The 113569-nt window shown below is 66.0% G+C and carries 102 protein-coding genes and 1 pseudogene (1 of these 103 running past the window's edge); 58 read left to right on the top strand and 45 right to left on the bottom strand.

From position 1 onward, the window contains the following. Positions 1 to 72 precede the first annotated feature (72 nt). Positions 73 to 1155, top strand: coding sequence for a serine hydrolase (locus tag VGN66_RS18510; protein WP_327520241.1), 1083 nt, complete (start codon positions 73 to 75; stop codon positions 1153 to 1155). Between the two features lie 4 nt (positions 1156 to 1159). Here VGN66_RS18510 and VGN66_RS18505 read toward each other — a convergent pair whose 3' ends face one another. From VGN66_RS18505 to VGN66_RS18490, 4 genes are all read right to left on the bottom strand, one after another. Next, positions 1160 to 2182, bottom strand: coding sequence for a sensor histidine kinase (locus VGN66_RS18505; RefSeq protein ID WP_327520240.1), 1023 nt, complete (start codon positions 2180 to 2182; stop codon positions 1160 to 1162). Between the two features lie 128 nt (positions 2183 to 2310). After that, complete coding sequence (locus VGN66_RS18500) at positions 2311 to 3120, bottom strand: hydrolase 1, exosortase A system-associated (RefSeq protein WP_327520239.1); 810 nt, start codon at positions 3118 to 3120, stop codon at positions 2311 to 2313. Then, entirely contained in the window at positions 3108 to 3764 is a 657-nt protein-coding gene (locus VGN66_RS18495; RefSeq protein ID WP_327520238.1) for a hypothetical protein, read from the bottom strand. Before VGN66_RS18495 ends, VGN66_RS18500 begins: the two co-directional genes overlap by 13 nt. A 41-nt stretch (positions 3765 to 3805) precedes the next feature. Further along, positions 3806 to 4078 carry an acyl carrier protein gene (locus VGN66_RS18490; RefSeq protein WP_327520237.1) on the bottom strand — a complete coding sequence of 91 codons (273 nt, stop codon included), beginning with the start codon at positions 4076 to 4078 and terminating at the stop codon, positions 3806 to 3808. 109 nt (positions 4079 to 4187) lie between these two features. On the opposite strand from VGN66_RS18490, the gene VGN66_RS18485 reads away from it, so the two are divergent. The 12 genes from VGN66_RS18485 to VGN66_RS18430 all read left to right on the top strand — a co-directional run bounded on the left by VGN66_RS18485 (position 4188) and on the right by VGN66_RS18430 (position 19742). Further along, positions 4188 to 5699, top strand: coding sequence for an AMP-binding protein (locus VGN66_RS18485; protein WP_327520236.1), 1512 nt, complete (start codon positions 4188 to 4190; stop codon positions 5697 to 5699). Further along, positions 5696 to 6898, top strand: a complete 1203-nt coding sequence (locus VGN66_RS18480; protein ID WP_327520235.1) for a pyridoxal-dependent decarboxylase, exosortase A system-associated — start codon at positions 5696 to 5698, stop codon at positions 6896 to 6898. The genes VGN66_RS18485 and VGN66_RS18480 overlap by 4 nt, the downstream gene beginning before the upstream one ends. Positions 6899 to 7079: 181 nt before the next feature. Then, complete coding sequence (locus VGN66_RS18475; RefSeq protein WP_327520305.1) at positions 7080 to 7724, top strand: XrtA/PEP-CTERM system exopolysaccharide export protein; 645 nt, start codon at positions 7080 to 7082, stop codon at positions 7722 to 7724. Positions 7725 to 7742: 18 nt separating this feature from the next. Further along, positions 7743 to 9266: an XrtA system polysaccharide chain length determinant gene (locus tag VGN66_RS18470; protein ID WP_327520234.1), complete on the top strand. Its 1524-nt coding sequence runs from the start codon at positions 7743 to 7745 to the stop codon at positions 9264 to 9266. 10 nt (positions 9267 to 9276) lie between these two features. Continuing rightward, on the top strand, positions 9277 to 10296 hold the full coding sequence (locus tag VGN66_RS18465) for an AAA family ATPase (protein ID WP_327520233.1): 1020 nt from the start codon (positions 9277 to 9279) through the stop codon (positions 10294 to 10296). Continuing rightward, on the top strand, positions 10293 to 11888 hold the full coding sequence (locus tag VGN66_RS18460) for a hypothetical protein (protein WP_327520232.1): 1596 nt from the start codon (positions 10293 to 10295) through the stop codon (positions 11886 to 11888). The genes VGN66_RS18465 and VGN66_RS18460 overlap by 4 nt, the downstream gene beginning before the upstream one ends. A 25-nt stretch (positions 11889 to 11913) precedes the next feature. After that, positions 11914 to 13020, top strand: a complete 1107-nt coding sequence (locus VGN66_RS18455; RefSeq protein WP_327520231.1) for an AAA family ATPase — start codon at positions 11914 to 11916, stop codon at positions 13018 to 13020. A 2-nt stretch (positions 13021 to 13022) separates the two neighbouring features. After that, on the top strand, positions 13023 to 13892 hold the full coding sequence (locus tag VGN66_RS18450; protein ID WP_327520230.1) for an XrtA system polysaccharide deacetylase: 870 nt from the start codon (positions 13023 to 13025) through the stop codon (positions 13890 to 13892). Beyond that, positions 13889 to 14962: a FemAB family XrtA/PEP-CTERM system-associated protein gene (locus VGN66_RS18445; RefSeq protein WP_327520229.1), complete on the top strand. Its 1074-nt coding sequence runs from the start codon at positions 13889 to 13891 to the stop codon at positions 14960 to 14962. The genes VGN66_RS18450 and VGN66_RS18445 overlap by 4 nt, the downstream gene beginning before the upstream one ends. Further along, on the top strand, positions 14962 to 16185 hold the full coding sequence (locus tag VGN66_RS18440; RefSeq protein WP_327520228.1) for a TIGR03087 family PEP-CTERM/XrtA system glycosyltransferase: 1224 nt from the start codon (positions 14962 to 14964) through the stop codon (positions 16183 to 16185). Before VGN66_RS18445 ends, VGN66_RS18440 begins: the two co-directional genes overlap by 1 nt. Continuing rightward, positions 16182 to 17720, top strand: a complete 1539-nt coding sequence (gene xrtA / locus VGN66_RS18435; RefSeq protein ID WP_327520227.1) for an exosortase A — start codon at positions 16182 to 16184, stop codon at positions 17718 to 17720. Before VGN66_RS18440 ends, xrtA begins: the two co-directional genes overlap by 4 nt. A 132-nt stretch (positions 17721 to 17852) precedes the next feature. Beyond that, positions 17853 to 19742 carry an XrtA/PEP-CTERM system amidotransferase gene (locus VGN66_RS18430; RefSeq protein WP_327520226.1) on the top strand — a complete coding sequence of 630 codons (1890 nt, stop codon included), beginning with the start codon at positions 17853 to 17855 and terminating at the stop codon, positions 19740 to 19742. 93 nt (positions 19743 to 19835) lie between these two features. Here VGN66_RS18430 and VGN66_RS18425 read toward each other — a convergent pair whose 3' ends face one another. Further along, positions 19836 to 20276 carry an MAPEG family protein gene (locus tag VGN66_RS18425; protein ID WP_327520225.1) on the bottom strand — a complete coding sequence of 147 codons (441 nt, stop codon included), beginning with the start codon at positions 20274 to 20276 and terminating at the stop codon, positions 19836 to 19838. A gap of 89 nt (positions 20277 to 20365) precedes the next feature. Continuing rightward, positions 20366 to 21358 carry an alpha/beta hydrolase gene (locus VGN66_RS18420; protein WP_327520224.1) on the bottom strand — a complete coding sequence of 331 codons (993 nt, stop codon included), beginning with the start codon at positions 21356 to 21358 and terminating at the stop codon, positions 20366 to 20368. A 120-nt stretch (positions 21359 to 21478) separates the two neighbouring features. On the opposite strand from VGN66_RS18420, the gene VGN66_RS18415 reads away from it, so the two are divergent. The 11 genes from VGN66_RS18415 (at position 21479) to VGN66_RS18365 (ending at position 35394) form a co-directional block, all read left to right on the top strand. Beyond that, positions 21479 to 22684, top strand: coding sequence for a saccharopine dehydrogenase family protein (locus VGN66_RS18415; RefSeq protein WP_327520223.1), 1206 nt, complete (start codon positions 21479 to 21481; stop codon positions 22682 to 22684). A gap of 194 nt (positions 22685 to 22878) precedes the next feature. Further along, the gene (locus VGN66_RS18410; protein WP_327520304.1) at positions 22879 to 24048 is read left to right on the top strand and encodes a carboxynorspermidine decarboxylase; all 1170 of its coding nucleotides are present in this window, start codon (positions 22879 to 22881) and stop codon (positions 24046 to 24048) included. 71 nt (positions 24049 to 24119) lie between these two features. After that, positions 24120 to 25988: an ABC-F family ATP-binding cassette domain-containing protein gene (locus tag VGN66_RS18405; RefSeq protein ID WP_327520222.1), complete on the top strand. Its 1869-nt coding sequence runs from the start codon at positions 24120 to 24122 to the stop codon at positions 25986 to 25988. Continuing rightward, positions 25985 to 26887: a histone deacetylase gene (locus VGN66_RS18400; protein ID WP_327520221.1), complete on the top strand. Its 903-nt coding sequence runs from the start codon at positions 25985 to 25987 to the stop codon at positions 26885 to 26887. The genes VGN66_RS18405 and VGN66_RS18400 overlap by 4 nt, the downstream gene beginning before the upstream one ends. A gap of 91 nt (positions 26888 to 26978) precedes the next feature. Then, on the top strand, positions 26979 to 28856 hold the full coding sequence (locus VGN66_RS18395; RefSeq protein ID WP_327520220.1) for a 2-oxoacid:acceptor oxidoreductase subunit alpha: 1878 nt from the start codon (positions 26979 to 26981) through the stop codon (positions 28854 to 28856). Continuing rightward, complete coding sequence (locus VGN66_RS18390; RefSeq protein WP_327520219.1) at positions 28853 to 29383, top strand: hypothetical protein; 531 nt, start codon at positions 28853 to 28855, stop codon at positions 29381 to 29383. The genes VGN66_RS18395 and VGN66_RS18390 overlap by 4 nt, the downstream gene beginning before the upstream one ends. Positions 29384 to 29393: 10 nt before the next feature. Beyond that, positions 29394 to 30419, top strand: coding sequence for a 2-oxoacid:ferredoxin oxidoreductase subunit beta (locus tag VGN66_RS18385; protein ID WP_327520218.1), 1026 nt, complete (start codon positions 29394 to 29396; stop codon positions 30417 to 30419). A gap of 12 nt (positions 30420 to 30431) precedes the next feature. After that, positions 30432 to 31397: a metal-dependent hydrolase gene (locus VGN66_RS18380; protein ID WP_327520217.1), complete on the top strand. Its 966-nt coding sequence runs from the start codon at positions 30432 to 30434 to the stop codon at positions 31395 to 31397. Continuing rightward, a complete protein-coding gene (locus VGN66_RS18375; protein ID WP_327520216.1) occupies positions 31394 to 32761 on the top strand; it encodes a deoxyribodipyrimidine photo-lyase in 1368 nt (455 codons plus the stop codon). Before VGN66_RS18380 ends, VGN66_RS18375 begins: the two co-directional genes overlap by 4 nt. Before the next feature lie 267 nt (positions 32762 to 33028). Beyond that, positions 33029 to 34213, top strand: a complete 1185-nt coding sequence (locus VGN66_RS18370) for a cyclopropane-fatty-acyl-phospholipid synthase family protein (RefSeq protein WP_327520303.1) — start codon at positions 33029 to 33031, stop codon at positions 34211 to 34213. 11 nt (positions 34214 to 34224) lie between these two features. Next, on the top strand, positions 34225 to 35394 hold the full coding sequence (locus tag VGN66_RS18365) for a serine hydrolase domain-containing protein (protein WP_327520215.1): 1170 nt from the start codon (positions 34225 to 34227) through the stop codon (positions 35392 to 35394). A gap of 109 nt (positions 35395 to 35503) precedes the next feature. Here the strand turns inward: VGN66_RS18365 and VGN66_RS18360 are convergent, their stop codons facing one another. After that, on the bottom strand, positions 35504 to 37801 hold the full coding sequence (locus tag VGN66_RS18360) for a hypothetical protein (protein WP_327520214.1): 2298 nt from the start codon (positions 37799 to 37801) through the stop codon (positions 35504 to 35506). A gap of 81 nt (positions 37802 to 37882) precedes the next feature. Here VGN66_RS18360 and VGN66_RS18355 point away from each other — a divergent pair, with 81 nt between their 5' ends. After that, the gene (locus VGN66_RS18355; RefSeq protein WP_224920791.1) at positions 37883 to 38176 is read left to right on the top strand and encodes an Hpt domain-containing protein; all 294 of its coding nucleotides are present in this window, start codon (positions 37883 to 37885) and stop codon (positions 38174 to 38176) included. A 55-nt stretch (positions 38177 to 38231) separates the two neighbouring features. Here the strand turns inward: VGN66_RS18355 and VGN66_RS18350 are convergent, their stop codons facing one another. Next, positions 38232 to 38636: a DUF1801 domain-containing protein gene (locus VGN66_RS18350; protein ID WP_327520213.1), complete on the bottom strand. Its 405-nt coding sequence runs from the start codon at positions 38634 to 38636 to the stop codon at positions 38232 to 38234. A gap of 116 nt (positions 38637 to 38752) precedes the next feature. Here VGN66_RS18350 and VGN66_RS18345 point away from each other — a divergent pair, with 116 nt between their 5' ends. Further along, positions 38753 to 40006, top strand: coding sequence for a dipeptidase (locus VGN66_RS18345; RefSeq protein WP_327520212.1), 1254 nt, complete (start codon positions 38753 to 38755; stop codon positions 40004 to 40006). A 141-nt stretch (positions 40007 to 40147) separates the two neighbouring features. On the opposite strand, the gene VGN66_RS18340 is transcribed toward VGN66_RS18345, so the two are convergent. Together VGN66_RS18340 and VGN66_RS18335 are read right to left on the bottom strand one after the other, a co-directional pair. Further along, positions 40148 to 40372 carry a hypothetical protein gene (locus tag VGN66_RS18340; RefSeq protein ID WP_327520211.1) on the bottom strand — a complete coding sequence of 75 codons (225 nt, stop codon included), beginning with the start codon at positions 40370 to 40372 and terminating at the stop codon, positions 40148 to 40150. 142 nt (positions 40373 to 40514) lie between these two features. Beyond that, positions 40515 to 41885, bottom strand: coding sequence for a M28 family peptidase (locus VGN66_RS18335; RefSeq protein WP_327520210.1), 1371 nt, complete (start codon positions 41883 to 41885; stop codon positions 40515 to 40517). Between the two features lie 101 nt (positions 41886 to 41986). Here VGN66_RS18335 and VGN66_RS18330 point away from each other — a divergent pair, with 101 nt between their 5' ends. From VGN66_RS18330 to VGN66_RS18320, 3 genes are all read left to right on the top strand, one after another. After that, complete coding sequence (locus tag VGN66_RS18330; protein ID WP_327520209.1) at positions 41987 to 42445, top strand: hypothetical protein; 459 nt, start codon at positions 41987 to 41989, stop codon at positions 42443 to 42445. Positions 42446 to 42520: 75 nt separating this feature from the next. Beyond that, a complete protein-coding gene (gene ettA, locus VGN66_RS18325; RefSeq protein WP_327520208.1) occupies positions 42521 to 44200 on the top strand; it encodes an energy-dependent translational throttle protein EttA in 1680 nt (559 codons plus the stop codon). Between the two features lie 44 nt (positions 44201 to 44244). Continuing rightward, positions 44245 to 45231: a phytanoyl-CoA dioxygenase family protein gene (locus tag VGN66_RS18320; RefSeq protein ID WP_327520207.1), complete on the top strand. Its 987-nt coding sequence runs from the start codon at positions 44245 to 44247 to the stop codon at positions 45229 to 45231. 6 nt (positions 45232 to 45237) lie between these two features. Here the strand turns inward: VGN66_RS18320 and VGN66_RS18315 are convergent, their stop codons facing one another. The 11 genes from VGN66_RS18315 to VGN66_RS18265 all read right to left on the bottom strand — a co-directional run bounded on the left by VGN66_RS18315 (position 45238) and on the right by VGN66_RS18265 (position 53951). Next, a complete protein-coding gene (locus tag VGN66_RS18315; protein ID WP_327520206.1) occupies positions 45238 to 45804 on the bottom strand; it encodes a Uma2 family endonuclease in 567 nt (188 codons plus the stop codon). 30 nt (positions 45805 to 45834) lie between these two features. After that, complete coding sequence (nadA, locus tag VGN66_RS18310; RefSeq protein WP_327520205.1) at positions 45835 to 46833, bottom strand: quinolinate synthase NadA; 999 nt, start codon at positions 46831 to 46833, stop codon at positions 45835 to 45837. A gap of 49 nt (positions 46834 to 46882) precedes the next feature. Next, complete coding sequence (locus tag VGN66_RS18305; RefSeq protein WP_327520204.1) at positions 46883 to 47659, bottom strand: hypothetical protein; 777 nt, start codon at positions 47657 to 47659, stop codon at positions 46883 to 46885. Positions 47660 to 47722: 63 nt separating this feature from the next. Beyond that, a complete protein-coding gene (locus VGN66_RS18300; protein WP_327520203.1) occupies positions 47723 to 48463 on the bottom strand; it encodes a DUF4230 domain-containing protein in 741 nt (246 codons plus the stop codon). Beyond that, on the bottom strand, positions 48445 to 49302 hold the full coding sequence (locus tag VGN66_RS18295) for an MBL fold metallo-hydrolase (protein ID WP_327520202.1): 858 nt from the start codon (positions 49300 to 49302) through the stop codon (positions 48445 to 48447). The genes VGN66_RS18300 and VGN66_RS18295 overlap by 19 nt, the downstream gene beginning before the upstream one ends. A 164-nt stretch (positions 49303 to 49466) precedes the next feature. Continuing rightward, a complete protein-coding gene (locus VGN66_RS18290; RefSeq protein ID WP_327520201.1) occupies positions 49467 to 51059 on the bottom strand; it encodes a M56 family metallopeptidase in 1593 nt (530 codons plus the stop codon). Then, complete coding sequence (locus tag VGN66_RS18285; RefSeq protein ID WP_327520200.1) at positions 51056 to 51424, bottom strand: BlaI/MecI/CopY family transcriptional regulator; 369 nt, start codon at positions 51422 to 51424, stop codon at positions 51056 to 51058. The genes VGN66_RS18290 and VGN66_RS18285 overlap by 4 nt, the downstream gene beginning before the upstream one ends. Before the next feature lie 279 nt (positions 51425 to 51703). Then, a complete protein-coding gene (locus tag VGN66_RS18280; protein ID WP_327520199.1) occupies positions 51704 to 53008 on the bottom strand; it encodes a glycosyltransferase in 1305 nt (434 codons plus the stop codon). A gap of 42 nt (positions 53009 to 53050) precedes the next feature. Then, on the bottom strand, positions 53051 to 53380 hold the full coding sequence (gene grxD / locus VGN66_RS18275; protein WP_327520198.1) for a Grx4 family monothiol glutaredoxin: 330 nt from the start codon (positions 53378 to 53380) through the stop codon (positions 53051 to 53053). Between the two features lie 2 nt (positions 53381 to 53382). Beyond that, positions 53383 to 53625: a BolA/IbaG family iron-sulfur metabolism protein gene (locus VGN66_RS18270; RefSeq protein ID WP_224920808.1), complete on the bottom strand. Its 243-nt coding sequence runs from the start codon at positions 53623 to 53625 to the stop codon at positions 53383 to 53385. A 2-nt stretch (positions 53626 to 53627) separates the two neighbouring features. Beyond that, on the bottom strand, positions 53628 to 53951 hold the full coding sequence (locus tag VGN66_RS18265) for a DUF1476 domain-containing protein (RefSeq protein ID WP_224920809.1): 324 nt from the start codon (positions 53949 to 53951) through the stop codon (positions 53628 to 53630). 140 nt (positions 53952 to 54091) lie between these two features. On the opposite strand from VGN66_RS18265, the gene nadC reads away from it, so the two are divergent. Continuing rightward, on the top strand, positions 54092 to 54937 hold the full coding sequence (gene nadC / locus VGN66_RS18260) for a carboxylating nicotinate-nucleotide diphosphorylase (protein WP_327520197.1): 846 nt from the start codon (positions 54092 to 54094) through the stop codon (positions 54935 to 54937). 36 nt (positions 54938 to 54973) lie between these two features. Then, positions 54974 to 55420 (top strand): hypothetical protein, encoded by a 447-nt coding sequence (locus VGN66_RS18255; protein WP_327520196.1) that lies wholly within the window; start codon positions 54974 to 54976, stop codon positions 55418 to 55420. 5 nt (positions 55421 to 55425) lie between these two features. Here VGN66_RS18255 and VGN66_RS18250 read toward each other — a convergent pair whose 3' ends face one another. The 6 genes from VGN66_RS18250 to miaA form a co-directional block, all read right to left on the bottom strand. Continuing rightward, a complete protein-coding gene (locus tag VGN66_RS18250; protein ID WP_327520195.1) occupies positions 55426 to 55821 on the bottom strand; it encodes a DUF4112 domain-containing protein in 396 nt (131 codons plus the stop codon). Between the two features lie 31 nt (positions 55822 to 55852). Beyond that, a complete protein-coding gene (locus VGN66_RS18245) occupies positions 55853 to 57310 on the bottom strand; it encodes an ABC transporter substrate-binding protein (protein ID WP_327520194.1) in 1458 nt (485 codons plus the stop codon). A gap of 53 nt (positions 57311 to 57363) precedes the next feature. Then, complete coding sequence (gene ilvC, locus VGN66_RS18240) at positions 57364 to 58383, bottom strand: ketol-acid reductoisomerase (RefSeq protein WP_224920814.1); 1020 nt, start codon at positions 58381 to 58383, stop codon at positions 57364 to 57366. Positions 58384 to 58491: 108 nt separating this feature from the next. Further along, positions 58492 to 59007, bottom strand: a complete 516-nt coding sequence (gene ilvN / locus VGN66_RS18235) for an acetolactate synthase small subunit (RefSeq protein ID WP_327520193.1) — start codon at positions 59005 to 59007, stop codon at positions 58492 to 58494. A gap of 4 nt (positions 59008 to 59011) precedes the next feature. After that, the gene (locus VGN66_RS18230) at positions 59012 to 60772 is read right to left on the bottom strand and encodes an acetolactate synthase 3 large subunit (RefSeq protein WP_327520192.1); all 1761 of its coding nucleotides are present in this window, start codon (positions 60770 to 60772) and stop codon (positions 59012 to 59014) included. A gap of 85 nt (positions 60773 to 60857) precedes the next feature. Next, positions 60858 to 61787: a tRNA (adenosine(37)-N6)-dimethylallyltransferase MiaA gene (miaA, locus tag VGN66_RS18225; protein ID WP_327520191.1), complete on the bottom strand. Its 930-nt coding sequence runs from the start codon at positions 61785 to 61787 to the stop codon at positions 60858 to 60860. Between miaA and serB the strand changes: the two genes are divergently transcribed. After that, complete coding sequence (serB, locus tag VGN66_RS18220; RefSeq protein ID WP_327520302.1) at positions 61780 to 62658, top strand: phosphoserine phosphatase SerB; 879 nt, start codon at positions 61780 to 61782, stop codon at positions 62656 to 62658. The two genes, miaA and serB, sit on opposite strands and share 8 nt — an antisense overlap. Before the next feature lie 152 nt (positions 62659 to 62810). On the opposite strand, the gene VGN66_RS18215 is transcribed toward serB, so the two are convergent. Then, entirely contained in the window at positions 62811 to 63791 is a 981-nt protein-coding gene (locus VGN66_RS18215) for an SPOR domain-containing protein (protein WP_327520190.1), read from the bottom strand. 186 nt (positions 63792 to 63977) lie between these two features. On the opposite strand from VGN66_RS18215, the gene VGN66_RS18210 reads away from it, so the two are divergent. The 3 genes from VGN66_RS18210 to VGN66_RS18200 are packed head-to-tail and all read left to right on the top strand — an operon-like array spanning position 63978 to position 66575. Beyond that, positions 63978 to 64700: a ParA family protein gene (locus VGN66_RS18210; protein ID WP_327520301.1), complete on the top strand. Its 723-nt coding sequence runs from the start codon at positions 63978 to 63980 to the stop codon at positions 64698 to 64700. Continuing rightward, positions 64700 to 65233, top strand: coding sequence for a hypothetical protein (locus tag VGN66_RS18205; RefSeq protein WP_327520189.1), 534 nt, complete (start codon positions 64700 to 64702; stop codon positions 65231 to 65233). The genes VGN66_RS18210 and VGN66_RS18205 overlap by 1 nt, the downstream gene beginning before the upstream one ends. A 19-nt stretch (positions 65234 to 65252) precedes the next feature. Next, entirely contained in the window at positions 65253 to 66575 is a 1323-nt protein-coding gene (locus VGN66_RS18200; RefSeq protein ID WP_327520188.1) for an SPOR domain-containing protein, read from the top strand. A gap of 54 nt (positions 66576 to 66629) precedes the next feature. On the opposite strand, the gene VGN66_RS18195 is transcribed toward VGN66_RS18200, so the two are convergent. Genes VGN66_RS18195 through VGN66_RS18180 form a run of 4 tightly spaced genes read right to left on the bottom strand, consistent with a single transcriptional unit; the run spans position 66630 to position 70442 of the window. Then, the gene (locus tag VGN66_RS18195) at positions 66630 to 67838 is read right to left on the bottom strand and encodes a dihydroorotase (RefSeq protein WP_327520187.1); all 1209 of its coding nucleotides are present in this window, start codon (positions 67836 to 67838) and stop codon (positions 66630 to 66632) included. Next, a complete protein-coding gene (locus tag VGN66_RS18190) occupies positions 67835 to 68827 on the bottom strand; it encodes an aspartate carbamoyltransferase catalytic subunit (RefSeq protein ID WP_294017897.1) in 993 nt (330 codons plus the stop codon). The genes VGN66_RS18195 and VGN66_RS18190 overlap by 4 nt, the downstream gene beginning before the upstream one ends. Positions 68828 to 68862: 35 nt before the next feature. Next, entirely contained in the window at positions 68863 to 69324 is a 462-nt protein-coding gene (gene ruvX, locus VGN66_RS18185; protein WP_327520186.1) for a Holliday junction resolvase RuvX, read from the bottom strand. Then, the gene (locus VGN66_RS18180; RefSeq protein WP_327520185.1) at positions 69321 to 70442 is read right to left on the bottom strand and encodes a DUF3089 domain-containing protein; all 1122 of its coding nucleotides are present in this window, start codon (positions 70440 to 70442) and stop codon (positions 69321 to 69323) included. Before VGN66_RS18180 ends, ruvX begins: the two co-directional genes overlap by 4 nt. A 110-nt stretch (positions 70443 to 70552) precedes the next feature. Between VGN66_RS18180 and VGN66_RS18175 the strand changes: the two genes are divergently transcribed. From VGN66_RS18175 to VGN66_RS18145, 7 genes are all read left to right on the top strand, one after another. After that, entirely contained in the window at positions 70553 to 72262 is a 1710-nt protein-coding gene (locus tag VGN66_RS18175; protein WP_327520184.1) for a DUF4153 domain-containing protein, read from the top strand. A 42-nt stretch (positions 72263 to 72304) separates the two neighbouring features. After that, the gene (gene gatC / locus VGN66_RS18170) at positions 72305 to 72592 is read left to right on the top strand and encodes an Asp-tRNA(Asn)/Glu-tRNA(Gln) amidotransferase subunit GatC (protein WP_066660166.1); all 288 of its coding nucleotides are present in this window, start codon (positions 72305 to 72307) and stop codon (positions 72590 to 72592) included. Continuing rightward, positions 72592 to 74076 (top strand): Asp-tRNA(Asn)/Glu-tRNA(Gln) amidotransferase subunit GatA, encoded by a 1485-nt coding sequence (gene gatA / locus VGN66_RS18165; RefSeq protein ID WP_327520183.1) that lies wholly within the window; start codon positions 72592 to 72594, stop codon positions 74074 to 74076. Before gatC ends, gatA begins: the two co-directional genes overlap by 1 nt. Positions 74077 to 74227: 151 nt before the next feature. Continuing rightward, positions 74228 to 75685, top strand: coding sequence for an Asp-tRNA(Asn)/Glu-tRNA(Gln) amidotransferase subunit GatB (gatB, locus tag VGN66_RS18160; RefSeq protein WP_327520182.1), 1458 nt, complete (start codon positions 74228 to 74230; stop codon positions 75683 to 75685). Between the two features lie 163 nt (positions 75686 to 75848). Continuing rightward, positions 75849 to 76607, top strand: a complete 759-nt coding sequence (locus VGN66_RS18155) for a hypothetical protein (protein WP_327520181.1) — start codon at positions 75849 to 75851, stop codon at positions 76605 to 76607. Between the two features lie 29 nt (positions 76608 to 76636). Beyond that, the gene (locus VGN66_RS18150; protein WP_327520180.1) at positions 76637 to 77803 is read left to right on the top strand and encodes a M48 family metallopeptidase; all 1167 of its coding nucleotides are present in this window, start codon (positions 76637 to 76639) and stop codon (positions 77801 to 77803) included. Beyond that, the gene (locus VGN66_RS18145; RefSeq protein ID WP_327520179.1) at positions 77800 to 78396 is read left to right on the top strand and encodes a hypothetical protein; all 597 of its coding nucleotides are present in this window, start codon (positions 77800 to 77802) and stop codon (positions 78394 to 78396) included. The genes VGN66_RS18150 and VGN66_RS18145 overlap by 4 nt, the downstream gene beginning before the upstream one ends. A gap of 8 nt (positions 78397 to 78404) precedes the next feature. On the opposite strand, the gene VGN66_RS18140 is transcribed toward VGN66_RS18145, so the two are convergent. From VGN66_RS18140 to VGN66_RS18130, 3 genes are all read right to left on the bottom strand, one after another. Continuing rightward, positions 78405 to 78590, bottom strand: a complete 186-nt coding sequence (locus VGN66_RS18140; RefSeq protein ID WP_327520178.1) for a hypothetical protein — start codon at positions 78588 to 78590, stop codon at positions 78405 to 78407. 182 nt (positions 78591 to 78772) lie between these two features. Next, positions 78773 to 79648, bottom strand: a complete 876-nt coding sequence (locus tag VGN66_RS18135) for a JmjC domain-containing protein (RefSeq protein WP_327520177.1) — start codon at positions 79646 to 79648, stop codon at positions 78773 to 78775. Next, on the bottom strand, positions 79645 to 80574 hold the full coding sequence (locus VGN66_RS18130) for a LysR family transcriptional regulator (protein ID WP_327520176.1): 930 nt from the start codon (positions 80572 to 80574) through the stop codon (positions 79645 to 79647). Before VGN66_RS18130 ends, VGN66_RS18135 begins: the two co-directional genes overlap by 4 nt. Positions 80575 to 81077: 503 nt before the next feature. Between VGN66_RS18130 and VGN66_RS18125 the strand changes: the two genes are divergently transcribed. Genes VGN66_RS18125 through VGN66_RS18110 form a run of 4 tightly spaced genes read left to right on the top strand, consistent with a single transcriptional unit; the run spans position 81078 to position 85056 of the window. After that, a complete protein-coding gene (locus tag VGN66_RS18125) occupies positions 81078 to 82001 on the top strand; it encodes a hypothetical protein (protein ID WP_327520175.1) in 924 nt (307 codons plus the stop codon). Next, positions 81998 to 82900, top strand: coding sequence for a sulfotransferase domain-containing protein (locus VGN66_RS18120; RefSeq protein WP_327520174.1), 903 nt, complete (start codon positions 81998 to 82000; stop codon positions 82898 to 82900). Before VGN66_RS18125 ends, VGN66_RS18120 begins: the two co-directional genes overlap by 4 nt. Further along, the gene (locus tag VGN66_RS18115; RefSeq protein WP_327520173.1) at positions 82897 to 83160 is read left to right on the top strand and encodes a PqqD family protein; all 264 of its coding nucleotides are present in this window, start codon (positions 82897 to 82899) and stop codon (positions 83158 to 83160) included. Before VGN66_RS18120 ends, VGN66_RS18115 begins: the two co-directional genes overlap by 4 nt. Before the next feature lie 45 nt (positions 83161 to 83205). Beyond that, complete coding sequence (locus tag VGN66_RS18110; protein ID WP_327520172.1) at positions 83206 to 85056, top strand: asparagine synthase-related protein; 1851 nt, start codon at positions 83206 to 83208, stop codon at positions 85054 to 85056. A gap of 142 nt (positions 85057 to 85198) precedes the next feature. On the opposite strand, the gene crtI is transcribed toward VGN66_RS18110, so the two are convergent. The 4 genes from crtI to VGN66_RS18090 form a co-directional block, all read right to left on the bottom strand. Further along, positions 85199 to 86818: a phytoene desaturase family protein gene (crtI, locus tag VGN66_RS18105; protein ID WP_327520171.1), complete on the bottom strand. Its 1620-nt coding sequence runs from the start codon at positions 86816 to 86818 to the stop codon at positions 85199 to 85201. Between the two features lie 17 nt (positions 86819 to 86835). Next, positions 86836 to 87735: a beta-carotene 15,15'-dioxygenase, Brp/Blh family gene (locus VGN66_RS18100; RefSeq protein ID WP_327520170.1), complete on the bottom strand. Its 900-nt coding sequence runs from the start codon at positions 87733 to 87735 to the stop codon at positions 86836 to 86838. 28 nt (positions 87736 to 87763) lie between these two features. Then, positions 87764 to 88537, bottom strand: coding sequence for a bacteriorhodopsin-like (locus VGN66_RS18095; RefSeq protein WP_327520169.1), 774 nt, complete (start codon positions 88535 to 88537; stop codon positions 87764 to 87766). A gap of 252 nt (positions 88538 to 88789) precedes the next feature. Further along, positions 88790 to 89413, bottom strand: coding sequence for a LuxR C-terminal-related transcriptional regulator (locus VGN66_RS18090; RefSeq protein ID WP_327520168.1), 624 nt, complete (start codon positions 89411 to 89413; stop codon positions 88790 to 88792). A gap of 232 nt (positions 89414 to 89645) precedes the next feature. Between VGN66_RS18090 and VGN66_RS18085 the strand changes: the two are divergent. Together VGN66_RS18085 and VGN66_RS18080 are read left to right on the top strand one after the other, a co-directional pair. After that, positions 89646 to 90707: pseudogene (locus VGN66_RS18085) on the top strand (aldehyde dehydrogenase family protein); the annotation flags it as partial. Next, positions 90658 to 91392 carry an alpha/beta hydrolase gene (locus VGN66_RS18080; protein ID WP_327520167.1) on the top strand — a complete coding sequence of 245 codons (735 nt, stop codon included), beginning with the start codon at positions 90658 to 90660 and terminating at the stop codon, positions 91390 to 91392. The pseudogene VGN66_RS18085 and the gene VGN66_RS18080, both read left to right, overlap by 50 nt. Before the next feature lie 82 nt (positions 91393 to 91474). On the opposite strand, the gene VGN66_RS18075 is transcribed toward VGN66_RS18080, so the two are convergent. Beyond that, a complete protein-coding gene (locus tag VGN66_RS18075; RefSeq protein ID WP_327520166.1) occupies positions 91475 to 93391 on the bottom strand; it encodes a TonB-dependent receptor domain-containing protein in 1917 nt (638 codons plus the stop codon). Then, complete coding sequence (locus VGN66_RS18070) at positions 93388 to 95475, bottom strand: TonB-dependent siderophore receptor (RefSeq protein ID WP_327520165.1); 2088 nt, start codon at positions 95473 to 95475, stop codon at positions 93388 to 93390. The genes VGN66_RS18075 and VGN66_RS18070 overlap by 4 nt, the downstream gene beginning before the upstream one ends. Positions 95476 to 95578: 103 nt before the next feature. On the opposite strand from VGN66_RS18070, the gene VGN66_RS18065 reads away from it, so the two are divergent. The 6 genes from VGN66_RS18065 (at position 95579) to phoA (ending at position 105130) form a co-directional block, all read left to right on the top strand. Next, on the top strand, positions 95579 to 96346 hold the full coding sequence (locus VGN66_RS18065) for an ABC transporter ATP-binding protein (protein ID WP_327520164.1): 768 nt from the start codon (positions 95579 to 95581) through the stop codon (positions 96344 to 96346). After that, on the top strand, positions 96343 to 97779 hold the full coding sequence (locus tag VGN66_RS18060) for a DUF3526 domain-containing protein (protein WP_327520163.1): 1437 nt from the start codon (positions 96343 to 96345) through the stop codon (positions 97777 to 97779). The genes VGN66_RS18065 and VGN66_RS18060 overlap by 4 nt, the downstream gene beginning before the upstream one ends. Beyond that, a complete protein-coding gene (locus VGN66_RS18055; RefSeq protein WP_327520162.1) occupies positions 97779 to 99044 on the top strand; it encodes a DUF3526 domain-containing protein in 1266 nt (421 codons plus the stop codon). The genes VGN66_RS18060 and VGN66_RS18055 overlap by 1 nt, the downstream gene beginning before the upstream one ends. 745 nt (positions 99045 to 99789) lie before the next feature. Continuing rightward, positions 99790 to 102537 carry a TonB-dependent receptor gene (locus tag VGN66_RS18050; RefSeq protein ID WP_327520161.1) on the top strand — a complete coding sequence of 916 codons (2748 nt, stop codon included), beginning with the start codon at positions 99790 to 99792 and terminating at the stop codon, positions 102535 to 102537. Positions 102538 to 102664: 127 nt separating this feature from the next. After that, positions 102665 to 103699 (top strand): phosphatidylinositol-specific phospholipase C1-like protein, encoded by a 1035-nt coding sequence (locus VGN66_RS18045; RefSeq protein WP_327520160.1) that lies wholly within the window; start codon positions 102665 to 102667, stop codon positions 103697 to 103699. A gap of 24 nt (positions 103700 to 103723) precedes the next feature. After that, the gene (gene phoA, locus VGN66_RS18040) at positions 103724 to 105130 is read left to right on the top strand and encodes an alkaline phosphatase (protein WP_327520159.1); all 1407 of its coding nucleotides are present in this window, start codon (positions 103724 to 103726) and stop codon (positions 105128 to 105130) included. A 4-nt stretch (positions 105131 to 105134) separates the two neighbouring features. On the opposite strand, the gene VGN66_RS18035 is transcribed toward phoA, so the two are convergent. Next, on the bottom strand, positions 105135 to 106022 hold the full coding sequence (locus VGN66_RS18035) for a JmjC domain-containing protein (protein WP_327520158.1): 888 nt from the start codon (positions 106020 to 106022) through the stop codon (positions 105135 to 105137). A 212-nt stretch (positions 106023 to 106234) separates the two neighbouring features. On the opposite strand from VGN66_RS18035, the gene VGN66_RS18030 reads away from it, so the two are divergent. Continuing rightward, positions 106235 to 106513, top strand: a complete 279-nt coding sequence (locus tag VGN66_RS18030) for a PqqD family protein (protein ID WP_327520157.1) — start codon at positions 106235 to 106237, stop codon at positions 106511 to 106513. 98 nt (positions 106514 to 106611) lie between these two features. Then, complete coding sequence (locus tag VGN66_RS18025; protein ID WP_327520156.1) at positions 106612 to 107517, top strand: hypothetical protein; 906 nt, start codon at positions 106612 to 106614, stop codon at positions 107515 to 107517. 17 nt (positions 107518 to 107534) lie between these two features. Here the strand turns inward: VGN66_RS18025 and VGN66_RS18020 are convergent, their stop codons facing one another. The 3 genes from VGN66_RS18020 to VGN66_RS18010 all read right to left on the bottom strand — a co-directional run bounded on the left by VGN66_RS18020 (position 107535) and on the right by VGN66_RS18010 (position 110257). Then, entirely contained in the window at positions 107535 to 109508 is a 1974-nt protein-coding gene (locus tag VGN66_RS18020; RefSeq protein ID WP_327520155.1) for an asparagine synthetase B family protein, read from the bottom strand. A gap of 48 nt (positions 109509 to 109556) precedes the next feature. Then, entirely contained in the window at positions 109557 to 109709 is a 153-nt protein-coding gene (locus tag VGN66_RS18015; RefSeq protein WP_327520154.1) for a hypothetical protein, read from the bottom strand. 365 nt (positions 109710 to 110074) lie between these two features. After that, positions 110075 to 110257 carry a hypothetical protein gene (locus tag VGN66_RS18010; RefSeq protein WP_327520153.1) on the bottom strand — a complete coding sequence of 61 codons (183 nt, stop codon included), beginning with the start codon at positions 110255 to 110257 and terminating at the stop codon, positions 110075 to 110077. 451 nt (positions 110258 to 110708) lie between these two features. Between VGN66_RS18010 and VGN66_RS18005 the strand changes: the two genes are divergently transcribed. Both VGN66_RS18005 and VGN66_RS18000 read left to right on the top strand, forming a co-directional pair. Continuing rightward, positions 110709 to 113189, top strand: a complete 2481-nt coding sequence (locus tag VGN66_RS18005; RefSeq protein WP_327520152.1) for an energy transducer TonB — start codon at positions 110709 to 110711, stop codon at positions 113187 to 113189. Next, positions 113189 to 113569: the 5' portion of a cytochrome-c peroxidase gene (locus VGN66_RS18000; protein ID WP_327520151.1), read on the top strand. Its footprint extends 723 nt past the window's final position; only the first 381 of its 1104 coding nucleotides appear in the window; it begins with the start codon at positions 113189 to 113191; its stop codon lies beyond the right edge, outside the window. The genes VGN66_RS18005 and VGN66_RS18000 overlap by 1 nt, the downstream gene beginning before the upstream one ends.

Below are 113569 nucleotides of genomic sequence, written 5' to 3'. Positions count from 1 at the left end.
CGCGTGCCGGGTGCGGTGTCGGTGCCGATGGCGCCGGCAGGATCAACTCTGGCAGCGGGGCGTTGGATCGCAATGCCTTCACGCACCCGATTGTCGATTTCCGCGCAAGCGCTGCTCCCGATCCTGTTGATCGGATGCAATGCCGCGCCTGCCCCCATAGAGGCTCCAACAGGAGATACCCGCGAACAGGCTCCGCCCGCGACGACCGGGCTCGATCCGGCAGGGATGGCGCAGGCGGTCGCGGCGGCGGAGGAGTTGCCGCGGTTGCGGTCGTTGCTGGTGTTGCGGGACGGGCAGACGCTGGCGGAGCATCGCTTTAATGGCGGGCCGCCGCTGGACCGGGCGGTGAATATCAAGTCCGCGTCGAAATCGGTGCTGTCCGCGCTGGCGGGAATCGCGATCGCGCGCGGGGTGCTGACGGGCGCGGATCAGCCGGTGGTGTCGGTGTTGCGGGCCGACGCGCCCGCCAATCCTGATCCGCGACTGGCGCGGCTGACGCTCGGCAATCTGCTGTCGATGCAGGCGGGGTTGGAGCGCACGTCTGGCCCGAATTACGGGCGCTGGGTGACCAGCCCTAATTGGGTCCGCTTTGCGCTCTCACGGCCGTTCGTCGATGAGCCGGGCGGGGGGATGCTGTATTCGACCGGGAGCAGTCACCTCGTCTCGGCGATGCTGACGCGGGCCAGCGGGCGCAGCACGCTGGAGCTGGCGCGCGAATGGCTGGGCGAGCCGCTGGGCATCACCATCCCGCCTTGGCCGCGCGATCCGCAGGGCGTGTATTTCGGCGGCAACGACATGCTGATGAGCCCGCGCGACCTCGCACGGTTCGGCGAGCTCTATCGCCTTGGCGGCGTGATCGACGGTAAGCGCATCCTGCCCGCCGAATGGATCGCGGCAAGCTGGACCCCGCGCGCCGTGTCGCCATGGAGCGGCGGGCAATATGGCTATGGCTGGTTCGTCGGCGAGATGGGCGGGCACCCGGTGCGCTATGGCTGGGGCTATGGCGGGCAGATGCTGTATATCGTGCCGAGCCTGAAGCTGACGGTCGTCATGACGTCGAAATCCGATGCGGCGCGCGAGGGCGGGCATATCGATGCGCTGCACCGCTTGCTGGCGGAGGGGGTGATTCCGGCGGCGGAGGCGGGCGCGCGGTAGGCGGCTAGACCTTTTCCAGATGCGTGATCGCCACCCGCGTGCCCGGCGCGGTGTCGGTGACGATGACGGTCGCGTCGAGCTGGTTGGAAAGGGCGTCGACGATGCCGGTGCCGAGGCCGGGTTTCTTCGCTTCGCCTTCGTAGGGCATGCCGATGCCGTCGTCGGAGACGGTCAGTTTCCAGCCCGTCGGGCGGCTCCAATATTCGACTGTGATGCAGCCGGGCGTGGTACGATCGGGGAAGGCGTGTTTGAGCGCGTTGATGACCAGTTCGGTGACGATCAGGCCGAGGCTGACCGATATGTCGGAGCTGGTGACGCTGTCATCGACTATGACGTCGATGCGGGTCAGGCTGTGGTCAAAGATCATGGACGCGCCGATGCTGTTGCACAGGTCGTTCAGATAGAATCGCAGGATCACGTCACCGGGCGTGCCCGCGGCCAGCTGACGTTGCAGCGTGGCGATCGACATCACGCGGTGGTGGGCGTCGTGGAGGTGCAGCCGCGCCTCGTCGGATTGGACGCGGCGGGCGCTTTGCATCAGCACGCTCGCGATGATCTGAAGGCTGTTGGCGACGCGGTGTTGCAGTTCGCGCAGCAACACGTCCTTTTCGCGCTCGGCGGCGGCCCAGGCCTTTTGGGCCTTTCGGACCTCGGTGACGTCGAGCACGGCCAGCGCCATGCGTCGCTGATCGGCGCCGTCATGGTCGAGCAGGTGGGCGTTGAGGATCAGGCACAAAGTGGGGTGGCCGGTGCGGATCAGGTCCATTTCATAGGCTTCGATCGCGGCGCTGCCGGCCATCGTCGCGCGCAACAATGAGCGGAGTTGGGCCGCGGCCCATTCACCGTCGCCGAGTGCGCACAATTCGACGCCGACCACCTCTGCCGGGTCGAGCTCGAACGCGCTGCAGAAGGATCGGCTGGCGGCTTCCACGCACAGATCCTTGTCCAGCAACAGCAACGGCGTTGCAGACGAGATGACGAGCGCGATCCCCAGACTGTTGGGGAGCGGTGACGGCGCGGAACGCATTGGCATGGCCCAAATAGGCCGGAGGTTCGCGGTGAGCGATCCATCCCCGGGTAGCGACGTCCAGACGATTGAAGAGGGGGCAAAGCTGCCCGGGAGGATCATAGCACCCTTGCGGGGGGCGCCCTAATTTATTCGGGTGCGAGCGCGGCGCGCACCTGGTCGGTCAGCCATGCCTTGTCCGCTGGCCGGGCGAAGCTGTGGCTGTCGGTGGGGCAGGTGGTGACCGTGTGGCGGGCGCGGGCGGGGGCGAAGGTTTCGCTTTTCCAGTGGTCGGCGAAGGCGAGGGCGGTGTTGTCGCGTTCGGCGAGGAGGATCGTTACTGGCACCTTGGTCGCGGCCAGCGCCGTGGCGAGGCGCGCGGCGAGGCTGGTCGGTGGCTGAGATTGTTTGGCAGATGCTTTGGCCAAGCCGCTGACAAGTTTTCGGATATTCACTCCACCGGTGACCAGACGAAGCAACTCGCGCGGGTTCTTGAGCTTCTCGACATAGCGCGAGCGGATTGCGGCGGCGGGGGGGAGGTCGTTGCCGTCGGCGCTGGGCTCGATCGTCCAGGGGTTGGTCAGGATCAGCGCGTCGATCGGTGCCTGGGCGTGGAACAGGATGAGGGCGCTGGCGGCGTCGCAATTGCCGAAGGCGACGATGCGGGTGAGGTGGGGAGCTGCGCGGCGGAATGCCGCGGCGGCTTCAGAGATATCCTGCGCTGTCGACTCGAAGCCGTTGTTTTCGCCGGTTGAATCGCCGATACCGCGACGGTCGTAGCGGTATACGGGATGGCCCGATGCGGCGATCGTGGCGGCGAGTTCGGCCATGCCGCGATGCGCGCCGATGCGGATTTCATTTCCGCCGGAGACGATCAGCAGGCCGGTGGTGCCGGGCGCTTCGTCGAGCGTGGCGGCGAGGGTTTCGTCGGCGCAGCGGAAATGTGTCAGCCTTCGCATGTCGCAACCCATTCGGCGATGTCGGCGGCGATGCGCGCGGCGAAATCGGCGTCGTTATCCGGCTCGGCCCGGCGCCATAGCGGGCTGCCGGCGATCTTGGCGTCGGCCGGGCGTGCTTCGGTGTCGAGACGGACGGTGCGGACGGCGGTGGTCGCCGGGGTGGCGGTGGCGAGTTCGGCCAGCAACTGCGGCGCGATGCAGTTGCCGGCGAGTTCGACCGGATCGGTTGCGGTGTCGATGCTCGCCGGGTCAAATGGCTCGCCAGATTCGCGCGCCGATGCCTGGCGGGCGCGGATCAGTTCGCGGCGCAGGTCCGATCCCGTTGCGGGGGAGAGGTGGTAGCGCGCGACGACGAGCGCGGAGCCGTCGAGCAGGGTGCCGCTGCGGATCGCGAGGCTGTAGGCGGAGCGGCCGAGGCTGGAGACGGCGGCGGCGAAGGCTTCGTTGAGGCCTGCCAGCGTCGCTTCGTGGGTGGGCAGCAGGCTTTCGCCCTGACCGGGCAGGTCGGGGAGTACCCCGGCAATCCCGCGATCGGCGAGCGCGCGCAGGATCGTCACCGCAAAGGCGCGGGTGCGGTTGGCTTCTTCGAACAAGGGGAGCGCGACGACCACGACCGGGCCGGTGCCGGGGCCGAAGCGGAGCATCGCTTCGCGGCCGCCGGGCCAGTCATAGGCGTCGGCGCGGATCAGTTCAGCGCCTTGGACGCGGCAAAGCGGACCAGCGCGCCGAACGTCTCGAGCATGTCGCCATCCACCTCATCATCGTCGATGATGATGCCGAGGCGATCCTCGATCTCGGTCAGCACGCCGGCGACCGCCATCGAATCGAGTTCGGGGAGCGCGCCGAACAAAGGCGTCGCTTCGTCGAAGGTCGCGGCGCGGGCGGCGTCGATCCCCAGCACGTCGCGCAGCACGCCGCGCACGGTTTCTTCGACTTCACTGTATCCGTCAGGCTGCACGGCCCCAAATCCCCGGTTGTTTTGCGCCCGTTACGCGCTGGACGCCGCGATGCCAAGTAGCGCGCGAATGGACACTGGATCGTTAACCGATGCAGGGTAAGGCGGCTTTATGGTGGAACTGGACCCTACACCCTATCCGATCGATGCGCTGACGACGCGCGGTGTGCCTGAGGCGATTGCGCTGGATGATCGTGCGGGGACGCTGAGTTATGGCGAGCTGGAGGCTGCGGTCGCGGCGCTGGCATTGTGGCTGCGCGGGCAGGGGCTGGAGCCGGGAGATCGGGTTGCGACCTGGTTGCCCAAGACGCGGCATGCGTGCGTGATGCCGCTGGCGGCGGCGCGGGCGGGATTGGTGCATGTGCCGGTCAACCCGGTGCTCAAGCGCGCACAGGTGGCGCATATCCTGGCCGATAGCGGCGCGCGGCTGTTGCTGACGCAGGGCGCGCGGGCGGGGACGCTGGAGGATGGCGATGTGCCCGAGGGGTGCCGCGTCGTGTTCGATGCGGATGCGCCGCTGGCGGGCGAGGGGCTGGGCTACTCCCTGCGCGATCCCGATGATCTGGCGGCGATCCTCTATACCTCCGGGTCTACGGGGCGGCCCAAGGGGGTGATGCTGAGCCACGCCAATTTGTGGCTGGGTGCGATCAGCGTGGCGCATTATCTGAAGGTCACGCCGGACGAACGCGTGCTCGGCGTGCTGCCGCTGAGTTTTGACTATGGGCAGAACCAGCTGCTGTCGACTTGGGCCGCTGGAGGCCGGGTGATCCCGCTGGATTATCTGACCGCGCGGGATGTCATCAAGGCGGTGGACCGGCATGACGCCACCACGATTGCCGGGGTTCCGCCGTTGTGGACGCAGCTGCTGGAGGCGGAGTGGCCGGAGGCGGTGGCAGCGAAGCTGAAGCGGCTTACCAACTCCGGCGGGGCACTGACGATCGGCATGGTGCGCGGGTTGCGGTCGCGGTTCCCTGAGGCTGACCTCTATCCCATGTACGGGCTGACCGAGGCGTTTCGGTCGACCTATCTCGATCCGGCGCTGGTCGATGCGCATCCGGAATCGATGGGGCGGGCGATTCCGTTCGCCGAGATCATGGTGGTGCGGCCCGATGGGACGCGCGCCGATCCGGGCGAGGCGGGGGAACTGGTCCATGCCGGGCCGCTGGTTGCGCAAGGCTATTGGCAGGATGTGGAGCGGACCGCGCTGCGGTTCAAACCTGCGCCGGCCGAGTCCCGCTATGGCGGGATGGCGGTGTTTTCGGGCGATACGGTGGTCGAGGGCGCGGACGGGCTGTTGCGCTTTGTCGGGCGCGATGACGAGATGATCAAATCTTCGGGCAACCGGATCAGTCCGACCGAGGTCGAGGAAGCGGTGCTGGCAGGCGGCGAGGCGCGTGAGGCGGTGGCGCTGGGCGTGCCCGATCCGCGGCTGGGGCAGGCGGTGGTGGTGATCGCGGTGGCGCGGGGCGCGGCGGAGGCGGCGGAGGCGGGCTTGCGCGACCGGTTGCGGCGCGAGTTGCCGGCGTTCATGCAGCCCACGCGCTACATCTGGCGTGACGATTTGCCGCGCAATGCGAACGGGAAGCTCGACCGGTCGGGCCTGAAGGCGGAGATGACGGCATGAAGCCGATGGGGCCGATCCCCCCTTATTTTGCGGGGCAGAGCGGGGAGTTGCAAATCGCCGGACGCGCGGCGCGCGACTGGGTGGCGCGGGCGGGGACACCGCTGTTCGTCTATGACACGGCGATCGTGCGCGAGCGGTTGGGGCAGTTGCGTGCGGCGTTGCCGGATGCGGTCGAGATCCATTTCGCGATCAAGGCCAACCCTTTGCCGGCGTTTCTTGCGGCGGTGGCACCGCTGGTCGGCGGGCTGGACGTGGCGTCCGGGGGCGAGCTGGCGACGGCGCTGGCGGTCAAGGATGCGGCGCACATCAGCTTTGCCGGGCCGGGGAAACGCGATGTCGAGCTGGATGCGGCGATCGTTGCCGGAGCGACGCTGAACCTGGAGTCCGAGGGCGAGGCGGACCGCGCGCTGGCTATGGCTGAGCGGCTGGGCGTGACGCCGAAGCTGGCGGTGCGGGTCAATCCTTCCTTCGAGCTGAAAGGCTCGGGCATGAAGATGGGCGGACGGCCTTCGCCGTTCGGGATCGATGCGGTGCGGGTGCCCGATCTGGTCAAGCGGCTGATCGCTGCCGGCGCGGACTGGCGGGGGTTTCATATCTTTGCCGGGTCGCAGGCGCTCGACAGCGAAGCGATTTGCGAGACGCAGGCGGCGACCGTCGGGCTGGCGCGCGAACTGGCCGAGGCGGTGGGCGCGCGGGCGCCGCTGGTCAATATAGGCGGTGGGCTGGGCGTGCCCTATTTCTCGGGCGATACGCCGGTGGACATCGGGATGGTTGGCACGCGGCTGGCCGAGGTGCTCGATCCGGATCAGGCCTATGCGATCGAGCTGGGGCGGTGGATCGCGGCGGAATGCGGCGTCTATCTGACGCGGATCGTCGACCGGAAGGTCAGCGGGGACGAGACCTTCGTGATCTGTGACGGGGGCCTCAACCATCAGCTCGCCGCGTCGGGAAATTTCGGCACGGTGGTACGGCGCAACTATCCGATCGCGATTGCGGACAAGATGGGTGCGGAGGCGGCAGAGACGGTATCGGTGGTCGGGCCGCTGTGTACGCCGCTCGACCGGCTGGGCGACAAGGTCGCGTTGCCCGAGGCGCAGGTCGGCGATCTGGTCGCGGTGTTCTTGGCGGGCGCTTATGGCGCGAGCGCGAGCCCGTCTGGCTTTCTGGGTCACGGACCCGCCGCCGAGATCGTCGCCTGATCCGTTTTCAGATGTGCTGAAGCGGCACCAACCGCGCCAAAGCCGCTCAAAACGCTCACGTCAGGCCGCCAGCACCGCGTTCCTAACGCAATCTTTACCTCCCGCCGCCATAGCAAAGCGGTTGTTCGTGCGTAGCGCCCCGGGACGCCGGGCTGCGCGGGCGTCAGGAGGTTCGAGAGTGATGCGTTTGGGACAGATCGGCAAAGGGTTGGCGCTTCCGCTGATGTTCGCGGGGGCGCTTTCGGGATGTATGGGCGGCGCGGATCGCCCCGAGCTGCCATCCACCAACTTCGTCGCGAGCCGTGAGGGGCCGGGCGAGGAATATGTCATCGGGCCGCTCGACACGCTGCAGATCTTTGTCTGGCGCAATCAGGAATTGTCGGCGGAGGTGCAGGTGCGCCCCGATGGCCGGATCACCACGCCGCTGGTGAGCGATATGCCGGCGGTGGGCAAGACGCCCGCGATGCTGGCCGACGATCTCAAATATGCGCTGGGCGAATATATCAAGGACCCGATCGTATCGGTCGTGGTCAAGAGTTTTTCGGGCACGTTCAGCCAGCAGGTGCGCATCGTCGGTGCGACCGAAAAGCCGGCGTCGCTGCCGTACCGTGCCAACATGACCCTGCTCGACGCGATGATCGCGGTCGGAGGGCTGAGCGAGTTCGCGGCGGGCAACCGCGCGCGGCTGATCCGGTACGACAAGGGCACGGGCAAGCAGCGCGAATACAAGGTGCGCCTGTCCGACCTTCTCAAAAACGGGGATACGAGCGCGAACGTCCGGCTGGAGCCGGGCGACGTGATCATCATTCCCGAAAGCATGTTCTAACCAGACGGAGACCGCCCGGTGGGGGGATTGTGGGACGAAATCAGGACGGCACTTCACGGCGTATGGCAACGCCGATGGATCGCCATGGCCGTTGCCTGGGGCGTGTGCCTTGCCGGCTGGCTGGTCGTGTCACAGATTCCCAACCAGTATGAGAGCCGTGCGCGGATTTTTGTCCAGCTGCGCCAGATTCTGCCGGGCGAGGGGATTGCGACCCAGCAGGAGCAGCAGAAGGATATCGATCGCGTCCGCACGACGCTGGCGAGCGCCACCAACCTGGAGAAGGTGGTGCGCGGCACCGACCTTGCCAATACCGTCGCAACCGACCGCGATGTCGCGGACCGGGTCGCGGGCCTGCAGAAGAAGATCAAGATCACCGCTCAGCAGGACAATCTGTTCGAGATCACCGCGACCGCGGACAATGGGAAGCTGTCGCGCACGATCGTCCAGAAGCTGATCGACATTTTCGTCGAGGACAATCTTGGCACGATCCGCGACGAGGCGAGCCAGTCGCTCCAGTTCCTCGACCAGCAGCTCGCCCAGCGGCAAAAGGCGTTGCAGGAGGCGGAAGCCAAGAAGGCGGATTTTCAGGACCGCTATCTGGGTTCGCTGCCCGGCACCGGTACGCTGTCGGAGCGGCTGTCGGCGGCGCGCGCGCAGCTGGCGCAGGTCAATCAGGAATTGGCGGCGGCACAGAGCGGTCTTGCTGCGGTGAACGGCCAGATGGCGGGCACGTCCGCGACGGTCGCGGGTCCGGGCGGCGGTGGCGGGGTCGCCGGGCCGGCACGGGCACGGCTGTCGGCGATTCAAGGGCAGCTGACGGAAGCGCGCGCGCGCGGGTGGACCGACAGTCATCCCGACGTGATCGCGCTCAAGAGCCAGCTTTCGGCGGCGCAGGGCGCGGCGAAGCGCGAGCCGGTCTATTCGGGCGGCGGTGGTGGTGCGAGCGCCAACCCGCTGTATCTGAGCCTGCGCGCGATGCAGGCCGACAAGGCGGCGCAGGTTGCCGCGCTGACCAACCGCAAGGCCCAGATCGAGGCCGATATGGGCGCGATCGATCAGAAAATCGCGGGCGATCCCGCTGCGGCGCAGGAACAGGCCGAGATCGACCGCAATTATCAGGTGATGAAGTCAGCTTACGACAAGCTGCTCGCCGATCGCGAGCAGGTGAAGCTGCGCAGCCAGGCTGCGGGCCAGGCCGATGCGGTCAAGTTCAACGTGATCGATCCGCCGACCGCACCACCTTCGCCAACCGCGCCAAACCGGCCGCTGTTGCTGACCGGCGTGCTGATCGTCGGGCTGGGTGCAGGTGTGGCGGTGGCGTTCGGCCTCAGCCAGCTGGCGGGAACCTTCCCGACCACGGCGCGGCTCGAGAAGATGAGCGGGATGCCGGTGATCGGATCGATCGGTGAAGTCGTGACCGGCGCGCAGACCGCGCTGCGCCGCAAACGGCTGCAGATGTTTGCAGCGGCGACCGCCGGACTGGTCGTTGCATGGGTGGCGCTGCTGGGGCTCGAAATGCTCCAGCGTGGCATGAGCGCGTGAAGGGCAGGCGATGAACGACCAGACTCCCAAACGGCTTGGCGGATCGCTGTTGGAGCGGGCGGTGGCGCATCAGGCGTTCGTCCAGCGCCAGGCGGCGCAACCGGCGGCGCCCGCGCCAACGGTGCCCGCGCCCGCGCCGGTGGCCGCTGCGCCCAGGCCGCACCAAGACGTTCCCGCATTCGACGCGGTGGAAGCGCCGCGTGCGCCGCTCGTCCGCCCCGAGCCTGCCATTGCCCCGGAGCCGGTGCAGCCGGCCGTTGAGGAGCCGGGCGCGCGGCGACGCGTCGCGATCGATCGCGACCAACTCGCCGAGCATGGCATGCTGGTGCCCGGCGCGACCGTCACTGCGCTGGCCGAGGAATTCCGGCTGGTGAAGCGTCAGTTGCTGACTACCGCGCGCCAGATCCGCGCCGCCGGTGGCGAGGGCGCTGACGATCGTTCGCGAATGATCCTGGTCTGCTCGGCCAAGCCGAATGATGGCAAAACGTTCTGCGCGATCAACCTTGCGCTGTCGATGGCGGCGGAGAAGGATGTCGAAATCCTGCTGGTCGATGCCGATTTCGCCAAGCCCGATGTGCTCCAGCGGCTCGGTGCGCCGGACGGCCCCGGCCTGCTCGACGTCCTGACGGGCGCGGTGGCGAGCGCCGAGGACTGTGTGATCGACACCGATGTGCCGCAGCTGTCGGTGCTGCCCGCAGGTACGCGCAGCGTCGCCGATACCGAGCTGCTCGCCAGCGCGGGGGCGCACGCGATCCTCGACGGGCTGGCCGCCGCCAATCCGCGCCGTATCGTGATCTTCGATTCGCCCCCGATCCTCGCGGCATCGCCGGCGAGCGCGCTCGCCAGCCATGTCGGGCAGGTGATGCTGGTGGTTCGCGCCGATCGCACGCGCGAAAGCGAGCTGCGCGACGCGGTCGGGCTGCTCGACGGGTGTGACCATATCCAGTTGTTGCTCAACAGCGTTTCGATCCAGCCGAACGGGCGCCGCTTTGGCAGCTATGGCGCCTATTACGGGGAGCCCGACCAATGAGGCTGTTCGCCGCGGCACTTGCCGCCACCGCATTGATCTCTGCGCCCGCGCTGGCGAAGGACAAGAGCAAGTCGATTACTCCCTATGTCGATGCAGGGCAGGTGCTGGTCGCCGACCTTTCGGGCGGGGGCGAGGTGCTGACCTATTCCACCATCGGCGCGGGGGTCGATGCGTCGATCCAGACGCGCCGGGTCGAGGTGCAGCTTTCGTACAAGTACGAGCGCCGCTTCGACTGGCAGAATGATGTCACCGATCAGGACACGCATAGCGGCCTTGCGCGCGCGGCGGTGAAGGTTGCGCCGGGCCTCACGGTCGAGGGCGGGGCGCTGGCGACGCGCGCGCGCAGCGACATTCGCGGCGATGCGCCGAGCAATCTGGCGGGCAATGTCCGCAACGTCGCGCAGGTCTATTCGGTCTATGGCGGGCCGACCTTCCACACCGGTAACGGCCCGGCGAACCTGAGTGCCGCCTATCGCTTTGGCTATACCAAGGTCGAGGCGCCGACGATCTCGTCGATCGATCCGGCCGCGCCGCCGGTCGATGTGTTCGACAGCGCGACCAACCACCTCGCGCAGGTGCGTGCGGGCGTGAAGGCGGGGACGATCCTGCCGGTGGGGCTGAGCGTCGCGGGTGCGTGGCAGCGCGAGGAGATGAGCCAGCTCGACCAGAAGTTCGACGGCAAATATGGCCGCGTCGATGCGGTGCTGCCGATCGGTCGCGGGCTCGCGGTCGTAGGCGGCGTGGGCTACGAAAAGATCGAAATTACGCAGAAGGATGCGCTGCGCGACGGGACTGGCGCGATCGTGCGCGATGGGGCGGGGCGGTTTGTCACCGATCCGGCATCGCCGCCGCGCCTTGCCTATGAGATCGAGGGCATCTTCTGGGACGCTGGCGTGATCTATAAGCCGAGCGCGCGGCTGATGCTGGAGGTGCGCGCGGGGCGTCGGTACGATTCGATGAGCTATACCGGATCGTTGCAGTGGCAGATGTCGAGCCGGTCGGGATTGCAGATCGGCGTGTATGATTCGGTCCAGAGCTTTGGCCGTCAGCTCGCGAGCGACCTGGCCGCGCTGCCGACCAGCTTCAATGTTCCGACCGATTCGTTCGGCGATGCGTTCGACGGCTGCATCTTCGGCGACAGCGGCACGGCAGCGGGCGGGTGCCTGACCAACGCGCTGGGATCGGTCGCCAGCGCCAATTACCGCGCGCGCGGCGTGTCGGGCGTGCTGGCGATGAACGCGGGTCGGACCACGCTGGGGCTGGGCGCGGGCTATGCCAACCGGCGCTATCTGGTCCCGGCGGGCAGTTCGGTGCTGGCCGGGAGCAGCGACGACACCTATTATGCGCAGCTGTTTGCCGCACGGGCGCTGAGCGCGCGGTCGGGGGTCAATGGCAATGTGTTCCTGAACTATTATCAGAGCGGGATCGCCGGTGCGCCGGGCGTGATGGGCGGCGGTGCGGCGGGGTCCTATTACCACAATTTCGGTCCGTTGAGCGCGGTCGCGTCGCTCGGTATCTCGAGCTTCGAGGTCGACGGGGAAGGCAGCAATACGCAGGCACAGGCACAGCTTGGCCTTCGCTACGGTTTCTGAACGTTTTTTGTCCAAGGATGGCAAGATGTACGACGACCATTATGGCCTGAGCGGGCGACCATTTCAGCTGACGCCGGACCCTGCGTTCTGGTACGATACCGCCACGCACAAAAAGGCGATGGCCTATCTGGGCTATGGCTTGAGCCAGGGTGAGGGCTTCATCGTCATCACCGGCGCCCCGGGGGCGGGCAAGACGACGTTGGTCGGTCACCTGATGGAGACGATCGACCCCGAACGGCTGCACGTCATCAAGATCGTCACGACCCAGATCGAGGCCGAGGATCTGCTGCTGATGGTCGCGGCGGGGCTGAGTATTGACGGGACGCACCTGGCCAAGGCGCAGCTGCTTGCGGCGATCGAGAAGCAGCTGCACGCGGTGGCGCGGCAGGGGCGGCGGACGTTGCTGATCGCCGATGAGGCGCAGGCACTGCCGATCGAGAGCCTCGAAGAGCTGCGCATGCTCTCCAATTTCCAGGCGGGCGGCTATCCGCTATTGCAGATTTTCCTGCTCGGCCAGCCCGAGTTTCGCGAACGCCTGTCCGATCCACGCCTCGACCAGCTGCGTCAGCGGGTGATCGCGATGCATGCGTTGGATGGAATGGGTGCGGACGAACTCGAGCCGTACCTGATCCACCGTCTCTCCTGCGTCGGATGGCGGGGCAAGCCGCGTTTTACCAATGATGCGATCGCGGCGATCTATCGCTGGTCCGGCGGCATCCCGCGCAAGGTCAATCTGCTCGCCGGCCGGGTGCTGCTGCTCGGCGCGATCGAGGAGATTACGAGCTTTACCGGCGCGGATGTCGAGGCGGTGATCGCCGATCTGGAGGGCGATCTCTCTGGAGCGATGCCGCCCTCGGCACCGGCGCGCCTGATTGCCACAGCGGTTCCCGCACCGCCCGAGGCGGCACGTGCGGCGATGGAGGCGTTGCGGCGTGAGATTTCGGCGCCGGCTGCGCCTGCCGCAGAGCCGGCACCTGCGCCGGATGTGGACGCCGATCTGGCGGCGCGGTTCGCCAAGCTGGAGGCGCGGATCGAGGAACAGGATGCTGCGTTGCGCCGGGTGCTGACGCTGATGGTCGACTTCGTCGAGGTTGAGGATGCCCGTCCGATGCGGCAGGGGGCCGCTGCCTGACGATGGTCGCCAACGCCCTTTCGGTCGATGTCGAGGACTGGTTCCAGGTCGGCGCGTTCGAGACCGTGATCGCGCGCGACGACTGGGCTGGGCTGGAGCATCGCGTCGAGGCGAACACCGACACGGTGCTGGCGCTGTTCGGCGAAGGCGGGGTCAAGGCGACGTTCTTCACATTGGGCTGGGTGGCGGAGCGCTATCCCGCGCTGATGCGCCGCATTGCCGATGCGGGGCATGAGGTGGCGAGCCATGGCTGGGACCACCAGCGCGTGTTCACGATGGGGGCGGAGCAGTTTCGCGCCGATATCGCCCGCGCGCGGGCGGTGCTGGAGGATGCGACCGGGCAGAAGGTGACCGGATATCGCGCGCCGAGCTTTTCGATCGACGTCCGCACCCCCTGGGCGCATCAGGTGCTGGCGGAGGAAGGCTATGCCTATTCGTCGAGCGTCGCGCCGATCGGGCATGATCACTATGGCTGGGCCGATGCGCCGCGTCGCGCCTATCGCCCGGTGGCGGGAAGCGACTTGATCGAGCTGCCGGTGACGACGGCTCGCTTTCTGGGGCGTGAAGTAACGACCGGGGGCGGATTCTTCCGCTTGCTGCCCGGACACGTCGTGCAGGGCGCGATCCGCGAACTGAATGCGGCGGGGCAGCCGGCGATATTCTACTTTCACCCGTGGGAGGTCGATCCAGGCCAGCCGCGCGTGGCGAATGCGCCGCTCAAGTCCAAGCTGCGGCACTACAGCCGGCTCGGCGCGATGGCCGGGAAGTTGCGGACGCTGTTCGCCGCGCATCGCTGGAATCGCACCGATCGGGTCGCGGCAGCGGAAGCGGCCCTGCTCGATAGCGCTCCAGCACTGGGCGCGGCGGCGTGAACGCACCGATCCAGCTGCGCCCGTTGACGCTGCGCGTCGCCGACCTTGGCGATACGATCGATCGTGCGCGGATCGGTGCCTATGTCCATGAGCACCCCGATGCGACACCGTTTCACTTGCCCGCGTGGAGCGCGGCGGTGGCCAAGGGCTGCGGGCAACGCAGCCATTATCTGATCGCCGAGCGCGGCGAGCTGGGGATTGTCGGCGTTATGCCGCTGACCGAGCTGCATTCGCCGCTGTTCGGGCGGGTGCTGGCGTCGGCGGGGTTTGGCGTGGGTGGCGGCATTCTGGCCGACAAGCCGATGGTGGTCGAAGCGTTGGCGGAGGCGAGCTGGGCGCTGGCGGAGCGGCTGAGCTGTCCGAGTGTCGAGGTACGCGGCGGGCCGCGGCCGGGACCGGAATGGACCGTCGACGACAGCCATTATCTGGGCTTTGCCCGCCCGCTGGCGGAGGATGACGACGCCGAATTGCTCGCCATCCCGCGCAAGCAGCGTGCCGAGGTGCGCAAGGCGCTGGATACCGAGCTGGACGTTTCGATCGGGCGCGACCCGGTCGATGTCGCGGCGCACTATGCCGTGTATGCGGAATCGGTGCGCAATCTGGGGACGCCGGTGTTTCCGCGTCACCTGTTTACGGAAGTGTTGCACGAATTTGGTGGCGCCGCCGACGTACTGGTTGTGCGGCGTGAAGGTAAGCCGGTGTCCGCGGTGTTGAGTCTGTATTGGCGGCGGACGGTGTTTCCCTATTGGGGTGGCGGGACGACGGAGGCGCGCCGGTTGCGTGCCAATGACCGCATGTATTTCGAGCTGATGCGCCATGCGCGCGACCGGGGCTGCACCCGGTTCGATTTCGGGCGGTCGAAGGTCGGCACGGGCGCGGCGGCGTTCAAGAAAAATTGGGGATTCGAGCCGCAACCGCTGACCTATTACGACCGCGTCGCCGATGGCGCGGCGATCCGCGACGCCAATCCGCTGAACCCCAAATACCGGTTGCAGGTGGCGGTGTGGAGCAAGCTGCCGCTCTCCATCGCCAATCGTGTCGGGCCGTGGATTTCGCGGGGGCTGGGCTGATGGGCGACATCCTGTTCCTGGCGCATCGCGTGCCGTTTCCACCCGATCGTGGTGACAAGATCCGCGCCTATCACATCCTGCGCCACCTTTCCGCGCGCAACCGGGTCCATCTGCTGGCATTTGCCGACGATCCGGCGGACCTGATGCCTGGACCGGGACTGTCCAGCCTGACTGGCGAGCAGCGCGTCCTGTGGCGCGGCAAGCGGCAGGCGGTTGCCGGGGTTGAGGCCTTGCTGACCGGTCGCCCGGTGTCCGTCGCTGCGTTCGGCCAGCGTGCCGCGCGGCGTGCGGTGAAGGGCATGCTGTCGCAGCACCCGATCGACACAATCTATGTCTTTTCGAGCCAGATGGCCCAATATGTGCCGGCCGACGCGCCGCAGCGGGTGATCATGGACTTTGTCGACGTCGATTCGGCCAAGTTCGCCGCCTATGGCGCGCAAGGTCAGGGGCTGCATCGGTGGGTGATGCGGCGCGAGGCGCGCCTGCTCGCCGCCCACGATCAGGCGGTCGCCGCGCGCGCCGATGCCAGCCTGTTCGTGAGCGAGGAGGAGGCGGCGCTGTTTCGTACCCAGAGCGGGGCCGAGCGGGTGCATGCAGTGGGCAACGGCATCGACACCGGCGTGTTCGATCCCGATGCGCCATTTGAGCACATCGCAGGCAACGGCATGCGCATCGTGTTCACCGGCCAGATGGATTACCGCCCGAATGTCGAGGGGGTGATCTGGTTCGTCGAGGCCATTCTGCCGCAGATTCGAGTGCGGCATCCAGGCCTTGAAGTCGCGATTGTCGGGCGCAAGCCGACCGAGGCGGTCATCGCGCTGGCGAGGCATGACGGGGTCGTGGTGACCGGCGAGGTCGCCGATGTCAGGCCCTGGCTGCACGCCGCATCGGTGGTGGTCGCGCCGCTCAAGCTGGCGCGCGGAGTCCAGAACAAGGTCCTTGAGGCGATGGCAATGGCGCGTCCGGTGGTTGCGACATCGGCCGCCGCGACGGGTATCGATCATGGCGGCACGGTCGAACTGGGCGACACCGCAGGCGGGTTTGCCGCAGCAGTGAACCGCATCCTTGCCGACCCCGAGACTGCCGCCGAATTCGGCGCGCTCGCCCGGAAGCGGGTGATCGATCACTATAGCTGGGGCGCGCGGCTGTCGGCGCTCGACGCCATTGTCGGCTTGTCCCACCCGGTGGCACCTGCAAGCCCGCAGATGGTCGCCGCCGCATGACGGCGCTCGCCGCGACATCGGTGCCTCGCGCGGACGGAGCCGGACTCTACGCGATTTGGCGGTGGCATGCGGCACTCGTGGCTGGCGTGTGGGCGGTGCTGCTGATCCTGTTCCGGGGCGATGTCGGCGATCTGACCGCGATCTATTGGACCAATACGACGTTCGGGCATTGCCTGTTCGTTGCGCCGGTCGTGGGGTGGCTGGTGTGGCAGCGGCGGGTGGATTTGGCCAAGGTGCCGCCGGTCGCGTGGTGGCCGGGGCTGGTGATCGTTGCGGGCGGGGCGGGCGCGTGGTTGCTCGGCGATGCTGCCGGCGTGGCGCTGTTCCGGCATCTTGGGCTGGTGGTGATGCTGCAGGGCGCGGTCGTCGCGCTGCTCGGGCCGAATGTGGTGCGGGCGCTGGCGTTTCCGCTGGCGTATATGATCTTCCTCGTGCCGTTCGGTGAGGGGCTGGAAAAGCCGCTGCAGGATCTGACGGTCGCGATTCTGGTGCCGCTGCTCGACCTGTTCGGGGTGCCGGCGCATGTCGATGGCGTGCTGATCACCACGCCGAACGGCTATTTCGAGGTGGCCGAGGCGTGTTCGGGGGCGAAGTTCGTGATCGCGATGATCGCGTACGGCGCGCTGGTGGCGAATGTCTGTTACACCAGTTGGCCGCGGCGGGTCGCGTTCATGGCGGTTGCGTTGATAGTGCCGATCGTCGCGAACGGCGTGCGCGCGTTCGGGACGGTCTATGCCGCGTATCTGACTTCGGTCGAGGCGGCGACAGGGTTCGACCATATTCTTTATGGCTGGGTGTTTTTTGGCGCGGTAATGGCTGGCGTGCTGGCGATCGGGTGGAAGTGGTTCGACCGCGATCCGGATGCGCCGTGGTTCGATCCCGCCAAGTTGCAGGGGCGCTGGCCGGGGACGGCGCAGATGCCGGCGGTGGTGGCGCTCGTCGCACTTACGATTGTCAGCCTGTTCATGGCCTGGGCCGGGGCGATCGCGGCGCGCGCCGATACGCTGCCCGCCAAGGTCGTCGCGCCACAGGTGGCGGGGTGGACGCAGGTGCCACTGAGCACGCGGGCGCTCTGGAAGCCCAATTTCCCCGGCGCGGACCATTTCGTGATGACGCGCTACTCCGACGGAATGGGCGCGCAGGTCGATCTGGTGCTGGCGGTCTATTCCAGCCAGCGCGAGGGCAAGGAGCTGGTCGGGTTCGGGCAGGGCGCGATCCGCGAGAATGACAGCTGGGTGCGGATCGAGGATCTGCCAGCGCTGGAGGGCGGCAGCGCGCTGCGGATGACGGCGCCGGGGCCGGTCGAGCGTGAGGTCGTGACCTGGTATCGCGTTGGCGACACGGTGACGGGCAGCCCGTCGCGGGTGAAGGCGGAGACGCTGAAGGCGAAGATGCTGGGTGGGCGCCAGCGTGCGGTGGCGGTGATGGTGTCGGCGGAGAAGACCGACCTGCCGACGCGCGCGGCGATCAAGCGGTTTCTCGGCGCGATGCCGCCGGTGGATGAGCTGGCGGATCGGGCGGCTGGGAGCCAGTAACTCCGTTCGTCCTGAGCCTGTCGAAGGACGGTGGTTTGGGGCGTTTGGCCGAGAATGCAGGAATCGGGCTTCGACAAGCTCAGCCCAAACGGGTTAGTGGCCGGGCGAACGCGGGCGGGGAACGACTGACTGATGTGCGGCATAGCTGGCCTTTACTATACCGGAACGCCCAAACCGGTGGAGCCTGCGCGGGTGCGGGCAATGACCGATGCGCTGGTGCATCGCGGGCCGGACGGAGCCGGCGTGTGGACTGCGCCGGGCGTTGGCCTCGGGCATCGGCGGCTGTCGATCATCGACCTGGCCGGCGGTGCGCAGCCAATGGCTACGCCGGAGGGCGATGTCGTCGTCAGCTTCAACGGCGAAATCTATAATTTCCAGGAGGTTCGCGCCGAGCTGGAGGCGAAGGGCGCGGCGTTTGTCAGCCATAGCGATACCGAAGTGCTGCTGCATGGCTGGCGGGCATGGGGGCCGGGGCTGCTGGCGCGGCTGAACGGGATGTTTGCGTTCGCGCTGTACGATGCGCGGTCGCAGTCGCTGTTGCTGGCCCGCGACCGGATGGGGGTCAAGCCGCTCCATTATGTCGAGCTGTCGGACGGGGCGATGGCATTTGCGTCGGAGATCAAGGGGCTGCTGGCGCATCCACTGTTCCGGCGGACGCCCGACTTCACCGCGATCGAGGATTTTCTGGGGCTGGGATACGTTCCCGACGATGCGAGCGTGCTGGCGGGGGTGAAGAAGCTGCCGGCCGGGCATTACCTGTTGCTGGAGCGGGGCAAGCCCGTGCCTGCGCCGGTTAAATGGTGGGACATCGACTTTTCGCAGCGGGCCAAGGGATCGGCGCGCGATCTGGAGGCGGAGCTGATCCACCATCTGCGCAGCGCGGTGCGCTCGCGGATGATTGCCGATGTGCCGCTGGGCGCGTTCCTGTCGGGCGGGGTGGATTCGAGCGCGGTGGTCGCGCTGATGGCCGAGGCGAGCCGGGCGGCGGTGAAGACCTGCACGATCGGGTTCGATGAGGCGGGCTATGACGAGACCGCGCATGCCGCGCTGATCGCCGAACGCTTTGCCACGCAGCATCGGGTGAAAACCGTGGCGGCGGATGATTACGCGCTGATCGACACGCTGGTGCATCATTTCGATGAACCGTTCGCGGATGCGTCGGCGCTGGCGACGTACCGGGTGTGCGAGCTGGCGCGGGAGAGCGTGACGGTGGCGCTGTCGGGTGATGGCGCGGACGAGGCGCTGGCCGGCTACCGGCGGTACAAGTTCCACGCGGCGGAGGAGCGGGTGCGCTCGGTGCTGCCGGAATCGGTGCGCGGCATGTTCGGGGCGCTGGGGCGGGTTTATCCCAAGGCCGATTGGGCGCCGCGGCCGTTGCGCGCGAAGACGACGCTGCTGGCGTTGGCGGACGAGGGCGGCGCGGCCTATGCCAAGGCGGTGGGGGTGACGACGCCGGGGGTGCGGTTCGGGCTGTATACCGATGCGGCGCGGGCGACGTTGGGCGAGCATCGTGCCGAGACGCGCTATGTCGAGACGATGCGGGAGGCGCCCGCGCGTGACGGGCTGGACCGGGCGCAATATGCCGATTTCAAGCATTGGCTGCCCGGCGACATCCTGACCAAGATGGACCGCACCAGCATGGCGGTGAGCCTGGAGGCGCGCGAGCCGCTGCTGGATTATCGCTTCGTGGAGTTCGCCGCGACGCTGCCCGCGTCGATGCGGATCCGCGGCGGGCAGGGCAAATGGCTGATGAAAAAGGCGCTGGAGGCGTATCTCCCTAAAGAGGTGCTGTACCGACCTAAAATGGGGTTTGTGACGCCGGTGTCGGCGTGGTTCCGCAAGGCGCTCGCGGAGGAAGCGGCGGGACTGGCGCGGTCGCGGGTGCTGGCCGGGAGCGGGTGGTTCGAACCCAAGGCGATCGCGCGGCTGGCGGAGGAGCATCGCTCAGGGCGGGCCGAGCATGGGCGGACGCTGTGGCAGCTGATGATGCTGGAGCGGAGTTTGGCGCGACTCTTCCCCTAACCCGTCGCCCCGGCCTTGAGCCGGGGCTGGGCTGCCTTCCGCGCCGATGAAGAAGAAGCCCGGTCGCGGGTCGAGCCCGGGACGACGATGGGTTTAGTGGAAGCTCACGCCCCAATACGCCATCGCGGCATGCACCGTCAGCATCATCAGCACGATTGTCGCCAGCGAGAACAGCGTGAAGCGGATGATGACGCGGTTGGTGGTGACCTGAATCAGGCTGTGGGCGATGCGCAGGGCGACATAGGCCCAGGCGATCTGGGCGTTGAGATTGTCGCCCTGCGCCATCAGCGCCAGCACGATGCAGATGGCGTAGAACAGCACCGGCTGTTCGAGCAGGTGGTTGTAATTGTCGGCGGGCCATTGCGATTTGGTGTCGATCTTCGCGCGCAGGTCTGCGCCGGTGCCGCCGGTAAGGTTGGCGACGTCGATCTTGGCGCGCTTCATCGCAGGGATGCGGGTGAAGTACATCCACAGCCACATGATGAGTGTCCAGCCGATCAGTGCGATGACCGGACCGAAGATGGCGCTGTGCATGGTGTGTCCTCCCCTGTTTGACGGGAGGGTGGGGCGATTGGAACGGGTTTGCAACCAATTCCTCCCCTGCGGGGCAGGGGAGGAGTTGTCTACTTCACGTGCGTCGCGGTCCAGGTGGCGAACCACTCCAGCCATTTGTGGCCGGGGTTGGTCGGCGGGAGCGAGAGCGCGCCGAAGCCGTGGCCGCCGCGTTCGAGCAAATGCGCCTCTACCGGCACCTTGTGGCGGCGGGCGGCTTCGATCAGGGCGATGCTCTGGCCGACCGAGACGGTGCCGTCGTCCATTGCGTGGGCGAGGAACAAAGGTGGCATCGCGGGGCTGGCTCGCGTGAGCACGTCGAACCGCGCCGATGCCGCGCCTGCGGGGGGCGGGCCGCCGAACAGGTTCGGGCCGGAGCGGCTGTTGGGGCCGGCGCTGGCAAACTGTGTGACGGGGTAGATCAGACCGGAAAAGGCAGGCTTCGCGGACAGGCTGTCGGCGGTGTCGCGGGCCTTGTACACCGGATCGGCATGGCCGACGGTCAGCGTGCCGCCGAGATGGCCGCCAGCGGAAAAGCCGAGGATGCCGAGCTTGGCTGGGTCGATGCGATAATGCGCGGCATTGGCGCGGATCAGGCGCATCGCGCGCTGGGCATCCTGCAGCGGCACGTCGGTGCGGTTGAACCAGCCTTCACCGGGCAGGCGATAGGCGAGGACGAACACGGTGATGCCGAGCGGGTTGAGCACGCGCGCGACATTCACGCCCTCATTGATCAGGCTGACGAAGACATAGCCGCCGCCGGGCATGACCAGCACCGCGCGCCCGTCGGGGCGCTGCGGTCGGAATACGCCGAGATAGGGGTGGCGGATGCCCTTTTCCCAGCGCTGCGGCGTGCCGAGCGGCAGGGGGACCGGCTGTTTCGACGGCGCGATGCCGGGCGGAGTGCCGGGCGGTAGGGTCGGCCACAGCATCAGCGTTTCGCGCGGTGGCCAGGGCGGGGCGGGGGCGAACACCTTTGGCGCGGATTGCGCCGCGGCAGTTCCGGTAAGCCCGAATGCGGCAGCGCCGCCGATGAATGTCCTGCGTCCGATCGTCATGCTCATGTCGCGCTCATAGGGGAATGAGGGCGCGAAGGGCCAGCCCGCGCAACGCCCTTTGCATCCGGGGCGTTGGTCCCATATGGGGGCGGCATTCCCCCGGGACATATGAGGAAGGACAAAGGCGTGAAGGACGTTCTCGTAATCGGCGCAGGCGGCGTTTCGTCGGTCGCGGTGCACAAGATGGCGAAGAATCCCGAGCTGTTCGGCAAGATCACGCTCGCCAGCCGCCGTCAGTTCAAGTGCGATGCGATTGCCGAATCGGTCAAGGAGCGCTTTGGCGTGACCATCGACACTGCGCAGGTCGATGCCGATGACGTCGCCGCGACGTCGAAGCTGATCGAGCAGGTGAAGCCGAACCTGCTGGTCAACCTTGCGCTGCCCTATCAGGACCTGAACCTGATGGACGCATGCCTGAACACCGGCACCGACTATCTCGACACCGCGAACTATGAGCCGCGCGACGAGGCGCGGTTCCATTATGGCTGGCAGTGGGATTATCAGGACCGCTTCAAGAATGCGGGCCTGATGGCGCTGCTCGGTTCGGGTTTCGATCCGGGCGTGACCAGCGTGTTCGCGATGTACATCAAGAAGCACCTGCTCGACACGATCCGCACGCTCGACATTCTCGACTGCAATGGCGGCGATCACGGCCAGCATTTCGCGACCAACTTCAATCCCGAGATCAACATCCGCGAGATCACCGCGCCCGCGCGGCACTGGGAAAATGGCGAATGGGTCGAAACCCCGGCGCTGTCGACGCGGCAGGTGTTCGAGTTCGATCAGGTCGGCGCGAAGAACATGTACCTCATGTACCACGAGGAGCTGGAGAGCCTGGCCAAGTTCATCCCCGAAATGGAGCGCGCGCGCTTCTGGATGACGTTCGGCGAGCAGTATCTGACGCATCTGCGCGTGCTGCAGAATGTCGGCCTGACCTCGATCGAGCCGATCATGTACGAAGGCCGCGAGATCGTGCCGCTGCAGTTCCTGAAGGCCGTGCTGCCCGAGCCGTCGACTTTGGGCACCACGACCAAGGGCAAGACCAATATCGGCGACATCGCGACCGGCACGAAGGACGGGGAAGAGAAGACCTTCTACGTCTATAATGTCTGCGACCATGAGGACGCGTTCGAGGAGACCGGCAATCAGGCGGTGAGCTACACCACCGGCGTTCCGGCGATGATCGGCGCGGCGCTGATGCTCAATGGCCAGTGGCGTGGCGAGGGCGTGTTCAACATCGAGCAGTTCGATCCGGATCCGTTCATGGACATGCTGAACCAGCATGGCCTGCCGTGGCAGGTGCATGAGCTGCCCGAGCCGCTGAAGTTTTAACTTAGGGGCGGTGCGTTCCAAATCCTCCCCGGAACGGGGAGGGGGACCGCCGCCGAAGGCGGTGGTGGAGGGGGCCCGAGGCACCGGACGCCCTTGCCTCGGGCCCCCTCCACCATGCTTCGCATGGTTCCCCTCCCCGTGCCGGGGAGGATTTTTTGGAGTCGCTTATGGAAACCCGTGCAGCATCGCCCGTGATGTCCACCAAGGCCGGCGATCCGGGCGCGTTTGCCGGGTTTGACCTGAGCCGCGTGCCCTCGCCGTGCTTCGTCGTCGATGCTGCGGCGGTGGAGCGCAATCTGGCGACGATCGCGGATGTGCGGGATCGCGCGGGGGTGAAGATCCTGCTGGCGCTCAAGGCGTTTTCGATGTGGTCGCTGGGCGATCTGGTCGGGCGGTATCTGGACGGGGTTGCGACTTCGGGGCTATATGAATCGCGGCTCGCGCGGGACCATTATCATGGTGAGATTGCGACCTATTGCTCGGGCTACAAGAAGTCGGACATGGCCGAAATCTGCGCGATTTCCGATCATGTGATCTTCAACACGCCGTTCCAGCATGTGGCGATGAAGAGCGAGCTGGCGGCGGCGCGGGCGCGGGGTGAGACGTTCGAAGTCGGGCTGCGCCTGAACCCGATGCACAGCGAGGGTGAGGTCCAGAAATACGACCCCGCCCAGCCGCATTCGCGGCTTGGCTTCCCCGCCGATCAGCTTCATGCCGAGCATCTGGAGGGCGTGGACGGCATCCATGTCCATTCGCTGTGCGAACAGGATTTCCCACCGCTGCGCCGAACCTGGGAAGCGCTGAAGCCGCGGATCGCGCCGTATCTGGGTCAGCTGAAATGGCTCAATTTCGGCGGCGGGCATCATATCACCCGCGCCGATTACCAGCGCGACGAGCTGGTCGATTTCCTCAAGCAGGTTCGCGATGAGACTGGACTCGAGGTGATCCTGGAGCCGGGCGAGGCGATTGCGCTGGATACCGGCATATTGGTCGGCGAGTTCGTCGATGTGTTCACCAACGGCATGCCGATCGGCGTGGTCGATATCTCCGCCACCTGCCACATGCCCGATGTGATCGAGGCGCCCTATCGTCCCGCGATGCTGGGAGAGGAGGGCGATGTGGTGGTGCGACTGGGCGGGCCGTCGTGCCTTGCGGGCGACATCCTCGGCGATTTCCGCTTTCCGGAATGGCCGGTGCCGGGACAGCGCTTCGCGTTCCTCGATCAGGCGCATTATTCGATGGTCAAGACGACGACCTTCAACGGCGTGCCGCTGCCGAGCATCGCGCTGTGGGATAGCCGGAGCGACGAGCTGCGGATCGTGAAGTCGTTCGGCTATGCGGATTTCGAGGGGCGGTTGTCGTAACTGCCCCTTGCGGCGTGTAGGCAATCGAGCGGGGGCTATCGAATGCTGCGCTGCGGTGATAGGCGGCGCGCATGTTGAATCTTTCCGGAATCACCGTGCGCCTTGGTGGCCGCGTTATCATCGACCGTGCGAGCGCGGCGTTGCCGCCAAAGGGGCGCATCGGCCTGATCGGGCGCAACGGCGCGGGCAAGTCCACGCTGGTCAAGGTCATTGCCGGGATGATCGACCCGGACGAGGGCAGTGCCGACATGCCGCGCGGCGCGCGTCTGGGCTATGTCGCGCAGGAGGCACCGGCGGGCAAGACGACGCCGTTCGAGACGGTGCTGGAAGCCGATGTCGAGCGCGCGGCGCTGATGGCGGAGGCGGAGGGCCTTGAGGATCCGCACCGGCTGGGCGAGATTCACGAGCGGCTGGGGGCGATCGACGCCTATACCGCGCCATCGCGCGCGGCGCGGATTCTGGTCGGGCTGGGGTTTGACGAGGAGGCGCAGCATCGTCCGCTCGACAGTTTTTCGGGCGGGTGGCGGATGCGCGTTGCGCTGGCGGCTTTGCTGTTCAGCCAGCCGGACCTGTTGTTGCTCGACGAGCCGTCGAACCACCTCGACCTTGAGGCGGTGCTGTGGCTTGAGGATTTCCTGATCTCCTACCCCGCGACGATCGTGATCGTCAGCCATGAGCGGGATTTCCTGAACAACGTCGTCGACCATATCCTGCACCTTGAGCGCGGCAAGCTGACGCTTTATCCCGGCGGATATGACGCGTTCGAACGGCAGCGCGCCGAGCGACAGGCGCAGCAGGCGGCTGCGCGCGAAAAGCAGCTGACCGAGCGTGCGAAGTTGCAGGATTTCGTCGCGCGCAACTCGGCCCGCGCATCGACCGCCAAACAGGCGCAGTCGCGCGCCAAGGCGCTGGCGAAGATGCAGCCGATTGCGGCGGTGATGGACGATCCGACGCTGGCGTTCGGCTTTCCCGATCCCGACCAGCTGCGTCCGCCGCTGATCACGCTCGATCATGCCAGTGTCGGCTATGACGGAACGCCGATCCTGTCGCGGCTGAACCTGCGGATCGATCCGGACGATCGCATCGCGCTGCTCGGGCGCAACGGCAACGGCAAGACGACGCTGGCGCGGCTGCTGGCGGCGCAGCTGACGCCGATCGAGGGCGAGAAGGCGGCGTCGGCGAAGATGCGGGTGGGCTATTTCACCCAGTATCAGGTCGAGGAGTTGCACAGCGACGAGACGCCGTTCGACCATATGCAGCGGCTGATGGATGGCGAAAAGCCGTCGGCGGTGCGCGGCCAGCTCGGGCGGTTCGGCTTTGCCGGCGACAAGGCAATGACCAAGGTCGGCAAGCTGTCGGGCGGCGAGCGCGCGCGGCTGGCGCTGGCGCTGATCACGCGCGACGCGCCGCACATGCTGATCCTCGACGAGCCGACCAACCACCTCGACGTCGACTCGCGAGAGGCGCTGATTCAGGCACTGACCGCCTATCAGGGCTGTGTCGTGATCGTCAGCCATGACCGGCACATGATCGAGATGACCGCCGACCGGCTGGTGCTGGTCGATGGCGGGACTGCGACGCCGTTCGACGGGAGCATCGAGGATTATATCGCCTTCGTGCTGGCCAAGGAGCCCAAGGCCGAGGGCGCGGCCAAGGGCGGCAACCGCAAGGATGCGCGGCGCGAGGCCGCCGAGGCGCGCGAAAAGGGCAATGCGATGCGCAAGGCCGCGAAGGCGGCGGAGGCGGAGCTGGCCAAGCTGCAGGAAAAGCTGAGTGCGATCGACCGGGCGATGTTCGACCCGTCGAGCGCTGCGCCCGAGTTCACCAAGCTGACCATGACCGAGTTGATGAAACAGCGCGGCGCGGTGGTGAAGGCGATCGAGGCGGCGGAAGTGACGTGGATGGAGGCGCAGGAGGCGCTGGAGACGCTGGCAGCGTGAGTGGCCGGGCGACCATCACCGTCGTCCACCATCCGCTTTACGTCGCGCCGGCCCCGGCGCGCAGCCAGTATCAGTGGAACAAGAATGGTCTGGTTCGCGACCTGTTGCTCGATCTGGGGGATGCGCTGGACTGGCATGAGCCCGCGCCGATGCCGCGCGACTGGATCGAGGCGGTGCATGATCCCGATTATGTCGCCGAGGTGATCGAGAGCCGCGTGCCGCGCGAGAAGGAGCGGCGGATCGGCTTTCCGGTGACGCCGGAGGTCGCGGCGCGGGCGCTGGCGGTTCCGGGCGGCACCTATGCGGCGGCGAAGATCGCGCAGCAGCGGGGCTTTGCCGCGAATACCGCCGGGGGCAGCCATCATGCGCTGCACGCGACGGGTGCAGGGTTCTGCGTCTTCAACGACCTCGCCATCGCCGCGCACCGGCTGGCGGAAGAAGGCGAGCGGGTGCTGATCGTCGATTGCGATGTGCATCAGGGCGATGGCACCGCGGCGCTGACCGCCGGGCGCACCGACATTGCGACCTATTCGATTCATGCCGACAAGAACTTCCCGGTGCGGAAAGGCCGATCGACGCTCGACGTTGCGCTGCCCGATGCGGTGGATGATGCGGGCTATATGGACGCGCTGACCACGACCTTGCCGGGGCTGGTCGATGCGTTCGAGCCGACGATCCTGCTGTATCAGGCCGGGGTGGACCCGTGGGAGGGCGACCGGCTGGGGCGACTGGCGCTGAGCCTGGAAGGGTTGATCGTGCGCGACTCATGGATCGCGACGCTGGCGCGGCGGCGCGGCCTGCCGCTCGCGAGTGCGCTGGGCGGGGGCTATGGCGTGGACGCGATGGAGGTGTCCGAGCGGCATGTCGCGTCGATCCTGGCGCTGGGCGGCACCCCCTAAAAGAACCGGTTGCAACCGTCCGGCATCCTTCTACCTTCCATGCAACCCACCCCGAGGCGTAAGAGGGTGGGACATTGCAGGAAGAGACTGAATGGCCACTGCCGCCCATCAGGTCACGCCCGAAGAGGCTTCCGCCAATCCGCCACCCGAGGCGGTCGTCGTCCGATTTGCCGGCGACTCCGGAGACGGGATGCAGCTGACCGGGGGGCAATTCACCCTGTCGACCGCGCTGGCGGGCAATGATCTCGCCACCTTCCCCGACTTCCCCGCCGAGATCCGCGCGCCGCAGGGGACGTTGTTCGGGGTCTCCGCCTTTCAAATCAATTTCGGGTCTGCGGCGATCGAGACCGCGGGCGATGCGCCGGATGTGCTGGTCGCGATGAACCCGGCGGCGCTCAAGACCAATGTCGGCGATTTGAAGCCCGGTGGGCTGATCATCGCGGACGAAGGCGAGTTCAACAAGCGCAACCTGGACAAGGCGAAATATGCGGCGAACCCGCTGGAGGACGACAGCCTCGCCAAATGGCAGCTGCTCAAGCTCAATATCTCGCAGCTGACGCTGGATGCCGTGAAGCCGTTTGGCTTGGGCAACAAGGAGGCGCTGCGCTGCAAGAATATGTGGACGCTGGGGCTGGCGCTGTGGATGTTCGACCGTGAGCGCGGGCCGCTGATCGACTGGCTCAAGACCAAGTTTGCCAAGGCGCCGGAGCTGGCCGAGGCCAATATCGCCGCGCTCAATGCCGGCCACGCCTATGGCGAGACGGCGGAGCTGGGCGCGCTCGGCATCGCGCAGGTCCATGTTCCCGCAGCACCAGTCGAGCCGGGGCTGTACCGCACGGTGACGGGGGCCGAGGCGATTTCGATGGGGCTGGTCGCGGGGGCACAGCTGGCCGGACTGCCGATGTTCTTCGGCGGCTATCCGATCACCCCGGCGTCGGCGATCCTGCATTATCTCAGCCGGTTGAAGGAGTTCGGGGTCACCACCTTCCAGGCGGAGGACGAGATTGCGGCGATCGCGTCGGCGCTGGGCGCATCCTATGCGGGGCAGCTGGGCGTTACCTCATCGTCGGGGCCGGGCATCGCGCTGAAGGGCGAGGCGATGGGGCTGGCGATCATGACCGAGCTGCCGCTGATCATCGTCAATTCGCAGCGTGGCGGGCCATCGACCGGCCTGCCAACCAAGACCGAGCAGTCGGACCTGTATCAAGCGGTTTATGGCCGCAATGGCGATGCGCCGATGCCGGTAGTCGCATCGCGATCCGCCGCCGATTGCTTCGACGTGGCGATCGAGGCGGTGCGGATCGCGACGCAGTATATGACGCCGGTGATGATCCTGACCGACGGCTATATCGCCAATGCCGCCGAGCCGTGGAAAGTGCCGGACATGAGCGGCTATGCGCCGTTCCCGGTGACGTTCAAAACCGATGCGCCGGCCGAGGGCGAGAAGTTCTTGCCCTATGCGCGCGACGAGAAACTGGCGCGGCCATGGGTCAAGCCGGGGACGCCGGGCCTGCTCCACCGCATCGGCGGGATCGAGAAGCAGCTGAACACCGGCAACCTCGATTATTCGGCCGACAACCATCAGGCGATGACCAATATCCGCCGCGACAAGGTGGCTGGGATTTCGGTGCCGGACCAGGTGGTGGAGCAGGGCGCGCCGGGCGGAAAGCTGGTCGTCGCCGGCTGGGGTTCGACCTATGGCCCGATCACCCAGGCGGTGCGACGGGCGCGGCGCAAGGGGCTGGATGTGAGCCACATCCATATCCGCCATATCTGGCCGATGCCGGGAAATTTGGGTGATTTGCTCAAGGGTTACGACAAGGTACTCGTGCCCGAGATGAACACCGGGCAGCTGAAGACGGTGCTGCGCGATCAGTTTTTGGTCGATGCGCGGCCGTTGAACAAGGTGTCGGGGCAGCCGTTCCGGATCCATGAGATTGAGGCGGCGATCGAGGGGGCGCTGGCATGACACTGTTTTTGGCGCTGCTGAGTGCTTTCGCACCGACGCCGATGCCGGGCGCTGGAGAGGCTGTCGGACCCACTGAAGCGCGGATGACTGCCCTGCCAGACCAGCTGGCAGGATTGGAGCGCACACGGGCGCATCATCGCGATGAACCGCTCTTCGTGTATCTTGGCCGATCGAACCATTCGCCGATCGTTGCCGTGGCGTTTGCGGACGCGGCCAAGCCCTCCGATTGGCGTAACCTGGCGCGGGTCGGACGGGGCGAGGCTGAGCGAGCCGGGCTGATCGAAACGCTGTTTGAGGGCAAGTTCAACGTTCCTGCCCATCCGAATGCACGCACGTATTTTGGCGACTATCTGACCAAAGACGGCGTTAAGCAGGTTTGGGTCGCCGAATATGGCAGCGTGCGCACGACAGTGGTTGCGAGCATTTACACTGTCGATGACCGCCGCAGGGTGTTCGATGCCATTCGCAGACAATTGCTGGGCGGTGCCGAGATGGCTGCGCAAGTCACTCCGGCTGAGGCGAATTGAGGGAAGATCGATGAACGAGATCACCACCATCCGCCCGTCGACGCCGAAGGATTGGGAGACCGATCAGGAGGTCCGCTGGTGTCCCGGTTGCGGTGACTATGCGATCCTGAAGGCGGTGCAGCGGACGATGCCGGAGATCGGCGCGACGCCGGAGAACACCGTGTTCGTCAGCGGGATCGGATGTTCGTCGCGCTTCCCCTATTATATGGAGACCTATGGCTTCCACACCATCCACGGCCGCGCGCCGGCGGTGGCGACGGGGGTGAAGCTGGCCAATCCCGAGCTGGATGTGTGGATCATCACCGGGGATGGCGATGGCCTGAGCATTGGCGGCAACCATACGATGCACCTGCTGCGCCGTAACCTCGATTGCCAGATCCTGTTGTTCAACAACGAGATTTACGGCCTGACCAAGGGGCAATATTCGCCGACCAGCCGTGAGGGGACGCGATCGCCCTCCACCCCATTCGGGTCGGTCGATCACCCGGCCAAGCCGTGCGCCTTCGCGCTGGGCAGCGGCGCGCGGTTCATTGCGCGCGGGATCGACGTGAACAAAAACCTGCCTGCGGTGCTCAAGGCGGCGCATGCGCACAAGGGCGCGGCGTTCGTCGAGATTTTCCAGAACTGCATCGTCTACAACGCCGATGTGTTCGCGTCGTTCGTGGACAAGGCCAATGCCGGGCATCAGCTGTGGGTCGAGCATGGCAAGCCGCTGGTATTTGCGGGCGGGACCAAGGGGCTGGCGCTGGATGTCGAGCGGCTGACGCTGAAGGTGGTCGATATCGTCGATGGCGATGTGTCGGGCGTGGTGGTGCACGACCAGACCAATCGCGGGCTGGCGCACATGCTGGTCGAGATGCCGTTCGGGCCGTTCCCGATGGCGCTGGGCGTGATCTATGACGATCCCGCGCCGACGTTCGAAAGCGCGGTGGTGGCGCAGAACCGCGCGGCGAGCGAGGGCAAGGTCGCGGACCTGCAGAAGCTCGTCAGCAAGGGCCAGACCTGGCAGGTCGACAAGGAACCGCGCGACGCATAGGGCACCTGCCTTATGGACAACCTGACACACAGCATGATCGGCGCTGCGCTGGGGCAGGCGGGGCTCAAGAAGCTGTCGGGCCTGGGCATGCCGACGCTGATCATCGCGGCGAACATCCCCGATCTGGACGCGGCCTGCACCGTTTATGGCATCCAGTCGCTCGAGATGCGGCGCGGGCTGACGCATGGGCCGATCGCGATGCTGGTGCTGCCGGTGTTGTTGACAGCGATCGTGGTCGGGTTCGACCGGTGGCAGGCGCGGCGGGGCAAGCGGCCAGAGGCGCGCGCGCCGGTGCGGCCGTGGCATTTGCTGTTGCTGGCGTTTATCGGGACGCTGAGCCATCCGGCGTTCGACTGGCTGAACAGCTATGGCATCCGGCTGCTTGAGCCGTTTTCGTCGCGTTGGTTCTATGGCGACAGCATCTTCATCATCGATGTGTGGATGTGGGCGATGCTGATCGGCGGGTTCCTGTGGTCGCGCCGGGCCGAGCGGCGCGGGGGCGACTGGCGGTGGCGCGGCGGGATCGTGGTAGCGGCGGTCAGCGCCTATATTCTGGTCAATGGCGTGCTGACGGGCCTTGCCGAGACGCGGACGGCGGAGCGGGTGCGGGCCGACTATGGCATCACGCCCGAACTGGTCGTCGCCAACCCGATGCCGATTGCCTTCTGGCAGCGCGAGACTTTGTGGCGTGGTGAGGGACAGCGCGGGAGCGGGTCGCTGAACCTGACCGGCGGAGTATTGCCCAGCCTGTTCGCCGAGCCGGAGCGCGGGCCGCTGCCGATCGGGATGGACGATCCGCGCATCGCGGCGGCGGCGGCGCGCGATCCTGAGGTGCGCGCATTCCTGTTCTGGTCGCGCATGCCCTACACCGAGAGACAGGGTGACGGCAGCATCGTGATCGGGGATCAGCGGTTCGGCAACGAACTGGCGCGCGGACGATTCAGCGTCCGCATCCCGCCCGACAGGGAAACTGAATGACGAGCATCCTGTGGTTTCGCCGTGACCTGAGACTGTCGGATCAAGCGGCGCTGATTGCTGCGGCGGGGGAGGGACCGGTGGTTCCGGTCTATATCCTCGACGACGAGACGCCGAAGCATCGCGCGATGGGTGGGGCGTCGCGCTGGTGGCTGCATCATAGCCTGGCCAGCCTGGACGCGGCGCTGCGGGAGAAGGGGGCGCGGCTGATCCTGAAGCGGGGCAAGTCGGACGACGTACTGGCGGCGCTGGCCGAGGGAGTCGGGACGCGGCGCGTGCATTGCCTGCGCCATTACGAGCCGTGGTGGCGGAATGCCGAGCGGGCGGTGGCCAAGCGGTTGGAGCTGATCTGCCATGACGGCAATTACCTCGCGCCGCCGGGATCGGTGACGACCGGGGCGGGCGAGCCGTACAAGATTTTCACGCCGTTCTGGCGCGCGTTGCAGCAGCGGATGCCGCCGGCTGCTCCGGCGAACCGGCCGCGCGACATTCCCGCGCCGTCCAGCTGGCCCAAGTCGGATCGGCTGGAGGATTGGGGGCTGCTGCCGACCAAGCCCGACTGGGCGACGGGCTTTGCCGATTGGGAGCCGGGCGAGGCGGGTGCGCGCAAGCGGGTCGATGCGTTTGTCGACAAGGCGGCGGACTACGACCGCACGCGCAACCTGCCCTCGATCGAGGGCAGCTCGCGGCTCAGCCCGCATCTGCATTTCGGCGAGGTGTCGCCGGCCACCATCTGGCACCGCGTGGCTGATGCGGGCGGGTCGGTCGATGTGTTCCTGAGCGAGATCGGGTGGCGCGACTATGCGCAGAATGTGATCCTGCAATTCCCCGATTATGCCGCGAAGAATGCGCGGGAAAAGTTCGACGCGATCCCGTGGCGTGACACCGGGTCTCCCGCAGTCCGCGCGGATTTCGACGCGTGGACCAAGGGGCGGACCGGATATCCGATCGTCGATGCCGGGATGCGGCAGCTGTGGGCGACCGGGTGGATGCACAATCGCGTGCGGATGATCGCGGCGAGCTTCCTGATCAAGCATCTGCTGATCGACTGGCGCGAGGGGGAGCGCTGGTTCTGGGATACGCTGGTCGATGCCGATAACGCGAGCAATGCGGTCAATTGGCAATGGGTGTCGGGGACGGGGATCGATTCCAACATGTTCGTGCGGATCATGGCGCCACTGTCGCAGTCGGAGAAGTTCGATGCGGCGGGCTATATTCGTGAGTGGGTGCCGGAGCTGGCGCAGCTGCACGACAATGTGATCCACGATCCCGAGGAGCATGGCCGGCGGCCGAGCGACTATCCGCGCAAGATCATCGGGCACCGCGAGGCGCGCGAGCGGGCGCTGGCGGCGGTGCGGGGGATTTAAAAGCCAGTTATCCTCCCCCGCCAGGGGGAGGTGGCAGCGTAGCTGACGGAGGGGGAGGAAGCACGTCGGCTAGAGGCTAAAGCGCACAGCCGTCCTCCCCCTCCGTCGCCTTCGGCGCCACCTCCCCCTGGCGGGGGAGGATTTCGCGACCAATTGCACCTTGCCCGACTCGCGGTTCGCATGGTTGTTGCGCGCGTGACCCAGACCAGTACCCGCAACCGTGGCCGTCGTGACGGATCGAACCTCCGTGGCACCGCGAGCGCGCTGATTGCGGGCGTTGCCGAGCCGTGGCTCCACCGCCTGCTCGACCGGATCGATGCGGGGCTGGCGGAGGGCGCGATTGCGGCGACCTTGCCGGGCGGCATGCAGCGGCGGCTGGGCGGGCGGGCGCCGGGGCCGGAGGCGGTGGTGGTGATCCGCAGCTGGCGCGCACTGTGGCGGCTGGCCACGGGTGGCTCGGCGGGCTGGTATGAGGCATGGGCGGCGGGCGAGTGGACCAGCCCAGACCCGGTGCCGCTGTTCGACCTGTTCGTGCGAAACCGCGCGACGCTGGGCGATGCCGGGCGGGCAGGGGGCGTGGGGCGGATCGCCAAGCGCGCGTGGCACTGGTTCCAGCGCAATTCGCGGACCGGTTCGCGGCGCAACATCGCCTATCATTACGATCTGGGGAACGATTTCTACGCGCCGTGGCTGGACGCGAGCATGACCTATTCGAGCGCGTTGTTCACGCCCGGCGTGGCGTCGCTGACGGAGGGCCAGGCGGCGAAGCTGGGGGCGGTGCTGGAGCGGACCGGGGCGGCGCCGGGGGATCGCATCCTCGAGATCGGCTGCGGCTGGGGATCGTTCGCCGAACTCGCCGCGCGCGGCGGGCGACAGGTGCATGGCATCACGCTGTCGGCGGAGCAGAAGGCCTATGTCGAGACGCGGATGGCGCGGGCGGGGCTGGCGGGGGTCACGGTTGGCCTGACCGACTATCGTGACGTGACGGGCGTGTTTGATGCGGTGGCGAGCATCGAGATGGTCGAAGCGGTGGGGCAGGATTACTGGCCCGCCTATCTGGCGACGATCGCGCGGGTGCTGAAGCCCGGCGGACGCGCGGCGATCCAGTATATCGCGATCGACGACGCGATCTTCGGCGCTTATGCGCGCAACGTCGATTTCATTCAGGCCTATGTGTTTCCGGGCGGGATGCTGCTCTCAGAAAGCAGGTTCCGCGCGATTGCGCAGGCGCAGGGATTGCGCTGGAGCGATCAGCAGAATTTCGGGATCGATTATGCCGACACGCTGAAGAAATGGCGCGAGGCGTTCGATGCGGCGGTGGCGGAGCGGCGGCTGCCCGCCGAATTTGATTCCCATTTCGTTGATCTGTGGCGCTATTACCTGATGTATTGCGAAGGCGGGTTTCGCGGCGGGGGCATCCATGTCGCGCAGGTCACGCTGATAAGAGATTAGGGAGAGCGATGATGCGGGCATGGGGAGTAGCGCTGGGCGCGCTGGCATTGGCGGGCTGCGCAACTGGTGCGGGGACGCCGCGGCCTGCAGTCCAGGCCGCCGCGCCGCAGGATGTGGCGAAGCTGCGCCAAGTCGGTGCCGCCGTGCTGTTCTGGTCGCAGGAGGAACGGTACCGCAACTTCCCGGCGATGGAGACAATCTTCCCCGGCACCACCGCCAAGGCCGGGCGCAAGGTCCGCGCGCTGCCCAAGGGCGCGCCGCTGCCGATCGCCGAGGCCGACGTCTCTGCGTTCATGGCGGCGCAGAATATGACCGGGCTGCTGGTGCTGCAGGATGGCAAGGTGCGCTTGGAACGCTACGCGCGCGGCTATGGGCCGGAGGGGCGCTGGACGAGCTTTTCGGTGGCCAAGTCGGTGACGTCGACGCTGGTCGGGGCGGCGATCAAGGACGGGTATATCAAGTCGATCGACGATCCGGTGACGCGCTACATCCCCGATCTGGGCGGTGCCGGCTATGACGGGGTGTCGATCCGACAGCTGCTTACGATGACGTCGGGGGTCAAGTGGAACGAGGATTACACCAACCCCAATAGCGACGTGGCGCGGATGTTCGCCGAGGCGGTGCCGGCAGGGGTGGACCCGACTGTCTTCTACATGCGCAAGCTGCCGCGCGAGAGCGATCCGGGGGTCAAGTTCGTCTACAAGACCGGCGAGACCAATCTGATCGGCGTGCTGGTGCGCCGCGCGACGGGCAAGTCGCTGTCGGCCTATCTCGAAGAGAAGATCTGGAAGCCCTATGGCATGGAGCGCGATGCGTTCTGGATGACCGACCAGACCGGCGCGGAAGTGTCGGGATGCTGCCTGTCGGTGTCGCTGCGCGATTACGGGCGCATCGGCCAGATGGCGCTGGAGGGCGGCAAGGGCATCGTGCCGGCCGGTTGGTTTGCGGACGCGACCAAGGCGCAGTTGAGCTTTCCCGGCGGCGGCTATGGCTATCAATGGTGGGTGCCGGCCGGCGGTATCTTCGCGGCGCAGGGCATTTTCGGGCAGTCGATCATCGTCGATCCGGCGAATAAGCTGGTGATGGTGACCAGCGCTGCCTGGCCGCGTGCGAGCGATCGCGATTTGTCGGCGGCGCGGATGGCGTTTGCGATGAAGGTGCAGGCGGCGGTGAGGGAGTAGGGTGCCGTCCGTTTGCCCTGAGCTTGTCGAAGGGCGACATCCACCGCTGTCTGGATCGGCCCTTCGACAAGCTCAGGGCAAACGGCTGTTGGGGCGTATCCGAGAGGCGTTACCCCCGCAGCCGTTCGATCGCCTGTGCGAGCGCGACGTAGAGCTTGCCCATGTCCGACGAAAGCAACGTCACGCCCAGCGGGGCGCCGTCGCGCAGGGCGAGGACCTGACGCAGCATCGCTTCGAAATCATGGATGTATCGGTTCACCTGCTCGCGGAAGTCGGGGTCGCCTTCGTACAGCGACGACACTTCGCGTGCCTGACCGCTGTCGAGCAGGCGGACGGCGCGGCGGGTAAAGACGCCGCGGTCGCCCTTGAGATATGCGGCCCAGGCGCTGTCCGACACTTCGTGCGCGAACGCCTTTGAGATATCGATCGAGGCCGAGTTGAGCGCTTCGACCAGCAGCGACACGCGGCGCGCGAAATTGTCGCGGTCGGCGTTTTCGCGCTCGGCGCGCGCTTCGTCGATGCGGGCCTCGACCTGCGCCGAGGCGTCGTTGATCGACAGCATCTGATGCGCGAGTCGCTCGCTGGCGCGGGCGGCGGCGTTGACCGCACCCTGGGTCACTTCGCCCAGTTCGATCAGCTGGGTGCGGACGCTGGCGTCGAGCGCGCGGCGTAGCGCGGCGGAGCCGGCCTCTTCGAGCTGGCGGGTGGCTTCGGGGACAAGGCTGGCGAGTGCGACGCGGGCCTGATCCGACGCGGCGTTGGCGGTTTCGCGGATGCGGAGCAGCGCGTCGACCAGCTCGGGCGCGGCTTCTTCGGCGAAGCGGCGGGCATTGGCGATGGCGCGGTCGACCACATCCTCAAGCTGGCTGGTCTTGGCCTGACCGTCCTCAAGCGAATCGAGCAATGCCGCCTGGGTCTTGGCGAGCATGTCGCGCTGGGTGCGGACGACATCGGCAATCGCCTCGATCGCGTCATGCGTGCTTTCGGCGGCAGTGACGAGCGCGAGCAGTTCGGGCTTGGACGCGGCGATGACGCCACGCGTCGCCCCGATCCGCTGCTCCAACCGCACCAGCGCCTCGGGCATCGTTTCGTCCATCTCGCGGGCGGAGGCATCCAGCGCCGTGAGCAGTTCCTCGGCGGTCGCGATCACGCGGCGCGCGGTTTCGTCGCCATCGCGCAGCGTCGCGGCCATCGCATTGGCCGAACTGTCGAGCGCGCTGATCGAGGCGGACAGCGCCTGCGTGCGCTCCATCCCGTGGCTGTGCAGCGAGGCCAGCTGGCCATCGGCCTGGGCGATGCCGCCGGTGACCGAGGCGAGCAGGATATCGACTCGCGTCTGTTCCTCGCCCAGCCGGTCGGCGATGCGGCCGATCGTCTCTTCGACCTCGCCGATGCGGGTGCCGACGGTGTCGATGCTGTCGCGCCCGGCCTTGTCGAGTGAGGCCTGATTGGCGGCGAGCATGGCGAGCATCGCTTCGCCCTGCGCGGCGATGCCCTTACGCGCCTCGTCCACCGCAGCGGCGGCGCGGTCGAGCATCGCGTCCACGGTCTCGGACATGCTGGCCGCGACGCCCTCAAGCCGGGTGCCGGCGGATTCGCTGGTCGCTTCCATCCGGGAGATGTGTGCAGCGAGGCGCTGGGCCGCGCCGCCCGCGATGCTGTCCGCCTCGCGCCCGCGCTCTCCGAGCGCGACGAGCTGCGCATCGAGCGCCGAGGCATGTTCGCTGGCCTTCATGCCCGCCGCATCGAGCGTCGCGGCCATGCCGGTCATTTCCTCATGCGCGCGCGGCAGCGAGGCGAGGACGATGCCGACACTCTTTTCGGCGGACGCGCTGCTGTCGACCAGCTTCTGGGCGCTATCGGACACGGCGCGCGCCTCGGCGGCCATGCCGTTGGAGATTGCCTGAAGCCGTTCGGCGGCGCGGTCGCCCATCGCCATCAGCGCAGTGGTCTGGTCGGCGAGTTCGGCGCGGTTCGCTTCGATCTTGCGCGACAGGGTGGCGACGACGCGTTCCAGGCTCGCGGCTTCGGCACGCATCGCGCGGGCGGTGTCGCCGAACCGGCGTGCCTCGGCGGCGCTGCTGCGGCGGAGGAGCAGCCACAGGATGCCGATCAGCGCGGGCGGGATGCACAATGCTGCGATCAGCTGGATGAGGTCAGCGGGCGGGGGCGGGGCGGTGAAGACCGGCTGGAGCAACCAGCCGGCGACACCGATCCACGCCAGCACCAGCGCGAACGCGAAGGTTGCGGGGAGCCATGCGCTGCGCACGCGCGGCGGCTCCTCGTCGGCCTGAAGCGCCGTTTCGGGCGCGGCTGCCAAGGGCTCACCCGCCTCTTCGACGAGCAGCAGTTCGTCGTCCTCGTCGTCAAGCGGACGCGGTCCGATCTTGTTCGTTCCCCCGTTCATTGTCCCGGTTTAGCACAATCGCCCCATCGCCGCCTAGCATTGTGAAACCACTCATTAAGCACGCGGAATCTAGGGTCGGGCATGGCGTATGATCCCGGTGCAATCGATGCGACTCTGGCGGCGGCGGTGGGCGATGAGCCCGGGCTGATCGCGGAGCTTCGCGGGGCGTTCCTCGAAAGCGCGAAACGCGCGCTGGACGGGTTGGCCAAGGCCGATGATCCTGAGGCGTGGCGCGGTGCCGCGCTGCGGCTCAAGGGGCTGGCGGCGAGCTTTGGCGCGATCCGGCTGATGGCGCTGGCGCAGGATGCGGCGGATGCACCTGCGGGCGACCGCGCGGTGCTGCGCAAGATCGAACGCGCGGTGGAGCGGCTCTAGATCCGGTTCCGCTGCAGTTGCCCAATGCCGCCTTATCGGCAGCGGGCGTTCTCCGTTACAATTTCTCCCCAGGCAGTTTGCTCGCCTGCGCGATCCAGTCGGCCAACTGGTCCTCAAAATCGTCGCCCTCGCGGATGTGGAAATAGCGCGTGTCGCCGCTTTTCGACGGTTCGGGCGGGACCGGGTTGAGGGACTGGCCGCGGAAGAAGGTGAGCTTGAGATAGCGCTCGAAGCAGTGGAAGCTGAAGAACCAGATGTCCTTCTCATGGCCGTAGAAGGGCGAGTTCCACTTGATCGCGCGCTGCACCCCGGGAACAATCCGCTCGACCAGCGCGTCAACGCGTGCGGCTGCGTCGTGTTTCCAGCCGGGGACAGCGGCGACATAGGCGCGGACGGGGGCGTCGCCATAGCCCTTTTCAATCTGGGGATTGCCTCCAGAAAGCAGCTTTGGGGTCGTCATCGACGGGCTCCGTCAAGATAATTGCCGAGGCCGCAGATTGAGCGGGAAGATCGGTCGCCGCAACCCGGTAGTCGATCACCCCTTCCATCGCTGGCCCGCCGCGCTAGGCTTGGGCCATGTCGATGTTGACCCTCGCTTCGTTGCTGCTGCTCGCCGGTCAGGCGCAGCTGCCCCCCGCACCCGATGCCGCGACGCAAAAGCGGGTCGATAAGGTGTTGTCTCGCGCGCCGGTGATCGACGGGCATAATGACCTACCATGGGAATTGCGCAGTTCGCATGACTCGCGGGTTGAGGGGGTTGAGCTGCGTGCCGATACGGCGTCGCTGGACAATCCGCTGCAGACCGACATCCCGCGGCTACGTAAGGGCAAGGTCGGCGGGCAATTCTGGTCGGTCTATATCCCGGCGAGCATGACCGGGCCGAAGGCGGTGGAGGCGACGATCGAGCAGATCGACATCGTCCGCCGGATCGTCAATCGCTACCCGCAGGACTTTGCGATGGCGCGCACGGCCGCCGATGTGCGGCGCATTTCGCGGCAGGGCAGCGTCGCTTCGCTGATCGGGGTCGAAGGCGGGCACCAGATTGACGGGCGGCTGGCGGTGCTGCGCCAGTTCCATGAGCTGGGCGTCGGATACATGACGCTGACCCATGGCAAGAGCCTGAGCTGGGCGGATTCGTCGACCGATGCACCGCGCGCCAACGGCCTGTCCCCATTCGGACGCCAGGTGGTCGCGGAGATGAACCGGCTGGGGATGCTGGTCGATGTCAGCCATGTCTCGGACGCGACAATGGCGGCGGTGTTCGAGGTCTCGAAGGCGCCGGTGATCGCATCGCACTCCTCGGCGCGTGCGGTGACGGACCGGCCGCGCAACGTTCCCGACGCGCTGCTGCGCGGGATCGCGAAGAATGGCGGGGTGGTGATGATCGCCTTCTACCCCGGATTTCTGTCGCAGGAGTGGAGCGCGTGGGACCGCAAGCGCACCGACTTTGCGAAGGAACGCGGCGTGCCCGCGAATCTCTATGGCGGCCAGACCCCCGCAGTGCTGGCGGAGTGGGAGAAGGCCAACCCCGAACCGGTGGTCAGCGTCGCGCACGTTGCCGACCATGTCGAGCATGTCGCAAAGATCGCCGGGCGCGACCATGTTGGCATCGGCGGCGATTATGACGGGATCAGCGGCACCGGTCCGGTGCAGATGAAGGGTGTCGACAGCTATCCGTTGCTGTTCGCCGAACTGGCGCGGCGCGGGTGGAGCGATGCCGATCTGGCGAAGCTGGCGCAGGGCAATGTGCTGCGCGTGATGGAGCGGGCGGAGGCGGTCGCCCGGTCGATGAAGGGGCAGCCGCCGATCGACGCGACCGCGCCCGAATAGCGCGCAAGGGCCCGGCTTTCTATCCGCCGCCGTTCGTCGCCGACGGAAGGCGGCGGGAAGCCGGCAAGAAAAAAGGGCGCCCCCGAAGGGACGCCCTTTCAATTCTACCGGACCGCGTGGGCCCGCGAAGAACGAACCGGATTAGCCAGCGACGTTGTCGGCAGCTGCGTCCAGGTTGTCAGCAGCGTTCTCGGCTGCGTCTTCGACGACTTCGTTGGTCGCGTTGTCAGCAACCATTTCCATGTTGTCGGCAGCTTCTTCGAGGCCGGCAGCGACGTTCTCGGCGGTGTTGTTCGTGGCAGGCGTGTTGCAAGCAGCGAGCGACATCAGGCCGGTCGCGGCAGCGACGATGAGAATCTTCTTCATTCGTTTGCTCCCAAGCAAAGCTATTTCGGTTCGCCCCGGCCCGATTGCCGTGCGAGTTAGTCGGAATAGCGCCCGTTACGCGTCCGTCAATGGAAATTCATCTGTCAGCAAGGTTTGCGGCGAGCCGAAATGGTGCAGCGCATCACTTGACCGGACCGATTTCCTCAGGCGCGTTCGCGACGACCGCAAGCATCGCCGTCCACGCCGCGACGTTCTGGCGCAGCTGAACCGGATCGACCTTGTCGAGCGTGTCGTCGGGGGTGTGGTGGAGGTCGAAATAGCGGCTGCCATCCTGTTGCAGGTCGATGCCAGCGACTCCGGACGCGACCAGCGCAGCGACGTCCGCGCCTCCGCCCGCGCGCTCACGACCACGACTTATCCCCAGCGGCGCGAGCGCGGTGGCGACGCGATCGCCAACCGCCTTGGCGCTGTCGGGCAGTTTGAAATCGACGCGCCAGATGCGGTCCGCGCCAAAGTCCGATTCGGCGGCGAGGGCGTGGTTCTCGTCCTTGTGCGCGTCGAAATAGGCCTTGCCGCCGAATACGCCGACTTCCTCGGCCCCGGCCCACAGGATGCGGATCGTGCGGCGCGGCGTGCCCGCGTCCATGATCCGCTTCGCTGCCGCAGCGACGATGCCACAGCCGGTGGCGTCGTCGAACGCACCGGTGCCGAGGTCCCAGCTGTCGAGGTGGCAGGCGACGACGACCATGCCAGCCGTGGGATCGCTGCCGGGGACTTCGGCGATGACGTTGCCCGATTCGGTGGTGCCGATCTGGCGGGGCGTGAGGGTCAGCTTGACCTTCACCGGCTGGCCGCGCTTGACGATGCGTTCGAGCTGCTCGGCATCGGGGAGCGACAGCGCGGCGGCGGGGATCGGCGTCACGCCATCGGCGAAATTGGTGACGCCCGTATGCGGGTTGCGATGATAGTCGGTGCCGATGGACCGGATCAGGATCGCCGCCGCGCCCTTGCGTGCCGCGACGGTCGGCCCGCTGCGCCGGGCGGCACCGAACGCGCCATATTGCGACCCGTCCTGGGTGCGGGTCATGCCGTGGCTGACAAAGGCGATCTTGCCCTTGAGGCTGCCGTCGGGCGCGGCGTTGAGCGCGGCGAGGTCGGCGAAATAGACGATCTCCGCCTCAAGCCCCTTGCCGCTGGTCGCGCCCGAATTGCCGAGCGCGGTGAGGTGGAGCGGCTGGGGGAAGGGGGCGAGCACCTCAAGCGTTTCAGCGCCGCGCACCCAGGTTTTCATCTGGAACGGTTCGTTGCGGACATTCTTGAACCCGAGCGCAGCCAGCTTCTTGAGCGACCAGGCGCGCGCCCGCGCTTCAGCCTCGGTCCCGGCGAGGCGCGGGCCGACTTCGGTGGTCAGCCCTTCGGTAATCTCATAGGCCAGATCGTCCTTGAGCGCGGCGTCGCGCAGCGCGGCCGGGTCCATCCCTTGGGCAAAGGCGGTGGCGGGGAGCGCGAACAGGGCGGTCGCGGCGGCGAGGCGGGTGAAGCGATGCGTCATGCATGCCGTCCTAAAGTCGCGAAACGCATTCGTCATGGGCCGAAACCCCTTCCGATCGACAAAAACTGGGGTAGGTCATGGCGATGAGTGGCGATTCAGAGATGTTTGATAGGATCATCGCATTCGTGCGCGGCATCGGCATTCCGGTGACGGAGGACGTGGTTGCAGGCGATTCGTTCCTGCCAGCGGTCACGGTCATGGGCGGTGGCGTCGTGGTGGACCGCGCGCGCCTGCAATGGCCGGGCGATATCCTGCATGAAGCGGGGCATCTGGCGGTGCTGGAGCCGGCGGCGCGGAGTGGCGAAGTGCCAGACGACAGCGCACTGGAGCTGGCGGCGATGGCGTGGTCCTATGCCGCGGCGATCGAGTTGGGCATCGATCCGGGAATCGTGTTCCATGAAGGGGGCTATAAAGGCGGCGGTCCGGGCCTCGCGCAGACTTATGCGATGGGCCTGTATATCGGCCTGCCAGAACTGGTTGCAGCTGGCATGGCGCACAGCGCGCTGACCGCGCCGGGGGGGGCGCCTGTCTATCCCGATATGGTCCGCTGGCTGCGCTGATTGCCTTGAGGGCGCGCCATCGCTACATCGCGCGTCAAATCCCGACCCACCAGTTCGATCGAACGGAGACCACAAGTGGCCGCCCAATACGCATATGTCATGAAGGACATGACCAAGTCCTTCCCCGGCGCGCAAAAGCCGGTGCTGAGCAACATCAGCCTGCAATTCTATCAGGGCGCGAAGATCGGCATCGTCGGCCCGAACGGCGCGGGCAAGTCGACCCTGATCAAGATCATGGCGGGGATCGACAAGGATTACACCGGTGAAGCCTGGCCGGGTGAGAACATCACCGTCGGCTATCTGGAGCAGGAGCCGCAGCTCGACCCGAGCAAGTCGGTGCTGGAGAACGTGAAGGACGGCGCGCGCGAGACCGCGGATCTGGTCGAGCGCTTCAACGCGATCTCCGCCGAAATGGGCGATCCCAAGGACGACACCGATTTCGATGCGCTGATGGAAGAGATGGGCGATCTTCAGACCAAGATCGACGCGGTCGATGGCTGGAGCCTCGACAACCAGCTCGAAATCGCGATGGAAGCGCTGCGCTGCCCGCCGGGTGACTGGCCGGTCGACAGCCTGTCGGGCGGTGAGAAGCGCCGCGTCGCGCTGACCCGGTTGCTGATCCAGAAGCCGTCGATCCTGCTGCTTGACGAACCGACCAACCATCTCGACGCCGAAAGCGTAAAGTGGCTGGAAAACCACCTGAAGGAATATGCCGGCGCGGTGCTGATGATCACCCACGACCGCTATTTCCTCGACAATGTGGTGGATTGGATCCTCGAACTCGATCGCGGAAAGTATTTCCCGTACGAGGGCAACTACTCGACCTATCTCGAAAAGAAGGCCAAGCGCCTCGAGCAGGAGGACCGCGAGGCCACCGGTCGCCAGAAGGCGATCAAGGACGAGCTGGAGTGGATCCGCGCCGGCGTGAAGGGCCGCCAGACCAAGTCCAAGGCGCGTATCTCGAAGTTCGAACAGCTGGTCGAAGCGCAGTCGCAGCGCACGCCGGGCAAGGCGCAGATCGTCATCCAGGTGCCCGAGCGGCTGGGCGGCAAGGTGATCGAACTCGACAATGTGTCCAAGGCCTATGGCGACAAGCTGTTGTTCGAGAACCTGTCCTTCACGCTGCCCGCAGGTGGCATCGTCGGCGTGATCGGGCCGAACGGCGCGGGCAAGTCGACGCTGTTCAAGCTGATCACCGGGCAGGAAACGCCCGATAGCGGCACGATCGAGATGGGGACCACGGTCCGCCTCGGCTATGTCGATCAGAGCCGCGACCACCTCAATCCGGCCAACAATGTCTGGGAGGAAATCTCCGACGGGCTCGATTACATGAAGGTCAACGGCCACGACCAGTCGACCCGCGCCTATGTCGGTGCGTTCAACTTCAAGGGCCAGGACCAGCAGAAGAATGTCGGCAAGCTGTCGGGCGGTGAGCGCAACCGCGTCAACATCGCCAAGATGCTGAAAAAGGGCGGCAACGTACTGCTGCTCGACGAACCGACCAACGACCTCGACGTCGAAACGCTGGGCGCGTTGGAAGAAGCGATCGAGAATTTCGCGGGCTGCGCTGTGGTCATCAGCCACGACCGTTTCTTCCTCGATCGCCTCGCTACGCACATCCTGGCGTTCGAGGGCAATTCGCACGTCGAATGGTTCGAGGGGAACTTCGAGGCGTATGAGGAAGACAAGCGGCGTCGTCTGGGCGATGCGGCGGATCGGCCTACTCGGTTGGCGTACAAGAAGCTGACGCGGTAATTGCCCCATTGACCTGCATCGCTGCGCCCGAAAGGGTGGCGGCGATGCAGACCTATTCCAGCCTTCGCGATATCCGTGGTTTCGAGACGCTGTGGGCGGAGCTGACGTTCCGCGCGCCGCGCGAGGTTCGGCGCGACCAGAGTGAGCGGATGCTGATCGACACGCTCGGACTGGGGCTTGAGCAGTTGATCCAGTATCTGGGCTGGGAGCGGCCCGAGCTGGCTGCTTTCGAGGAATGGGTGATTGCGACGGCCGGGCGGCCAGATCCGCTGACGGTGGCGCGCTACCATGCGGCGCTGGACGGCGCGCCGCTGCCTGAAGAGGTTCAGGCGCGGCTCGATGCGATCGACGCGATGCCCGATGTGCTGGATGCCGAGGATCTTGAGCATTGGGAACGCGAGGGCTGGGTGACGCTGCGCGGTGCGATTGCGCGCGACGAGGCGGCGCAGGTCGAGGCGTTGCTGTGGCGGTTGCTGGACGCCGATCCGGCGCGACCGGAGAGCTGGTACGGCCAGGACCTCAACGGCATCATGGTCCAGCATTTTCAGGACCCTGCGCTGGAAATCGCGCGCCGCTCGCCGCGCGTCCACAAGGCGTTTGCGCAGCTCTGGGGCACCAGCGACCTGTGGTGCATCGTCGACCGGATGAGCTTCAATCCGCCCGAGATACCGGGCCGGCCGTTTCAGGGGCCGAAGATGCACTGGGACGTCAGCCTCGCCCGGCCGATTCCGTTTGCGACGCAAGGCATTCTGTATCTGACTGACACCGCCGCGGATCAGGGGGCGTTCGCGCTGCTCCCCGGCTTCCACCACCGGCTCGATGCGTGGCTGCAGGAGATTGGCGATACCGACCCGCGCATGGTTCACCTCGACCCGCAAGCGATGCCGATCGCGGCGGGGGCGGGGGATCTAGTGATCTGGCGCCAGGACCTGCCGCACGGCGCCAGCCCCAACCGCGCGACGCGGCCACGGATGGCGCAATATGTGAACTTCTATTCGCCCGCGCTGACGGTCCACCGCGACTGGCGGTGAGGGGCGTCAGAGGGTTGCGGTCTCGACCGTCAATCCGGGGATGGTGGCGGCGGTGATTGCCGAGCCAAAGGCGGTCTCACGCTGCTCGGCATAGCTGCCTTCGGCGGGCGACCACATCTGGTGGATCACCCGGTCGGTGACGTCGACGACCCAATATTCCGGAACTTCGTGACGGGCATAGAGCGCAACCTTGGCACCCATATCCTTTGCACGGGAAGAGGCAGCAACCTCGATGACCAGCCCCACTGACGAAAGCGGGACTGGCCCGGCTCCGCGCGGCTCGCTGGTCAGCAGCAGATCCGGATCCGGCAGGCTATGCTCGTCAAGAGCAAGGCTGACCTCCACCAACGGCGTCAGGGGAGAGCCGAGTTCCTTCAGCCTGTCCCGAAGCGCGTCGTACAACCCCATTTTGATAACGCCGTGGGGACGGTATTGCGGACTCATGACGATGATGTCCCCCTCGATCAGTTCGGTCCGCAAGCCCTCAAAGGCACCTGCCTCAAACAGCGTGAGATAGTCATCGACCGTGAGTCGATACTTGCCAGGAGGAGGGGAGATGTCCTGCGCCGTCATGCGCCTATCCTATCACAGCTGTGGTCGCCCTCAATCCCCCGTCACGCGTAGTGGCCCCAGGTCGCCCAATCCCACCGTGCCGCTCGCCATTGCCAGCATCCGGTCAAGGCTCGTCTTGGCCTTCAACCGGATATCCTCGGCAATCTCGATCCGCGGTTCGAGGTCGCGCAGCGCCACGTAGAGCTTTTCCAGCGTGTTGAGTGCCATGTACGGGCAGATGTTGCAGTTGCAGTTGCCGTCCGCACCGGGCGCGCCGATGAAGGTCTTTTCCGGCACCGCCTTTTCCATCTGGTGGATGATGTGCGGTTCGGTCGCGACGATCAGCGTGTCGCCGTCGAAGTCCTTGGCATATTGCAGGATGCCGCTGGTCGATCCGACATAATCGGCATGGTCGAGCACGTGCGGCGGGCATTCGGGGTGCGCCGCGACCGGGGCGCTCGGGTGCTGCGCCTTGAGCTTGAGCAGCTCGGTTTCGCTGAACGCTTCATGCACGATGCACACGCCCGGCCACAGCAGCATGTCGCGGCCCATCTTGCGGTTGATATAGCCGCCGAGATGCTTGTCGGGGCCGAAGATGATCTTCTGCTCCGGCGGGATTTGGCTCAGGATCTTTTCGGCCGACGAGCTGGTGACGATGATGTCGCTGAGCGCCTTCACCTCGACCGAGCAGTTGATGTAGGTCAGCGCGATGTGATCGGGATGCTGCGCGCGGAAGGCCGCGAACTGGTCGGGCGGGCAGCTGTCTTCCAGGCTGCACCCGGCGTTCATGTCGGGCAGGATCACGGTCTTGTCGGGCGACAGGATCTTGGCCGTTTCGGCCATGAAGCGCACGCCGCAGAATGCGATGACTTCGGCATCGGTTTCCGCTGCCTTGCGGCTCAGTTCAAGGCTGTCACCGACGAAATCGGCGAGGTCCTGAATCTCCGGCTTCTGGTAATAATGCGCGAGGATGACCGCGTTGCGCTCCTTGCGCAGGCGGTCGATCTCGGCGCGAATGTCGATGCCGGACAGGTCGGTGCGTGCGTTCATCGTGATGCCCTCTGATTCGGGCCTCACATGGCCTTGTCGCGCGCGCCGTTCAACCCATTGGCGGCATTGGGCCGAACTCGAGCGGCGCAACCGCTGCGCCGGGCGTGCCTGCGGTGACCCAGCCATAGATCGCATCGCCGATCGGCGAATAGACGATCGCCTCGGTCCCCGCCATCACCGCCAGGATCGTTCCGATCCCCCACAACCACGCGCGATGGACGCGCCCGGTGCGGCGCAGATCGCGGATCATTCCGGCAATCGGGAAGGCTAGTCCGCAGACCATCGCGATCTGATAGGACCAGGGGATCATCAGCGGCATCGGCAACAGCCGCCCGAAACCGGGTCCAAGCAAAGCCGCCATCGCGCATAGATGCAGGCGGCGGTGCCAGTCGGTGCGCTTGCGCATCGCGACAGCCGCGCTGGTCAGGCCCGCGAAGAGCAGCACGACCAGCGGGTTGGCGATCAGGAAATGCTGGGGGCGGAAGAAGAAGGGCGCCTGCGCCAACTGGATGCGCCAGATGATGACGGCAAAGCCGGCCACCACCATCGCCGCGACCCAGCCAGCCGCGAGCCAGCCGAGCCGGCGGTGCAGTGCGAGCGACCCGCGTGTCGCGAGAAAGGTCTGGGCGACATAGAGCACCACCCAGCCAAAGAAGATGACGCCATGAACATGGACGAACAGCGGCGCGCCGAAGTTGGATCGCCCCATCGCCAAATGGAGGCTGAATCCGGAAACCAGAATGAGCGCCATGAGGATTGCGCTGATTTCAAAGAAACGTGAATCGCGCGTGCGCGCGAACGCCGCGTCGTTAGCCAAAGTCGCCATAAGCTGCCCCCGCAACCAGTCTGTGGAGGCGGCAATACCATATTGCCGTCGCAGGGTGAACGCCTAGTTTGCGTCTGCTTCGCGCTGTTCGCGTTCGCGCATCACCTGATCGACCGGCTTGGACATATCCCAGCGTTCGCCGTCGCGCAGCGTCCGTTCGGGCGGAAAGGTGACGACGACGCGCACTTCGCCCATGCTGGCGGCGGTCAGCGGCTGGGCAAGCAGGCGGGCGATGGCGGCACGGCCGAGTTCGCGTGCCTGGGCCATGCGCTCCGGGCTCTTCGCCTCGCGCTCGGCGACGGTGGTGGCACGGGCGGATGTGCTCTTGCTCAGCGCTTCGGCGGCGTCGCGGGTGACGAACAGCCCCTTCGTCTCGATCAGCGTGCGGCGGCCTTCATCGGTATTGGCGGGAGCGGCGGTCACGTCGGGGGCGTCGACGATCAGCGTGCGGGTCTGGGCGTTCCATTGCAGATCGCCTGCGCCAAGCCGCGACAGGTCGACGAAATAGCTGACCGAATAGGGCATCTTCACGACCTGATCGCTGCGCAACAGGCCAAGGCCGCGGGTGTCCGATGCGGTCGCCTGAACGGTGCCGGTCAGTTCGGCGACTTTGAGCGTGCCGGCACCATCGAGGCGCGCGGTGACGATCTGCGTGACCGGATCTCCGCCATCGGCGGGCAGGGTTTCGAGGCGGGTCTCCGCAAAGCGATCCCATGAGATCCAGGCGGCCGCCGCGATCACCGCCAGCGCTGCGGTCGCCAGCAGAGTGCGGAGGGGGCGGTCGGTCATGCTGCGCTGTGCCATTCGCCGTCTTCCTCTGTTACCAGGCCCCGGTTCTGCAGGTCGATCAGATGCGCCAGCACCGACCGCCCGGCGGCACCGGTCAGACGCGGGTCGAGGCCGACATACATGCGTGTCACCATGTCGGGGATTGCGCCGACCTGCTGGCCGAGCAGGCGCAATATCTGACCCTCGCGCTGCTTGCGATGGCCCATCATGCCGCGTGCCAGCCGCTGTGGCGTCGTCACTTCCGGACCATGGGCGGGGTAATAGACGCGGTCATCGCGTGCGAGCAACTTGTCGAGGCTGGCCATGTACGCGCCCATATCGCCATCGGGCGGCGCCACGACGCTGGTCGACCAGCCCATGATGTGATCGCCGGTGAACAGCGCGCCGCTTTCGCTCAGGGCAAAGCAGAGATGGTTGGACGTATGGCCGGGGGTCGCGACGGCTTCGAGCGTCCAGCCATCCCCGGACACGCGCTCGCCATCGGCCAGCACGCGGTCAGGGGCGTAATCGCGGTCGAACGCTGCGTCCGCACGCGGCCCATCATCGTCGAGCGCGAGCGGGGCGCAGCCGATGATCGGCGCGCCGGTCGCGGCGGCGAGCGGGCGGCTGGCCGGGCTATGGTCGCGATGGGTGTGCGTGCACAGGATCGCGCGCACGGGCCGACCGGCGATTGCGGCGATCAGCGCATCGAGATGGTCGGGCAGATCGGGGCCGGGGTCGATCACCGCGACATCGCTGGTTCCGACCAGATAGGTCTGCGTGCCGGTATAGGTGAAAGGGGAGGGGTTGGCGGCGAGAACCCGCGCCACCAGCGGTTCGAGTTGCATCGCCACGCCGGTTGTCGCGTCATCCATCGTCTTGAAATGGCGGTTCATCGGCGCGGGCACAACCCCGAACGCTGCGCGAGACGGCCCAACGACGCGCACGCGAACGGGCCGGCCGCGTGAAGGGGTCGCGGCCGGCCCTGGAGGAGACACCGCGCGGCGATGGACTAGCCGCGCGATGGTCCGCGTGGCGATCAGTCCTTGTCGGCCGTTTCCAGCTCGCGCATCGCATCGTCGATGCCCTTGAGCGCGGCGGCCTTTTGCTCGGCGCCGAGGTCGGTCTGTTCCTCGATCGAGCGCCGGGCCATTTTGAGGCCCATCACGGCGTGACGCTTGCCCATGTCGGCGCTCGCGATGGCGAAGACCTCGGCACGGCGAGCGAGCGCTTCGGCACCCTTTGCGTGCGCTTCGGCAGCACTGGCGCGCATCTCGATGCGGTCGGTGCAGAGCACGACGACCCGCTTGTCCCCATCGCGCTTCTCGATCTTGATCGAGTCATCCTTCGATCCGCCGCACTTCATCGATTTCACATCGACATCCATGTCGCCGGTGAACACCATGTCCTTGCCTTCGCCCTTCAGGCGGATGACGCGGGTTTCGACCTTGCCCTTAGAGCCCTTGTCCTTGCTGCCGGTGCGCTCGACCAAGACCATGCGATGGACGCGCTTGTCCTGGGCGTCTTCGGGTGCTTCCGGCGCGGCTGGCGCTTCCGGCACCTGCGGCAGATCGGGCATCCAGGCCGCTGCCGGTACGGGGGGCACGGCGGGGACAGCGGGCGGAGCCGGCACGTCGGGCTGACTGATGGCAGCACCCGCGCCAGAGGCGGTCAGCGCAAGTCCGGCGAGGGTCAGCGCCGCGGCGCCGGCGATTCCGGTGGTGACACGGGCACGCGACTTGGGATTGTGTTTCGAGAGCATTTTGAGCCTCCCCTTGAGTTCGTTGACGGTGTGTAGGTGGCATGCCGCCGAGACCGCACCCCCATGCGCGGACTTGACGATGGCGCGGCCATAGGCATGGCGCAGCGCCGGTGCGCGGCCTGAGAGCACAAGGGCGTCGCAGGCCAGTTCCTGGTCGGCACGGAAGGCGCGAAACGCCCGCCATGCGACCGGGTTGAACCAATGGAGCGCGAGCACGACCAGCGCGATCCAGTTGGCAATCAGGTCACCACGCATATGGTGCCCGAGTTCATGGGCGAGCGCGAGGTTGCGCTCGACCGGGTCGTAGCGTTCCGCAAAGTCCCGCGGGAACGCGACATATTTGCGCCAGATACCAAAGGCGAGCGGCCCGGTGGCGGCATCGGTCTCGATGACATGGACGCGCCCGTCCGCGACGGTGCGGCGCACCTCGGCCTTGCGCATCAGATTGGCGCAGAAGCGGGAATGCGAGATGACGTGCCACAACAGGAAGGCGAGCGCGCCCACGGCCCAGATGGTGCCGATCACCAGCAACATGCTCGGTCCGCTTACCGTGACGACGCTCGCCTCGGTGACTGTGGCGCTCGTGCTGGCGGCCATGTCGATCTGTGCCTGGATCAGTGCCTGATCGATGATCGCCTGAGTGCTGGGGGCGGCAGTGGGCGCCTCGGCAGCGTAGTTCAGCCCGCCGAGAAACTCGGTGAAGCTCCACGCGCCGGGCAGCGGCGGCATCAGCAGCCGCAGCACCGGCAACAGCCATAGCGCATAGGCGATGTTGGGACCGAATTGCTCGCGCACCGGCTTGCGCAGCGCGAGGACCAGCAGCATCAGCAGCGTGGTGGCGATGCAGGTTTCGACCATCCAGGCGATCATTGCTTGATCTCCTTCAGCAGGGCTTCGATCTCGGCGATGTCCTGATCGGTCAGCGCGTCGCGTTCGGCGAGATGCGCGACCAGCGGGGTCAGCTTGCCCCCGAACAGCCGGTCGATCAGGCGGCGCGACTCACCCTCGACATAGTCGCCACGCGAGACGAGCGGGCGGTACTGGTAGCGGCGGCCATCCTCTTCGGCGGCAATCACGTTCTTGGCGAGTAGGCGGCCAAGCAATGTCTTGACGGTGTTGGCGCTCCATGCGCGGGCGGGGGTCACCCGCTCGACCACGTCCTGCGCCGTCAGGGGCGATTCCTCCCATAGCACTTCCATCACGGCGTGCTCGGCATCGCTGATTCGCTCGGTCATCGCATCCCTCTTTGACTACGGGTGTAATCGTTACGATCACATCTGTAGTCAAGGGGCTGAATGGACGATGAATGATATTCAGGCGCGACGAGAGCGCCGCGCCTGTCGGAAATTCTGACAGCTTTGCGAAAGGCTAAATTCGGTTAACCACCGTTCTCGGCGGTTTTGCGCGGGTTGTGCGAACTGGCACGGGTGGTGCAACACTAAGGGCACATGTGTTCACCCTCGTGTGTGACGCTTCAGGGGCGGGTGGCTTTCGGGCCACCCGCCCTTTCCCGTTCAGGCTGATGCATAGTCCACCGGGCTGCCGTCGCGGCGGCGGCGGCGTCGGAACAGGCGCATGCTGTCTTCCTCCAGACGCTCGGCCGCGCGGGCCATCGCCTTGGGATAGATTTCGGTGAACAGCCGCTCGAACGTGCGGTCCCAGCCATAGCGTTCGACCACCATCGCGCGGGCGCGGGCACCGACCAGCTCGGCGCCATCCTGCCACAGCTTCACGACATTCGCCGCCATCGCGGCGGTATCGTCGACCGGTCCGAGCAGGCCAAGGCCGTGCGGGACGCGGTCTGGCATCGCCCCGCTGGCGACGCCGACCACCGGAAGGCCGCACGCCTGTGCCTCCAGCACCGAGATGCCGAACGTCTCATCCGCCATCGCCGAGACATAGATGTCCGACGAGGCGAGCGCGCGGGCGAGGCCGGCGCGATCCTTCTCGAACCCGGTAAAGGCGATCGGCAGGTCCGACGCCTCCCGCGCGAGCCGATCACGCAACTTGCCGTCGCCGATCATGACCATTGCCGCATCGAGATCGGCGGGCAGGCGGCGGAACATGTCGACGAGCCGGTCCGCGCGCTTCTCGTTGTCGATGCGCCCCGCATAGACGAGCAGCGGCCCGTTACCTGGCAGACCAAGCGACGCACGATAGCCCGGATCCCGCCGCGCCGGGATGAACAGCCGGGTATCGACGCCGAGAGGCATCACGTCGGTCCGCGTGATCGTCTTGCGCGCGAGGATCGCCTGGGCATCTTCGCTCAGCGTGTAGACGCGGTCGAACTCGCGATAGGTGACCTCGGCGTAGCCATAAGCGAGCACGCGCATGAAGTCGGCCGCCATGCGCCCCGCTTTTGCCTCGACCACGCGGTGGATATGCGCGTTGGGGAAGTCGGTGCGATAGCCCGCGACCAGCGCAGTCTCCGGATAGTCACGGCGATGGTTGATCGCGGTCCACGGGAGAACCCATGGGCAGAGCGATTCGATGATGTCCGGGCGATAATGCGCCAGCAGGTCGCGCACCGCGTCGGTCCGCAGGATGAAGCGGTAGTTGGGGCTACCGCGCACCGGCTCTGCGCCAACCTCGGCAAAGATGTGGCGCCCGTTGATCGTGATCCGATCTTCGGGGCCGGGCACGATCTGGAGCAGCTGGTGCGGCGTGCGGGTGAGCACATAATCGCGCTTTTCGCGGAGATAGGTGCTGATGCCGCCGCCCCCCGCAGGCGAATAGCTCTGCGTCAGGTCACAAATAAGCAGGGACGCACTGTCCCGTACCGCCGCGCCAGGCGCGGCAGCAATTGGTTGTACAAACATACGCTTTTACTCGTCTTCCAACCCCCCGTTACGAGGCCGAAATTACGAGGCCGAAACGCCCTTCTCTTCGAGAAGTTGCGCGAGCTCACCGCTCTCGTACATTTCCATCATGATATCCGAACCGCCGATGAACTCCCCCTTCACATAGAGCTGGGGGATGGTCGGCCAGTCGGAAAACGCCTTGATACCCTGGCGTACTTCCTGATCCTGCAACACATCGACGCTTTCGAATTCGACGCCAAGATGGCTTAGGATCGAAACCGCGCGGTTGGAAAAGCCGCACTGCGGGAACAGCGGCGTGCCCTTCATGAACAGCAGCACCGCGTTCGAATCGACGAGGGACTGGAGGCGGGCGTTGGTGTCGTCGGTCATGGTCATTCGCTCCCTGCCGGAACCGCAGTGGTCAGCTGAAGCGCGTGAAGCACGCCCCCCATCCGACCGCCAAGGGCGGCGTACACTGCCTGGTGCTGCCGGATACGGGGCAGCCCCCGGAAACTCTCACTGGTCACGCGGGCGGCATAATGGTCGCCATCCCCGGCGAGGTCGGTGATCTCGATCGCGGCATCGGGGATGCCGGCGCGGATCAGCGCCTCGATCTCGCTTGCCGCCATCGGCATGCTTACTGCGCTTCCATCAGCTGGCGGCGTGCTTCGATGGTCTTCTCTTCGACCGCCGCACGCACCGCGGTGCCGTCGATCTCGATGCCGGCGGCAGTGAGGTCGCCAAGCAGCTTGCGGATCACGTCGTCATCGCCCGATTCCTCGAAATCGGCCTGGACCACCGCCTTGGCATAGGCATCGGTCTCTTCGGGGGTCAGCGCCATCTTTTCGGCTGCCCACTGGCCGAGCAGGCGGTTGCGGCGCGCGGTCACGCGAAACGCCATTTCCTCGTCCCGGGCATATTTCGCCTCGAACGCGCGTTCGCGATCATCAAAGGTTGTCATCCAGCGTAACCCCTAAAATTGTGTCGTTGGGGAGATAGGGGCGGCCCGCGTGCATGGCAACGGGTTCGCCGCAGCGCGACCGACATTGCCCCGGATCGGGCGGGGCGGTAGGCGGCAGGCATCAGGGTTCAGGAGTTGCCATGTCCGTCTTCCACCTCGAAGGGTTCGACCTCGACGCATTCGTCGCCGCCACGCTGGCCGAGGACGTCGGATCGGGCGACGTGACCGCGACTGCGGTGATCCCGGCGGATGCGGTGTTCGACGGGGTGATGGACAGCCGTGATGCGGTGATCGTTGCGGGACTTCCGATTGCGGCTGCCTTTTTCCGCGCGCTCGATCCCGCTGTCGAGATTGAATTGCTCGCGGCAGAGGGCGATGGGGTCCCCGCGGGGAGTGACCTGATGCGGCTGCGCGGCAATGCCCGCGCGCTGCTGACCGCCGAGCGTTCGGCGCTCAACACCGTCCAGCATCTGTCGGGGATTGCGACCATGACCCGCGCCTATGTCGATGCGATGGCGGGGAGCGGGGCGACGTTGCTTGACACGCGCAAGACTATCCCGGGCCTGCGACGGCTGGAGAAATATGCGACGCGGATGGGCGGCGCGAAGAACCATCGCATGGGCCTCTGGGACGCGGCGATGATCAAGGACAACCATGTCGCCGTGGCCGGATCGGTGGAGGAAGCGGTGGCGCGGGCGGTGCGCGCGGGGATTGGCGCGATCATCGTCGAGGTCGACCGGATCGACCAGATCGCACCAGCGCTGGGGGCAGGTGCGACGCATCTGTTGCTCGACAATATGGGGCCGGAGCTGTTGCGCGAAGCGGTGGCGCTGGTCGCCGGGCGCGTGCCGACCGAGGCGTCGGGCGGAGTGCGGCTCGACACGATCGGGGCGATCGCCGCGAGCGGGGTGACCTATGTCAGCGTGGGGCGGCTGACCCAATCGGCGCCCGCCGCCGATATCGGGCTGGACTTCGCCCCCGCCTGACGCCTAGCATTTCGGTAACACAGGAGAGGGAAATCCATGCGACCTCAATCGATTATCCGTTTCGAACAGGCCTATCTGGCGTCGATCGTCGTTTGGGGGATCAACACGGCGCTTGGCTGGGGCACGCAGATGGCGACCGTCGAAGCCTCGTTCGCGCCGATGCCGGAGATGATCCCTGCGGGTCGCGCGATGCTGATCGGCTTTACCCTGTTCGCGCTCTTCGTCTCGCTGCTGCTTTGGTACTTCACCGCGCGCAAGGCGAGCGAGGTGACCAAGTGGATCATCGTCGCGTTCTTCGGGCTATCGGCGGTGGGGCTGCCGTTCACGCTGGCGGGATTCGAGACGACCGGCGTTTTGCCGGTGGCGCTGAATATCGTGACCTTCGTGTTGACGGCGGTTGCGGTGTGGATGCTGTTCCGCCCGGACGCCTCGGCATGGTTCCGTGCCAGCGATGGCAGCGTTCCTCCGCCCCCGATCGCCTGATCGGATCAACTATCGATGGTGGCGGTCGCCGGGTGGTGCTTGTCGAGGTGCCGCTTGATGATCTTCAGGTTGCGTGAGTTGGAGCGGTAGAAGAAGTCGGCGACGTCACCGACGCCGGGGATCAGCCCCAGCAGCCAGTCGAAACCGACATTGCCGACCATCCGCACCATCGCGCCACGCGACATGCCGATATTGCGCGCTTCCCAGACCATGTAGAGCCCCATCGCGGCGGCGATGACGTCGCCGCCGACCGGGACCAGACCGATCAACGCGTCAAGGCCAACGGTCTGGCGCGTGCCGGGGATGGTGAAGCTGCGTTCGAGCAGCTTTTCCAGCGCGACGACTCGCTGGCGCACCGAATGGGGATCGCGGCCGATCGAAAAGCCGGGGGTGGGCTGCATGCGGGTCGCCTTGGCCACGTTCGTGCTTCTCCTAAGGCTCGCGCAGATGGGTCAGCGGGTGCCAGGCGCGGGGGTTCGTCTGGAACGCCCTGAGCCTGAGTGCCGCGACCGACCAGCGCAGCGGTTGTGCGATCGGGATATAGCGATGCGCAGCGCTGAGTGCGAGGTCCGCCTCCGCGATCCGCCGAGCGCGCTCGCCCAGCGTGGGAGCATCGCGTGCGGCGTCGATGACAGCGCTCAGGTCTTCGGGGCAGGTTTGGCAGGCAGTGACCAGATACCAGCGCGCGCTGTCATAGGGCGCGACTGCGTCGATCAGGCGCAGGTCGGCATCTTCGCGTTCGTCGACCCAGGCGGGCTGGAGACCGATTGCGCGCAGGTCGGCAGCGACCTGGTACCACAGCAGCTTCGAGCCAAGGCTGCGCGGCATCGCGAGGCGGATCGTCGGGGGGGCACCGGGGTTGGCGGCGCGCCAGGCGGCGACGCGGTTGCGGGCGATCAGGCGGCGGTTGTCGAGCGGCTCGGCGAACCAGTCGGGCGCCTTGGGCGGCGACGCGGAGTCGAGCTGGGCGGGGAGGACGGTTTCGACCGGCGTCCACTCCGGACGAAACCGCGCGGTGAGCGCATCGCGATCGATCGCCATCGCCAGCGCCTCGCGATTGGCTGGGTCGGCGGTGAACCCCTCCTCCGACACGATCGCGAGGCCGAACAGGCCGGCGGCGGGGTCGATGCGGAGGTTCGCTGGCGCAATCCCGGCATGGTCGAGCAGCGGCCAGTCGCGGAAGGTGCCGCCGAGGATCAGGTCGGACTCACGCGCGGCAAAGCGGGCGAGCGCCACCGCGGCGCGCTCGCCATACAGCCTGACATCGTCCGCCGGATCCGGCTCGGTTGGCTCGTCCGGCATCTGGGTGGGGTCGATGGCAGGGCGCAGCAATGGCGCACCGCGGGCGGCCGCGGCGATACGAAACGGCCCGGTTCCGGCCAACTTGGCGCGGCGCAGGATCGCGAATTCGGGCTGGGCGAACAGCTTGAGCAGATCGGGGCGGGGGTGTTTCAGCCGGACCTCGACCACCTGAGGCGTCATCTCGACCACCTCGTCGATCACCGCGACGAACGGGGTGAGCGCGGACCGCGCGCGCGGGGCGATCGCCGCCCGCATGCTGGCGACGACATCGGCGGCGGTGATCCGCGTCCCATCGGCCCATTCGGCTTCGCGCAGGCGGAAGATGTAGCTGCGCCCGCCATCGGTGACGATCCAGCGTTCGGCGATGCCCGGCTCGATCCCGCCGACGGCGTCGAAGCGGACCAAGCCCTGCGCTGTCGCGCCGAGCAGGACGCTTTGCGTAAAGCCGAGTTCGACCTTTGTCGGATCGCGGAGCTCTGGCGGGCCGCCGATCGCGCTGACCACGACCGCGACGTCGTCCGGGCGTCGCTCACAGCCGCCCGCGATCAGCGCAAGCGCGACGGCGAGGGGCAGGGCGGGGAAGCGCATGCCCCAGCTTTATGGAGGCGGGGCGGGGAATCCAACCCCGCCCCGGCTTTGGGTCAGTTCTTTTCCTTGTCGACCAGCTTGTTCGCGCCGATCCACGGCATCATCGCGCGCAACTCGCTGCCGACCTGTTCGATCGGATGCGCTGCGGCAGCCTTGCGGCTGGCCTTCAGCTCGGGCTGGCCGGCGCGGTTGTCGAGCACGAAGTCCTTGACGAAGCGGCCCGACTGGATGTCCGCGAGCACACGCTTCATCTCGGCCTTGGTCTCGTCGGTGATGATGCGCGGGCCGGTCTTGATGTCGCCGTACTCGGCAGTGTTCGAGATCGAATAGCGCATGTTGGCAATGCCGCCTTCATAGAGCAGATCGACGATCAACTTGGTTTCGTGAAGGCACTCGAAATACGCCATTTCGGGGGCGTAGCCCGCCTCGACCAGCGTCTCGAACCCGGCCTGGATCAAATGGGTGATGCCGCCGCACAGCACGGCCTGCTCGCCGAACAGGTCGGTTTCGCACTCTTCCTTGAAGTTGGTTTCGATGATGCCCGAACGGCCACCGCCGACGCCCGAGGCATAGGCGAGCGCGACGTCATGCGCGTTTCCGGTCGCATCCTGATGGATCGCGATCAGGCAGGGGACGCCGCCGCCGCGGACATATTCGCTGCGCACGGTGTGGCCGGGGCCCTTGGGCGCGATCATGATCACGTCGATGTCCGCCGGCGGCTCGATCAGGCCGAAATGGACGTTGAGGCCATGCGCGAAGGCGAGCGCGGCACCCGGCTTCATGTTGCCGGCGATGTCGTCGGCCCAGATCGCGGCCTGATGCTCATCGGGTGCGAGGATCATCAGAATGTCGGCCCATGCGGCGGCTTCCTTGGTCGACATGACCTTGAAGCCTGCACCTTCAGCCTTCTTCGCGGTCGCCGAACCGGCGCGCAGCGCAACGGCGACTTCGGTCACGCCGCTGTCGCGCAGGTTCTGGGCATGGGCGTGGCCCTGCGAACCATAGCCGACAATGGCGATCTTCTTGCCCGTGATCAGGTTCAGGTCGGCGTCACGATCGTAATAGACACGCATTGCAGTGTTTCCCTTTGAACTTCGTCGCCCCGGCGCAGGCCTAGGCCGGCCTGCTGGGAGCGACAACATAGCGGCCCCGGCCTGCGCCGGGGCGACGAATGGTTTCGCTTACGCCGCCTCGCGCCCTCGCGCGATGGCGACGATGCCGGTCCGGGCGACTTCGATCAGGCCGACTTCGCTCATCAGTTCGATGAACTTGTCGATCTTCTCGGTAGTCCCGGTCACTTCGAACACGAAGCTGGAGATGGTCGCATCGACCACACGGGCGCGATAGACTTCGGACAGGCGCAGCGCCTCGATCCGGTGGTCGCCGGTGCCCGCGACCTTGACCAGCGCCAGCTCGCGCTCGACATGGTCGCCCTCGGCGGTGAGATCGTGGACCTTGTGCACCGGCACGAGGCGGTCGAGCTGCGACACGATCTGCTCCAGCACGTGCGGGCTGGCGCTGGTGACGATGGTGATGCGGCTCACCGATTTGTCGTCGGTGATCTCGCTCACCGTCAGGCTTTCGATATTATAGCCGCGCGCGGTGAACAGGCCGGCGATCCGGGCGAGGATGCCCGGCTCGTTGTCGACGATGATGGCGAGCGTATGCCGCTCGGCCTTTTCTTCCTTGATGTGCATGAGCTTAGACCAGCGCCTTGGCTTCGTCGTCCATTTCGCCGGAGACTTCGGCGGCCTGGAGGAGCATGTCGGTATGGGCGGCGCCCGACGGAATCATCGGGAAGCAGTTGGCGAGCTTTGCCACGCGGCAATCGACGATCACCGGCCCGTCATAGGCGAGCATGTCGGCGATCCCTGCGTCAAGCTGGTCGCGGTGCTCGATCAGGATGCCCTTCCAGCCATAGGCTTCGGCGAGCTTCACAAAATCGGGCAGGGAGTCGCTGTAACTCTCTGAATAGCGGCTGGAATAGGTCAGTTCCTGCCACTGGCGGACCATCCCCATATATTCGTTGTTGAGGATGAAGATCTTGACCGGCAGGCGGTACTGGGTCGCGGTCGCCAGCTCCTGAATGTTCATCTGGATCGACGCTTCGCCGGCGATGTCGATAACCAGCGCGTTGGGATTGCCCAGCTGCGCGCCGATCGCGGCGGGCAGGCCATAGCCCATCGTGCCGAGACCGCCGCTGGTCAGCCACTTGTTCGGGCTTTCGAAGTGGAAGTGCTGCGCCGCCCACATCTGGTGCTGGCCGACCTCGGTCGTGATGATCGGGGCCTGATCGCGCGTCGCCTCCCACAAAGCGCGGACGGCGCGTTGCGGCATGATCGTGTTGGCGTCGATGCCGGGGCCTTCCTCGGGGAAGTCGAGGCACTTGACCGCGCGCCACCCTTCGATGCGCCGCCACCATTCGGACAGGTCGGGCTTGGGATGCTGGCGCGCCTTCCAGATGCGCAGCATGTCCTCCAGCGCGTGGCCGACATCGGCGACGATCGGCAGGTCGACGCGGACCGTCTTGTTCATCGACGAGCGGTCGATGTCGATATGGATCTTCTTCGAATGCGGCGCGAAGGCGTCGAGCCGCCCGGTCACGCGATCGTCGAAGCGCGCGCCGACTGCGATGATCAGGTCGGCCTGATTCATCGCGTAATTGGCTTCATAGGTGCCGTGCATGCCGAGCATGCCGAGCCACTGGTCGGACGAGGCGGGAAGGGCGCCGAGCCCCATCAGGGTCGAGGTAACCGGCGCGCCGGTGATCCTGGCCAGCTCGCGCAGCAGCTGCGACGCGCCGGGGCCGGAGTTGATCACGCCGCCGCCGGTGTAGAAGATCGGCCGCTCCGCCGCCGCCAGCATCTCGACCGCCGCCTCGATCAGCGCCTTGTCGGCCTTGACCTGCGGGCGATAGGTCTTGTGCTGGATCGGGCCGGGCTTGGTGTAGCGCGCGGTCGCGATCTGGACGTCCTTGGGGATGTCGATGACGACCGGGCCGGGGCGGCCCGAGGTCGCGATATGGAACGCCTCATGCACCACCGCGCCGAGCTGTGCGGGGTCCTTCACCAGATAATTATGCTTGGTGCAGTGGCGGGTGATGCCGACGGTGTCCGCTTCCTGGAAGGCGTCGCTGCCGATCAGGTGCGTCGGCACCTGTCCGGTGATGACGACCATCGGGATCGAATCCATCAAAGCATCGGTGATGCCGGTGACCGCATTGGTCGCGCCGGGACCAGAGGTGACGAGCACGACGCCGGGCTTGCCGGTCGAGCGCGCATAGCCCTCCGCCGCGTGCGTCGCCGCCTGTTCGTGGCGGACGAGGATGTGGCGGATCTTCTTCTGCTTGAAGATCGCGTCGTAAATCGGGAGCACCGCGCCGCCCGGATAGCCGAACACGACCTCCACACCGAGGTCGACCAGCGCCTCGATCAGGATATCGGCTCCGCTTTTCTCGGCCACGTCAGGTCTCCTTGTTTGCCGCAGTGCAATGCGATGGGGGAAGCGCGCTGCTATGCGTATGATTGATGCGTGTCAAGAATTGTCTTTATACGATTCGTGCGAAATTGGCCATTCTATTGGAAATATCTGTCGCGTCAGTGCGTGGCCAGTCGGGTGGCGGCTGGTGCCGCAGCCAGGTATATTGCCGCTTGGCATATTGCCGGGTCGCCGCTTGAGCGCGCTCCAGCGCCTCAGCGCGGCCGAGTTCGCCGGCGAGCAGCGCGGCAATCTCGGGCACGCCGATTGCCTTGCGCACCGGGGCCTCGGGCGGAATGTCGTCACGGGCGAGCAGGGCCGCGACCTCATCGATCGCGCCTTCGTCGAACATCGCGGCCAGGCGGCGGTCGCAGCGCTCGGTGAGCCAGACGCGGTCGGGTAGGAGGATCAGCGGCGTGAGGTCGATCTGATCCCCGATCCCGCCGACCTTTGCCTGCTGCCACTCGGCGAGCGTGCGGCCGGTGGCGGTGACTACCTCCAGCGCGCGGGCGACGCGGGTGGTGTCGGCGGGGGCGAGGCGGGTGGCGGCTTCGGGATCGCGCTCGCTCAGCAGCGCGTGCGCTTCAGCAACCGGCAGCGCGCGCACCTCGGCGCGGATCGCGGGGTCGATGCCCGGCACCGGGGCGATGCCGTCGAGCAGCGTGCGGATATACATGCCGGTCCCGCCGACGAGGATGGGGAGACTGCCGCGCCCCTGCGCCGCTGCGATCTCCGCCTTGGCCTCCGCCGCCCAACGCGCGGCGGAATAATCGTCGGTGCCGGTGACGTGCCCGAACAGGCGGTGCGGGGCCTGTGCCTCTTCCTCCGCCGAGGGCCGCGCGCTGAGCACGCGCAGCTCGGCGTATACCTGCGCCGAGTCCGCGTTGATCACCGTGCCTCCGGTCGCCTGCGCGAGCGCGATCGCCAAAGCGGACTTGCCGCTGGCGGTCGGTCCTGCAATGAGCGCGACCCTTGGCCTGGAGGAGTGCGGCATGTTCATCGCGACGCTGATAGCAGCGGATCGGCTCGACGCGGGGGATATTTCCTCCGCGCTGGACAAGCTGAGCGATGCCGGGTGCGAGCCGCGCGGCGTCGAGACGCTGGACGAGGACAAGGCGAGCGACCTGTTCTTCGACGCGAACCCCGATGCGGCGCGTGCTGCGCTGGAGGGCGCGTTCGACCGGGTCGATGTGGTCGTGCAGCCCGCCGAGGGTCGCGAAAAGGCGCTGATCGTCGCCGATATGGATTCGACGATGATCACCGTCGAGTGCATCGACGAGCTCGCCGACTATGCCGGTATCAAGGCGCAGATTGCCGAAGTGACCGAAGCGGCGATGCGCGGCGAACTGGATTTTGCCGAGGCGCTGGACGCACGGGTGGCGTTGCTTAAGGGGCTGGGCGCCGATGCGATCGACCGTTGCCTTGCCGAGCGGGTGCGGCTGATGCCGGGCGCGCGGACGCTGGTGCAGACGATGAAGGCGCGCGGGGCGACGGCGATTCTGGTGTCGGGCGGCTTCACGCGCTTCGCCGAGCCGGTGGGCGCGCAGATTGGCTTCGACCGCGTGATCGCCAATGAGCTGCTGATCGAGGGCGATGCGCTGACCGGCGCCGTGACCAAGCCGATCGTGGATTCAGCGACCAAGGAAACGACGCTGCTCGGCGCGATGGCGGAGCTGGGGCTGGACGCCTCGGCGACGCTGGCGGTGGGCGATGGCGCGAATGACCTTGCGATGATCCGTAAGGCCGGGCTGGGTGTTGCCTATCATGCCAAGCCGATCGTTGCGGCTGCGGCGGGCGCGCGGATCGACCATGGGGATTTGACGGCGTTGCTCTACGCGCAGGGGATTGCGCGGAGCGAGTGGGTGGAGTGAGTCAAATTGATCCTCCCCCGCAAGGGGGAGGTGGCAGCGCGCAGCGCTGACGGAGGGGGCGGAAGCACCACGGCAAGAGGTTTGAGGACACAGCCGTCCTCCCCCTCCGTCGCCTTCGGCGCCACCTCCCCCTGGCGGGGGAGGATTTGTCGTTAATCCCGCACCGGCACGCAGGGGCTTAGCCCACGGCACGCCGCGCTGGCTTCGGCGCTGGAGGCGAAGGGGCCGACCAGCACCTTGGTCAGGCGGCCCGATTTCACATAGCTGACCTTGCGACCCGGGAAGCGGCCGCCGACCTGCGACCATAGTTTCTGCGCATTGCCAGCCTCTCCAAACGCGCCGAGCTGCAGCTTCCACCCGCCGTCGCGGATTGCGGTGGGCGCGGGCGTCGGTTTGGGCGCGGGGCGCACGATTGGCGGGGTGGGGCGCGTCTGCGCGCTCTGCGTCGGCGCGGGGGCCGGGATTGGGTTGCGCGGCTGATACGCTGTCGAGGGGGGCAGGTCGGTGCGTCCGACCGCGCCGGCCTGCTGCTTACTCCTTGGCGGCTGAACCGCCGCGACGCTTGGGCGATCGGCGTCGCGTTCATAGACCCGCGCGAGTTCCAGCGCCTTTTGCCGGTCCTGCAGCGAGATATAGCCGTCCATCTGCGCCTGTGAGGCCGATGCCTGGGGCAGGCCCTGTGCGGCTGCGCGGACGATCAGCGCGTAGGCGCGGACCCAGTCCTTGGTCACCGCATCGCCGTTGAACAACATCGTGCCGAGCACATATTGCGCGCGCGGCGCTCCGCGACCGGCGGCCTTTTCCAGCCACTCGATCGCCTGTAGCCGCTTGCCATTTTCAAACAGCGCGAGGCCGTAATTCTCCTCGGCCTGGGGATGCCCTTGCAGCGCGGCCTTGCGATACCATTCCTCGGCCTGCGCCAGGTCGGCGGGGACGCCACGACCGAATTTATAGGCCTGGCCCATGTTGAATTGCGCGTCGGCGTCGCCCGCGACCGCCGGGCCGCGCCATTCGGAAACTGCGACGCGATAGTCGCCGCGCTGCCACGCCTCGACCCCTGCTTTCACATCGGCAAGCGCCGGCGCTGCCAGAAACGCGCCGGCCATCGCCGCCGTCCAGATCACCTGCTTCATTCAGTCACGTCCCGATCCCGCCCACTTACGGATAATGCCAGTTAACCATAACATGGCCAAGCAATGCTTGCGCTTTGGTTAAGCCCGGCATGGGAGAAATCTCGGCGGCCGCTACCGTATTAACACCTTCTTAGCTTCCCGATGGCATCCCCAATGCTGGGCAACCGGGTTATTTTCGAGGGGCAGATGCGCGTACTTGCGATGGCATCACAAAAGGGTGGATCGGGAAAGACCACGCTGAGCGGGCATCTGGCGGTGCAGGCGCAGCGGGCTGGTCATGGCCCCGTCGTCCTGATCGACATCGATCCGCAAGGGTCGCTGTCCGATTGGTGGAACGAGCGCGAGACGGAGTTTCCCGCCTTTGCGCAGACCACCGTCGCCCGGCTCTCCGCCGACCTTGAGGTATTGCGCCAGCAGGGGTTTCGCCTTGCGGTGATCGATACCCCGCCGGCGATCACCATGGCGATCCAGAGCGTGATCCAGGTCGCTGAGCTAATCGTCATTCCGACCCGTCCGTCGCCGCACGATTTGCGCGCCGTCGGTGCCACGGTCGACCTGTGCGACCGCGCGGGCAAGCCGCTGATCTTCGTGGTCAACGCCGCGACGCCCAAGGCCAAGATCACCAGCGAAGCTGCTGTCGCGCTGTCGCAGCACGGCACCGTCGCGCCGGTGACGCTGCATCACCGCACCGATTTCGCCGCATCGATGATCGACGGGCGCACCGTGATGGAGGTGGACCCCAAGGGCAAATCCGCCGCCGAGGTGACGGCTTTGTGGGCCTATATCAACGATCGGCTCGAGAAGAACTTCCGCCGCACCGTGTTCAGCGCGCCCGCCGTTGCGGCGGCGCCCCACGCCGCCTTTGCCGGGCGCCCACAGGGTGGCTTTGGCCGCCGGGTGGTGAGCTGATGTTCGGTTCCGCCAAGCCCGCCGCGTCGCTGTCTTCGGGCCTGCTCGCCCGCAAGGGACAGGCACGCCCCGCGATGCGCCCGCAAGGGTTTATCGGCCTTGATCCGGGCACCTCGCTCGACGATCTCGGCTGGAATGACATGGGGAGCGAGATGCCTGCGCCCGCGCCCGTGTTCGAGCCGGTTCCGCCGGTGCTGGCGCAGCGCCAGACGCTGGTCGAAGAATTCGCGCCCGAACCGCAGCCCGCTTCCGAGCCGGTCGCCGCACCCGTTGCGCCCGAGCCCGAAGCATCAGCACGCCCGGTCTCGACCGCTACCGCCGCCCGGATCGGGCGCGAGGTCGCCTCGCGCAAGGGCAAGGCCGCCTTCACGCTGCGGCTCGACCATGAACGCCATTTGAAGTTGCGCCTTGCGTCGGCGGTCACGGGCCGCTCCGCCCAGGCCCTCGTGACCGAGGCGCTGGACGTGTTTCTTGAATCGCTGCCCGAACTGGGGGCGCTGGTTGACCGGCTCCCCGCGGGCAAGGCTCGCTGATCTAGGGGGAAATGCAGCCATGAACCTTCGTCGTATCCTGACCGTATCGGTCTCTGCACTCGTACTGGGCGCACCGATCGTCGGTGGCCCGACGCTGATCGGCGGCCTCGCCGTCGCCAGCTCCGGTGTCGAGACCGCCGATCTGCGCCGCGCCGGCAAGGAGGCCGCCGCCGCCACCAAAGCCCTGAAAAAGGGTGAGGGGCAGAAGGCGGTGACGCATGCCGAGGCGGCAGTCACGCTCGACCCGCGCAATGGCGAGTATCGCAAGCTGCTGGGCGAGGCGTATCTGTTCGCGGGCCGCTTTGTGTCGGCGGCGCAGGCGCTGAACGAGGCGCTGTCGCTCGACCCGGCCAATGGCCGCACCGCGCTGAACCTCGCACTGGCGCAGATTGCGACGGGCGAATGGGATGTGGCGCGCCAGACGCTGGCGACGCACAGCGCGACCATCCCAGCGAGCGACCGTGGCCTCGCCATGGCGCTGGCGGGTGATCCTGCCGGCGCGGTCGGGCTGCTGATGGAAATCGCGCGCCAGCCGGGCGCTGACGCCAAGACGCGCCAGAACCTTGCGCTCAGCCTTGCGCTGGCGGGGCAGTGGCAGCAGGCGCGGGCGATTGCCGCATTCGACCTGTCGCCCGACCAGGTCGATGGACGCATCATGCAGTGGGCGAGCTTTGCGCGCCCACAGAACGCTTATGATCAGGTCGCGTCGCTGCTCGGCGTGACGCCGATTGCGGACAATGGCCAGCCCGAGCGGCTGGCGCTGGCGCATTCGATGACCAGCGCGGTTGCGGTCACGCGGGTCGCCGATCCGGTCGAGACCTATATGCCGGGCCCCGCGCCGGTCGAGGCGGTGGCTGCGGTCGCCGCTACGGCGGTGGATGTGGCGGCGACCGATGTCGCGCAGGGTCCGTCGATCACTGCGCCGAGCGGCCAGCAGATCGTATTTGGTCCGCGACAGGAGATCGTTCAGGCGATCCCGACGCGTGCTGTGCGTGCTGATGTCGCGGCGGTCAGTGCTGGCGCGATCAAGCCGGTTCGGGTTGATGTGCCTTCTTCCCAGCGTTTCGCCAAGGGCAGCTGGTATGTCCAGCTCGGCGCCTTTGACAGTGTCGGCGTTGCGCGCGACGCATGGGGCCGGATGGTCCGCCGCACGCCGCAGCTCAAGGGGCTGACCCCGGCAAGCGCCAGCGTGTCGACCAAGGCGGGCGCGTTCCAGCGGCTGTCGGTCGGCGGGCTTGCCCGCGCCGATGCCGATGCGCTGTGCCGCGAAGTGCGTGGCGATGGCGGCACGTGCTTCGTGCGCACCGCTGCGGGTGACAGGAAGGCCAGCTGGCTGCGCTGACGCCGCCGATCAGGAATAGCAAAAGGGCCGGGGTCACTCCCGGCCCTTTTCGTGTCAGCGGACTTCGCTGCCGCCCTTGAACAGGCGGAGTGCCTTGCCCTGCACCGGGAGGCCGTCAAACGGGGTGTTGCCGGCCTTGCCGGGCATGCGGTCGGCGACGATCTGCCAGGGTGCTTCGGGATCGACCAGCACCAGGTCGGCGGGCATTCCGGGCGCGAGCGTCCCCGTGTCGATGCCGAGGATCCGCGCCGGATTGTGCGCGACCAGCGCGAACAGGCGGTCGAGCGTCACATGCCCCTCACGCACCAGCCCCAGTCCCAGCGTCAGCAACGTTGCCGCGCCCGCCATGCCGGGCGTCGCATCGGCGAAGGGCAGGCGCTTTTCCTCCGGCCCGCGCGTATCGTGGCCCGAGCAGAGCACATCGATCGTCCCATCTGCCAACGCTGCGAGCGCGGCAAGACGGTCGCTGTCATCCCGGAGCGGAGGGGACAGGCGCGCGAAGGTGCGGAAATCGGACAGGTTGATGTCCGACAGCAGCAGATGCGCCGGAGTGACGCCGCAGGTGACGCGCATGCCGCGCGCCTTTGCCGCGCGGACAAGCGCGAACGCGGCGGCGGTGGTCAGCTGACGGAAATGGATCGCTGCGCCGGTCTGCTCGGCGAGCATCAGGTCGCGTGCGACCGCTAGTGCCTCGGCCATGGCAGGGGCGGCGGGGAGGCCGAGGCGGGTCGCGGTCTCGCCCTCGGTCGCCACAGCATTCCGGGTCAGGCCGCTATCTTCCGCGTGTGCGATGACAACCAGCCCGCAATCGCGCGCATAGGCGAGGACGCGGCGCATCACGCCGCTATCGGCGATCCAGCCGCGCCCGGTGCCGACTGCGCGCGCACCGGCATCGGCGTTGGTCGCATATTCGGCGAGGTCCACACCCTCCAGCCCGCGTGTCGCGGCTGCGATCGGGTGGACCCAGAGTTCGGGTTTGCCCATATCGGCGGCGCGCTGGACCAGGCCGGGGCCGTCGAGCACCGGCGACTGATCGGGCATCAACCCGACGCGCGCGATCCCGCCCGCGCGGCACGCCGCCTTGTCCATCGCGAACACGCCAAGATCGGTTAGGGCAGGGGCGAGCAGCTTGCCGCCGCAGTCGATGACCTCGGCGCCGTCGGGCGCGGCATCGACGATCCGCTCGTCGGCGACGAACAGGTCGCCGGTGCGCTCGCCGCCCTCGGGACAGACCAGCCGGGCGTTGCGGAAGATACGGTTCATGCCCAGCCCTCCACGCCGCGCGCACGCCGCGTCAGCACGTCGAGGCACGCCATGCGCACCGCGACACCCATCTCGACCTGTTCGGTGATCGCCGAGCGACCCGGCAGGTCGGCGACGACCGAATCGATCTCGACCCCGCGGTTCATCGGGCCGGGGTGCATGATCAGCGCATCGGGTTTGGCGCGCTTGAGCCGTTCGAGCGTCAGGCCGTAATTGAGGTGATATTCGCGGGTCGATGGGATGTACGCCCCCGACATGCGTTCATTCTGCAGCCGCAGCATCATCACCACGTCCGCCCCCTCCAGCGCCGCATCGAAATCGGTGAAGGGTGTCACATGCATCTTCTCGATCGCGGCAGGCATCAGCGTCGAGGGGGCGACCACGCGCACCTCCGCCGCCAGCGCGGTGAGCGCGAGGATGTTCGAGCGCGCGACGCGGCTGTGCAGGATATCGCCGCAGATCACGACGCGCTGATGCGCAACGCTGCCCCGGCGGCGGCGGATGGTGAGCGCGTCGAGCAGCGCCTGCGTCGGATGCTCATGGCTGCCGTCGCCGGCATTGAGCACCGGGCAATCGACCTTGTCGGCGATCAGCTGCACCGCGCCCGAGCTCATGTGGCGGATGACGATGACGTCGGCGCGCATCGCGTTGAGCGTCATCGCGGTGTCGATCAGCGTCTCGCCCTTCTTCACGCTCGACTGCGCGGCGTGCATGTTGACGACATCGGCGCCGAGCCGCTTGCCCGCGATTTCGAAGCTGAGCAGCGTGCGCGTGGAGTTCTCGAAGAACGCGTTGATCTGGGTCAGCCCGTCGAGGCGATGGTCGCTGGGCGCGCGGTTGCGGTTCGCCTCGATCCACTGTTCCGCCTCGTCGAGCAGGAACAGGATTTCGTGCGGCTGAAGCCCGGAAATTCCCGTCAGGTGCGCGTGCGGGAACACGGCGCGCCCCTGAATCTGGGCGCCGGGGCGATGATCGATTGGCGGTTGCATTAAAGCTGTCGGTTAGCGAGGCGGGGAGGGCAAGTCTAGCCCGCGGCGAGCGCGTCGATCGCACCTTGCAGGATATAGCTTGCCGCAAGCTTGTCGACCCGCTCGGCACGCTTGGCGCGGGAGAGGTCTTCCGCGATCATCTGGCGTTCGACTGCGGCGGTGGACCAGCGTTCGTCCCACAGGAAGATGGGCAGGTCGAGGTCGGCCATGTTGCGGGCGAAGGCGCGGGTGGACTGGGTGCGCGGGCTGTCGCTGCCGTCGAGGTTGAGGGGGAGGCCGATGACCAGCCCCTTGACCTGTTGCTGCGCAATCAGCGTCACCAGATCGGCCTTGTCGGCGGTGAATTTGGTGCGCTTGATCAAATGCGCGGGGCTGGCGAAGGACCAGCCGGCGTCGCACAAAGCCGTCCCGATCGTCTTGGTCCCGACATCGAGGCCGAGCAGCCGCCCGCCGTCGGGCAGGGCTTCGCGATAGGCAGCGGCGTCGGTGGTGATCATCCGCGCGTGCCGCCCTTCTGATGCGCGGTCAGCCGCCGCTCGGCATCGGCGCGGACATTTGCCCAGAACAGCGAATAGTCGAAGACGTGGTAATTGTTGCCCGGCAGGACATATTGCCCGCCGACGCCCTGTGGCATCGTGCCGAGCATCAGGAAGCCGCGCCCGTCACAGCGCAGCGTCGTTGCGCTTTTCGCCAGCGTCGCGCTGGAGAAGTCGGAGGCGGGGACGAGGTTTCCGATCTCCGTCGCAGTTGCAGCGTCGGGTGCCGGGGTTCCGGTTACCGGGTTGGTGCAGATCATCGCGGTGCCCTTGCGCGGCGCACCGGTGAAGCCGGGCGAGGCGTCGAAGGTATCGAGGATCAGCGACGGGTCGGCCGGCTCGGCAAAGCTCTGCCACGACAGGATACAGCCGCGCTGGTCGGCGGCGGTGCATTCGGGCAGGCCAAGCGCGGGCAGGTCGGCGGTCTTCGACACCGGCCAGCCGACGACGTACGCCGCGACGATCCGCTGCGCGAGCGGCTTGCCCGCCACGCGGTCGCGCAACAGGCGGGTGAGGTGGAGCGCGCCCTGGCTGTGCCCGGCGAGGATGATCGGGCGGTCGCCCGTTTCCTTGAGGAACTGGTCGAAGGCGGCGGTGATGTCGCGATAGGCAAGGTCGAGCGCCTGTTGCGCATCCGCCTTGGTCGTGAGGAACGCGCCGAACGTCGCCTGACGATAGCGCGGCGCCCAGATCGCACCCGCGCCGTTGAACGCGCTCGCCTGACCGCGCAGGAACAGATTGGCGCGATCATTCGCCTCCTTGTCGTCCAGCGGCGCATTCCATTTCGCGCGGTTGAGGTAGGAGGTCGGGTGGATGAAGAACACCGCCGCCTCGGGCTTGTCCGCAGGCTTGATCCCCGCGGGCGTCCACAGCGCGGGATTGCCCGACTTGTCGGGCCGCGCGAGCCACATATCGGGGCGGGCATAGCTGTCGGTCGGGAGCGCCGTCTGCGATTCGAAGCGCGCGCCGGGGACCATGGCCTGCCGCAGCAGCTCCACCCCCCAGATCCGGTACGCAAAGGTCGCTGCAAGCGCGAGCACGATCAACACCGCCACGATATAGAGGAACTTACGCGCCACTTCGGGCTCTCCATTGTGCAATGCAGCATGAGCCGCTGCCGGGCAATCGCTTTCCGTTGCGCGATGGTTGCGAAGGATGCAAGTTTGGCGAACATGATTGGGGGGCAGGGATGACGGACGCGATCGGGGAACGGGACGAACGCTGGCCGCTGCTGCCGCCGATCCTTGCCGCGCTGGGGCTGGCGGCGGGGCTGGTCGCGCACTGGATCATCGGCACGGGGTATCAGGCCGAGGTGAGCGCGTTGCGACTCGCGCTGCTCAGCTTTGTCAGTGTTTCGGCGATCCTGTTCGGGTTCGTCGTGATCCGTACCGACCTGATCCGCTCGGCGGTCTTCGCGGTCGGATGTGGTGCGGTCGCTGCGCTGATCCTCTATTTCAATGGGGCAACATCGGGGTGGAGCGCGACTGAAGGGTGGCGGCTGGTGTGTCTCGCGCTCGCCATCGGGATTGCGGCGCCGCTGTTTCAGGCGGGGCGTGAGGGCGGGTTTCGGCCGATTTCCTATCCTCTGGCGCATGACCATGCCTGGACCAATGCGGTGCTGTGGTGCCTTGCTTGGGCGTTTGTCGGTGTCGTCATTCTGCTGTCCTTCCTGCTCGCCGCTTTGTTCGATCTGATCGGGATCGAGCTGCTGAAGGATCTGCTTCAAAAGGAGTGGTTCTGGCGGCCGCTGGTCGGGCTGGCGTTCGGGCTCGGCCTCGCATTGCTGCGCGAACAGCGGCGGATCGTCGGGTTGCTGCAGAATGTCGCGATGCTGGTGCTGGGGGTGCTCGCGCCGGTGCTGGCGGTGGGGCTGGGGCTGTTCCTGCTGGCGCTGCCGTTCACCGGGCTGCAGCCCTTGTGGGAGGCGACCAAGTCGACCACGCCGATCCTGCTCGCCTGCGCGGTCGGGGCGCTGTTGCTGGTCAATGCGGTGATCGGCAATGGTGGGGACGATGCGCCGCGTAATCGGGTGCTCCGCTGGGCGGCGCTGGTGCTGGCGGTGGCGATCCTGCCGCTGGTCGGGATCGCGGCAATCGCGACCGGGCTGCGCATCGGGCAGTACGGGTTCACACCGGAGCGGTTGTGGGGCCTGACCTTTGTCGTCATCGCGAGCGTGGTGGCGGTCGCGTATCTCGCTAGCGTGATCCGCGGGCGCCGGGCTTGGGCGCAGCGGGTGCGGCCCGCGAACCTGCATCTGGCGATGATCGTCTGCGGCGTCGCACTGCTGCTGGCGACGCCGCTGGTCAGCTTCAACGCGATCTCGACCCGCGATCAGGTCGCGCGGCTGGAGTCGGGGAAGGTATCGCCGGACAAGTTCGACTGGGCGGCGCTGGCGTTCGACTTTGGCGAGCCGGGGCGGAAAGCGTTGGAGCGGTTAGGAAGGTCGGCAGATGCGATCGTGCGAGCAAAGGCTGGCGAGACTTTGAAAGCTACGTCTCGATATGAGCTGATAGCCGAGTTGCCCGAGCCAACGTTCAAAGGGCAGTTCACTGTATATCCGCGCGGTGCCCAGATGCCGGAGGGGCTAAAACAGAAAATATCCGAGCAAGAGTGCAGGACCGGAAAGGCCTGTCACATTTTCCTGCAGGAGGATGGCCAAACCGCGATTGTGCTCGGTGAGTCCGGGGACTGCTCACGGAAACTTGAGGCGGAAGCTTACTGCTGGGCCACTCCCAACATATTTGTTCGGTCGGCTGGTGGCGAATGGCAACAGCTTCGTGGCGCAGGGCCGCAGCGCGTTCCTGCTGATGCGCTTCTTATAGGCGATGTGACCGTTCGGCCTGTGCAACGAAGGCAGATGTTTCTTGGGGGCAAGCCAGCCGGCCCGGTGTTCGAATAACCCCGCTTGCTGAAACGGGGGCGTCGCTGCTAGGCGCTCCCCATGTCCGTAGAACCCGCCACCGTAAAGAAGGTCGCGAGCCTTGCGCGTATCGCGATCAGCGATGCCGACGCCGAGCGGCTCGCGCCTGAACTCAACAACATCCTCGGCTGGATCGAGCAGCTGGGCGAGGTCGATACTTCGTCCGTCGAGCCGATGACCGCCGTGATCCCCAATACGCTGCGCCTGCGCGACGATGTCGTGAACGACGGCGACATGCGCGACGCCGTGCTGGCCAATGCGCCGCTCGCCGAGCATGGCTTTTTCACCGTGCCCAAGGTGATCGAATAATGACCGACGTCACCAACCTCGGCGTCGCGGCACTGCGCGACGGCATCCGCACCGGCGAATTTTCGGCACGCGAAGTCGCCGACGCGTTCATCGTCAAGGTGAGCGCGGCCAAGCAGCTCAACGCCTTCATCGTCGAGACGCCCGAGCACGCCCTCGCCGCCGCGCGTGAGGCCGACGCCGCGCGTGCCGCTGGCGAGACGCTCAAGCCGCTGGCGGGCGTGCCGATCGGCATGAAGGACCTGTTCTGCACCAAGGGCGTGCAGACCACCGCCGCCAGCCATATGCTGGAGGGGTTCAAGCCGGTTTACGAGTCCACCGTCTCGCAGAAATTGTGGGACGCGGGCGCGGGGATGCTGGGCAAGCTGAACCTCGACCAGTTCGCGATGGGTTCGTCGAACGAGACCAGCTATTTCGGCAATGTGATCAGCCCGTGGCGGCGCAAGGATGGCGGCAATGCGCCGCTCGCACCCGGGGGTTCGTCGGGCGGCAGCTCGGCGGCGATCAGCGCGCGGCTCGTGCCGGCGGCGACCGGCACCGATACTGGCGGATCGATCCGTCAGCCTGCGGCATTCACCGGCATTTCGGGCATCAAGCCGACCTATGGCCGCTGCTCGCGCTGGGGCGTGGTGGCGTTCGCCTCGTCGCTCGATCAGGCCGGGCCGATGGCGCGCGACGTGCGCGATTGTGCGATCATGCTGGAGGCGATGGCGGGGTTCGACGCGAAGGACGCGACCTCGCTCAAGCTCGACGTGCCGAACTGGGAAGCTGCGCTAAGCGCTGATCTGCGCGGCAAGAAGGTCGGCATTCCCAAGGAATATCGCGTCGATGGCATGCCGTCGGAGATCGAGGCGCTGTGGCAGCAGGGCATCGACTGGCTGAAGGACGCGGGCGCGGAGATCGTCGAGGTCTCGCTGCCGCACACCAAATACGCGCTGCCCGCCTATTACATCATCGCCCCGGCGGAGGCGTCGTCCAACCTCGCGCGCTATGATGGCGTGCGCTACGGCCTGCGCGACCTCCCCGATGGGGCGGGGTTGCAGGACATGTATGCCGCGACCCGCGCGGCGGGCTTCGGCCCGGAGGTGCAGCGCCGTATCCTTATCGGCACCTATGTGCTCTCGGCGGGCTTCTACGACGCCTATTACACTCAGGCGCAGAAGGTCCGCACGCTGATCGCGCGCGATTTCGAGCGGGCGTGGCTGCAGTGCGACCTGCTGCTGACCCCGACCGCACCGAGCGCGGCCTTCGCGCTGGGCGAGAAGTCGGCCGATCCGCTTGCGATGTATTTGAACGACGTGTTCACCGTGCCGTCTTCGCTGGCGGGCATCCCCGCGATGTCGGTGCCGGGCGGGCTGGACAAGGACGGGCTGCCGCTCGGACTGCAGATCATCGGCAAGCCGCTGGACGAACAGGGCGTGCTCAATGCGAGCCTGGCGATCGAGCAGCGGGCGGGATTCACGGCGCGGCCGGAGCAGTGGTGGTGAGTCCTTCCGACTGGGGAAACCTGTTGGAAGGCATTGCAGACGTTTTGAATCGCCTCGTTCCCAGCCGCAGAGATGACCGGTCGGCAAAGAGGCAAAAGACATCACAGGAATCAGAGGCCAGGCCATTGCCTAGGCTGACGAGGCGGAAGAAATGACAGAAGCATACCGCATCAAAGGCGAAACCGGTGAGTGGGAGGTCGTGATCGGCCTTGAGGTCCACGCGCAGGTCACGTCCAACGCCAAGCTGTTCTCCGGCGCCGCGACCGCGTTCGGCGCGGAGCCGAATACGCAGGTGTCGCTCGTCGACGCGGCGATGCCGGGCATGCTGCCGGTGCCGAACATGGAGTGCATCCGCCAGGCGGTGCGCACCGGCATGGCGATCGACGCCAAGATCAACAAATGGTCGCGCTTCGACCGCAAGAACTATTTCTACGCCGATCTGCCGCAGGGCTATCAGATCAGCCAGCTCTACCACCCGATCGTGGGCGAGGGTGAGGTCGAGATCGATATCGACGGCGAGACCAAGACGATCGGCGTCGAGCGCATCCATGTCGAGCAGGACGCCGGCAAGCTGATGCACGATCAGCATCCGCGCCTGTCCTATGTCGACCTGAACCGCAGCGGCGTCGCGCTGATGGAGATCGTGTCGAAGCCCGATATGCGCTCGCCGGCTGAGGCTGGCGCGTATCTTGCCAAGCTGCGCTCGATCCTGCGCTATGTCGGGTCGTGCGACGGCAATATGGACCAGGGGTCGATGCGCGCCGACGTCAACGTCAGCGTGCGCAAGCCCGGCGCCGAATTCGGTACGCGGACGGAGACCAAGAACGTCAACTCGGTCCGCTTCGTCATGCAGACGGTGGAGATCGAGGCGAAGCGCCAGATCGAGGTTCTGGAGAGCGGCGGCACGATCGTGCAGGAAACGCGCCTGTTCGACCCCGATCGCGGCGAGACGCGGTCGATGCGGTCTAAGGAAGACGCGCATGACTATCGCTACTTCCCCGACCCCGACCTGCTCCCGCTCGAGCTGGACGATGCGTTTTTGGACGCATGCCGCGCGTCGCTGCCCGAACTGCCCGATGCCAAGCGTGCGCGCTACGTCGCGGCGGGCGTGACACCGTATAATGCGGGCGTGCTGACCGCCGAGGTCGAGACTGCGCGCTACTTCGACGCACTGCTCGACGCGGGCGCAAAGGGCGCGGCGGCGTCGAACTGGGTGGCGTCGGAGCTGTTCGGCGCGCTCAACAAGCTGGGCAAAAGCATCGAGGACTCGCCGGTCAGCGCCGCGCAGGCGGCGGAGCTGCTCGGCCTGGTCGCGGACGACACCATCTCGGGCAGCCTCGCCAAGCAGGTGTTCGAGATCATGCTCGAAACCGGCGATAGCGCGGGCAATATCGTCGAGGAGCGTGGGCTCAAGCAGACGTCCGACACCGGCGCGATCGAGGCGGTGATTGCCGAGGTGCTGGCGAAGAATCCCGGCCAGCTGGAACAGTATCGCGGTGGCAAGGAAGCGCTATTCGGCTTCTTCGTCGGCCAGACGATGAAAGCGATGGGCGGCAAGGCCAATCCGGGCGTGGTCAACGACCTGCTCAAGAAGGCGCTGGCGCGGTAGGGGGGCTCGGCAAGCATTGCCGAGTGCTATTGTCCTACCGCCGTCGAGCCTTGCTCCTGCTTCAAACTGTTTAGCCGCAGGCTCAATTCGCCTTGCACAGGCCTCGACGGCGATTAATCATATATCCGCGCGGATCGGGGATTGATTCGACGCCCGGGGGTAAATGATGCTCAAAAAAGTTGCGCTCAGCGTCGCTGTTGCGATGCTCTGCTTCACAGTTGTGCCGACTTCTGCACAGGAAAAGTCTGCGACAAAGCAGGGGTTTGAACTGGCGGCAAACAGCAACAAGAAGATACTTGTTTTTCGTCCGTCTGTCAGTGTCGGTGCACAGTCGACCGGTGGTATCTTCGAACCGAACGCAGAATGGACCGAGCGCGCGAAGGCGAATATCCAGGCCGCGCTCGAGAAGCATCAGAAACTGCTGGGTAATGCGGTGATCGTAGCACCCGAAGCCTATGGTGAAGAGGCGCAAAACCTTGAGGAGCACATGCTGCTGTTTGGTGCGCTTTCGCAGGCGGTGATCGAGTACCAGTTCTTTGTTGGGAACAGGCTCCCTACCAAGAAACGTGAAGCCAAGGCGGATGTATTCGATTGGTCGATGGGAGCCGGTGTTGCCGATTTGCCGGGTGCGAAGGATGCTGATTATGCGCTCTTCATCTACAACAAGGACGCATACGGCTCGACGGGCCGCAAGGTATTACAGGTGCTCGCGCTTCTGGGTCCAGGAATCGCGGTGACGTCGGGCGAGCACCAGGGGTTTGCCGGGCTTGTTGACCTCAAGACAGGTGATCTGCTGTGGCTCAATGCAGATACCCAGATGGGCGGCGACGTGCGTGACGTGGACGGCTCGGAAAAGCGGGTGACTCAGCTTCTTGAAGATTTCCCCGGCAGCGAGGCATTGAAGAAAAGCGCGCAAAAGTGATTGCGCGTGCTGTAGCGACCGCGTGCCTAATGAGCGGCTCCGTCGGCGCGGCATCGGCGCAAGTCGCGCCAGTGCCGCCGCCATACGTGAGCGCATATCAGCCGCAGGGCGTCGATGAGATTGGTCTTTGGCGAGAGTATGACGAGTCGGAACGCCGACTCGCGGCGTCTGCGCTTGTGGTCCGCGACGCAAAGCTAACGGGCTATTTGAAGCAGGTACTCTGCCGGACTGTTGGCGACGATCGCTGCAATGCCGTCCGGGTGTACGTGATCCGGGAGCCAATCCCCAACGCGAGTATGGCACCAAACGGAACAATGCGGGTCCATAGCGGGATGCTCTTGCGCATTCGGAGTGAATCCGAACTGGGCGCATTACTTGGGCATGAATTCGGGCATTACGAACAGCGCCATGGATTGAACAAATTTAAAGCACGACGCACCGGTACTGACGTCATTGCTTGGGCAGGTCTTCTTGCAGCAATGGCGCGTACCTACGATACAGCTAGGTCGTATCATGACTTGAAAGTTTCAGTGTACGGAGATTTGTACCGCTACAGCAGAAATCTGGAGCGCGAGGCTGATTTGCTGAGCGTCGGATATTTGAACAGTAGCAACCTGAAGCCGCAAGCTGCCTCGCGCATCTGGGAGAACATGATGGCTGAAGCGGAAGCTTCTGCCCGCGCTAAAGGCATGAAGAAACCCAACTTCGAAGCGATTGCGTTCTCGGCGTCGCATCCGCCGGACGCCGAGCGGGCTGCTTATTTGAGCGCTTTGGCTGAGCCGACAGCGTTTGCCCGCGACGACGGTGCGGCGCAGTACAGTCAGGCTTTGAAAGAATGGCTTCCGATATTCTTGGACGATCAGATCAAGCTAAATGACTTTGGTGCCAGCGAATTTATCATCTTGTCCCTGGCGGACACTGGTTGGACCGCTCCACTTTGGTTGGGGCGGGCTGAACTCTATCGTGCGCGGGGGAATCCCCGGGATTTGGTAAATGCGGTGGATTTCTATCGGGCCGCGCTCGATTTGGATCCAACGCTTGGAACTGCTTATCGAGGGCTTGGGCTGGCGCTGATGAAAATTGATCAGTCTGCAGAAGCGACAGTGGCGCTACATAAGTATCTAGAGCTCAGGCCCGACGCTCCAGATGCGGGAATGATCCGTATGATGCTGCCCAAGGAAGGAACTTCCAATTGAAACCCCGCAACGCCCCGGTCGTCTTGGTCATCGCCGCCGCCTTGGTCTGTGCCTCAAATGCCAATTCTCATAAGTTGCGCGAAAAGGGTGTGAAAGTCGCTGTCGCTGGCTCAGCGTTGTCAGTTACCCCCACGCGCGACTGGAATCGCTTGACCGAGAAGCCTGGCAAGAACGCCGAGACCTGGACTCTGGACGGCGGTCGGCTCAACGACATCACCTTCTACGGCGCTGTCCCCAGTGGGAGCCCGCTGGTGAAGGAGCGCAGCAAAAAGAAGGAGCCGCTTCCCAAATTTACCGGCAAAACACTGCTCGTCGAGGTACCCGAACTGCTCGAAGGAACGTACCGAGCGTACAAGGGCATCGGACTGTTTCGCGTCGTGTCGACCGAACCCGTCACATTCCTCGGCCAAGACGGCGTCAGATTTACATATGAATTCACTGACACCGACGGGCTAACCCGCAAGGGTGAGGCGACGGCGGTGATCGCGAAGGGTGCACTGTATATGATTACGTTCGACGCCCCACGTCTGCACTATTTCGACCGTTCGATCAGCGATTTTCGCGCGCTCGTGCAATCCGCAACGATCGGTTGACTTGACCCTCACGCCACCGGCTGCATCGGCGTTGATGGCGGTTCGCTGTCCGGTTGTGGGGCGGGGATGTCGATGTCCGGCGCTGGCGGCGTGATTTCGGGCGTCGCGGGCTCGGGCTGGCCTGGCTGGGGCATCGGTGGCGCTTCGGGCGGGGGGATCGACGGCTGGGCGGGGATGGGGGGCTCGACGGGCATCTTGGGTCTCCTTGCGCTAGCGAACGTTCGGGCGGCCGCTTTGGTTCACAGGGTGGGGTTGGAACAGGCGGTCTAATGCGCAAGCCTGCAGCAACGGGCAAACGCAGGGGCGTGGTGCAACATCAGCGACCACTAAGCCCTCAGTTCCAGCGTTGGCGCGGGTTCGAGGGGCATCGGATCGCTTATTCGCCCTTCAGCTTTTGCGCCTGATGCATCTGCCTGAGCGCGCTTAGCGAAAGCCGCGCGATCCGATCGCTCAGCGCGCGCCGCAGGGTTTCGGTCACCGCTGCGGCATCTTCATCGCCGCGCAGAGGGGCGCGCGCATCCGGGGCGTCGGCAAGGTCGCGCACCAGCAGATCGAGTGCCCGCGCCACCGTGAGCGGCCAGATGAAGATGCCGATGTGCAGCGATCGGTCCCCGATCGTCTCACACCTGTGCCGGTAGCCGGCTGGAAGGAACAGGAAATCACCGGCGTTCAGCGTCAGGTCCATGAGGATCGGCGCCGCCGTGCGCGGCCCTTTCAGCGGGTTGAGGTACGGGATTGGATCCGGGGCAGGGTCCTGCTCGATCAGCCACCGCTTGCTGCCTTCGACCTGAAGGATCAGCAGATCCTCGCCATCATGGTGCGAGGGCAGGGCGCCGCCGCTTCCCGTGGTTGCGATCATGCCGGCGGTGACCCGCTCGCCCAGCTGTTCGGCCAGCGACGCGCACAGCGGCCCGAGCGCTGCGTGGTGGGGCTGGATCGCCTCGACGATCACGCTGCCGCCGGACCGCGTCACCGCTTCCAGTGCTTCGACGCGCAGGCGATTTCCGTCGCGGTAGAACCCTCCGGGCAGGATTTTGGAGCGCTGGGACAGCCGCAGCTTGCGGACCGGAACCTCGCCGCTCCGCAACGCGTCCATCAGGCTATCCCAGCCCGCAAGCCCTGCATAGCGATCGGCGGCATCGCCCACGACGTGATGCGGTTTGCGCTGGTGCAGCAGGGTCCGGAACGCTGCCATCGACAACGGCGCGATGATCTTCGCAAACGTCGCGGGCGCCTCACCCTGCGCGTTCATCCAGCAACGCCGGGCCGCGTGGTTCCGACCGGATGGGTTTCCTGCAGCCAGTTGAGGAACGCCGTGAACACCTGAGAGAATTTCCGGTCGCGACGGTGGATCAGGTTGATGTTCCATTCGGTCGGCGGGTCGAGTTCGACGGCCTTAACTTCGCCATCGGCGGCCGATTCGATGATCTCATCGTCGGCGAACCCGATCGCACCGCAGCGCCGCGCCATTTCGACGACGGTCCGCTGGGTCGACATTTCGTGCATGACCGAGGGGCGAACGCCAAAATCGTTCATCATCATATCCACCGCGAGCCGGATATTGTGCGGCTGGACCATCAGTACAAAGGCTTCGTCATGAAGCTCGCGAAAGTGCAGACGCTCCCGGTTGGCGAAGCGGTGGTCGTTCGGCACCGCGAGCTTCATGCGCCGCTGGCCGATGACCCGCGCTTCGAGATCGAACCCCTGCGGAGGCGAGCCGATGATCGCGCCCATATCGACTTCGCCGGTCAGGATGTCGTTGATGACCAATTCCGGGCGGGCCGCCTTGATATTGATGGCGACGCGGGGATGGGCGCGGGCGAAATCGCCCAGCAAATCACACAGCACGCCTTCCGCCACCACCGGGACCGCGACGGTGCGCAGCGTCCCCGGTAGCCCCTGCCGCAACTGCCCGATCGCGTGCTGAATCATGTTCAGCCCGGCGAAGTTGCGCTCCACCGATTCCAGCAGGACACTGCCCGCCTCGGTCAGCGTCATGCCATAGCGACCGCGATCGAACAGCGAAAAGCCGCATTGCTTCTCGAACGCGCTGATCGTGCGGGTGATGCTCGGCTGAGTCGAGTTCAACCGTTCCGCCGCGCGGGTGGCGGAGCCGGTTTCGGCGACAGTGCGGAACACTTCGAGGGTGCGGGCGTCAATCGGATGCATATCAGCCATGGTATGGGAGCTGCCAAAATCGGCATTTCTGGGGATAGTTAACCTGGGTTATGAGCCGGGTCCGAAACGACTGGCTCCCGCGAGGGGAGCCAGGTTGCGGCAAGGTCCTACCTGAAATGCGTCGATTTCGAAATCTGAATTGGCCGCCAACCGGCTAGGTCACGACGGGCCGAGGGTCCGGTTAAACTCGGGTACAAAGAACTCGGACGTGGACGAAAGTTTCTCCGTCGAATCCGAAATATCCGAGAAGATCAGGTCGGGCGATGTCCAAGGTTTCCGTCCAGTCTGTCCACCGGAGGCCGTTTCGCTATCCATTTTGTTTTCCATGGCCATGAATATCTCCCAAGCATCAATGCTAAACGTCGCTGTATATCTCAACTTGGTTGTGTTGCGTCAATTTAAAACTGTCACGCGTCGATCTTAATACATCGAACGCTAGAGCTTCTCTAATCAATTACTTTGGGAGTGGCGCGTGTTTGAGTCGATTATACCGGGCGGGGCGGATGAATAGCTATCGCGTGGCTGGCCTGACGATAGAAAGCGACATCGCGCTTCCCAGCCTGGTCGCAACCGCGCCTTCGGATTCCGCCGAAATCGCCATCCGCGAAAGCGAACTCCCCGAGACACTCGACGGCGCCACGTTCGTCGGACCGCGCTGGCAGATCGCCGAGGGTCGCTTCCTGATGGACCTGCCTGGCATCGTCCGGATGATGATGCTCGACGGACGCGAACTGCTTTACCAGGTCGCCGACGCCGCGGATCGCAAGGAAGCGGCAATCTTCGTGACCGGAACCGGCATCGGGATTCTTCTCCACCAGCGGCGCACCATCGTGCTGCATGCGAGCGCGGTGCGGGTGGGCGATCACGCGGTCTTGTTTTGTGGCGCGTCCGGCGCCGGCAAATCGACGATCGCGGCCGCGCTGTGCGAAACCGGGCTCGATCTGGTCTCTGACGATCTTTGCGCGATCGACCTGCGCGACGGCGCGGCGCCGATGGTCCATCCCGACGGGCGGCACCTCAAATTGTGGGAAGAGGCCACCGAGGGGCTGAACCTTAGCCATCGCAAGGGCGATGCCGTTCGGGACGCGATCCGCAAATTCTATGTTCAGCCGCGCGCCGCCAGCGGCACCGCGCTGCCGATCGCGGCGATCTACGCGCTGCGCGAAGCGCGGGGGCCATGGACGCCGGGGATCCACCTGCCCAACATCGTCGATGCGGCACTAATCATCCGTCACAATGCCTATCGCCCGTTGCTCGTTCGGCAGATGGACCAGATGCCGCTCTATTTCGAAGCAGCGGGCCGGCTTACCCGGTCGGTCGGCATCTACTCGCTCGCGCGCAAGCTGGATTTCGCGGAACTGCCCGCGGTGCTCGCATCGCTGCAGGCGCATTGGCGGAGCTTGGGCGTGACGGCGTGCGCGGCTTGAGGCGGTTCTGGCTGGCCTCCTATCCCAAGTCGGGCAGCACCTGGTTCCGGTTGCTGGTCGCCAATGTGACGCGCGCGGAGCCGGCCGATATCAACCGGCTGCCACCCACGCCCGCGATTGCCAGCCTGCGCGAGACCTTCGACAATCTGACACTGATCCCGTCCGGCCTGTTGACGCACGAGGAGTGCGATCTGCTGCGGCCCGAAGCCTATCGGGCGATGGCGCGGATGGCGGCCATAGGCCTGGACGACGAAGCACATGACGGGGCCGAGGATGCGACCTTCGTCAAGACTCACGATGCCTGGACGCAAACCGCGCAGGGGCAACCTCTGCTGGGGGGGGCGGAGGCCGCAGCGGGCGCGATCCTGATCGTCCGCGATCCGCGCGATATCGTTGCATCGCTCGCCAGCCACCATGCTGCGCCGCTTGACGACACCATCGATTTCATGGGCGACCGGCACGCAGTCTATTGCGGCAGGACCGACCGGCTGAGCCGACAATTTCGCCAACGCCTGCTCGACTGGAGCGACTTCAACACAAGTTGGCTCGACCAGTGCGACATCCCGGTCCACCTGATCCGCTACGAAGACATGAAGGAAGATGCCGCCGGCGTGCTGGCCCGCGCGCTGGCGTTTGCAGGCGTAAAGGTGTCGCCCGAAGCCGCCGAACGCGCCGCGCGCTTCGCGCAATTCGACGGGCTCAAGACACAGGAGCTGGCGTCCGGCTTCGCCGAAGCGCCGCGTCCGCATGCCGAGAGAAACTTCTTCCGCAAAGGCGTCGCGGGCGGCTGGCATGAGGAGCTCAGCGCCGCGCAGGCAGCGCGGATCGAATCCTGTCACGCCGCGATGATGGCGCGGCTCGACTATCAAATCGCGGAAGAACGAAGGAGATGTGCATGATCCGGCGGAGTGGCGAATGGCTCACGAACGATTTGGGCGACGCGCTGATGATGATGAACATCGATCGCGGCACCTATGTCGGAATGAACGCGGTGGGCGCGCGTATCTGGGAATTGATCGAGGCGCCGCGTGACATCGGCGATCTGTGCGATGACCTGGTCGTGGAATTCGACATCGACGCCGCCACCTGCCGCAACGATGTCGAGATCTTCGTCCAAAAGCTGGAGCAACACGGTCTCGCAAGCGTGACGCACGGCTGAGCGGTCTTGAGCGCAGTCTTTGGCCTCTTGCGCCGCGACGGGGCGATGGCCGCGGCACGCGACCTTGACCGCATGGCGAACGCGCTGGCGCATTTCGCGCGCGACGGCTGCGACACCGTGGTGCTGGGGGAATTGGGTCTGGGCGTCTGCCGGACGGTGCTGCGCGCGTGCGACCTGCGCGATCTGCAGCCCGTCAGCGATTCCGCAGGGCATATCACGCTCGCCGCGTCGGTCCGGCTGGACGCGCGCGAATCGCTCGGTGCGGAACTCGGGATCGATGCAGGCCAGCTTGCGCAACTGCCGGACAGCGCGCTCCTGCTGCAGGCGTATCTGTGCTGGGGCGATGACTTTGCGACCCGGCTGCTGGGCGATTTCGTCATTGCGATCTGGGACGAACGCCGCCGCCGCCTGCTGCTGGTGCGGGATCATATGGGCCAGCGTGATCTGTTTTATCATCTTGGCGAGGACATGCTGGCGTTCGCGCCTGACATTGCCGGTCTCTGGGCATTGCCGGAAGTGCCGCGCGCGCTGGATGACGCGATGCTGTGCAGCGCGCTGACGCAGGAGTTTGTCGCGCCTCCCGGTGCTACGCTGTTCGCCGGCATCCAGACACTGGCCGGAGGACATATGCTGATCGCCGAGCCGGGACGTCCGCCGGTGATCCGCTGCTATTGGGAGCCGGCTGCCGATCCAGTGCATCTCGACCGCGATGAAGCCTATTTTGTCGAAGCCTATGCGCGCGTGCTGGGGGAGGCGGTTGCCGACCGGCTGGCCGGGCTGTCGCACGCGCCGGGAATGCTGCTGAGCGGCGGCTACGACAGTGGCGCCATCGCCGGACTGGCGCGCGCGCCGCTGGCCCGTTCGGGCCAGCAGATGACTGCCGCCGCATCGGTGATGCCGCCCGGCTATTCGGGGACAATCCGCCACTCCGGGCCGTGGGTCGGTCTGTGCGAACGGGACATGCCGTGGATGTCGGTGCGGCGGGTGACGCGGGAAGGGCTCGATCCTCTCGAAGCGATGACGACCCGGCTGGCGGAGCGCCACCCGTTACCCTCACCCTATGGGGCGGTGAACGATGCCCTGTACGGTGAGTTGGCAGCGGCGGGCGTAAGGCTGGCGATGGACGGGCATGGCGGCGACTACACGCTCAATCCGCTGGGGAGCGCCGCGCTTGCCCGGTGGCTGGCGGCCGGCCGGCTTCGCCGCTTCTGGCGCGAACTGCGTGCGCATCGGCGATTGACGGGGCAATCGATCGCCGCGGCGTTGCGGCGTGAAGTGGTTCCGCGGCTTCTTCCCAAATGGATCCGGCGCTGGCGAATGCGGCGAAGCGCAGGGCCGGGCCTCGCTGTGCAGCCGGCTTTTGTGGCAAGTGTTGCACCGCCATCGCGACGCGCGCTGCCCGACCTGACCGACATGCACGGGCCGATGCTGGCGACGCTGAACCGCGTTCGAAGCGGGAGCGGCAGCGCCGCCGCCTATGCCCGTCACGGTCTGATTCTCACCCGGCCATTCCACGACAAGCGCGTGGTCGAACTGGCATTGGCGATCCCGCAGGACCTGTACGTGAAAGATGGGCGCAACCGCTACCTCGCCTGCCAGGCGTTGCAGCACATCTATCCGCGCGAGTTTCAGCAGCGCGGGCGGCGGCGGGACGATCTGTTCCCCGATTTCCAGGCGGCGATCCATCGCGCCAAGCCGGAGATTCTGGCGGACATCGCCCGCATGGAGGCATCCGCGTCGCTCACGGCGATGATCGATTTTCCGCGACTTCGGGCGCTGCTCCACGCGCGCGGCGCCGATGATCACAATTCAGGCTGGGAGGCGGAGACCCATGCGGCAATGAACGCCTATTCGATCGCCCGCTATGTCGAATGGTTTCGCCGCGACAATCGCTGATCGATAGGGGGCGGACTTCGCCTGCGACCCGATCGTCGCGTTCATGGCCAAGCAATGCGGGTACCGAACCCGATCAGTCCGCTGACGGAGGGCGGACCAGCGCCCCACTTCAGCCGACCGACCAGATCCGTTCGGCGGATCGCTAGCCGGGCATCCCCGCGACGATCTGCGGATCGACCGCATAATCACGCGCAATCTCTCGCGCCGTCATTTTGGCAGACATCATCACCGACGGCGTGCCGCCGCCGGGCTGAGTGCCCTGTCCGACGAGATAGAGGTTGGTGACGTCCTCGCTGCGATTGTGCGGGCGGAAAAAGGCGGTCTGCGTCAGCCGCGGTTCGACGCCGAAGCCGTTGCCGGCATAGGCGCCGAGCGTCTGCTCGAAATAATCGGGCGTGACGAAGCTGCGATAGACCAGCCGCTCGCGCAGGCCCGGGATGTAGCCGCGGTCATCAAGGAAGTTCAGCACCTTCTCCGCAAACCCTTCGCCGACCGCATCCCAATCCACATCGCCCAGCGTGTTGGGCACCGGGATCAGCGTGTAGGCGGCGTGATGGCCCGGCGGCGCAAGGCTCGGGTCGGTCAGCGTCGGGATATGCAGATATTGCGAGAAGTCCTCAGCGAGAATCTTGCGCTCGAAAATGTCGGTCAGCAATTCCTCGTAGCGCGGGCCGAGAATGATATTGTGGTGCCGCAGATCGGGGTCGCCCTCGCGCTGTTCATAGCCGAAGTAGATCACCATCAGCGACATGCTCTGCTTGCGGAACTTGACCACCGCGTCGCGATTGATCTGCCGGTGCGCCTTGTCGACGAGCTTGAGATAGGTGGTCGCGTAATCGGCGTTGGAGACGACAAGATCGGCCGCCAGCGTCTCGCCCGATGCCAGCGTCACGCCGGTTGCGACACGCTTGCCCGCGCGCTTCTCGACCTCGATCCGCGCGACTTCGGCATTGAGTTGCACGATGCCGCCCAGTTCCTCGAACTTGACGACCAGCGCGCGGACCAGTGCGCCGGTGCCGCCGATCGCATAATGGACGCCCCAGGTCTTCTCGACGAAATGGATCATCGCATAGATTGCGGGGACTTTCAGCGGATTGCCGCCGATCAGCAGCGGCTCGAAGCTGAACACCTGCCGCATCTTGTCGCTCTTGAAGTACTTGCTGACCAGCGAGAATAGCGGCTGGACCGCGCCGAGCTTGAGCAGGTCCGGGACGACCTTGAGCATCGACCCCAGGCTGCCGAAATAGGTATAGCCGAGTTCGAGGAACCCGCGCTGAAAGATCGCGCGCGCGGCCTCGTGGAAGCGCTCATAGCCCTCCAGATCCTCGGGCGCGAGCCGCGCGATCTGCGCGCGCACGTTCACCGGGTCGGCATCGTAATCGAAGAAGCTGCCGTCGTCGAAATAGATGCGGTAGAATGGCAGGATCGGCACGATCTCGAGATAGCGGCTGGTGTTGGGGCCGCCGCTGATGCCGCTGACGATGCGCTGCCCCTCGCCCAGCACGTCGTCCGGAAAGTCGGGCGCCGTCAGCATCGCTGTGTCGCGTTCCAGCGCGAACAGTTCCTCGATGAAGTGCGGCACGGTCAGCACGGTCGGCCCCATGTCGAAGGTGAAGCCCTCGGCGCGGCGGACATAGGCGCGCCCGCCGACATCATCGAGCTGTTCGACGATGCGGGTGTCGAAGCCCAGGCTTTGCAGGCGGATCGCGCAGGCAATGCCGCCGATGCCGGAGCCGATCACGATCGCTGTACGACGGGTCATAAATTCGCGGTCTTTTCTTAAGAGAGAGGGGCGGAAGCCAGCCGCCGTTCGATCCACCGCGACAGCAGCAGATGCGGCACCGCCACCGATGCCAGCAATTGAAAGGCCTGTGCAACCACGATCGGGTCGAAATGCGCCGGCGCCATGGCGCGCAGCCCCAACCAGCCCAGCAGGGCGAGGCCCGACAGCAACGCGCCGGTGCCGATCCAACGCGCCAGCGTCATGTCGTGCAACCGCGCGCGCGCCTGCGCCAGGTGGCGGGGCGAGTGGAGGAAGGCGAAGAACAGCGCGAAGCCCATGACGGGCGGCAGAACCACGAGCAGCACGAGACACAGGCTCATCGCGACTGCCCAGGACAGGCTGCCCTCGCGCCACGCAAGGGCGATGCCGACTGCGGTGACAAGCAACGCGACGGGCGCAGCCGCGGTGATGACCTGAGCGATCACTGCCGCGCGCGGATCGCTCATCGCGACGAACAGCGCCGCAACCTCGGCGGGATGGCCGATCGTCGCCGCCGCAATCACCGCCGCGCCGGCCGCAACCCGCAGCAGCGGATCCTGAAGCATCGGCCAGTCCTCGCCGAAATGCACTGCAGCCGCCGCAAGGAACAGGATCAGCGCGACGAGCGGCACGCTCATCCACAGGAAGACCATCAGCAGGGCGATTGCGACATAACCGCCAACCGCGAGCCCCATCCCAATTCGGTCCAGCGCGACCGAACGCCGCAACAAGGCAATGTCATAGGCGCCGTGCGGCAGCCCGCCGCCGATGAACACGATCGTCGCAATCGCCATCGCCGCCGGTTGATCCAGCGGCACACCGAGCAGCGTCAGCCCGATCAGCAGCGCCGCGGCGAGCCAATAGGCCGGATACACGACGTCGCCGCGCCCGATGGGGGCACGGCGACGCTCTGACACGCGTGGGTAAGCAAGTGCTGCCATGGGATCAGGCAGCATAGCCCTTATGCCCACCGGCCTCGGCCTCAACCTCCGACTTGCGGACCGCGATCAGGAAGATCAGGATCCCGAGACCAGCCTTGGCGACGATATCCGCGATCGTATAGCCGATCTGGATCGTCGTGGTGACGGTGCCGCCCGTCAGGCCGGCATAGGGGGCCATATAGACGATCGGATAGAAGCCCCATGAGGCGAAGGTCAGCAGGCGTGCCTTGCGCACCAGGTTCTGGGCGCTGGCCGGCTGTTGCGCGATCGACTTGCCGAGCCCGCTGAACAGCTCCCACACGATGTACAGGAACGGGATCGCCGACAGGGTGCCCCACAGGACGCGCGTCGGAATGTCGTTCGAGATCTCGCCCGGATAACCCAAAATGATCATCAGCGCGGCAGCCGTGCCGAGACGGAGCGACTTGGACATGGTTTCCTCGCGCGACAGGCGCATGACCAGCACCAGCTCGATCAGCAGCAACGGCACCGTCAGCAGCCAGTCGACGTAGCGATAGGCATCGTTGAACGCGAAGGGGGTTGCGGTGACCACCCCGTCGCCGAACGTATAGGCGGCGATCCAGCTCTCGAAGATGCGCCAATAGTGATAGGCGGCGATGGCGGTAACCAGTCCGGAAATGGTCAGCGCGGTGCGATACGCCGGCGCGACTTGCGATCGGCTCAACCACAGAAACGCGGTTGCCGCGGCCATCGTCGCAAAGGTAAAGGAAAAGGCGTTGTAGATCAGGGAATATTGAAAGGGTGTCACGATATCCATCGAACTCTCCATCGCATTGATCCCCGGCACGGGTGCGCCGGGCAGGGATGATGCGGGATGCCACTCAACCACGCTGAGACGCCCTGTATCTCCCGATCCTTCGTCACAGCGGCACCGGAACTGGCGATGATGCCCAGCCGCGCACCGGGTTGCTGAACCGGGTGCGGCAACGCCACTGCGGCGATTGGACAGAATTAGATTGGGGCGGGTGTCCCGGCGATACGGACTTTGTGCCGTATCGGCGGCAGCGCCTTACAGGCCGGCTTCCACGGCAAGCCGGATAAGGTCTGCGGTCGAATGCAGGCCGAGCCGGTTCATCAGGATCGCGCGGTGCATCTTGACGGTCTTTTCCGCCAGATTGAGCTCCGCCGCGATCTGTTTGTTGAGCAAGCCGTTTGCGACGAACTTCAGGATCTGCCCCTGGCGCGGCGACAATGCCTTGACCATTTCGGCGGCCCGAATCCGCCGCATGCTCGACGGTGTTGCCCCATCGGCATCGATCTCGACTTGCGATCCCAGGAAATACAGCAGAGCGTCCTGTTCGTCGTAGATCGGCGCGACCAGGACGGCATTGCGGAACGGTTGCCCGTTGCGCTTGTAGTTGAGGATTTCGACAAGCACCGGACGATGCTCGCGAACGCCTCGGCGGATCTCTTCGGTCAGCCAGGGTTCGGTCGCCGGCCCCGACAGGAAACGGCAGTTCCGCCCGACCACCTCGTCGGCGGGATAGCCGGTCAACTCGCAAAAGGCGGTGTTGCACGCGACGATGGGATTATCCGGAAGCCGTGGATCGCTGATGACCGATGGTATCGGACTGTCGGTCACGAGCCGGACGTGACGATTCTCGGCGAGAAGAATGTTCGTCCCTTGAGCCATGTCAGCAGCATGTTGCTATCATCGCTGGCATCATAGCGGCGGCGCGACGCGATTACACCCGAATTAACGTCCGGCAGGTGGATAGGGGGCGGTTCGATTTGGGGGAGGGTGCCTGAACCGCGACCCGACATGAAGTCGCACCAATCCTCATCGGTGGTTCGCGCCAGTCCAAGACACGCCGTGACCGCGACGATAGCCTGCCAACAGATGCCCTGAACGTGGCACGACTGAAATGGAGAGACGGGTGCTCGAACGGCGTTTTGCGATGCTCATTGACGGTGAAGCCGTTCATGGCACCTCCAGCTTCGAGGTGAACAACCCCGCAACCGCGGCGGCGTTCGCCATCTGCCCGAAAGCGGATCAGGCGTTGGCGGATCGGGCGGTCGCCGCTGCCAAAACGGCGTTTCCTGCATGGGCGGCGCTCCCCATTGAAACCCGCGCTGGCGCAGTCGCCAAACTGGCCGACGACATGGAGGCGCGCGCATCCGAATTTGCGAGCCTTCTGACTGCCGAGCAGGGCAAGCCGCTTGATCAGGCGATGTTCGAAGTGATGGCCAGCGTCTTCACGCTGCGCGCCTTCGCGGCGATGCGCCCCGAAACGAAGATCCTGAAGGATGAACCCGGGCATCGGGTAATCGAGCATCGCACGCCACTGGGCGTCGTGGTGGCGATCACGCCGTGGAATTTCCCACTGGTCCTGGCGATGAACAAGATCGGACCGGCGCTCGTCACCGGGAACACCGTCGTGCTGAAGCCAGCGCCGACCACCCCGCTCACCAGCCTGTTGTTCGGCGAGCTGTGCGCGCAGGCGCTCCCGCGCGGCGGCTTTAACGTGATTTGCGACCAGAATGATCTGGGCGCGCATCTGACGGCGCATCGCGATGTCGCAAAGGTCGCGTTCACCGGTTCGACTGCGACCGGAAAGAAGGTGCTGGGGTCGTCCGCAGAAAGCCTGAAGCGCGTCACGCTGGAGCTGGGTGGCAATGATGCTGCGATCGTGCTGGACGATGTTCCTCCGGCGGTTGCCGCACGCAAGGTCTTCGCCGGCGCGATGGCGAATGCGGGTCAGATCTGCGTCGCGATCAAGCGCGCCTATGTCCCCGAGGCGATGTATGACGCGTTTTGCGACGAGATCGCGGCGATCGCGCGTAGCACCATCGTTGACAACGGCGCGAACCAGGGCGCACAAATCGGCCCTGTGCAGAACCTGGCTCAATTCGAGAAGATCAAGGCGCTGCTCGCCGATGCGCAGGAGCGTGGCACGGTCGTGGCCGGCGGGCAGGCGCTCGACCGGCGGCGGGTTTGTCATCGGCAACCTTCAAACGCATGATTCCTTCTGCACCTGGCTCGCCGATCGCACCGGATTACCGGTCCTTGCCTTCGATTATCGCCTTGCGCCGGAGCATCCCTTTCCCGCTGCCGTCGATGATGCAGAAGCGGTGGCGCGATGGGTCGCCACTGCGCCGGAAGATCTCGGCGTTCAGCCCTCCGCCCTGATCACCTGCGGCGACAGCGCCGGGGCGAACCTGGCAGCGGTCGTCGCGCAAGCGCTATGGGATTTCCCCGCGCGGATCGAGGTCGTTTCGCAATGGCTGCTCTACCCCTATGTCGGCGCAGGGCTTGACTGGCCGTCGGTCGATCACTTTGCCGACGGCTATCTCATTTCGCGTGAGGCGATGAAATGGTTCGATGCGCAGTACGCCGCGCCCGCCGATTCCATCCGTCACAACCTTTTCCAGGCCCCCGGTTCAGCGACGCCATTGCTGCTGATGACCGCCGAGCTGGATCCGCTCCGTGATCAGGGGCGGCGCTATGCGGAACGCGAACAGGCGGCCGGGCGGCAGGTCTGTTGGTTGGAAGCGTCCAGGATGATTCACGGCTTCATCAACCTCAGAGCCGCGCTTCCTTCCACGGCGAATGACCTGGAGGCCTTCGTCGCGTCGGGAATGGCAATGCTGCGCGACCGCGACATCGTTTAAGGCGGGAAGCTCGCCCGCCGGGCAACGCGCCGCATCGGTTTGCATGTGCGCTGCTTTTCTCATCACCCAATCGCGCTAGCTCTCAAAAGTCCGCCGTCACCGACAGGTTTGCGCGCCGTCCTTGCAGCAGGGTAAAACCGCCCCCGCTGCCGACGCGCCAGCCGAATACGTCACCGACGTTACGCAGCTGTGCGCGGATCACCACCGGGGTGCGGCTGACCCTGGTGCGATAACGCGCGCCCAGATCCACAATCGCGCGGGCGGGCAGGTAGAGCGTGTTCGCGGCGTTGGCGACGCGTCGATCCTCGAACGTCGCGCGGATGTCGAACGACACTGCCGGAAGGAATGGCAGCCGATAGTCGAGGCTGCTGTCGACCAACACGCTGGTGCGCCCGATCGGCTTCGTCCCGATCCGGCCATCGTCCACCGCCTGACCCGTGACGCGCGGATCGAGCCACACGGCTCCCGCCACCAGGCTGAGCCCGGCCACGGGCTGGCCGGAGAGCGAGCCCTCGACGCCGCGATGCGTGACCTCACCCAGCTGACGAAATACGCCGTCGCGGCGGTCGATTTCGAAATAGGGTTTGGCGATGTCAAAGGCTGCGGCGGTCAACCGCCAGGTTCCGGGGAGTGCATAACGCAGCCCCAATTCGACCTGTCGCGTGCGCAGTGCGGGCAGCGCCTCACCGCGATTGACGGCGGCATTGGGCGCCACGCCATTTTCCTCCAGCCCGCGCGTGGTGGCGGCATAGAGGGTGAGCCGGTCGCTCGGGGTGAGCGCGAGCCCGGCGTTCCATAGCCAGGGCCGATCCTGCTGGACCGTCGCGGGTACGCCCGGCACGCGCACCTCCTTGCGATAGTCGCTGCGGGTCAGGCCGAGATTGAGTTCGCCGAGCTTCGGCCAGCGCAGCTCGTAACCGACCGCCAGGCTGCTCTGGCGCACGCGGTCATCGGTGCGTTCGCCAAAGTCGAAATCGAGCGGCGCGACCGGATCGGCGACACCGATCGTCCCGGCGCCCAGATCGGCGAGATCATAGCCGCCATAAAGCTGCTCCATGTCGCGCGCCCGGACCGAGGCGAGCAGGCGGTGGCGGCGTGGTCCCTCCGCAAACACCCGGCTGACGCGCAGCTCGCCCGAGGTCGATGCGCTCACCTGATCGCGCCCGGCAATCAGGAAGGAGCGGCCATCGCCGTTGCGATCCACCCCGTCGATATAGGCCGAGTAATAGGAGTCGCGCGTAACGCTGCTGTTGAACGCTCCTGCGGCGATCTGCCAGCTGCCGAGTGTCGCCTTGACGATCCCACCGTAATTCTGCGCATGGCCGCTCCCGTCGGCCCAGTCCTGCCCGTAGAAACGCCGCTGTTCGATCCGATCGGGCAGATAGGCGCCAGCGGTGTAGATGACCGGCGCCTGCTCCTCGTCGCCATAATCATAGCGGCCATAGAGCCCGGTCAGTTCGACGCCGGCGGCCGGGCGCCAGCGCGCGACGCCGCCATAGCTGCGGAACCAGGCGCTTGCCCCGCTTACATATTCGTCGTCGAACAGCCCGAAGCCGAGATCGACCCCGAAGCGATCGGAGACTGGAATCGCCGCGTTCACGACCAGATCCGGCCCGAGATATTCGCCGCTGCGCGCCTCGACACTGACCACCGGTCGCGTGCCGACGCGGCGCAACTCCATGTCGACGATGCCGGTCGGGGCGGGGAGGGGATAGCCGAACGACGTCAGCCCGAGCCGGACCGTGGACCCGCGCACGATGACGTCGGTGACGCCGCCCTGCTCGTCGAAATACAGCCCCTCAATCCGGTTGTTGCCCGCCGCAGTCGCGCTGAATCCGCGCACCTCGCCGCTGGCATAGATGCCGATCGATTCATTTCCGACGCTCTTGCCGAACCCGTCCTCGGCCTCAAGCACCGCATTTTCGTCCGCGCGCTGCGCCTGTGCGGGGGTGGCCCAGATCGCGACCGCCGCCAGCACCGCCTTGCCCGCGTGCTTCACAGCGCCACCGCAAGTCGCGCGCGGATCGTGCGCGGTGCGCCCGGCGTGATCCACACAGTGCTGTAGCTGCTTTCGGAATAGACTGCGTCGAACAGATTTTCGGCATCGAGATGCAGGCTCAGCGCCTTGTTTACGCGATAGGACAGGTTGACGCGCGCGGTGACGTAATCGTCGAGCATGAATCCGCTGGCGACATCGTCGCCCGGCCGCTCGCCGACATAGGTGAGGCCGGCACCGACGCCCCACGATCCACGCTCGCGCCCGCCGGATTGCCAATGGCCGTACATTGCACCGCTATGTTTGGGGACGTTGGACAGGCCGCTGCCGACCAGCGCCGGACGGGTGTCGGCGATCACCTTGGCGTCCGTATAGGCATAGACCGCGGTCAGGGTCAGCCGGTCGTCCATCGCATAGTTGAGATCGGCCTCGACCCCCTTGCTGCGTGCGCGACCGGTGGCGACGCTGAAACCGCTATTGGCCGGATCGGCGACGAGTACATTGTCCTTGGTGATGCGATAGACCGAGACGGTGCCGGTCAGCTTCTTGTCCGCCAGCGCGAACTTGACGCCGCCTTCCAATGCCTCGCCGCGCTCGGCCGCGAAGGGGTTGGACGCGACATCGACGCCCTGATTGAACCGGAACGACTTGCCCCAGCTGACATAGGCTGAAACCTGCGCGCTCGGCGCGAAGGTAAAGGCGGCGCGCGGCGAAGTGGCCGAGGGCGACTGGCGATCGGTGCGCCCGTTGCGATAATTGACATTCTCCTGCCGGATCCAGTCGTGCCGGATGCCGAGCAGCAGCGAGAAATGCTTGCCCAGCGTCAGCAGATCCTGCGCATAGAGGCTCTCGCCACGCAGCTGTTCGAGCAGGTCCTGGTTGAGCGTCGCGACCGGCTTGGGCTGGCCATAGACCGGGTTGAAGATGTCGATGTCATAGGGCGTCGCCGCGCTGGGGCTGAAGCGCCAGAAGATGCGCCGCTGGTCATAGCTGAACGCATCGCCGCCGACGCGGAATTGATGGTCGATCCCGGCAAGGCTGCCATTGGCGCTCAGCTCGATGCGACCCGCCACGTCCTCCCAACTATAATCATGGACGCGCAGCTGGCGACGCAGCCGCGTCCCGACCAGCGCGCTGTTGTGGGTCGACTGGCCGACCATCGATCCGTCACGATACTGGACCCCGGCCTCGAGTGCGATTCCCTCGGCCAGGTCGATCGTGACGCTGCCCTGATGCTGGGTGGTCCGCTGCTCGATCTGGCCGTCATTCGGCTCGCCCAGGAACCGTTCACGCGGCAGCGCCTTGGCATCGCCATTGACGGCGACGAGCCCGCGATCATGGGTGAAATGCACCAGATTATATTCGAGCTGGTAGAGGAAGCGGACGCTGTCGCCCGCCCGAGCGCTGAGCGATGGCGCGATCAGCAGCCGGTCGCTGGGCGTGAAGTCCCGGAAGCCATCGCTGGTCTGATAAACGCCGATCACGCGCGCGGCGATGCCGTCGGACGCGGGACCGCCAATGTCGAACATGCCGCGCGCGGTGTCGAAGCTGCCATAGGACAGCTCACCCCCGGCGTGGAACCGGTCCAGCGGCGCCTTGGTCACGATATTGATCGATCCCCCGGGCTCGCCCTTGCCCGACAGCGCCGATGCCGGCCCCTTCAGTACCTGAAAGCTCTCGACCGTCGCAACATCGCGCCGCGCGTTGAAGCCGCGATTGGCGCCGAAGCGGTTGATCAGCAGGTCCGGCCCCTGGTTGATGTCGCCCGAAAAGCCGCGGATCGCGTAGGCGTCCCACGCCCCGCCAAAGCTGTTCTGACGCGCCATGCCCCCGGCAAGGTCGAACAGCTGCGACAGATCGACAAAGCCAGCCTGGTCGACCAGTTCGGCGCCGAGCAGGCGGACATTCTGCGGCAGCAGCAACGGATCGACATCCAGCCCGTTGATGCTGGCGTTCGCCACGCGCGATCCGGTGATCGTCACCTCATCGTCGCGCTGTTCCTCGACCGGCGGCGCGTCATTTGCCCATGCCGACCCCATCGGCATCGCCGCCGACGCCAGCAACAATCCCACCCCGAAACTACGCATTTGACCCCCATGTGATAATGTATCGTCGGCGCGTCTAGTCGGAGTGAACGCGGCCCGTCAATGACATGTTGCAACATTACATTGATCGCGTAATGAGGCGGCAATGCTCGCAGCATCCGTGGAGAAATTCGTGTCCGATCTCGTCCAGCCGCCAATTCTGATCGAAGATGTGCACCTCGCTTACGGGGCTCAGCGCGTGCTGAATGGCCTCAGCCTGGCCGTCCCGGCGGGAACGATCCTCGCGCTGCTCGGCGGAAATGGCGCGGGCAAATCGACGACGCTGGCGGCGCTTCTCGGCTTCCTCCGCCCACAATCGGGGCGGATCGCGCTGTGCGGTATCGACCCGGCGGCGGACCCCGACGCCGCGCGCCGGCGAATCGCCTATCTGCCCGAGAATGTCGCGCTCTACGAACATCTGAGCGCGGTCGAGAATGCCGATTACCTGCTCGCGCTGTCGGGCGAGCGCCAGACGCGCGGGGCGATCGTCGAGGCGCTGGAGGCGACCGGGTTGCAGCAGACGGCGTGGGATCAGCGGCTGGGCGGATTTTCGAAGGGGATGCGGCAAAAGGTCGCGATTGCCGTCGCGCTGCTGCGGCAGGTGCCGGTGCTGCTGCTCGACGAACCGACCTCGGGCCTCGATCCGCGCGCGACCGCCGATTTCAACGCCTTGCTCTCGACCGTCCGCGACCGTGGCACGGTGGTGTTGATGGTTACCCATGACCTGCTCTCTGCGGTCGATGTTGCCGACCGCATCGGCTTCCTCGATGCTGGGCGGATCGTCGAAGATGTGGCGGCGACCGGCAGTGAGCGGTTCGATATCCGCGCGCTCCACGCCCGCTTTGCCACCGGCGGCGCACAGGTCGCGGCATGAGCGCCGCCCGCCTGATTGCCCGCGACGAACTGCGCCTGATGACGCGCAATCGCGTCGCGGTCATCGCCTTCGTCCTGCTGGTCTTGCTGACCCTGGTCGCGGCACTCAGTTCCTGGTCGCACCAGCAGGGGATCGCCGATTTGCGCGCCCGCCATCAGGTGGCGGCGGAACACGCGTTCGACGCCCAGCCCGACCGGCACCCGCACCGCGTGGTCCATTACGGGACCTTCATTCAGCGCCCGCTCGGCCTGCTTGCGGCGTTCGATCCGGGCGTGGACGCGTTCACCGGCAGCAGCATGTTCCTGGAGGGGCATCGGCAGAACACCGCCAATTTCGGCGATGTGCGACAAAGCTCGCTGCTGGTGCGCTTCGGTCAGCTGACCCCGGCCTTCGTGCTGCAGGCGGTTGCGCCACTGCTGCTGATCTTCCTCGGCTACGGCGTGCTCTCGCGTGAGACTGAGCGGGGCACGCTCCGCGTACTGATGCTGCAGGGCGCGTCGCGCGGTCAGCTTGTGCGTGGCAAGGGCATGGCGCTTGGGCTCGTCGCGCTGCTCGCCGGCCTGCCGGCGATGATCGGCTTCGTGCTGATCGCGGGCAGTCCCGGTGCCTTGTTCCTGCCGATGGCGGTGATCGCGGCGGGCTATGCCGCCTATCTCGCTTTGTGGGTGGTCTTGATCCTGCTCGTCTCGGCGCGGGTGAAGCGTAGCCGCGATGCGCTGCTCGCGCTCGTCGCGATCTGGGCGGTCACTGTGGTGCTGCTCCCACGCGTCGCCCCCGATGTCGCGAGCGCCGCAGTGCCGCTTCAGAACCGGCTGCAAACCGACGTCGCCATCGCGCGCGACCTGCGCAAGATGGGCGACAGCCACAATCCCGACGATCCGCATTTCGCCGCGTTCAAGCAATCAGTGCTCGACCGCTATGGCGTGACGCGGGTCGAAGACCTGCCGGTCAATTACAAGGGCCTGCTCGCGCTGGAGGGGGAGAAGCTGACCTCCAGCCTGTTCGATCACTACGCAGCGCAAAGCTATGGCGCGCAAGAGAAGCAGAACGTGCTGGTCGCGACGATCGGCGTCGCTAGTCCCGCCATTGCGCTGCGGTCGCTGTCGATGGCGGCGGCGGGAACCGATTTCGCGGGCCATCGCCGGTTCCTCGAGCAGGCCGAAGCGTATCGCTACGCGCTGGTTCAGAAGCTCAACGCGCTGCAGGCAAGCGATGTCAGCTATGCCGATGATACGGCAACCGACCTTGCCGCCAATACCCGCAAGCGCGTCGACGCCGCAAATTGGGAGAAGATGCCCGACTTTGCCTATCGCGGGCCGTCAGCGCAGGCGCTCGCCACCGGCGCGCTGCCCGGCCTTGCCATCCTGATCGCCTGGCTTGCGGTTGCGCTCGCCCTGCTTGCCCTTGCCACCCGTCGCCTGGGAACCCGCTAATGACCCTCTGGATGCACGAAGTGCGGTTGCTGCTCCGCCAGCGCCTGACCTTGGTGGCGCTCGCGCTGCTCGCCCTGCTCACCGTGGCCGCGATCGGCGCAGGGCTTGCCGAGGTGGCGCGCCAGCGTGCCGCCATCGCCGCGATTCCCGCCGCACAGAGCGAGGATATTGCCGCGATCGCGGCCTATGTCGATCGCAGCAAGGACGCCGGCAGCGCGGCCTATTACAGCTTCCACCCGACCTGGGATTCGCCCGCGCCGCTCGCCTTTGCCGCGCTCGGGATGCGCGACGTGTCGCCCTATATCCTGCGTGTCCGTGCGCTGGGGCTGGAAGCACAAATCTATGACGGCGACACCTTCAACCCCGAACTGGCGCTGCCGGGCCGGTTCGACTTCGCCTTCGTGCTGGTGTTCCTGGCGCCGCTGTTCGTGATCGCGCTGTTCCACGATCTCGTCTCCAGCGAGCGCGAGGCGGGGCGCCAGCGCACGCTCGACGCGCTCCCGCGCGGTGGCAAACGATTGCGGCGGCGGCGCAGCCTGTTGCGCTTCGCCCTGCTCTGGGGCGTGCTCGCGATCCCCTTTGCCGTGGCAGCTGTCGCGTCGGGGGTCGGCGCGCTCGCTATCGCCATCGTCGTGCTGCTGATCGCCGCCTATCTGTTGTTCTGGATCGCCATGGCCGCGCTGGTCGGTCGGCTGCGCTGGAGCTCAGTCACCAACGCCGCCACGCTCGCGGCCTGCTGGCTCGTCCTGGTGCTGGTGGTGCCGACCCTCGCCAACGTCCTGATCAATCGCGCCATCCCTGTCGATCAGGGTGCCGAGATCGCCCTGGCCCAGCGCGATAAGGTCAATCGTGCGTGGGACATCCCGCGCGAGGAAACGATGGCACGTTTCTATGCCAGCCATCCCGAATGGGCGAAGTCCGCGCCGCTGCCGCCGAAATTCCATTACAAATGGTATTTCGCCTTCCATCAGGTCGGCGACGAGAGCGTCGCGGAGCAGGTGCGCGCCTATCGTGAGGGCCTGGAACGCCGTGACGCCACGGCGCGGTCGCTCGGCTGGGCCCTGCCGTCGGTGGGGGTGCAGGCGCTGCTTTCGCGGCTCGCCGAAACCGACCTGCGCGCGCAACTCGCCTATCAGGATCGCGTCCGCGCGTTCCACGGCAAGCTGCGCCAATTCTATTACAGCTATCTCTTCACCGATCAGCCCTTCGGCAAGGCGAACTTTGACAAAGCGCCAGCGTTCGATCCGGTCGCTGAAAACCCCTAGGACCAGGCGGCTCGAAGCGTTTTGGTCCGGTAGCGGGGCGAATATGCACGAGCGCGCGTCTGCGGGCGCGGACGAAACCGTCCGCGGCGGCGGTGCCTCCTCGGCGCCACGGCCGCGGTCCGCGGTGTCCGGTTTCCTCCCGGCCCGCCGGACCTCCGCGGCATAGCCACGTAGGAGCGTCACACGTGAACAACCTCGACGCCATCGATCGCGTCATGGCTGAGTTCATCCGCTACATCGAAAGCGGCTTTGGCCGGCGGAGCGAGGCGAACCGGTAGATCGTCGACCAGAGGGCGAGGATGCGGACCTTGATCTCCTTTTAGCTGAATCCCGCAAGCGCCTGGCATAAGCTCCGCGTCTCATCAGATGGCAGCCACATTGCTCACAGCGCTGGAACGCCCGCGCCTCGGACCGCCGACAAAATCTCACATTGGCCACATAATGGTCCGCTCGTCACAACCGCGTAACAAGTTGTCGCCACCTGCGTGCCAAGCCGAGGGGAGCGGCGCAGTGATCGTCTAACTGGCAATTCGCCAATCATTGCCGCTGGTTCCGCATCGATACGTTCATTCGGCCGGGAGAGGCTGGCGCGCTGAAGCCGACGGGCTGCTGAGCGTCAGAACGATAAGGCAAGCACAGGACCAAATATCACAATCCGGGTCGTTGGATCGGCCCGGGGGCGCCGTCGCGCGCGTCGGAAATGCCACGCGCGGGCACAGAGCTATTGGAAAAAGGGGGATCATCTATGCGTTGCACATCCAACCGGCTCGATCGTTCGAGCCAGCTTCTTCTCGGCGTCGCGCTCGCTGCGCTTACCGCAGTTCCGGCCACCGCCCAGACCACTCCGGCGGCGGGCGATGACGCCGTTGTCGACGAGGAGATCGTCGTTTCCGGCTATCGCCGCAGCCTGGAAGAAGCGATCGGCATCAAGCGCGAGACGGTCGGATTCTCCGACTCGATCGTCGCCACCGACATCGCCGATTTCCCCGAGCAGAACCTGTCCGAAGCGCTGCAGCGCGTGCCGGGTGTGACGATCGAGCGCGAAAAGGGCCTCGGCACCCGCGTCAACGTGCGCGGCCTGCCGACCGAGTTCACTTTCGTGTCGATCAACAAGCTGGCGACCGCTTCCGGCTCGGGCGGGCGCGACGTTGAATTCGACATTTTCGCGTCCGAACTGATCCAGTCGGTCACCGTACAAAAGTCGCCGACCGCCGCCGATGAGGAAGGCGGCATCGCCGGATCGGTCTCGATCCGCACCGCACGCCCGTTCGACAATCCCGGCCTGCGCCTGGTCGGCGGTGTCGAGGGTGCGTACAACTCGATCTCGCAGAAGATCGACCCGAACTTCTCGTTCCTCGCCAGCAACACGTTTGGCGATTTCGGCGTTCTGGTCTCGGTCGCCAAGCAGCAGCGCACCAACCGCACTGATTCGAACTCGGGCATCAACTTCCGCCCGATCGCGCGCTGGACCGACCGTACCGGCACCGTTTACCGCAACCAGGCGATTTCGGTGCTGCAGCGCGACGCCGGCATCACCTTCACCGACGCGATGAAGAACAAGATCGTCTTCCTCGATAAGGTCGGCGATCGCGTGTACCAGAACGATCAGGACCGCCTCGGCATCTCCGGTTCGGTCCAGTACAAGCCGAGCGAGAGCTTCAGCCTCGCGCTCGACGCATTCATCGGCTCCTACGACACGGTCGAGGACGAATATGACGCTGCGGGCTATTCGGCATCAAGCAATTCGACGCTCGAAACCATCCATGAATTCGACGCGACGACGCTGAGCAGCAGCGGCATCGTCGTGCTGCGCGACGTGTCCTACACCAACACCCAGCATGAGTTCCTGAGCAAGGAATACCTCACCGAGACGGATTATCGGCAGTTCGGCGGCGAGATGAACTGGGAAGCGGGGAACTGGAAGGTTACCGCGCTGGGCGGCTATTCGGGCGCCACACGGACGCTCGATTACGCCAACCTCAAGCATGTCGCCTACGCGCCGTCGCGCACCCGCTTCACCGAGACGGGCGGCGAGACGATCCCCAGCGCCAATCCCAACACGATCGACATGTACAATGCGCCCACGCGCTACCTGTTCGAGGCGTATGAGACGACGCGCGAAGAGATCAAGGACGACAAATATGCCGCTCAGGTCGATGTGAGCTACGGCTTTGACGACCTGTTCATCAAGCGCATCAATGTCGGCGGCCGCTACACGAACAAGACCAACCAGCGTCAATATGGCGAGGAGAAGATCCAGGGCCCGACGCGCGGCAGCACCGCCTATGTCAACGTCCGCCGCCTTGGCGACAGCCCGCTGACCAACGTCATCGATCTGGTCGGCGGCACCGATTATCAGGCGCGTGACCTGAGCTGGTCACAGATATCGAACGACTATGCGCGTGACTTCTTCCGCCCGGACGGGTTCGTTACGCCGTTCGCCAATGCGAACTACGCCAAGGTGAAGGAAGCGACGTTCGCGGGCTACGCGATGGTCGATTTCGAATTCGAGCTTGGCGTGCCGGTATTCGTCAATCTCGGCGGCCGCTATCTGCGCACCGACATCCATTCGGAAGGGTTCCATCAGATCCAGAACCCGAACGGAACGACCGGCCTGACCGCGGCACCGGTGGCGAGCGAGGGGAGCTATGAGAAGTTCCTGCCCTCGTTCAACATCCATGCCGAGCTGACCGACAGCCTGATCCTGCGCGCCGCCGCGTCGCAGACGCTGATCCGCCCGGCGCTTGGCGACCTCGCCTACAAGCGCACCGCCAGCTACAACAATTTCCGCTTCACCGACGGTAACCCCGGCCTCAAGCCGACCTATGCCGACCAGTGGGAAGTGGGCGTCGAGAAGTATCTCGGCGGTGGTGGCATCCTGTCGGCGTCCTACTTCTGGAAGAAGATCAAGGGCGTGGTGCAGAATCAGCTGACCGGCGAGGTCAAGGGCGTGACCGTCTACAACGCCAATGGCACGGTCAACGGGATCTACGACTTCGACGTCTATCAGCCGGTCAATGCCGAGGGTTCGTACAAGGTCAGCGGCTTTGAGCTGAACGCGGTGATCCCGTTCGGCATGTTCGCTGATTGGGCCGACGGGTTCGGCGTCAACGCCAACGCGACCTTCCTCGACAGCTCGCTGACCGGCCAGTCATCGCTGGGCATCCCGACGGCGCCGATTGGCCTCGCCGACAACAGCTACAATGCGACCGTATTTTACGACAAGGGGCCGCTCTCGGTCCGCGTCTCGTACAACCGCAAGGGCGCCTATGTGGAGCGGATCGAGCGGAATATGTATCCGGTCTATCGCGACGCCTATGGCCAGTTCGACGTCGCCGCCAGCTATCAGCTGACGCGCAATTTCCGCGTCGAGCTGCAGGGCATCAACATCGGCAATGCCAAGACCACCGGCTACACGATGGATCCGTCCTTCCCGACCACCTATGAGTTTTCGGGAAGCCGGATCAGCCTGGGCGTGCGCGCCCAGTTCTAAGTCGCCAATCCGCCCCGTCGCTTCGGCGGCGGGGCCTACTTGGCGCAAGACTGTCATATTGCACTGATAGCGCGCGGACCGGCGGCCTTTTCGGCACGCCGGTCCGCCTGCTTTTCCGGAGTTTGCCATGTTCTGGCTGTTCGCCCTGCCGATGATCGTTGCGACGGACGCGCCACTTCGCATCAACGACCTGACGATGGTCGGCACGCACAACAGCTACAAGCTGGCGATGCCGGCCGAGCGGATGGCGCAATTGCGCGCGGCCGATCCGGCCAGCGCCGACGCCCTCGACTATGCCCACCGCCCGATCGTGGAGCAGCTGAACGCCGGTGTGCGCCAGCTTGAGCTCGACATCTGGTACGATCCGCGCGGCGGCCTCTATGCCGATGGGTCAGACGATCCCGCGATGCAGCAGCCGGGGTTCAAGGTTCAGCATATGGCGGGGTTCGACAACCGCTCGAACTGTCTCACGCTCGTTGCCTGCCTGACGATCATCCGGAACTGGTCGGACGCCAATCCGGGCCATGTGCCGATCCTGCTGATGTTCAACACCAACGACAATGGCCGCTTCCTCAAGGGCGAGCCTTACAGCGAAATCGCCTATGACGCGCTTGATGCCGAAGTGCGCTCGGTGCTGTCGCCCGACAAGCTGATCGTGCCGGATGATGTGCAGGGCGATCATCCGACACTGCGCGATGCGGTGCTCGCCAATAGCTGGCCCACGCTGGCGGCGTCGCGCGGCAAGTTCATGTTTGCGCTCGACGAAGGCCCGGCCAAGGTCGCGCTCTATCGCGGCGCGCGCCGTTCGCTCGAAGGGCGGGTGTTCTTCGTCAATACCGACGAGCAATCGCCCGCCGCAGCCTATCTGACGCTCAACGATCCCATCGGGCAGGCCGATCGCATCGCCGCCGCAGTGAAGGCGAACTTCATCGTGCGGACCCGCGCCGATGTCGCCACCCGCGAAGCGCGCACCAACGATTCCCGCCCGCGTGGTGCTGCCCTGCGCAGCGGGGCGCAGTACATCTCGACCGACTATCTCTGGCCCGACCCCCGCTTTGCCGGCGACTATCGCGTGGTTCTGCCCGATCGCGCCGTCGCATTGTGCAACCCGGTGCGCCGACCGCTGGGGTGCCGCACGATTACCGAACCTGCTAACCGCTGACCGACAGTACCGGAGCTTCAATCGATGATCTCACGCCTTAGCCTTGCCGCCCTGCTCGTCCTCACCGCGCCGACCGCGCTGGCGCAGGAAGCTGCACCCGTTCCGGCACAGGGCGCGCAGGCAGATGCGCGCGCGCCAGGCGGCGCGCGCCGGGTCGAGGATGACAGGCGCGACGCGTATCGCAAGCTTCTCGCCAAGGGGCAGGTGCGTAACGTCATCCTGCTGATTGGCGATGGGATGGGCGATTCCGAAATCACCATCGCGCGCAACTATGCGCAAGGGGCAGGGGGCTATTTCAAGGGCATCGACGCGCTGCCCTTTACGGGCCAGATGACCCATTATTCGCTCGACCGCGAAACCGGCAAACCCAACTACGTCGCCGACAGCGCCGCGACCGCGACCGCATGGGCGTCGGGCGTCAAAAGCTATAACGGCGCGATCGGCGTCGACATTTACGGCAAGCCGCACCGCACGCTGATCCAGATTGCCAAGGCAGCAGGGATCGCCACCGGCAATGTCTCGACCGCCGAAATTCAGGACGCGACGCCGGCCGCGTTGGTGGCGCATGTCACCCAGCGCAAATGCTATGGGCCGGAGGCGACCAGCAAGACCTGCCCGACCAACGCGCTTGAAAATGGCGGGCTGGGATCGATCACCGAACAGCTGCTCGACACGCGGCCCGACCTGATCCTGGGCGGCGGCGCGGCGAGCTTTGCCGAGAGCGCCAAGGCCGGCAAGTTCGCCGGCCGCACGCTGATGGAGCAGGCGCAAGAGCGTGGTTTTCGCATCGTGCGCGACGCATCCGAACTCGACGCAGTGACGCAGGCCGATACCCGCCAGCCGCTGATCGGCGTGTTTTCACCCGGCAACATGCCGGTGCGCTGGATCGGCCCGCGCGCCAGCGTTCGTGGCAATATCGACCAGCCCGCTATCACCTGTCAGCCCAACCCGCAGCGGACTGCGGCGCTGCCGACGCTCGCGGCGATGACGCGCAAGGCGATCGGGTTGCTCAAGGACAATCGCAAGGGCTTCTTCCTCCAGGTCGAGGGCGCGTCGATCGACAAGCAGGATCATGCCGCCAATCCGTGCGGGCAGATCGGCGAGACGGTGGATTTGGACGAAGCGGTTCAGGTCGCGCTGGAGTTTGCGCGGGCCGATGGTCACACGCTGGTAATCGTCACCGCCGATCACGCCCATACCAGCCTGATCGTCGGCAATGGCAGCCGAGCGCCCGGCCTGACCGCCGCGCTCAACACCCGCGAAGGCGGCGTGATGACTGTGCATTACGGCACGGCGGAGGAGGGGTCGCAGGGCCACACCGGCGGACAGTTGCGGGTCGCCGCCTTCGGACCGCGTGCGGTGAATGTCAGCGGCCTGCTCGACCAGACCGACCTGCACTACATCATTCGCGACGCGCTCGGGCTGGACTGACCTGTTAGCCTGCACCCAGCAGGCCCGCGCGCACCGACCGCTGTTTCTGGGCGAGCCAAGCGCGGGTCAGCGCGGTTACGTCCATTTCCTGGACCCGGCGGATCAGCGCCTCCTTCAGCTGCGTGTCCTGCGCTTGAAGGTCGGTTTCGCCCTCGTCCACATACAGCCGCGACGCCAATCCCGGATCGGTCGTCTCCCATTGCTGCTGCACCATCTTCAGCAGGTCAGCGCCGCAGGGGCGCCTGATTAATGCTCCCAGATGCAGCGATGGCTCGAGCGGAACGCACTGATGATAGAGGCCGGCTGGCACGAACAGCATGTCGCCAGGCTGCATCACGAACTCATCCGTGACCGTCTCAGGCGCAGGCATTTTACGCTTTCGCCAAGGGGCCTCAATCGGAGTTCCCAGTATTTTCCAGTGCTTGCGCCCCGCGACCTGGACGATGATGAGATCCCGGTCGTCATAATGAGGGGGCAGGCCGCACACCGTGCCAAGCGAGCCGATGGCATCGATGCTGACCACGGCGCCCAGGGCCTGCTCCAGCTTGACGGCTTCATCCCAGAAATAGCCCGATGAACTGTCCAGGCCATTGAAGATCGCGGTGATGCCCTGGCTCAGCCAAGGCCGCAGCGCTGACCGGTCCAACCGCCCTTTCGGGTCGATCATGCCAAACCGGCCGAGGTCAATGGGCTTCCCATTCTTGAAAAAACGGAAAATATCGGGACGGGCATATTCCCGGTTCAGGAAATCCTCCAGCCATCCCCAGGATACAAGATCAGCACTTTCGGGGAACACTGCCGGCAAGTGGCGCAGTTGGCGACTGGAGAAATGCTCATTCCATTCGGATAGCGACAGGATCGAGAACATCTTTTCCGAGAAACTGATCATCATGATTGCCCATTTTGATTTTCTTTGGCTTTTTTACTACCCGCGCTTCAATCTCGGGCAGGAAATCCCTCTGAATCACTGTGAATGACCCCAACCACCCATGCGGCACCCGCATTGGACGGTCGGCTCTTTTATGCCATGGCTCGATCCGATAACAGAGGGGTGAAGCCCGGTCGGTAGCCTGGGCGCCAGGGTTGGTTGAAGGTTCTTGGAAGATGGCGACAATCGAAACCGTGCTGGTCCGGAGCGATCATTGTCTGTCCAGCGGAATCGACGATGACCTGGTGATGATCGACGTGGAGAGCGGTCAGTACTTCGCCCTCGATGCGATCGGCCACGATATCTGGAACCGGCTTGAACAGCCGGTACGGGTGGGTGATCTCTGCGTGGCGCTGGAACACGCCTATTCCGCCCCGCTGGACGTGATCACGGCGGATGTGCTGCGTCTTCTGAACGTTATGGCTGGCGAGGGGCTGGTGAAAGCCGTGGCGTGAGCGCGCGCTTCGACCGCCGGACAATCAGTCATCGGCGGGCTTGAAGCCTCAGCTTTCGCACCGAACACCCGCCTGTATTCCCCACCAAGGACCCTTTGATGCATCATTACCGGATCAGCGGCTGGACGCTGGCAACAGAGGTCCCGCTGCCGCATCTTTTTCCCTGCTCGGCGCCGTCGGGCGGGGCGGGGGTCGACATCACCCTGCGTCTGGGATCGGTGCCGCCGCCACAGGCGCCGCTGCGGCTGGACCGGGACGGGATCCAGGTCGGCGCTGATGGCCGGACCGTGATCGACGTCCCCGATTGCGTGCGGATCGGGCTGACGGACGGACGCGATATCATTGTCGATCCGGCGCCGGGTGCGCCCTGGCCCGAGATTCAGACCTGGCTGCTGGGGCCTGGCCTGGGGGTGATCTGCCATCAGCGGCGTGTGCTCCCGCTCCATGCCTGTGCCATCCGGGTCGGAAATGGCGCGCTGGGCATCGTCGGCAACAGCGGGGCAGGCAAGTCCACCACGGCCACCGCCATGGTCCAGCGGGGGCACCGGCTGCTCGGAGATGATGTGCTGGTTGCCGATCCGGAAACGGGTGTGGCACAGCCCTGCTTCCCCATGGTCAAACTTTGGGACAGTAGTCGCAACGCCCTGGAGATTGGCCGGGAGGGACAGCAGGCCGTGGGCCGCAAGGTCGGCAAATGGCACATGCCGATGCTGGCCGCCTTTGATTCAGAGTCCCGACCGCTATCCGCCATCGTGCATCTGCGGGCTGACCCGTCAGCCCAGCGGCCTGTCCTGACCCGCTGGCCGCGGGCCCATGCAGCGGCGGTGCTGGACGCCATGATTTACCGGGCTTATCTGGCCGACGCCCTGCATGGACGTCGGCATGTCCTGTCGGCGGCAGTGCAGTTGGCGGCGCGCGTGCCCGTCTGGGAACTCGCGCGCACGACCGATTTTGCCGACTTGCCCGAGATGCTGGACATGCTGGAAGGGCTGGTGAGCGCCTGAGGGCGCCGACCACATGATCAGCCGTTTCCGCCTTCCACCATGCGGATGAAGCGACCCACCGACAGCCCCCGCAGCAGGACCAGACGATAGGCCATTTCGCCGTCCGGGCTTGCCAACCGCTCTGCCGGTATCTGTTCGGTCGGGGTGGCCGGGTCGGGCAGATCGGCCACCAGTCGGTCCAGCCGTTCGAGATCCAGAACACGCGACGCCACGGGGGACGATCGCAGCCGCGCCAGCTCCTCCGCTATCCCGTCGCGGCTGGCCACGGTCTTCTCATACCAGTCCGCCGCCTGTACGCCACGCGTCCGGCGGTTCAGCATGGTATCAGGCAGCAAACCCGCCATGGCATCGCGGAACAGCGAGGCGCGCCGGCCGCCCTGTATGAAAAAGCCCTCCGGGATCGTCAGACAGAAATCCAGCAGCCGGCGGTCGGCGGTCGGATCGCGGACATCGATGCCATGTTCGGCGAGGGTGGCATGGTGGTAAACGCCGGGGTCGGCGAGACGCATCGCGAACAGGCGCGCGGTCCGGCTGTCGCTGAATCTCGGAGTCAGGGCGCGGCTCTTCCGGGTGGCCGTGAGCCTGTCCATCTCCATTGCAGCCGCGAAGGCGGGGGACAGGGCCGTATAGTCGCAAACGCCAGGCTGGTGCCGGTGCCGGTGCCGCAGTAGACGGAGCAGAGGCGGCAGAAGGGGGCCAAGGGCCGCGGAGGCCGCCATGCGCCACCCGCCGCCGTCGCGCATCAGACCACGCGTCAATTTGGCCAACTGCCACCAGTGGCCCTGCCGGAACAGCCGGGCAAGATGGGGCTGGCCGTCGAAACTGACCGACAGATTGCCCATGGCGCCAGTCAGCAGCACCGTGATGCCGCTGCGGGCCGCCGTCTCTTCGATGACCCGCGACCAGCCCAGGTTGCAGATATTGAGGAACGGTGTCTCCAGATAGGGCAATGTCCGTTCCAGGTCGCGCAGCGGGCCATCCGGCCCCGCCCGGATGATGCGGTGCTCGATATTGCTGAAACGGCGCGCCACCTCGCCGGCGCTCCCGGATTCATCAATCACTCGGGCAGGGGGGTAGGGGCCGGTGAAACCCTCGCGCGGGGCTCCGGTAAAGGCGGTCAGGCCTTTTGCCTGGGCCGACAATTCCCGAGCGGCGAGGGCCGTGACGGAGGCGCTGTCATACCCGGCGCTCAGATGGCTGCCGATACCGCCGCCGGGCCGCACGCGCAGACAGGCGCGGACTGCCTGGGTATAAAGCCGGCCAAACTCCTCGACATGCTCCCGGTAATCCCCGGATCGGACCGGTTCCTTGAACGCACCCGGCCAATACTGCACCAGCCGTCGCTGCTCCCCCTGAACCAGCAGATAATGTCCAGGCGGAACCCGCGACAGGTCGCGGTAGAGGGTCCTTGTCCCTTCCTGCGGAAGCAGGGCCACATAGGCTCCCAGTTCGGCGGCATTCAGGGCGTTGGAAAATTCGCCTGAGGCGAACAGCCCTTTCGCCATGGACGCAAAGGCGAACAGCCCGGGTCGGTGGGCGAAGAACAGGGGCCGGCCGCCATAATGATCGCGGGCCAGTAGCAGCCGCTGTTCCCGGCCATCCCACAGGGCAAAGGCGAAATCGCCGCTCAGCCGGGACACGCAGTCCGGTCCCCATCGGCGATAGGCGGCCAGGATCAGCGCCGCATCGGAACACCGCTCCCCCGCTCCGGCCACCCAGCCGAGGTCTAGCGCCAGTTCAGCAGCATTATCGATGCGGGCATCCGCCGCCACACAGATACGCCGATCGCCATCCCACAGTGGCTGGCGGTCGATCATATCGGTATCGGTAATGTGGGATTGCCGACAGGTCAGAGCCAGGCCGGCTGTGGCGATGTCACTGATTCCCGCACGAGCCGGACCATAAGCGGCAAGGGCGGCCCCCATGCGCGCGACACGCTCGGCTGTATGAACAGCACCATCATGCCGCCACAAACCGGCAATGGCAGTCAATGGCCCCGCCTCTCCGCTTCGCGGAGGGTATCAGGAACCGTCACCGAATCAGGACGCGGCGCCCTGGCCCCAGTTGCCATCAGGAGAAGCAGGACCGGAAAAGGCCACTTCCGTCCCGGTATTGACGTCCAAACGCTGCAGTTCCGGGGCCTTCCATTCGGCCTTGGGCTGGCGATCCGGCTGAGTATTGCTGTTGTCCATGACGGCCCCGTTTGAAGTCCAGACGTTGATGACTGCATGCCAAGGGCTGCGGCCGACTGAGCAGCCCTCTTGCAAGCTCGCCATGATCAGTCAAGTTCATATCGGCTGGCGATCGAAGGTTGGCCACGGTGTTCCACGCCAAATGATCAGATGGCACTCCTTGATGGAGCGGAAGCTGGAGAGCGGGCGCTTCAGTCGCGGATGTCAGCTATCGCTGCCTCCGGTCCGAAAAGCTGCCAGTCGGGAAAGCGCCCCATTTCGCGACGTCAGTCTCGGGGGCGGCCGCCCAGGAAAGCGTGCATCACCACCAGCCAGGCCGCGACCGTGCCGGTGACCGCGGTGGCGATGCCGACGAGCAGCGCCAACTACGCGGAGGTGGCGGCATAGCGCATGACGTTGCGCCCGGCGATGTCCGCGTTCTCGCGGCCCAGCGCGGCGAACACCACCCCGACCAGCGGCAGCGCGACGGCAATCCCGGCCGCCCCCGCGAGGGCGGCCGGGATCGAGATGCGTGGAAGAGCGCCCTGGCGCGGCGCCGTCAGCGCCAACCCGCTGCGCTCATCATCGACTGGGCCTCCGGCTGCCGCGCGGCGAAGGCGGCGACGCGCGCGCGGCGCATGAAGCCGTACCAGTTACCGCCGGGTTCGCGCAGATTGCCGGGATGCGTGCGGTGAGCGTCTCGGACTGAACCGGCTGGAACAGGCCCGCCTGCTGCGCGCGCCACAGCGCGCCAGCGTCGGCGGTGATGAACAGGTCCGCGGGGCTGTTCGCGCCCTCGCTCTTCATCCGGGCGATGTTCGCGCCGCGATTGCTGTGAGGGTCGCGCGTCGGACAGTTCCTGCCGCCGCGATCTCGCGTGCAGCTGCACTCACCGCAGCCAGCCCAAAGCCGAGGGCGAGAGCTGTGTCGCGTTTTTAGCGCGCGTCACCCTTGCAACGCTTAGTTGCCATCTTTATGCGACCGAGTCGCAATAGCATTACTTACGGATCGGGGGTTTTCTTGGCTAAGTTCACATATTTGTGCGGTGCTGCGGCGGCTTCGTTGGCATGGGCTGCACCTGCGTTGGCGCAGGACGCCCAGCGGCTTCCTGAAGTCGTCGCCGAGGGCGCGCGCGCTGAACCGCCCTATCAGGCGGGCGAGGGCGTCGAGACGGGGACCAGCACGATCGAGCGCAAGCAGATCGTGATCTGCACGCCGGGGTCGGGGGACGTCAATCAGCTGCTCAAGGCGCTCCCGACGGTCCAGTTCACGCGAAACGAAGGGCTGGCAACGCGTGAGGACATCCAGGATCTGCGCCCTGCCGACATCGCCATCTCGGGCGGGCGATTCTATGACAACCTCTTCACGCTCGACGGTGTCGATGTGTCCTCGCGGCTGGACGTGACCCAGGACAATCCGTTCAACTTCAACGAGGTCTCGGGCGCGGGGGCGCAGGGGGTGTGGATCGACTCCGAACTGGTCGGCAGCATCACCCTGCGCGACTCCAATGTCTCGGCCGAACATGGCCGCTTCACCGGCGGCTCACTGGAGATCGAGAGCCGCGCGCCAGCGCAGGTGCTCCGCAGCAGCGTGAATGCGAGTTACACCTCGGACGCGCTCACCAGCTTCAAGGTGTCGGATCGATCGCGCGACGCGCTCGGGACCAGTTTTCCCGACCGGCCGCAGTTCGACAAATGGCGCTATGGCGCGAGCATCGATCTGCCGGTGATTGACGGGCTGACGACCTTGTTCGCCTATAGCCGCTCTCAGGCGGAAGTGACCTATTTCCGCGGCGCCAATTACGGAAACACGCCGTTCGGCCAGTCGAGCGTCAGCGAGAATTTCCTGGCCAAGGCGCAGGCTGAACTGGGGAGCGGGACCACCGCGACGGCGCAGGTCACCTACAGCCCGTATCGCAGCGAGGCGTCCAGCGCGAACGGAGTTGATAATCTGATCACCAGCCATGGTGGCGGCGTGACCGGTCGGCTTGGCCTGTCCCATTCGGGCAAGGTCGACTGGTCGCTCGATGCCACCTTTGCCCATAGCGACACCAGCCGTGAGGCACCTGAATTCAACTATTCGATCCCCTCGTCAACCGCGACCGGCAATGTCTGCGCGGCCAGCAACTGCACGTTCGGCGGTTTTGGCGATCTTGAGCAGCGCCAGAACAACTATGGATTGAAAGGCCGCGCCGCGACGCAGCTTGGCTTTGGCAAACTGTCCGCCGGGCTCGACTATCAGCGGATCGACGCGCGGCGTCGGCGGGCGCAGGATGGCGGTGCCTTTCAGATGGGCGTGACCGGCGCGAACATCGTCTGCGCGCAGGACGAGGGACTGGCGTGCGTTACGGGCCAATATGCGCTGACGCGACAGCAGGTTTACAGCGCCTATGACGCGCGGGTGGAGATGGACAGCCTCGCCGCCTGGGTCGAGGCCACGGCCGAGCTCGGCGATGTCACCGCGCGCGCCGGTCTGCGCTACGACCATGAAAGCTTCCTCAAGAACCATAATCTGGCACCGCGGCTGTCGGTCGCATGGCAGACGCCGCTGGATGGATGGTCGCTGACGCTGGGCGCGAACCGCTATTATGGCCGCTCGTTGCTCGCCTATGCGATGCGTGCGCAATATCCGGTCAATCTGACGCTGGAGCGGGTGGCCACAGTGACCGGCGGCAACCGCGTCTATTCGGATAACTGGACGATCCGCAGCACCAGCGCCTCGGCCCGCTATTCGGGCGACGGCAATCTCAAGACGCCCTATTCCGACGAGTTGACCGCATCGATCAGCGGCACGCTGCTCGGCGGCAGGCTGAGCGTGCGCGGGATCTATCGCGAGGGACGCAACGAGTTCACGCGCGCGCCGGGTACGACCGAGACGATCGTCCTGCCGAATGGCGCAAGCGACACCTACACGCAGTACATTCTCGCAAATGACGGGTTCAGCAGCTATCGCGGCGCGTCGCTCGAATATGTCCGCGCTTTCGGCAAGCACAGCATCGCGGTCAACCTGAACTGGTCGAAAACGCGCAGCAGCAACGACGATTATCTCGTCGATGTCGAGGACACGCTGGATGGTACCCCTGTGCTGTTCCAGGGCCAGATCCTGTCGATCGACACGGTCGAGGCAATGAACCAGCGCGAGGATTTCGCTTCGCCATTGCTGGGCAATGTCACCTGGACCGCGCAGTGGCTGTCCGATCGCGTCCAGACCAACGTCAATTTCCGCTATCGCCACGGCTTCAGCCGGATCGAGGATACCGGCGTCAATCAAACGGTCGGTGGCGTGCGCTACGACGTATTCGACTATGTCGCCTATCCCGACGCGCTGGACGTCAATCTCAATGCACGGATCGACGTCATCAAATCGGCGCTGGGAACGGTGACGGCCGATGTGCGGGTCGCCAACCTGCTGGACAATACGCCTGCTCCGAATTCGACGCTGACGACGCAGCCCTATCAGTTCGGCCGGACCGTCTGGCTCGGCGTGAACTGGCGCTTCTGATGCGGCGCAGGACCGGAACATTGAAGGGGTTGTCGCATTCGCTGCTTGCGGGGACGGCGTTGCTGTTCGTGGCGGCGCTGGGTGCGCGCGCGAGCAACGATGGCGCGCCGTTCGATTTGCGCTTTGCCTATTCGGGGGCGCCGGAGACTTGGCCGCGCCCGCAATTGCGGCCCGGCGCGGCGTTCGAGGAGTTTGCGCCGCTGCCGCCGCCGGCAACGCCGGGGCCGCGCGAAGCGAAGCTGATCGCGCTGGGTGCCAGGCTGTTCGACGACCCGCGCCTCTCGGCATCGGGCCAGATCGCCTGCGCCTCCTGTCACGCGGCCGAGCTCGCCTTTAGCGACGCGTTGCAGCGCCCCTTTGGTCATGATCGCCAGCGCGGG

Source organism: Sphingomonas sp., assembly GCF_035998645.1.
Lineage (GTDB): Bacteria > Pseudomonadota > Alphaproteobacteria > Sphingomonadales > Sphingomonadaceae > Sphingomonas.
The sequence above is the reverse complement of the archived record's forward strand: the minus strand, read 5'-3'. Positions and strand labels throughout refer to the sequence as shown.

Bases quoted from the DNA above. Each gene is read 5' to 3' on its own strand.
- VGN66_RS18340 (WP_327520211.1), bottom strand. From the start codon at position 40,372: ATGAAGAAGATTCTCATCGTCGCTGCCGCGACCGGCCTGATGTCGCTC.
- VGN66_RS18280 (WP_327520199.1), bottom strand. From the start codon at position 53,008: ATGTTTGTACAACCAATTGCTGCCGCGCCTGGCGCGGCGGTACGGGAC.
- VGN66_RS18245 (WP_327520194.1), bottom strand. From the start codon at position 57,310: ATGCGCTTCCCCGCCCTGCCCCTCGCCGTCGCGCTTGCGCTGATCGCG.
- VGN66_RS18495 (WP_327520238.1), bottom strand. From the start codon at position 3,764: ATGCTCCGCTTCGGCCCCGGCACCGGCCCGGTCGTGGTCGTCGCGCTC.
- VGN66_RS18345 (WP_327520212.1), top strand. From the start codon at position 38,753: ATGTCGATGTTGACCCTCGCTTCGTTGCTGCTGCTCGCCGGTCAGGCG.
- VGN66_RS18440 (WP_327520228.1), top strand. From the start codon at position 14,962: ATGGGCGACATCCTGTTCCTGGCGCATCGCGTGCCGTTTCCACCCGAT.
- VGN66_RS18475 (WP_327520305.1), top strand. From the start codon at position 7,080: ATGCGTTTGGGACAGATCGGCAAAGGGTTGGCGCTTCCGCTGATGTTC.
- VGN66_RS18095 (WP_327520169.1), bottom strand. From the start codon at position 88,537: ATGGATATCGTGACACCCTTTCAATATTCCCTGATCTACAACGCCTTT.
- phoA (WP_327520159.1), top strand. From the start codon at position 103,724: ATGATCTCACGCCTTAGCCTTGCCGCCCTGCTCGTCCTCACCGCGCCG.
- VGN66_RS18380 (WP_327520217.1), top strand. From the start codon at position 30,432: ATGGACAACCTGACACACAGCATGATCGGCGCTGCGCTGGGGCAGGCG.
- VGN66_RS18360 (WP_327520214.1), bottom strand. From the start codon at position 37,801: ATGAACGGGGGAACGAACAAGATCGGACCGCGTCCGCTTGACGACGAG.
- VGN66_RS18015 (WP_327520154.1), bottom strand. From the start codon at position 109,709: ATGGACAACAGCAATACTCAGCCGGATCGCCAGCCCAAGGCCGAATGG.
- VGN66_RS18290 (WP_327520201.1), bottom strand. From the start codon at position 51,059: ATGATCGCCTGGATGGTCGAAACCTGCATCGCCACCACGCTGCTGATG.
- VGN66_RS18350 (WP_327520213.1), bottom strand. From the start codon at position 38,636: ATGACGACCCCAAAGCTGCTTTCTGGAGGCAATCCCCAGATTGAAAAG.
- VGN66_RS18305 (WP_327520204.1), bottom strand. From the start codon at position 47,659: ATGGCGACTTTGGCTAACGACGCGGCGTTCGCGCGCACGCGCGATTCA.
- VGN66_RS18410 (WP_327520304.1), top strand. From the start codon at position 22,879: ATGTCCACCAAGGCCGGCGATCCGGGCGCGTTTGCCGGGTTTGACCTG.
- VGN66_RS18130 (WP_327520176.1), bottom strand. From the start codon at position 80,574: ATGGCTGATATGCATCCGATTGACGCCCGCACCCTCGAAGTGTTCCGC.
- gatB (WP_327520182.1), top strand. From the start codon at position 74,228: ATGACAGAAGCATACCGCATCAAAGGCGAAACCGGTGAGTGGGAGGTC.
- VGN66_RS18285 (WP_327520200.1), bottom strand. From the start codon at position 51,424: ATGACCGAGCGAATCAGCGATGCCGAGCACGCCGTGATGGAAGTGCTA.
- VGN66_RS18175 (WP_327520184.1), top strand. From the start codon at position 70,553: ATGACGGACGCGATCGGGGAACGGGACGAACGCTGGCCGCTGCTGCCG.
- VGN66_RS18455 (WP_327520231.1), top strand. From the start codon at position 11,914: ATGTACGACGACCATTATGGCCTGAGCGGGCGACCATTTCAGCTGACG.
- VGN66_RS18255 (WP_327520196.1), top strand. From the start codon at position 54,974: ATGCGACCTCAATCGATTATCCGTTTCGAACAGGCCTATCTGGCGTCG.
- ilvC (WP_224920814.1), bottom strand. From the start codon at position 58,383: ATGCGTGTCTATTACGATCGTGACGCCGACCTGAACCTGATCACGGGC.
- VGN66_RS18505 (WP_327520240.1), bottom strand. From the start codon at position 2,182: ATGCGTTCCGCGCCGTCACCGCTCCCCAACAGTCTGGGGATCGCGCTC.
- VGN66_RS18315 (WP_327520206.1), bottom strand. From the start codon at position 45,804: ATGACGGCGCAGGACATCTCCCCTCCTCCTGGCAAGTATCGACTCACG.
- VGN66_RS18090 (WP_327520168.1), bottom strand. From the start codon at position 89,413: ATGGCTCAAGGGACGAACATTCTTCTCGCCGAGAATCGTCACGTCCGG.
- VGN66_RS18395 (WP_327520220.1), top strand. From the start codon at position 26,979: ATGGCCACTGCCGCCCATCAGGTCACGCCCGAAGAGGCTTCCGCCAAT.
- VGN66_RS18425 (WP_327520225.1), bottom strand. From the start codon at position 20,276: ATGCACAGCGCCATCTTCGGTCCGGTCATCGCACTGATCGGCTGGACA.
- VGN66_RS18035 (WP_327520158.1), bottom strand. From the start codon at position 106,022: ATGATGATCAGTTTCTCGGAAAAGATGTTCTCGATCCTGTCGCTATCC.
- ruvX (WP_327520186.1), bottom strand. From the start codon at position 69,324: ATGATCACCACCGACGCCGCTGCCTATCGCGAAGCCCTGCCCGACGGC.
- VGN66_RS18510 (WP_327520241.1), top strand. From the start codon at position 73: ATGCCTTCACGCACCCGATTGTCGATTTCCGCGCAAGCGCTGCTCCCG.
- VGN66_RS18025 (WP_327520156.1), top strand. From the start codon at position 106,612: ATGCATCATTACCGGATCAGCGGCTGGACGCTGGCAACAGAGGTCCCG.
- VGN66_RS18070 (WP_327520165.1), bottom strand. From the start codon at position 95,475: ATGCGTAGTTTCGGGGTGGGATTGTTGCTGGCGTCGGCGGCGATGCCG.
- VGN66_RS18115 (WP_327520173.1), top strand. From the start codon at position 82,897: ATGATCCGGCGGAGTGGCGAATGGCTCACGAACGATTTGGGCGACGCG.
- VGN66_RS18450 (WP_327520230.1), top strand. From the start codon at position 13,023: ATGGTCGCCAACGCCCTTTCGGTCGATGTCGAGGACTGGTTCCAGGTC.
- crtI (WP_327520171.1), bottom strand. From the start codon at position 86,818: ATGACCCGTCGTACAGCGATCGTGATCGGCTCCGGCATCGGCGGCATT.
- VGN66_RS18210 (WP_327520301.1), top strand. From the start codon at position 63,978: ATGCGCGTACTTGCGATGGCATCACAAAAGGGTGGATCGGGAAAGACC.
- VGN66_RS18080 (WP_327520167.1), top strand. From the start codon at position 90,658: ATGCGCAGGAGCGTGGCACGGTCGTGGCCGGCGGGCAGGCGCTCGACC.
- VGN66_RS18060 (WP_327520163.1), top strand. From the start codon at position 96,343: ATGAGCGCCGCCCGCCTGATTGCCCGCGACGAACTGCGCCTGATGACG.
- grxD (WP_327520198.1), bottom strand. From the start codon at position 53,380: ATGACCGACGACACCAACGCCCGCCTCCAGTCCCTCGTCGATTCGAAC.
- VGN66_RS18050 (WP_327520161.1), top strand. From the start codon at position 99,790: ATGCGTTGCACATCCAACCGGCTCGATCGTTCGAGCCAGCTTCTTCTC.
- VGN66_RS18125 (WP_327520175.1), top strand. From the start codon at position 81,078: ATGAATAGCTATCGCGTGGCTGGCCTGACGATAGAAAGCGACATCGCG.
- nadA (WP_327520205.1), bottom strand. From the start codon at position 46,833: ATGAACGCACGCACCGACCTGTCCGGCATCGACATTCGCGCCGAGATC.
- VGN66_RS18430 (WP_327520226.1), top strand. From the start codon at position 17,853: ATGTGCGGCATAGCTGGCCTTTACTATACCGGAACGCCCAAACCGGTG.
- VGN66_RS18270 (WP_224920808.1), bottom strand. From the start codon at position 53,625: ATGCCGATGGCGGCAAGCGAGATCGAGGCGCTGATCCGCGCCGGCATC.
- VGN66_RS18465 (WP_327520233.1), top strand. From the start codon at position 9,277: ATGAACGACCAGACTCCCAAACGGCTTGGCGGATCGCTGTTGGAGCGG.
- VGN66_RS18460 (WP_327520232.1), top strand. From the start codon at position 10,293: ATGAGGCTGTTCGCCGCGGCACTTGCCGCCACCGCATTGATCTCTGCG.
- VGN66_RS18335 (WP_327520210.1), bottom strand. From the start codon at position 41,885: ATGACGCATCGCTTCACCCGCCTCGCCGCCGCGACCGCCCTGTTCGCG.
- VGN66_RS18500 (WP_327520239.1), bottom strand. From the start codon at position 3,120: ATGCGAAGGCTGACACATTTCCGCTGCGCCGACGAAACCCTCGCCGCC.
- VGN66_RS18030 (WP_327520157.1), top strand. From the start codon at position 106,235: ATGGCGACAATCGAAACCGTGCTGGTCCGGAGCGATCATTGTCTGTCC.
- xrtA (WP_327520227.1), top strand. From the start codon at position 16,182: ATGACGGCGCTCGCCGCGACATCGGTGCCTCGCGCGGACGGAGCCGGA.
- VGN66_RS18155 (WP_327520181.1), top strand. From the start codon at position 75,849: ATGATGCTCAAAAAAGTTGCGCTCAGCGTCGCTGTTGCGATGCTCTGC.
- VGN66_RS18135 (WP_327520177.1), bottom strand. From the start codon at position 79,648: ATGAACGCGCAGGGTGAGGCGCCCGCGACGTTTGCGAAGATCATCGCG.
- miaA (WP_327520191.1), bottom strand. From the start codon at position 61,787: ATGAACATGCCGCACTCCTCCAGGCCAAGGGTCGCGCTCATTGCAGGA.
- VGN66_RS18195 (WP_327520187.1), bottom strand. From the start codon at position 67,838: ATGAACCGTATCTTCCGCAACGCCCGGCTGGTCTGTCCCGAGGGCGGC.
- VGN66_RS18405 (WP_327520222.1), top strand. From the start codon at position 24,120: ATGTTGAATCTTTCCGGAATCACCGTGCGCCTTGGTGGCCGCGTTATC.
- VGN66_RS18320 (WP_327520207.1), top strand. From the start codon at position 44,245: ATGCAGACCTATTCCAGCCTTCGCGATATCCGTGGTTTCGAGACGCTG.
- VGN66_RS18205 (WP_327520189.1), top strand. From the start codon at position 64,700: ATGTTCGGTTCCGCCAAGCCCGCCGCGTCGCTGTCTTCGGGCCTGCTC.
- VGN66_RS18385 (WP_327520218.1), top strand. From the start codon at position 29,394: ATGAACGAGATCACCACCATCCGCCCGTCGACGCCGAAGGATTGGGAG.
- VGN66_RS18190 (WP_294017897.1), bottom strand. From the start codon at position 68,827: ATGCAACCGCCAATCGATCATCGCCCCGGCGCCCAGATTCAGGGGCGC.
- ilvN (WP_327520193.1), bottom strand. From the start codon at position 59,007: ATGCACATCAAGGAAGAAAAGGCCGAGCGGCATACGCTCGCCATCATC.
- nadC (WP_327520197.1), top strand. From the start codon at position 54,092: ATGTCCGTCTTCCACCTCGAAGGGTTCGACCTCGACGCATTCGTCGCC.
- VGN66_RS18265 (WP_224920809.1), bottom strand. From the start codon at position 53,951: ATGACAACCTTTGATGATCGCGAACGCGCGTTCGAGGCGAAATATGCC.
- VGN66_RS18055 (WP_327520162.1), top strand. From the start codon at position 97,779: ATGACCCTCTGGATGCACGAAGTGCGGTTGCTGCTCCGCCAGCGCCTG.
- VGN66_RS18355 (WP_224920791.1), top strand. From the start codon at position 37,883: ATGGCGTATGATCCCGGTGCAATCGATGCGACTCTGGCGGCGGCGGTG.
- VGN66_RS18300 (WP_327520203.1), bottom strand. From the start codon at position 48,463: ATGGCACAGCGCAGCATGACCGACCGCCCCCTCCGCACTCTGCTGGCG.
- gatC (WP_066660166.1), top strand. From the start codon at position 72,305: ATGTCCGTAGAACCCGCCACCGTAAAGAAGGTCGCGAGCCTTGCGCGT.
- VGN66_RS18420 (WP_327520224.1), bottom strand. From the start codon at position 21,358: ATGAGCATGACGATCGGACGCAGGACATTCATCGGCGGCGCTGCCGCA.
- VGN66_RS18485 (WP_327520236.1), top strand. From the start codon at position 4,188: ATGGTGGAACTGGACCCTACACCCTATCCGATCGATGCGCTGACGACG.
- VGN66_RS18365 (WP_327520215.1), top strand. From the start codon at position 34,225: ATGCGGGCATGGGGAGTAGCGCTGGGCGCGCTGGCATTGGCGGGCTGC.
- VGN66_RS18390 (WP_327520219.1), top strand. From the start codon at position 28,853: ATGACACTGTTTTTGGCGCTGCTGAGTGCTTTCGCACCGACGCCGATG.
- VGN66_RS18215 (WP_327520190.1), bottom strand. From the start codon at position 63,791: ATGAAGCAGGTGATCTGGACGGCGGCGATGGCCGGCGCGTTTCTGGCA.
- serB (WP_327520302.1), top strand. From the start codon at position 61,780: ATGTTCATCGCGACGCTGATAGCAGCGGATCGGCTCGACGCGGGGGAT.
- VGN66_RS18200 (WP_327520188.1), top strand. From the start codon at position 65,253: ATGAACCTTCGTCGTATCCTGACCGTATCGGTCTCTGCACTCGTACTG.
- VGN66_RS18140 (WP_327520178.1), bottom strand. From the start codon at position 78,590: ATGCCCGTCGAGCCCCCCATCCCCGCCCAGCCGTCGATCCCCCCGCCC.
- VGN66_RS18330 (WP_327520209.1), top strand. From the start codon at position 41,987: ATGTTTGATAGGATCATCGCATTCGTGCGCGGCATCGGCATTCCGGTG.
- VGN66_RS18065 (WP_327520164.1), top strand. From the start codon at position 95,579: ATGCTCGCAGCATCCGTGGAGAAATTCGTGTCCGATCTCGTCCAGCCG.
- VGN66_RS18375 (WP_327520216.1), top strand. From the start codon at position 31,394: ATGACGAGCATCCTGTGGTTTCGCCGTGACCTGAGACTGTCGGATCAA.
- VGN66_RS18480 (WP_327520235.1), top strand. From the start codon at position 5,696: ATGAAGCCGATGGGGCCGATCCCCCCTTATTTTGCGGGGCAGAGCGGG.
- VGN66_RS18150 (WP_327520180.1), top strand. From the start codon at position 76,637: ATGAGCGGCTCCGTCGGCGCGGCATCGGCGCAAGTCGCGCCAGTGCCG.
- VGN66_RS18250 (WP_327520195.1), bottom strand. From the start codon at position 55,821: ATGCAGCCCACCCCCGGCTTTTCGATCGGCCGCGATCCCCATTCGGTG.
- VGN66_RS18295 (WP_327520202.1), bottom strand. From the start codon at position 49,302: ATGGATGACGCGACAACCGGCGTGGCGATGCAACTCGAACCGCTGGTG.
- gatA (WP_327520183.1), top strand. From the start codon at position 72,592: ATGACCGACGTCACCAACCTCGGCGTCGCGGCACTGCGCGACGGCATC.
- VGN66_RS18045 (WP_327520160.1), top strand. From the start codon at position 102,665: ATGTTCTGGCTGTTCGCCCTGCCGATGATCGTTGCGACGGACGCGCCA.
- VGN66_RS18110 (WP_327520172.1), top strand. From the start codon at position 83,206: ATGGCCGCGGCACGCGACCTTGACCGCATGGCGAACGCGCTGGCGCAT.